This window comes from Pseudomonas sp. GW823-FHT03E05, from assembly GCF_058796855.1.
The window spans coordinates 1-114,872 of sequence record NZ_JBXAJB010000010.1 but is presented as its reverse complement, the minus strand read 5'-3'; the positions used below and the strand labels follow the sequence as shown (position 1 = coordinate 114,872).

92 protein-coding genes, 3 tRNA genes and 2 pseudogenes (1 of these 97 running past the window's edge) are annotated in these 114,872 nt (G+C 60.0%); 40 read left to right on the top strand and 57 right to left on the bottom strand.

The features are described 5' to 3' along the window. On the bottom strand, positions 1–537 hold the 5' end (the start) of the coding sequence (ccoN, locus tag AC1RCO_RS30075) for a cytochrome-c oxidase, cbb3-type subunit I (protein WP_011060245.1). It extends 888 nt beyond the left edge of the window; the window shows 537 of its 1,425 coding nt (coding positions 1–537); its start codon is at positions 535–537; its stop codon lies beyond the left edge, outside the window. Positions 538–636: 99 nt separating this feature from the next. Between ccoN and AC1RCO_RS30070 the strand changes: the two genes are divergently transcribed. Then, entirely contained in the window at positions 637–1,332 is a 696-nt protein-coding gene (locus AC1RCO_RS30070) for an alpha/beta family hydrolase (RefSeq protein WP_492618341.1), read from the top strand. Between the two features lie 168 nt (positions 1,333–1,500). Here the strand turns inward: AC1RCO_RS30070 and AC1RCO_RS30065 are convergent, their stop codons facing one another. Further along, on the bottom strand, positions 1,501–3,066 hold the full coding sequence (locus AC1RCO_RS30065) for a methyl-accepting chemotaxis protein (RefSeq protein WP_047284945.1): 1,566 nt from the start codon (positions 3,064–3,066) through the stop codon (positions 1,501–1,503). Between the two features lie 476 nt (positions 3,067–3,542). Between AC1RCO_RS30065 and AC1RCO_RS30060 the strand changes: the two genes are divergently transcribed. Next, positions 3,543–4,991 (top strand): mannose-1-phosphate guanylyltransferase/mannose-6-phosphate isomerase, encoded by a 1,449-nt coding sequence (locus AC1RCO_RS30060; protein ID WP_015634788.1) that lies wholly within the window; start codon positions 3,543–3,545, stop codon positions 4,989–4,991. A gap of 42 nt (positions 4,992–5,033) precedes the next feature. Here AC1RCO_RS30060 and AC1RCO_RS30055 read toward each other — a convergent pair whose 3' ends face one another. The 10 genes from AC1RCO_RS30055 to AC1RCO_RS30010 all read right to left on the bottom strand — a co-directional run bounded on the left by AC1RCO_RS30055 (position 5,034) and on the right by AC1RCO_RS30010 (position 18,713). Next, positions 5,034–6,146, bottom strand: a complete 1,113-nt coding sequence (locus AC1RCO_RS30055; protein ID WP_492618340.1) for a glycosyltransferase family 4 protein — start codon at positions 6,144–6,146, stop codon at positions 5,034–5,036. A gap of 12 nt (positions 6,147–6,158) precedes the next feature. After that, positions 6,159–6,902: a glycosyltransferase family 2 protein gene (locus tag AC1RCO_RS30050; protein WP_492618339.1), complete on the bottom strand. Its 744-nt coding sequence runs from the start codon at positions 6,900–6,902 to the stop codon at positions 6,159–6,161. Next, complete coding sequence (locus AC1RCO_RS30045; protein ID WP_492618338.1) at positions 6,903–7,838, bottom strand: GDP-L-fucose synthase family protein; 936 nt, start codon at positions 7,836–7,838, stop codon at positions 6,903–6,905. It lies immediately after the preceding gene. A 7-nt stretch (positions 7,839–7,845) separates the two neighbouring features. Further along, a complete protein-coding gene (gene gmd / locus AC1RCO_RS30040; RefSeq protein ID WP_015634792.1) occupies positions 7,846–8,931 on the bottom strand; it encodes a GDP-mannose 4,6-dehydratase in 1,086 nt (361 codons plus the stop codon). 846 nt (positions 8,932–9,777) lie between these two features. After that, on the bottom strand, positions 9,778–10,788 hold the full coding sequence (locus AC1RCO_RS30035; protein ID WP_015634793.1) for an FkbM family methyltransferase: 1,011 nt from the start codon (positions 10,786–10,788) through the stop codon (positions 9,778–9,780). Next, a complete protein-coding gene (locus tag AC1RCO_RS30030) occupies positions 10,781–12,124 on the bottom strand; it encodes an ABC transporter ATP-binding protein (RefSeq protein ID WP_492618337.1) in 1,344 nt (447 codons plus the stop codon). Before AC1RCO_RS30030 ends, AC1RCO_RS30035 begins: the two co-directional genes overlap by 8 nt. Next, the gene (locus AC1RCO_RS30025) at positions 12,114–12,944 is read right to left on the bottom strand and encodes an ABC transporter permease (protein ID WP_041752056.1); all 831 of its coding nucleotides are present in this window, start codon (positions 12,942–12,944) and stop codon (positions 12,114–12,116) included. Before AC1RCO_RS30025 ends, AC1RCO_RS30030 begins: the two co-directional genes overlap by 11 nt. Further along, a complete protein-coding gene (locus AC1RCO_RS30020) occupies positions 12,941–14,884 on the bottom strand; it encodes a glycosyltransferase family protein (protein ID WP_065363458.1) in 1,944 nt (647 codons plus the stop codon). Before AC1RCO_RS30020 ends, AC1RCO_RS30025 begins: the two co-directional genes overlap by 4 nt. A 57-nt stretch (positions 14,885–14,941) precedes the next feature. After that, complete coding sequence (locus AC1RCO_RS30015) at positions 14,942–15,943, bottom strand: GDP-L-fucose synthase family protein (RefSeq protein ID WP_041116927.1); 1,002 nt, start codon at positions 15,941–15,943, stop codon at positions 14,942–14,944. A gap of 889 nt (positions 15,944–16,832) precedes the next feature. Then, a complete protein-coding gene (locus tag AC1RCO_RS30010; protein WP_492618336.1) occupies positions 16,833–18,713 on the bottom strand; it encodes an acyltransferase family protein in 1,881 nt (626 codons plus the stop codon). A gap of 211 nt (positions 18,714–18,924) precedes the next feature. Here AC1RCO_RS30010 and AC1RCO_RS30005 point away from each other — a divergent pair. After that, a pseudogene (locus tag AC1RCO_RS30005) lies at positions 18,925–20,061 on the top strand (IS3 family transposase). 244 nt (positions 20,062–20,305) lie between these two features. On the opposite strand, the gene AC1RCO_RS30000 reads toward AC1RCO_RS30005, so the two are convergent. The 7 genes from AC1RCO_RS30000 to acnA all read right to left on the bottom strand — a co-directional run bounded on the left by AC1RCO_RS30000 (position 20,306) and on the right by acnA (position 29,715). Then, positions 20,306–22,735: a hypothetical protein gene (locus AC1RCO_RS30000; protein WP_492618335.1), complete on the bottom strand. Its 2,430-nt coding sequence runs from the start codon at positions 22,733–22,735 to the stop codon at positions 20,306–20,308. Between the two features lie 23 nt (positions 22,736–22,758). Further along, entirely contained in the window at positions 22,759–23,148 is a 390-nt protein-coding gene (locus tag AC1RCO_RS29995; protein WP_041752057.1) for a GtrA family protein, read from the bottom strand. Next, on the bottom strand, positions 23,145–23,873 hold the full coding sequence (locus AC1RCO_RS29990; RefSeq protein ID WP_015634799.1) for a class I SAM-dependent methyltransferase: 729 nt from the start codon (positions 23,871–23,873) through the stop codon (positions 23,145–23,147). The genes AC1RCO_RS29995 and AC1RCO_RS29990 overlap by 4 nt, the downstream gene beginning before the upstream one ends. Further along, positions 23,870–24,847, bottom strand: a complete 978-nt coding sequence (locus AC1RCO_RS29985) for a glycosyltransferase family 2 protein (RefSeq protein WP_015634800.1) — start codon at positions 24,845–24,847, stop codon at positions 23,870–23,872. The genes AC1RCO_RS29990 and AC1RCO_RS29985 overlap by 4 nt, the downstream gene beginning before the upstream one ends. A 39-nt stretch (positions 24,848–24,886) precedes the next feature. Next, complete coding sequence (gene galE / locus AC1RCO_RS29980; RefSeq protein ID WP_041752059.1) at positions 24,887–25,867, bottom strand: UDP-glucose 4-epimerase GalE; 981 nt, start codon at positions 25,865–25,867, stop codon at positions 24,887–24,889. Positions 25,868–26,008: 141 nt separating this feature from the next. Beyond that, positions 26,009–26,797 carry a CPBP family intramembrane glutamic endopeptidase gene (locus AC1RCO_RS29975; RefSeq protein ID WP_065363460.1) on the bottom strand — a complete coding sequence of 263 codons (789 nt, stop codon included), beginning with the start codon at positions 26,795–26,797 and terminating at the stop codon, positions 26,009–26,011. 176 nt (positions 26,798–26,973) lie between these two features. Continuing rightward, the gene (acnA, locus tag AC1RCO_RS29970) at positions 26,974–29,715 is read right to left on the bottom strand and encodes an aconitate hydratase AcnA (RefSeq protein ID WP_492618334.1); all 2,742 of its coding nucleotides are present in this window, start codon (positions 29,713–29,715) and stop codon (positions 26,974–26,976) included. Positions 29,716–29,923: 208 nt separating this feature from the next. Here acnA and rlmM point away from each other — a divergent pair, with 208 nt between their 5' ends. Together rlmM and tusA are read left to right on the top strand one after the other, a co-directional pair. Then, entirely contained in the window at positions 29,924–30,997 is a 1,074-nt protein-coding gene (gene rlmM, locus AC1RCO_RS29965) for a 23S rRNA (cytidine(2498)-2'-O)-methyltransferase RlmM (protein WP_077933658.1), read from the top strand. Between the two features lie 192 nt (positions 30,998–31,189). Next, positions 31,190–31,441 (top strand): sulfurtransferase TusA, encoded by a 252-nt coding sequence (gene tusA, locus AC1RCO_RS29960; protein WP_011060251.1) that lies wholly within the window; start codon positions 31,190–31,192, stop codon positions 31,439–31,441. Here the strand turns inward: tusA and AC1RCO_RS29955 are convergent. Then, positions 31,438–32,847 (bottom strand): MATE family efflux transporter, encoded by a 1,410-nt coding sequence (locus AC1RCO_RS29955; RefSeq protein ID WP_019093726.1) that lies wholly within the window; start codon positions 32,845–32,847, stop codon positions 31,438–31,440. The two genes, tusA and AC1RCO_RS29955, sit on opposite strands and share 4 nt — an antisense overlap. Positions 32,848–33,037: 190 nt before the next feature. Between AC1RCO_RS29955 and pdxB the strand changes: the two genes are divergently transcribed. Further along, positions 33,038–34,180, top strand: coding sequence for a 4-phosphoerythronate dehydrogenase PdxB (pdxB, locus tag AC1RCO_RS29950; RefSeq protein ID WP_053157146.1), 1,143 nt, complete (start codon positions 33,038–33,040; stop codon positions 34,178–34,180). Positions 34,181–34,237: 57 nt separating this feature from the next. Here pdxB and AC1RCO_RS29945 read toward each other — a convergent pair whose 3' ends face one another. Beyond that, complete coding sequence (locus tag AC1RCO_RS29945; protein ID WP_011060254.1) at positions 34,238–34,417, bottom strand: PA1571 family protein; 180 nt, start codon at positions 34,415–34,417, stop codon at positions 34,238–34,240. Between the two features lie 259 nt (positions 34,418–34,676). On the opposite strand from AC1RCO_RS29945, the gene AC1RCO_RS29940 reads away from it, so the two are divergent. Further along, positions 34,677–36,440, top strand: coding sequence for an ABC transporter transmembrane domain-containing protein (locus AC1RCO_RS29940; protein ID WP_161466694.1), 1,764 nt, complete (start codon positions 34,677–34,679; stop codon positions 36,438–36,440). A gap of 203 nt (positions 36,441–36,643) precedes the next feature. Here the strand turns inward: AC1RCO_RS29940 and AC1RCO_RS29935 are convergent, their stop codons facing one another. After that, the gene (locus AC1RCO_RS29935; protein WP_011060256.1) at positions 36,644–38,572 is read right to left on the bottom strand and encodes a transglycosylase SLT domain-containing protein; all 1,929 of its coding nucleotides are present in this window, start codon (positions 38,570–38,572) and stop codon (positions 36,644–36,646) included. Between the two features lie 213 nt (positions 38,573–38,785). Here AC1RCO_RS29935 and AC1RCO_RS29930 point away from each other — a divergent pair, with 213 nt between their 5' ends. Next, positions 38,786–40,705, top strand: coding sequence for an ATP-binding cassette domain-containing protein (locus tag AC1RCO_RS29930; RefSeq protein ID WP_015634808.1), 1,920 nt, complete (start codon positions 38,786–38,788; stop codon positions 40,703–40,705). A 95-nt stretch (positions 40,706–40,800) separates the two neighbouring features. Here the strand turns inward: AC1RCO_RS29930 and AC1RCO_RS29925 are convergent, their stop codons facing one another. Continuing rightward, the gene (locus AC1RCO_RS29925) at positions 40,801–41,238 is read right to left on the bottom strand and encodes a universal stress protein (RefSeq protein ID WP_011060258.1); all 438 of its coding nucleotides are present in this window, start codon (positions 41,236–41,238) and stop codon (positions 40,801–40,803) included. Between the two features lie 100 nt (positions 41,239–41,338). Between AC1RCO_RS29925 and AC1RCO_RS29920 the strand changes: the two genes are divergently transcribed. The 10 genes from AC1RCO_RS29920 (at position 41,339) to AC1RCO_RS29875 (ending at position 52,488) form a co-directional block, all read left to right on the top strand. Beyond that, on the top strand, positions 41,339–41,776 hold the full coding sequence (locus tag AC1RCO_RS29920) for a hypothetical protein (protein ID WP_015634809.1): 438 nt from the start codon (positions 41,339–41,341) through the stop codon (positions 41,774–41,776). A gap of 555 nt (positions 41,777–42,331) precedes the next feature. Further along, positions 42,332–44,479 carry a fatty acid oxidation complex subunit alpha FadB gene (gene fadB / locus AC1RCO_RS29915; protein ID WP_011060260.1) on the top strand — a complete coding sequence of 716 codons (2,148 nt, stop codon included), beginning with the start codon at positions 42,332–42,334 and terminating at the stop codon, positions 44,477–44,479. A gap of 28 nt (positions 44,480–44,507) precedes the next feature. Beyond that, positions 44,508–45,683, top strand: a complete 1,176-nt coding sequence (fadA, locus tag AC1RCO_RS29910) for an acetyl-CoA C-acyltransferase FadA (RefSeq protein ID WP_011060261.1) — start codon at positions 44,508–44,510, stop codon at positions 45,681–45,683. Positions 45,684–45,781: 98 nt separating this feature from the next. Beyond that, the gene (locus AC1RCO_RS29905; protein ID WP_019093731.1) at positions 45,782–46,018 is read left to right on the top strand and encodes a DUF1653 domain-containing protein; all 237 of its coding nucleotides are present in this window, start codon (positions 45,782–45,784) and stop codon (positions 46,016–46,018) included. A 114-nt stretch (positions 46,019–46,132) separates the two neighbouring features. Next, on the top strand, positions 46,133–48,745 hold the full coding sequence (topA, locus tag AC1RCO_RS29900) for a type I DNA topoisomerase (protein WP_011060262.1): 2,613 nt from the start codon (positions 46,133–46,135) through the stop codon (positions 48,743–48,745). Between the two features lie 164 nt (positions 48,746–48,909). Then, the gene (locus AC1RCO_RS29895; protein WP_123430285.1) at positions 48,910–49,434 is read left to right on the top strand and encodes a DUF6586 family protein; all 525 of its coding nucleotides are present in this window, start codon (positions 48,910–48,912) and stop codon (positions 49,432–49,434) included. A gap of 50 nt (positions 49,435–49,484) precedes the next feature. Beyond that, positions 49,485–50,519 (top strand): hypothetical protein, encoded by a 1,035-nt coding sequence (locus tag AC1RCO_RS29890; protein ID WP_492618333.1) that lies wholly within the window; start codon positions 49,485–49,487, stop codon positions 50,517–50,519. Further along, on the top strand, positions 50,519–51,535 hold the full coding sequence (locus tag AC1RCO_RS29885; protein WP_019095698.1) for a hypothetical protein: 1,017 nt from the start codon (positions 50,519–50,521) through the stop codon (positions 51,533–51,535). The genes AC1RCO_RS29890 and AC1RCO_RS29885 overlap by 1 nt, the downstream gene beginning before the upstream one ends. 3 nt (positions 51,536–51,538) lie before the next feature. After that, positions 51,539–52,096, top strand: a complete 558-nt coding sequence (locus AC1RCO_RS29880; RefSeq protein WP_492618332.1) for a LemA family protein — start codon at positions 51,539–51,541, stop codon at positions 52,094–52,096. A 158-nt stretch (positions 52,097–52,254) separates the two neighbouring features. After that, positions 52,255–52,488 (top strand): hypothetical protein, encoded by a 234-nt coding sequence (locus tag AC1RCO_RS29875; protein WP_011060267.1) that lies wholly within the window; start codon positions 52,255–52,257, stop codon positions 52,486–52,488. Positions 52,489–52,594: 106 nt separating this feature from the next. Here the strand turns inward: AC1RCO_RS29875 and sulA are convergent, their stop codons facing one another. Beyond that, complete coding sequence (sulA, locus tag AC1RCO_RS29870; RefSeq protein ID WP_011060268.1) at positions 52,595–53,068, bottom strand: SOS-induced cell division inhibitor SulA; 474 nt, start codon at positions 53,066–53,068, stop codon at positions 52,595–52,597. A 10-nt stretch (positions 53,069–53,078) separates the two neighbouring features. Further along, positions 53,079–53,684 (bottom strand): transcriptional repressor LexA, encoded by a 606-nt coding sequence (gene lexA / locus AC1RCO_RS29865; protein WP_011060269.1) that lies wholly within the window; start codon positions 53,682–53,684, stop codon positions 53,079–53,081. A 251-nt stretch (positions 53,685–53,935) separates the two neighbouring features. Here lexA and AC1RCO_RS29860 point away from each other — a divergent pair, with 251 nt between their 5' ends. Further along, the gene (locus AC1RCO_RS29860) at positions 53,936–54,643 is read left to right on the top strand and encodes a TetR/AcrR family transcriptional regulator (RefSeq protein WP_011060270.1); all 708 of its coding nucleotides are present in this window, start codon (positions 53,936–53,938) and stop codon (positions 54,641–54,643) included. A 181-nt stretch (positions 54,644–54,824) separates the two neighbouring features. Then, entirely contained in the window at positions 54,825–55,823 is a 999-nt protein-coding gene (gene nagZ, locus AC1RCO_RS29855; RefSeq protein ID WP_171053488.1) for a beta-N-acetylhexosaminidase, read from the top strand. A 54-nt stretch (positions 55,824–55,877) separates the two neighbouring features. Here the strand turns inward: nagZ and AC1RCO_RS29850 are convergent, their stop codons facing one another. From AC1RCO_RS29850 to mfd, 3 genes are read right to left on the bottom strand one after another with little or no spacing between them, the layout of a single operon-like run. After that, positions 55,878–58,568 (bottom strand): SNF2-related protein, encoded by a 2,691-nt coding sequence (locus AC1RCO_RS29850; protein ID WP_492618331.1) that lies wholly within the window; start codon positions 58,566–58,568, stop codon positions 55,878–55,880. 11 nt (positions 58,569–58,579) lie between these two features. Then, positions 58,580–59,146, bottom strand: a complete 567-nt coding sequence (locus AC1RCO_RS29845) for a CsiV family protein (RefSeq protein WP_011060273.1) — start codon at positions 59,144–59,146, stop codon at positions 58,580–58,582. Positions 59,147–59,156: 10 nt separating this feature from the next. Further along, a complete protein-coding gene (gene mfd, locus AC1RCO_RS29840; RefSeq protein ID WP_011060274.1) occupies positions 59,157–62,606 on the bottom strand; it encodes a transcription-repair coupling factor in 3,450 nt (1,149 codons plus the stop codon). A 353-nt stretch (positions 62,607–62,959) separates the two neighbouring features. On the opposite strand from mfd, the gene AC1RCO_RS29835 reads away from it, so the two are divergent. After that, positions 62,960–64,423, top strand: coding sequence for a glyceraldehyde-3-phosphate dehydrogenase (locus AC1RCO_RS29835; protein WP_011060275.1), 1,464 nt, complete (start codon positions 62,960–62,962; stop codon positions 64,421–64,423). A 115-nt stretch (positions 64,424–64,538) separates the two neighbouring features. Here AC1RCO_RS29835 and AC1RCO_RS29830 read toward each other — a convergent pair whose 3' ends face one another. Further along, entirely contained in the window at positions 64,539–65,837 is a 1,299-nt protein-coding gene (locus AC1RCO_RS29830) for an MFS transporter (RefSeq protein ID WP_011060276.1), read from the bottom strand. 328 nt (positions 65,838–66,165) lie between these two features. Between AC1RCO_RS29830 and AC1RCO_RS29825 the strand changes: the two genes are divergently transcribed. Then, positions 66,166–67,140, top strand: a complete 975-nt coding sequence (locus tag AC1RCO_RS29825; RefSeq protein ID WP_011060277.1) for an FAD:protein FMN transferase — start codon at positions 66,166–66,168, stop codon at positions 67,138–67,140. A 201-nt stretch (positions 67,141–67,341) separates the two neighbouring features. Next, positions 67,342–68,736, top strand: coding sequence for a Si-specific NAD(P)(+) transhydrogenase (sthA, locus tag AC1RCO_RS29820; protein WP_011060278.1), 1,395 nt, complete (start codon positions 67,342–67,344; stop codon positions 68,734–68,736). 42 nt (positions 68,737–68,778) lie between these two features. Here the strand turns inward: sthA and AC1RCO_RS29815 are convergent, their stop codons facing one another. Both AC1RCO_RS29815 and AC1RCO_RS29810 read right to left on the bottom strand, forming a co-directional pair. Continuing rightward, complete coding sequence (locus AC1RCO_RS29815; protein ID WP_015634820.1) at positions 68,779–69,501, bottom strand: glycerophosphodiester phosphodiesterase; 723 nt, start codon at positions 69,499–69,501, stop codon at positions 68,779–68,781. A gap of 50 nt (positions 69,502–69,551) precedes the next feature. After that, positions 69,552–70,139, bottom strand: a complete 588-nt coding sequence (locus AC1RCO_RS29810; RefSeq protein ID WP_011060280.1) for a PilZ domain-containing protein — start codon at positions 70,137–70,139, stop codon at positions 69,552–69,554. A gap of 94 nt (positions 70,140–70,233) precedes the next feature. Between AC1RCO_RS29810 and AC1RCO_RS29805 the strand changes: the two genes are divergently transcribed. The 3 genes from AC1RCO_RS29805 (at position 70,234) to AC1RCO_RS29795 (ending at position 73,491) form a co-directional block, all read left to right on the top strand. Further along, positions 70,234–71,484 (top strand): lipoprotein-releasing ABC transporter permease subunit, encoded by a 1,251-nt coding sequence (locus tag AC1RCO_RS29805; protein WP_011060281.1) that lies wholly within the window; start codon positions 70,234–70,236, stop codon positions 71,482–71,484. Positions 71,485–71,491: 7 nt separating this feature from the next. Further along, the gene (gene lolD, locus AC1RCO_RS29800) at positions 71,492–72,175 is read left to right on the top strand and encodes a lipoprotein-releasing ABC transporter ATP-binding protein LolD (RefSeq protein ID WP_015634822.1); all 684 of its coding nucleotides are present in this window, start codon (positions 71,492–71,494) and stop codon (positions 72,173–72,175) included. Between the two features lie 71 nt (positions 72,176–72,246). Then, positions 72,247–73,491 (top strand): lipoprotein-releasing ABC transporter permease subunit, encoded by a 1,245-nt coding sequence (locus AC1RCO_RS29795; RefSeq protein WP_011060283.1) that lies wholly within the window; start codon positions 72,247–72,249, stop codon positions 73,489–73,491. 69 nt (positions 73,492–73,560) lie between these two features. Here the strand turns inward: AC1RCO_RS29795 and AC1RCO_RS29790 are convergent, their stop codons facing one another. Further along, complete coding sequence (locus tag AC1RCO_RS29790) at positions 73,561–74,922, bottom strand: heavy metal sensor histidine kinase (protein ID WP_492618330.1); 1,362 nt, start codon at positions 74,920–74,922, stop codon at positions 73,561–73,563. Beyond that, the gene (locus AC1RCO_RS29785; RefSeq protein WP_041116967.1) at positions 74,922–75,602 is read right to left on the bottom strand and encodes a heavy metal response regulator transcription factor; all 681 of its coding nucleotides are present in this window, start codon (positions 75,600–75,602) and stop codon (positions 74,922–74,924) included. Before AC1RCO_RS29785 ends, AC1RCO_RS29790 begins: the two co-directional genes overlap by 1 nt. A gap of 157 nt (positions 75,603–75,759) precedes the next feature. Between AC1RCO_RS29785 and copI the strand changes: the two genes are divergently transcribed. Together copI and queF are read left to right on the top strand one after the other, a co-directional pair. Then, the gene (copI, locus tag AC1RCO_RS29780; protein WP_019093682.1) at positions 75,760–76,311 is read left to right on the top strand and encodes a copper-resistant cuproprotein CopI; all 552 of its coding nucleotides are present in this window, start codon (positions 75,760–75,762) and stop codon (positions 76,309–76,311) included. Between the two features lie 68 nt (positions 76,312–76,379). After that, positions 76,380–77,210 carry an NADPH-dependent 7-cyano-7-deazaguanine reductase QueF gene (gene queF / locus AC1RCO_RS29775; RefSeq protein ID WP_011060287.1) on the top strand — a complete coding sequence of 277 codons (831 nt, stop codon included), beginning with the start codon at positions 76,380–76,382 and terminating at the stop codon, positions 77,208–77,210. 60 nt (positions 77,211–77,270) lie between these two features. Here the strand turns inward: queF and AC1RCO_RS29770 are convergent, their stop codons facing one another. Together AC1RCO_RS29770 and pcrP are read right to left on the bottom strand one after the other, a co-directional pair. Continuing rightward, positions 77,271–77,534, bottom strand: coding sequence for a DUF4404 family protein (locus AC1RCO_RS29770; RefSeq protein WP_011060288.1), 264 nt, complete (start codon positions 77,532–77,534; stop codon positions 77,271–77,273). 122 nt (positions 77,535–77,656) lie between these two features. Further along, the gene (pcrP, locus tag AC1RCO_RS29765) at positions 77,657–78,277 is read right to left on the bottom strand and encodes an HAD superfamily inactivated hydrolase PcrP (RefSeq protein WP_019093683.1); all 621 of its coding nucleotides are present in this window, start codon (positions 78,275–78,277) and stop codon (positions 77,657–77,659) included. A gap of 204 nt (positions 78,278–78,481) precedes the next feature. On the opposite strand from pcrP, the gene AC1RCO_RS29760 reads away from it, so the two are divergent. Continuing rightward, entirely contained in the window at positions 78,482–79,168 is a 687-nt protein-coding gene (locus AC1RCO_RS29760) for an MlaA family lipoprotein (RefSeq protein WP_011060290.1), read from the top strand. 65 nt (positions 79,169–79,233) lie between these two features. On the opposite strand, the gene AC1RCO_RS29755 is transcribed toward AC1RCO_RS29760, so the two are convergent. Further along, complete coding sequence (locus AC1RCO_RS29755) at positions 79,234–79,533, bottom strand: PilZ domain-containing protein (RefSeq protein WP_011060291.1); 300 nt, start codon at positions 79,531–79,533, stop codon at positions 79,234–79,236. A 276-nt stretch (positions 79,534–79,809) separates the two neighbouring features. On the opposite strand from AC1RCO_RS29755, the gene rssB reads away from it, so the two are divergent. Beyond that, positions 79,810–80,994, top strand: coding sequence for a two-component system response regulator RssB (rssB, locus tag AC1RCO_RS29750; RefSeq protein ID WP_492618373.1), 1,185 nt, complete (start codon positions 79,810–79,812; stop codon positions 80,992–80,994). After that, the gene (gene rssC, locus AC1RCO_RS29745) at positions 80,991–81,473 is read left to right on the top strand and encodes an anti-sigma factor antagonist RssC (protein WP_003218919.1); all 483 of its coding nucleotides are present in this window, start codon (positions 80,991–80,993) and stop codon (positions 81,471–81,473) included. The genes rssB and rssC overlap by 4 nt, the downstream gene beginning before the upstream one ends. A gap of 73 nt (positions 81,474–81,546) precedes the next feature. On the opposite strand, the gene tal is transcribed toward rssC, so the two are convergent. From tal to AC1RCO_RS29685, 12 genes are all read right to left on the bottom strand, one after another. Then, positions 81,547–82,473: a transaldolase gene (gene tal / locus AC1RCO_RS29740; protein ID WP_011060293.1), complete on the bottom strand. Its 927-nt coding sequence runs from the start codon at positions 82,471–82,473 to the stop codon at positions 81,547–81,549. A gap of 177 nt (positions 82,474–82,650) precedes the next feature. After that, a complete protein-coding gene (gene dusA, locus AC1RCO_RS29735; RefSeq protein ID WP_492618329.1) occupies positions 82,651–83,652 on the bottom strand; it encodes a tRNA dihydrouridine(20/20a) synthase DusA in 1,002 nt (333 codons plus the stop codon). A 118-nt stretch (positions 83,653–83,770) separates the two neighbouring features. After that, complete coding sequence (locus tag AC1RCO_RS29730; RefSeq protein ID WP_011060343.1) at positions 83,771–84,670, bottom strand: glycosyltransferase family 2 protein; 900 nt, start codon at positions 84,668–84,670, stop codon at positions 83,771–83,773. After that, the gene (locus AC1RCO_RS29725; RefSeq protein ID WP_019095056.1) at positions 84,654–85,757 is read right to left on the bottom strand and encodes a glycosyltransferase family protein; all 1,104 of its coding nucleotides are present in this window, start codon (positions 85,755–85,757) and stop codon (positions 84,654–84,656) included. Before AC1RCO_RS29725 ends, AC1RCO_RS29730 begins: the two co-directional genes overlap by 17 nt. Beyond that, positions 85,754–87,826: a glycosyltransferase gene (locus tag AC1RCO_RS29720; RefSeq protein WP_492618328.1), complete on the bottom strand. Its 2,073-nt coding sequence runs from the start codon at positions 87,824–87,826 to the stop codon at positions 85,754–85,756. Before AC1RCO_RS29720 ends, AC1RCO_RS29725 begins: the two co-directional genes overlap by 4 nt. Before the next feature lie 25 nt (positions 87,827–87,851). Next, a complete protein-coding gene (locus AC1RCO_RS29715; RefSeq protein ID WP_401335947.1) occupies positions 87,852–88,874 on the bottom strand; it encodes a class I SAM-dependent methyltransferase in 1,023 nt (340 codons plus the stop codon). 29 nt (positions 88,875–88,903) lie between these two features. Then, positions 88,904–91,093, bottom strand: a complete 2,190-nt coding sequence (locus AC1RCO_RS29710; RefSeq protein WP_492618327.1) for a glycosyltransferase — start codon at positions 91,091–91,093, stop codon at positions 88,904–88,906. Beyond that, on the bottom strand, positions 91,086–91,778 hold the full coding sequence (locus AC1RCO_RS29705; protein ID WP_053150206.1) for a 2OG-Fe(II) oxygenase family protein: 693 nt from the start codon (positions 91,776–91,778) through the stop codon (positions 91,086–91,088). Before AC1RCO_RS29705 ends, AC1RCO_RS29710 begins: the two co-directional genes overlap by 8 nt. A 5-nt stretch (positions 91,779–91,783) precedes the next feature. Next, positions 91,784–93,160: a polysaccharide pyruvyl transferase family protein gene (locus AC1RCO_RS29700; protein ID WP_492618326.1), complete on the bottom strand. Its 1,377-nt coding sequence runs from the start codon at positions 93,158–93,160 to the stop codon at positions 91,784–91,786. Further along, entirely contained in the window at positions 93,157–94,431 is a 1,275-nt protein-coding gene (locus AC1RCO_RS29695) for an ABC transporter ATP-binding protein (RefSeq protein WP_492618325.1), read from the bottom strand. The genes AC1RCO_RS29700 and AC1RCO_RS29695 overlap by 4 nt, the downstream gene beginning before the upstream one ends. Beyond that, positions 94,421–95,236 (bottom strand): ABC transporter permease, encoded by an 816-nt coding sequence (locus tag AC1RCO_RS29690; protein WP_015634879.1) that lies wholly within the window; start codon positions 95,234–95,236, stop codon positions 94,421–94,423. Before AC1RCO_RS29690 ends, AC1RCO_RS29695 begins: the two co-directional genes overlap by 11 nt. Positions 95,237–95,518: 282 nt before the next feature. After that, the gene (locus tag AC1RCO_RS29685; RefSeq protein ID WP_053157329.1) at positions 95,519–96,169 is read right to left on the bottom strand and encodes an FMN-dependent NADH-azoreductase; all 651 of its coding nucleotides are present in this window, start codon (positions 96,167–96,169) and stop codon (positions 95,519–95,521) included. A gap of 97 nt (positions 96,170–96,266) precedes the next feature. Here AC1RCO_RS29685 and AC1RCO_RS29680 point away from each other — a divergent pair, with 97 nt between their 5' ends. Further along, the gene (locus AC1RCO_RS29680; protein WP_015634881.1) at positions 96,267–97,127 is read left to right on the top strand and encodes a LysR family transcriptional regulator; all 861 of its coding nucleotides are present in this window, start codon (positions 96,267–96,269) and stop codon (positions 97,125–97,127) included. A 185-nt stretch (positions 97,128–97,312) separates the two neighbouring features. Then, a complete protein-coding gene (locus AC1RCO_RS29675; RefSeq protein ID WP_011060354.1) occupies positions 97,313–98,884 on the top strand; it encodes a sensor domain-containing diguanylate cyclase in 1,572 nt (523 codons plus the stop codon). Between the two features lie 3 nt (positions 98,885–98,887). Here the strand turns inward: AC1RCO_RS29675 and AC1RCO_RS29670 are convergent, their stop codons facing one another. Next, positions 98,888–99,409 carry a GNAT family N-acetyltransferase gene (locus tag AC1RCO_RS29670; protein WP_011060355.1) on the bottom strand — a complete coding sequence of 174 codons (522 nt, stop codon included), beginning with the start codon at positions 99,407–99,409 and terminating at the stop codon, positions 98,888–98,890. A gap of 35 nt (positions 99,410–99,444) precedes the next feature. Continuing rightward, positions 99,445–100,020, bottom strand: a complete 576-nt coding sequence (locus AC1RCO_RS29665) for a GNAT family N-acetyltransferase (protein ID WP_019094062.1) — start codon at positions 100,018–100,020, stop codon at positions 99,445–99,447. Positions 100,021–100,222: 202 nt separating this feature from the next. Here AC1RCO_RS29665 and AC1RCO_RS29660 point away from each other — a divergent pair, with 202 nt between their 5' ends. Beyond that, a complete protein-coding gene (locus AC1RCO_RS29660) occupies positions 100,223–101,047 on the top strand; it encodes an arylamine N-acetyltransferase family protein (protein ID WP_011060357.1) in 825 nt (274 codons plus the stop codon). Between the two features lie 468 nt (positions 101,048–101,515). Further along, the gene (locus AC1RCO_RS29655; RefSeq protein ID WP_011060358.1) at positions 101,516–103,057 is read left to right on the top strand and encodes a nucleobase:cation symporter-2 family protein; all 1,542 of its coding nucleotides are present in this window, start codon (positions 101,516–101,518) and stop codon (positions 103,055–103,057) included. Between the two features lie 63 nt (positions 103,058–103,120). Here the strand turns inward: AC1RCO_RS29655 and AC1RCO_RS29650 are convergent, their stop codons facing one another. The 3 genes from AC1RCO_RS29650 to AC1RCO_RS29640 all read right to left on the bottom strand — a co-directional run bounded on the left by AC1RCO_RS29650 (position 103,121) and on the right by AC1RCO_RS29640 (position 105,559). After that, entirely contained in the window at positions 103,121–103,708 is a 588-nt protein-coding gene (locus AC1RCO_RS29650; protein ID WP_041752088.1) for an SH3 domain-containing protein, read from the bottom strand. A gap of 93 nt (positions 103,709–103,801) precedes the next feature. After that, positions 103,802–104,959: an MFS transporter gene (locus tag AC1RCO_RS29645; protein ID WP_065364696.1), complete on the bottom strand. Its 1,158-nt coding sequence runs from the start codon at positions 104,957–104,959 to the stop codon at positions 103,802–103,804. Between the two features lie 524 nt (positions 104,960–105,483). Further along, positions 105,484–105,559, bottom strand: a tRNA-Asn gene (locus tag AC1RCO_RS29640). A gap of 270 nt (positions 105,560–105,829) precedes the next feature. Between AC1RCO_RS29640 and AC1RCO_RS29635 the strand changes: the two genes are divergently transcribed. Beyond that, the gene (locus AC1RCO_RS29635) at positions 105,830–106,063 is read left to right on the top strand and encodes a hypothetical protein (RefSeq protein WP_011060361.1); all 234 of its coding nucleotides are present in this window, start codon (positions 105,830–105,832) and stop codon (positions 106,061–106,063) included. A 6-nt stretch (positions 106,064–106,069) separates the two neighbouring features. On the opposite strand, the gene AC1RCO_RS29630 is transcribed toward AC1RCO_RS29635, so the two are convergent. Further along, entirely contained in the window at positions 106,070–106,267 is a 198-nt protein-coding gene (locus tag AC1RCO_RS29630) for a hypothetical protein (protein WP_011060362.1), read from the bottom strand. A 131-nt stretch (positions 106,268–106,398) separates the two neighbouring features. Beyond that, entirely contained in the window at positions 106,399–107,595 is a 1,197-nt protein-coding gene (locus AC1RCO_RS29625; protein WP_015634888.1) for an amino acid aminotransferase, read from the bottom strand. 337 nt (positions 107,596–107,932) lie between these two features. On the opposite strand from AC1RCO_RS29625, the gene uvrB reads away from it, so the two are divergent. Further along, positions 107,933–109,948: an excinuclease ABC subunit UvrB gene (uvrB, locus tag AC1RCO_RS29620; protein WP_011060364.1), complete on the top strand. Its 2,016-nt coding sequence runs from the start codon at positions 107,933–107,935 to the stop codon at positions 109,946–109,948. A gap of 112 nt (positions 109,949–110,060) precedes the next feature. Here uvrB and AC1RCO_RS29615 read toward each other — a convergent pair whose 3' ends face one another. Both AC1RCO_RS29615 and AC1RCO_RS29610 read right to left on the bottom strand, forming a co-directional pair. Continuing rightward, positions 110,061–111,611, bottom strand: a complete 1,551-nt coding sequence (locus tag AC1RCO_RS29615; RefSeq protein ID WP_011060365.1) for an MDR family MFS transporter — start codon at positions 111,609–111,611, stop codon at positions 110,061–110,063. Continuing rightward, positions 111,601–112,647 (bottom strand): annotated as a pseudogene (locus AC1RCO_RS29610) (HlyD family secretion protein). The gene AC1RCO_RS29615 and the pseudogene AC1RCO_RS29610 overlap by 11 nt, the downstream one beginning before the upstream one ends. A gap of 232 nt (positions 112,648–112,879) precedes the next feature. On the opposite strand from AC1RCO_RS29610, the gene gltX reads away from it, so the two are divergent. The 3 genes from gltX to AC1RCO_RS29595 all read left to right on the top strand — a co-directional run bounded on the left by gltX (position 112,880) and on the right by AC1RCO_RS29595 (position 114,871). Then, on the top strand, positions 112,880–114,361 hold the full coding sequence (gene gltX / locus AC1RCO_RS29605) for a glutamate--tRNA ligase (RefSeq protein WP_011060367.1): 1,482 nt from the start codon (positions 112,880–112,882) through the stop codon (positions 114,359–114,361). Between the two features lie 279 nt (positions 114,362–114,640). Then, positions 114,641–114,716, top strand: a tRNA-Ala gene (locus AC1RCO_RS29600). Between the two features lie 79 nt (positions 114,717–114,795). Further along, positions 114,796–114,871, top strand: a tRNA-Glu gene (locus AC1RCO_RS29595). Position 114,872 lies beyond the last annotated feature (1 nt).

Below are 114,872 nucleotides of genomic sequence, written 5' to 3'. Positions count from 1 at the left end.
GTTGTTGACGATGTGCAGGATGGCCACGGTGATGATGAACGCGCCGAAGAACCAGTTACCCACATAGATGTGCTTGGTCTTGCGCTGCATCAGGGTGCCGAAGAACACGATGGCGTAGGCCACCCAGACAATGGTGATCAGAATATCGATCGGCCATTCCAGTTCGGCGTATTCCTTGGAGCTGGTGTAGCCCAGTGGCAGGCTGATGGCCGCCAGGAGGATCACCAGTTGCCAGCCCCAGAAGCAGAACGCGGCGATTTTCGGCGCGAACAGCGTGGTCTGGCAGGTGCGTTGCACCGAGTAGAACGAGCTGGCAAACAGCGCACAGCCGCCGAAGGCGAAGATCACCGCGTTGGTGTGCAATGGCCGCAGACGGCCGAAGCTGGTCCACGGTAAGTCGAAGTTGAGTTCGGGCCAGACCAACTGGGCAGCGAGAAAAACCCCGAGCCCCATGCCGACGATGCCCCACACCACCGTCATAATGGCGAATTGGCGGACCACCTTGTAGTTGTAGGCGGTACTGATAGAAGTGTTCATGGTTCCCCATCCACGGTTCAGTTGAAGTGAAAGCGACTGCGCACGGCAAGGCGCGCTCACTTCGTCTGGAGTTATAGGCAGACTAAAAGCGAGGCAAGCATGAGCAATGAGCACAAGGCCAGTATTGACGGGGGTCAATGGGCGCAGTGTGTGCGGGAGCGGGGCTGGTTGTGGGATGTCGCGCAGGGCGTCGAGGTGCAGTCGGCGCCGACCCTGATCCTCGCCCATGGCGCCGGCGCGCCCATGGACAGTGGGTTCATGAACGATATTGCTGTACGCCTTGCGGGGCATGGGGTGAACGTCTTGCGCTTCGAGTTTCCCTACATGGCCCAGCGGCGCCTGGACAGCGGCAAACGCCCGCCCAACCCGGCGCCCAGGCTGCTGGAATGCTGGCGCGAGGTGCATACCCTGGTGCGACCTTATGTCACTGGGGTGTTGGCGGTGGGCGGCAAGTCCATGGGCGGGCGCATGGCCAGTTTGCTGGCTGATGAACTGCAGGCCGATGCATTGGTGTGCCTGGGCTATCCGTTCTATGCCGCCGGCAAACCGGAAAAACCGCGGGTGGCGCATCTGGCCGATCTGTCAGTGCCGAGCCTGATCGTGCAGGGCGAGCGTGACGCCCTGGGCAATCGCCAGGCGGTCGAGGCCTATACATTGGCAGCCAGTATTGAGTTGTACTGGCTGGCGGCCGCTGATCACGATCTCAAGCCCCTGAAGGCCTCGGGTTTCAGCCATGGGCAGCATCTGGAATCTGCGGCGCTCAAGGTTGCTGCCTTCCTGAAAGCGCTGAGCTGATCCTGCAGGAGCGAGCTTGCTCGCGAAACGTTCACCCGGCCTTCGAATTTGGAGCGCGGTGAAGATTTATCGCGAGCAAGCTCGCTCCTACGGTTGTCGGGTGGATTTTCGGGCATAAAAAAACCGGAAGCCTTGGCTTCCGGTTTTTTGTTGCCGGCCCTAGGGGGCTTAGCGGTTGAAGCGCTCCACCAGCGAGTACTGGGTGTGTGCGGTGCGGGTCAGCGCTTCGCTGAGCTCGGCCGAATGCTGGGCCTGCTCCGAAGTCTGGTCCGCCAGTTGCGCGATGGTGCTGATGTTGCGGCTGATCTCTTCGGCCACCGAGCTTTGCTCTTCGGTGGCGGCAGCGATCTGGGTGGTCATGTCGGTGATGTTGGCCACCGCTTCGCTGATGCCCACCAGTGCCTGGTCGGCTTCCAGCACCCGGGCCACGCCTTCTTCGGCCTGACGATGACCGGCGTCCATGGTCTGCACGGCGGTGGCGGCTGTCTGCTGCAGCTTGGCGATCAGGGTATGGATCTGCCCGGTGGACTCACTGGTGCGCTGTGCCAACTGACGCACCTCGTCGGCCACCACGGCAAAGCCGCGGCCCATTTCACCGGCGCGGGCGGCTTCGATGGCTGCGTTCAGGGCCAGCAGGTTGGTCTGGTCGGCAATGCCCTTGATCACGTCGACAACGCCGCCGATTTCGTCACTGTCCTTGGCCAGTTGGGTTACTGTCAGCCCGGTTTCGCCCACTACCACCGACAGGCGCTGGATGGCTTCGCGGGTTTCCCCGGCGATATCGCGGCCACGGCCGGTCAGGCGATTGGCTTCCTGGGTTGCGTCGGCGGTGCGTTGCACGTGGCTGGCCACTTCCTGGGTGGTGGCGGCCATCTGGTTGACCGCGGTGGCCACCTGTTCGGTCTCGACCCGTTGGCGCTCCAGGCCGCTGGAGCTGTTGTGGGCCAGGGTGTCGGACTGGCGGGCCTGCTCGTTGAGGTGCTCGGCCGTGTCCTGCAGGCGGGTCAGGCAGGTCTTCAGGCGCGCTTCCTGGCTCAGGATCGACATCTCCAGGCGGGCTTGGGCGCCGCGGCTGTCGGTGTACATCTGAGCGATCAGCGGGTCGGAGGTGGTCTGCTCGGCCAGGCGCAACAGGCGCTTGAGGCCGCGCTGCTGCCAGCTCAGGCCCAGCAGGCCCAGGGGCACCGAGAGCGCGGCGGCCAGGGCGAAGCCCCAGTGGGAGTTGAGCCAGGCACCGATCATGAAGCTCAGCTGGCTGACCAGGATGAACGGCAGCCAGTCCTGCAGCACAGGCAGCCACTTGTCACGCTTGGGAATGGCCGACTTGCCAGTGTTGATGCGCTGGTAGAGGGCTTCGGCGCGGCGCACCTGTTCGGCGGTGGGCTTGACTCGGACCGACTCGTAACCCACCACCTGGCTGCCTTCGAAGATCGGTGTCACATAGGCGTTGACCCAGTAGTGGTCGCCGGTCTTGCAGCGGTTCTTGACGATGCCCATCCATGGCAAGCCTTGTTTCAAGGTGCCCCACATGTGCGCGAACACCGCCGCCGGCACATCAGGGTGACGTACCAGGTTGTGCGGTGCGCGAACCAGTTCTTCACGGGAGAACCCACTGATCTCGACAAAGGCGTCGTTGCAGTAGGTGATCACGCCTTTGGCGTCGGTGGTGGAGATCAATCGTTGCTGAGCGGGGAAGGTACGTTCGCGCTGGGTAACGGGTTGGTTATTACGCATGAGTTTTCAATCCGCAAGGCTTTCATCGGTTATCGGCAGGTTTCCGGAATAGTTGAAGGAAATTTCTCTAAATGTCCGGTGACGGTTTGCGAGCTTTTTGTACGTCGTAATATCCCGATGCGTGCGAAATCCGAGAGAAAAGTAATAAAGATCAATGACACGATTTGTAAGGCGGTGTGTCTTAATCTTCAATGAAGTGAGCCGTTGTGAATGGTAGGTCAGTTTTTATCCATCTGAATACGGGTAGCTGCGCGGGTATAGATCCGGCTTTTCCTAGACAAAAATTACCATCCAGTGAAGAATATGCCCCTATTTTTGTAAGAAAAGTGATTTGCTTTTCTTCATGTCCAGCATTTTCTCGGTTAGGTTTGTCTAGGGTCAGCTAGGCTCTAAGTCGCTTCCTTCGAGCCCGCAGTATTTATGTTGGTGAGTTTTTGGCCTGATAAATGATGTGATATTTAGTAAAGGAGTACAGCGTGACACTCGTTCCAGTCATTATTTGTGGCGGTTCAGGCAGCCGTCTATGGCCTGTTTCACGTACTGCTCATCCCAAGCCGTTTATCGAATTGCCCGATGGTGGCAATTTGATTCGAAAAACATACAGTCGCGCTTTGGCGTTAAATGACGTAACAGAAGTATTGACGATCACAAACCGTGATCTCTACTTCAAAACCCTTGATGAATATGTTGCCACTGCGCCGAACTACACCAACTTGGGTTTCGTACTCGAGCCTTTTGGCCGCAACACCGCTGCTGCGGTCGCATTAGCGGCGCAGGAAGTGGCCCGAACTCACGGCCCTGACGCGATTATGCTGGTGTTGCCGGCGGACCACCTGATCGACAATCAGGCGGCGTTCGCTGCAGCAGTCGAGTCTGCATCGCAGCAGGCCCGGGACGGCTGGCTGGTGACTTTTGGGGTGAAGCCCGAATATCCGGAAACTGGCTACGGGTACATTCAAAAAGATACCGACGCGTCATTAGTCAACGGCTTCAAGGTCAAGCGTTTCGTCGAAAAACCAGATTTGGATACTGCGAAAGACTACCTGGCGTCCGGTGAGTATTACTGGAACTCCGGGATGTTCTGTTTCCGTGCGGGCACACTTATTGAAGAAATGGCGCTCTGTGCGCCGGATGTCGCCAGCGCCGTAGATCTATGCCTTGCTGGCTCCGGTGTGATGCAAGGCAGCAGCCATCGCAGCCTGCATCTGGAGCCGGAAAGCTTTGCCAAAGTACCGGACATTTCCCTCGATTTCGCACTGATGGAACGCTCAAACAAAGTGGCGACCATACCTTGTGATATTGGCTGGAGTGACATTGGCTCTTGGAAGGCCATGAGTGAACTCTCGCCAGCGGACGAGCAAGGCAACCGTATCGAAGGCGAAGCCATCCTTCATGCCTCCACCAACAACTACGTGCGCAGCCAGCGTCGACTGGCCGCGTTAGTCGGGGTTGAAAACCTGATCATTGTCGATACGCCGGATGCTTTGTTGGTCGCGCACAAGGACCATGCCCAAGACATCAAGGTAATCACTGCGCAGTTGAAGAAAAACGGTCATTGCTCGCACTTGGACCACACTACGGTGCAGCGTCCCTGGGGGGCTTACACTACCTTGGAAGAGGGCACTCGCTTCAAGATCAAGCGCATTGTCGTAAAACCTCAAGGCTCGTTGTCGCTCCAAATGCATCACCATCGCAGTGAGCACTGGATTGTGGTCAGTGGTATGGCATTGGTCGTTAACGACCAACAACGGTTCTTGCTCAATACCAATGAGTCCACGTATATACGTGCTGGGCACACGCATCGTCTGCAAAACCCGGGGATGATTGACTTGGTATTAATTGAGGTGCAGTGCGGCGATTACCTAGGGGAAGATGATATTGTCAGGTTCGAGGATAGCTACGGTCGAGCTGAAGGCAGTAGGTAATCCGCTAATCATTAGCCCGAGTCAAATCGGGCTGGTGTTTCATTACGTGTTCAGCAGGTCCTGATAGACCTCGATGTGGGCTCGTGTCATTTGCTCCCCCGTGAATAGCAGGTTGTAACGACTCTGCGCCTTTTCGCCCATTACCAATGCTTCTTGCGGGTTGTCCCAAAGGTGTTGCATCGCTTGGCGAAGCGCTGTCGGGTGCTCTGGTGGAACTACCAGCCCGGTTTCGCCGGCAATGTTGATGTACGTAGTGCCCGTACCAATCTCGCACGAGATCATCGGCTTTCCATACATTGCCCCCTCCAGTAGTGACACTCCGAACGCTTCGGAACGAAGGTGCGAGGGGAATACGATGGCTGTTGAAAGTTGAATTAGCGCGACTTTGTCTGCTTCTGGAAGACGGCCCAAAAAGTGGACGTTTTGAAGCCCCATACTTTTTGCTTGCGCCATGAGTTCTTGTTTCTTTGGTCCATCTCCTACGATGACCATAGGGTATCCAGTGCCTTGGAGAGCTTCCATCAATGTGTGAAGCCCTTTGTAGTAGCGCAATACGCCAACAAACAGGAAGAACCGCTCGCTCATTTCTTCCGCCCAGCGTGTCGTTAGAGCAGTGGAGGGGATTGGGTAGCTTTCCTTGTTGAGACCTATAGGAATAATTGTGGTTTTGTCATGAAATGCAGAAAGCTCAGCACTTGATTCCAGGTAGTTGGGGGATGAGACAATGATCCGGTTGACGCTACGCAGAAATATATTTTGGAGTGGGCGGTAGAGCTTTAAGAGAAATTTCTGGTTGATGATGTCAGAGTGGTATGAAACAACGCTGGGTTTTCCGGTGCAACTGGCAAAGTGGATCAAGTCCATGAATGGCCATGGAAAATGGTAATGAATGATATCCGCATTCCGCGCAAGTTCTTTAAACTTCGAATAAACCTCTAACGAAAAGCCTGTTGAGGCAATATTAAGGTTTTCTTTAACGCGATGAACCCGATAACCGTTCATTTCTATTGTGGCTGGAATTGGGTTGGGAGACAGCGTAAGGACTTCGCAGGTCGCCCCCATACGATGAGACTGCTGACAAATTTGATCAATCACTTGCTCTATGCCGCCCATGGTGTCAGGAAGGGCGGTTTTAAAAAAATGCAGAATGCGCATGGTAACTTCCGGCTATGGAAAGATGGATTTGAGCCAGACGGCGTAGGGCTGAAAAAGCCACCACTTTAAGGGAACGCTACCGTGATACTTACGCACCACCGCCATAGCTTCCTGATAATGGCGGCGGCGCAAAGTTTTTGTTTTGGTCGCTTCATGTTCTCGATTGACCGCTACAAACGCGTCGATATATTTGAGAGGGCCCACTATTTTGAAGAGTCGCCACCAAAGATCGTAGTCCATAGCCATATGCAAGGAGGGGTTCACGCCGCCAATATTCAGCCATGCGGATCGTCGAATCAGCGTCGCTGGTTGGGAAATAATGCAGCGAAGCGCTAGCCTGCGCTCGCTGAACGGCTCAACCCAAACCGGTTTGCGTTTTCCGGTATTTTGAATAACGTTCCAGCATTTCCCATAAACGGCTGAGGCCTCAGGTGCTGTTTCAATGGCACTGATCAGTCGTTTTAGTCCGTCCGGCTCGAACCAGTCATCGCTATTCAGCCAGCAGACATACGGTGCTTTACCTTGAAGGATACCTTCGTTGATAGCAGCTGCTTGGCCTTTATCTGGATAGCTGCGCCAACCAGCTAGCTTGTGTTCCCATTTACGGATGATTTCCACCGAGTTATCGGTGGAACCACCATCCAGAACAAACACCTCCACAGGGACATTTTGTTCAAATATGGACCTTAAGGCGTCGTCGAGATAACGCCCTTGATTGAAGGAGGGGACTGTAATCGTAACCAAGGGTTGATGCATTCAGTGGCGATCCAGACGGCTGAGAAAATCTTGGTAGGTCAATGCTATACCTTCACGCAGTTGCGTTTTGGCAGCCCATCCCAAGTTCTTTAGGCGAGTGATGTCGAGTAGTTTACGGGGTGTACCGTCAGGCTGGCTCTGGTCGTATACGATCTGCCCGTTATACCCGACCACCTCCATAATTAACTCTGCTAGTTCGCGGATGGATAGATCACTGCCCATTCCAACATTGAATAGTCCGCTGTCAACGTTGGATTCCATCAAGTGTAGACAAGCATCGGCCATGTCTTCGACGAAAAGGAACTCGCGCTTTGGCTTTCCCGAACCCCAAACTATTAACTCTGATGCGCCGCTAATTTTTGCTTCATGGGCTTTGCTAATCAGTGCCGGCAGCACATGACAGTTTTCCAGGTTGTAGCTGTCATTGGGGCCATAAAGATTTGACGGCATAACGGCTATGAACTTTGCACCGTATTCGCGGTGGTAGTTCTCGCACATCTTTACACCCATGATCTTGGCGAGGGCGTAAGGTTCATTGGTTTGTTCCAGCGGTCCGGTTAACAGGTGGTCTTCGTGGATCGGCTGGGGGCAGTCCCGTGGGTATATGCAACTGGAGCCCAAAAAAAGAAGTCGTTCGACGCCATGTTTCCAAGCGCTGTGAATTACGTTCGCCTCTATCATCAGGTTTTGATATATAAATTCAGCTCTAAAGTTGTTGTTGGCTTTGATTCCGCCTACCTTGCCGGCTGCTAAGTACACAATCTCAGGTTTTTCTGTTGCGAAAAAAGCATCGACAGCAGCCTGTTGAGTCAAATCAAGTTCAGCATGCGAACGGGTGACGAAATTGCTGAATCCAGCGGCGGATAGCCGCCGCTGGATCGCAGAGCCAGCCATACCGGCATGGCCTGCGATGTATATTTTGGCGCGTTTATCCACCTAACTATTACTCGTGGTAATCGTAAACGGAGTAGCCGTGCTTTTTTACCAACTCATCACGGGTCGCTGACTTGAGGTCCTCGGTCATCATTTCATTGACCAGATCCTCAAAGGTGATTTTAGGCGTCCATCCCAGTTTCTGCTTCGCTTTGGTTGGGTCGCCCAGCAATGTTTCCACCTCGGTTGGACGGAAGTACCGCGGATCCACGGAAACTATGCATTTACCGGTTGCGTCGTAGCCTTTCTCATCGACGCCCTGACCTTTCCAGGTAATGTCGATTTCGGCGTGTTTCGCTGCCGCGTTGACGAAGTCGCGAACGCTGTATTGCTTGCCGGTTGCAATAACGAAGTCTTCCGGAGTTTCTTGCTGCAGCATCAGCCATTGCATCTCGACGTAGTCTTTCGCATGGCCCCAGTCGCGCAGTGCATCAAGGTTGCCCAGATACAGACAGTCTTGCAGGCCCAGCTTGATGCGTGCGAGTGCACGGGTAATCTTGCGAGTGACGAAGGTCTCGCCGCGCACCGGGCTTTCGTGGTTGAAGAGAATGCCGTTACAGGCATAGATACCGTACGCTTCCCGGTAGTTGACGGTAATCCAGTATGCGTACAGCTTTGCTACTGCATAAGGGGAGCGTGGGTAGAAAGGTGTGGTCTCCTTCTGTGGAGTTTCCTGCACCAAGCCGTACAGTTCGGAGGTTGAAGCCTGATAGAAGCGGGTCTTCTTCTCGAGCCCCAGGATCCTGATCGCCTCAAGGATACGCAAGGCACCCAGCGCGTCCGAGTTGGCAGTGTACTCTGGCTCTTCGAACGAGACCGCAACGTGGGACTGGGCAGCCAGGTTATAGATTTCGTCGGGTTGTATTTGTTTGATGATGCGGATCAGGCCGGTCGAATCGGTCATGTCGCCATAGTGCAGGACCAAGCGACGATCTGACTCATGGGGGTCTTGGTAAAGGTGATCGATACGGTCGGTATTGAAGGATGATGCCCGGCGCTTTATACCGTGCACTTCGTAACCTTTTTCGAGAAGCAACTCGGCCAGGTAGGATCCGTCTTGACCTGTTACTCCAGTAATAAGCGCAACTTTTTTCATATGCTTCTCTTAACGTATTTGATTCAAAAAATCTTCTTTAGGTACGTAAGCGGGTAGATAGTTCCGCATGATCAATTTGCTCGATCCGGGCCCAAATCACGATCGTCTATACTGCCTCAATGGGGCTGAATTCTCAATGTATCCTGGTAGCTTGTGACTTCTACGGTGTATGGGCAGGCGGCTTTAATTGCTTGTGGCTGAAAATCACGGCGAAGTTGGACATTTATCGCCAGAAAATCAGACATCTCCCTCATACCGCCACTGGAAATGCATTGGTTTTTTGAGAGCTCGTTATTGCCGAAGTGCAAATTTTTTTGATCCAGAACGAATCACTTAATCCTCTCGATCGAGTTTGCCTGGCTTGATAGTCCTAATCGAAGGATGGCACTTTGCCTCTTTTGCCTAGGGAGCATGTCTTGAAGCTGGCAGTGAGAGGGATGTGACGTTGAGTGACGCTATCGCAGCGATGCTTGGCAAGCACCAGCGTAGTATCACTCTGCAATATTCCTCGATATCGATTAGGCACGAGGTTTCTCTTCGAAAGAAGAGTATAGGCAAACTGATCTGGCGAGTATCACAGACAGATTTGTGATGGTTACGAAAAAAAGCAAAAGTTTTGCTAGATTGTTCACACGGTTGAAATATTAAAGTGCATTGATTCAAGTCATCAGAAGCGTTGCCTTGAACTGTCCTTGCTATCCTTTATATATAGCGACAACAAATATAGGCGTATATACGCAAGTATGCCAAGATTTCTGTATTTAGTCTCTGCAGGCCCTGATCGAGAAGCTACACCTCCGATGCTGCCCCGCCACTGAGGCCCATTCCTTTGCCGCAGGTGCAAATTTAAAATGGTTGCCAGCTTTCGTCAGGCATAAGCCAGAAAGCATCATCAATCGCTGAAAATACTGGATGGGAGTCAAATGCTTCTTTTGGATTCAGAGCAGTCAAATTGCCTTTGGCGATGTCTTCGCGTACGAAGAAAGCATTGAAGCAGCAGGTTCCCACTGCGCAGAGTTCGTAGCCCTTTGGCTTCAGAAGGGTCGTCCAGGCGGTCAGGCTTGCTGCCCCTGATTGCTGCCATCTACGGTTGAATTGCTCTCGGTCACGCTGGACGACGCTGTGCCGTTCGCGAAAGCGCTTTTCAAACTCTACGACAATTACGCGAGGTCTGATGTCACGCAGGTTTTCCATGACTGCGAAGTCACCGCCATCGATGTCGATGATGAAGAGGTCGGGTTCCGGTTCCGGGTTGTTTGCCATGAGCAGGCCGTTGATATTTTCCGGGCTAATGGCTTGCTGAACGATCTTCGGCGAGTAGTATTCGGTTTCGCCCTCTCGAGTCCAATGGTAATGCCGCGTCGAAGCTGTGCGCGCGAAAAAGTAACGCATTCTGCTGCACTCAGTTGCATCGAGTTCAAAAATTGTTCCATGCCAGCCATGATTGACCAGCAAATTTGTCGACAGGTTTTCCGGAATCCCAACATCAGAATCGCTGCAGTTGCTGCCAATTTCGATGACATAGCGATTGGTGCAGCCAATATGTGTGAATAGGCGCAACAAGATTCCGTCTTCATCATTTTGCGAAAACGCACGAAACCCGCTTTCCACCAAATCTGAAGGCTCAAGCACTCGTGGGGAGTTATGTTTCCACGTATGCATCAAGTGCTTTTGTTGGGCTGCGTCAGCATTGCTGACGAAATTGCGACGTAGTAGGGGGTTAAAACTTCCTACGTCCTCAGTCGAAAGGCCTTTGTTCAGAAGAATCGTTTCAAAGTGAATCTGACGCTCGCTCAAAGCCTTCAATTCTTGCAGGGCTTCTGCGAGCTGTTGGGACAGTGTATTGAGATCAGACATTTTGTTTTTCTTCCAATAAATCCACTGAGACAACCGGGTGCATATTGAAAATCCCGCCATAGAACGCTGCCAGCGGCGATTCGGTAACCTGCAGCTGTTCAACGTCATGCATCAGCAAGCTGTACTCTTCAAATTCGCTTCTAGAGAAACCTTTATTTGCAACACCCACCGAAAATGAATATTGACCCGCCTTTAGATTCAGATTGAGGTTGAATCTTACGAGGACCTGGGCGCCTTCTTCGCATGGCGCTTCGGGCATTTGCAAGGCAAAAGTGCTGGTCTCAAATATCGAGCGTCCCAAACGGTCCCTGACTATAAGGCCATAGGCAGGGCGCTCGAAGTCCTTGTTCAGTTTGACCACGTATCGAACGGTTAACTGAGTTTCGCTTTCAATGTGGGTGACAGGCTGGTTTTCGGCGTTCAGGAGGGCGAAGTCGATAAGTTCGGCGTCGCCGTTGGTCGTGATGGTTGTAGCTTTTGTCCACGCCTTGGGGCGCTCAATCGCTTCGAGGCTCTCAGTTGCAGGAGCAATGCTCTGATCGATAGATACCTCGCCGCTACTCATGTCGGTTTTTTTGGCAACCAACCCTTGATACAAATCGATCACGTCTCGAGGTGCACCAAAACTGAGTGTTCGGCCATGGCTCAGTAGCAAAGCCTTGTTGCAAATGTGTTTGACCGTGTTGGCATCATGGGACACGAACAGTAACGTCCCCCCGCGTGCGCGAAAGCTTTCCAGGCGTTGGAAACACTTTTGCTGAAAGTAGGCATCGCCTACCGCCAACGCCTCATCAATAATCAAAATGTCGGGCTCGAACGCCGTCGAAACGGCGAAGGCGACACGCATTTGCATGCCACTGGAATACGATGAAACGGCTTGTTCGAAGTGCTCACCAATATCAGCAAACGCCTCTATGTCGGGTATTTTTGCTTCGATTTCACGACGGCTGAAGCCCAGTAGTGCTCCGTTCATATAAACATTTTCGCGGCCGCTGAACTCAGGATTGAAGCCTGACCCCAGTTCAAGTAAAGCAGCTACACGACCGTTGATGCTCACCTTACCTGTAGTGGGGGTGAGGGTGCCGGTGATGATTTGCAAGAGAGTGCTTTTACCGCTGCCGTTCAGTCCGACGATTGCACAGGACTCGCCTTTGCGAACTTCAAGGAAAATTTCGCGAAGAGCCCAGAATTCCTTGAAGTAGTTACGACTTGGCCTGCGGAGCAGGCGACGCAGCCTCGGGTAAATGAATTGCTTGAGTTGATCACGAGGGTGTTCAAATATTTCGAATCGCTTGGAAACGGCTTCCACACGAATTGCGAATTCATTAGAGGACATTCGCGAATCCTTTTCTGGTCTTCTGGAACCAGCCATATCCCGCCCAAGCAAAGCTCAAGGCCACAACAGCATAAACTGCGAGGCCAGCGAAGTTAGGCATTGAACCACTGATTAGTATCGCTCGGGCTTGCTCGATAATGAAGGTGAGGGGATTGAGCATCAGCCAAGGTTGGATTTCGACGGGTAGAGCGGAAATGGGGTAAAAAACCGGAGAGGCGAACAGCAGCAAGGTCATAAGCAGGCCAATGGGGTGGGCGACATCGCGTAAATACACCCCAAGCGATGCAAGTATCCAGGCCAGGCCTAAAGACAGCACGATCAGCGGTGCTATCACCAGTGGCAGAAAAACGACTGTCCAGGGGATGGTGCCGTGAACCAGAAGTTGTGCGACCAACAATACGCCAATACTGACCAACGCGTGGAAGAAGGAGGTGCCCATGGCAATGATAGGGAGAATCTCCAGAGGGAAGACCACCTTCTTTACGTAACTTACGTTGCTCAAAATTAGCGTGGGGGCCCGAGTCAATGTCTCGGCAAACAAGCTATGAACGATCATTCCGGTGAATAGCAGAATCGCAAACTCACCTTTGCTGCCAGGCTCGCCGGTTCCCCAGCGAGCCTTGAACACGACTGAAAAGACCAGCGTGTAAATCACCAGCAACAGTATCGGGTTCGCGAATGACCACAGAATACCCATCATCGAACCTTTGTATCGTCCGATGACATCCCGTTTGGTCATTTGCTGGATCAGGTGCCAGTTTGACCAAACGCTTTTGATCAGTGACAACAGCGAGACGGGGGCGGGTGAGTGCGGGTTCATCTCAGCTTCCGCTTCAGTATTTCAAAGCGAGCCCTGAAGCCTTGGGTCTTGATCGCCTGGATCTGAGCCTTGACCCATGCCTTGTTAAGGAACAGCCGGGCGATGTGCTGCCGCGGCGACTCTACGACGACAGGGGTGGGTACTTCAGGCATGTAGAACCCTGCCGAAACCTTAAGTACTCCAGGATTGAAATCCTTGATTAGTTCGGTTTCTGCGGCCTCATCCCAAGTTCTTTCGGGGAACGACTGACGGATATCCAATGTGACGGTAGCAGGCAGCAGGTGCTTGATTTTACCGCTGATCATTGCCGCCAGTGGCCGCCCGTCAAGATAATGGAGTGCGATACCCAGGTCGGCAGGGAGCGACGCAGTCCTGAAAATGAAGCGGCCATATCCGGGTGGGCCGGCAGCGTCCACATGACCAAAGTCGATCAACTCGTGAACGGTATGCACAGGCGAGTGACCATCGTCCATGATCACCGCGGTTGCCGCGCAGTTCACTTGATCGTCGCTTTGCAAGGCGCCAGCTAGAACGGTCAGGTGGTTGAAGAACAGCTTTTCATTCGGTGCGACAAATATGATCGCGTCGGATTCCGCTGCGTCGTTTACCAGTTCCTGAAGAATTTCTCCTAGCGGACGTTTGCTCTTGATTCCAGGATGAATGCCGTACCTGTAGGCTTCAACTTCCTTTATCTGAATCGGAATAGGCGAGGCGCTGAGGATTCTTGAAATTTCCGGTTTCAGGCTGCCAGCGATTACCTTATCGATGACCAGCGTGGCGGTGAAGTTTCTGTAATCCTGATGGCGGACACTTTCGACGTGTGCTTTCAGAGCCGCAGTAGAGTACTCGGGCATCAAGAGGTTTAGGCTGATATGTGTTTTTTCGCCTTCGGTCCCAAGATGTCGTGTGACTAATTGTTGCTTGCGCTCCTTCAGGCCACTGTACAGTTCCTTCAAGCTGCCGATCAGCGAGTAATGGCCGTTGAAGATAGCCTGTGCCTTTTTGATCTTGGCCATGGCCTCTTCGGGATTGCTTTTTATCCAGCTGAGGTGGGCTGTGATATCGCCGTAGATCTGCTCCATCGGAGACCGGCTGTCGATATAAAGAAGTGAATCGCCAAAGAATTTTTGCGCGAAAGGATTCTCATCGCAGATGACAAGGGTGCCAGCAGCAATGGTTTCGAACAGACGGTTCGACATCATTTCCGAGTCGCGGTGGGCCTGGGAGGACAGTACCAGTGCCGCCCCCGCTTTGGCGATCTCGTTGATCATGGAGTTTCCGTCGAACGGAATCTCTCGAACGTAGCTCTGATAACCTTCCCAGACACGTACGCCCTGAAAAATAGTTGGGCCGTAGATTTTCAGCAGACCGGTAGGGTCGAGTCGCTTGAGCACTTCCTGCTGGCGCGATTGACGACTGCTGACGATCGCTTCCCAGTTAATACCGGCGTAGAACAGTTTGCCGTCACCCAGCGAAGGTTCATGTACGATCTGGGGGGTGGAGTGGTACAGCTTGAAGTGCGCGGGTAAGTGCGTCGTAGCGCCACGTACCATTCGGGCCACATGGTCATCGGCGGCAATGGAGCTGCAACTGAGGAAGTCATCGTGCGTGGTCAGGTTGCGCGAGCAACGTTGATAGCCCCACTCATGGTAGAACTTCAGCGGGTTCCAGAGTGCGACAAAGGAAAACGCGTCGTAGCGCTTTGGGGTGTCGTAGTGGAGGTGAATCACAAAATCGACATTCGCCTTGGACGCTTTTATATCCGGAGCGGAGACGAAGCCGCCATCGGCGAGGATTTCAACGCATTCAACCCCAATGGCTTTGGCTGCCAGTTTTAGACGTGCGATGCACTCATCTTCTGCGGTTTTAATACCTGGCCAAAGTTTTACAACTCCGAAGCGACCAAATAAACCCTCGGGCAGAGGGAAATCATTGTTCATTACATTGGATCCAAATGTAGGAAATTAAAAGATGACGGTTCGCCTGCGGTGCTTGCATCAGATGTCGATACGTGCGTCCGGGGTCGGCGACTCAAGCAAGTTCAAGAAGTCCTCGTAGGCGCTTTTGAGCCCTGTTTTTTCATCAATTTTAGGTTTCCATCCAAGCGCTCTAATCTTGCTGCTATCCAGTAGCTTGCGGATAGTGCCATTTGGTTTGTTCGTGTCGTAAACGATTTTTCCCTCATAGCCGACGACCTCCGCAATCATCGCAGCAAGGTCGGCGATGGCGATATCGTGATTACAGCCGATGTTGTAGAGGTCGTCAGTGGTTGGCGCGAGCATTACGCACTTCATTGCGTCGGCAAGGTCGTCAACATGCAGGAGCTCGCGTCGTGGAGTGCCATCGCCCCAAACGACGAACTCTTTCTGCTGCAGGACTTTGGCCGCATGCGTACGACGGAGAATTCCCGCAACGACATGGCTGTGTTGAGAGTGGTAGTTGTCACCGGGGCCATAAAGATTTGGCGGGATAACGGAGACGAAGTCACAGCCATATTGTTTGCGGTAGGCCCGGCACATTTCAATGCCAGCAATTTTGCTGACAGCGTACGCGCGGATACTATCTTCCAAAGGGCCCGTGAGTAGCGTCTCTTCGGTAATAGGTTGTGCTGCATTTTTGGGATAGGTGCAGTTGGTGGCGACAAAGAGTAATTTTTTGGTCCCGAACTTGTGAGCGCCAGAGATGACGTTCGTTTGAATCATCAAGTTGTCGTAAATGAACGATGCAGGCAGCGTTGCGTTGGCATGAATGCCGCCGACCTTGGCGCCGACATGAAAGATATAGTCCGGGCGGTGCTCTGCCATCCAATCGTATACAGCAGCCTGGTTGGTAAGATCCAAATCGGCCCTAGACGTCAGCAGTAGTTGGGCATCCTCGTCTTTAAAATTCCGGACTACAGCAGAGCCAAGCATTCCTTTGTGCCCTGTAATCCAAACTTTTTTTCCGGCGAAGTGTGGTACGGAACCCTGTACTGATGCCTTGACGCTTGTTGCAGACATTTGATCATCCTAATTATTTGGAAAGCTTCGCAAATTCACCTTCACCCTGCATCCGTTCGTCCTGCGCCGCCATCAAGGTAAGTTATCGGTACCCTGCGCAGCGTGCGGTCAAGCAAGCCTTTTTGCCCCACGTACAACACACTCATCTCAGAAGGGGAGCTCAGGTCGAAAGTCGCCTTTATTAATCCCAGCACGGTAATTGCGAGCTCCGTTTTCTGTTGTCCACTCTGGTCGGAGGACTGTGGGTTTGTATCCTGTCAAAGTGCCATTCGGTAAACTTGGGTTGATGGCTATTTGCCCACTTTGTATCGTTCACCAGCGACCTACTTTAATCAAAATCAAGACATTAGCTCATCTCGCGCTGCCTAGAGGGTCTGTATGGGGGAAGGGTAACAGTGAGGTCGGTTTTGGCAACCGCCTCTTCCTGTAGCCCTTCTGCAGAGGTGCTGCGTTACATCGGCGATGTTACCACGTCGTATTTTTTTTTCCTCCCCGACAAGGGCATTGGCACATTTTGCCCACTGACGCGGCACTGGCCGCTGATCGGGTTGGGGTGAGTCCAGTGGACGCTGCATCGTAAACGTTAACCTTCTGACATTGCTCTGCAAAAGGCCATGTTTGTTCAGGTAAAGACACAGCCTGGGCCAGACAAGTTCAGATTGTCAGCGTCAAATATCAGGTCGTATTGCCGCGCGATGGATTTTCTTTGATCATGGGCGCGCCAGGTGTTCGTTGGGAGATACCCCCACAGATCTGCCCGAAACTGATGAGGCTCTCGATAGTCCGGGCTGGGCCTGCGGTAACGTGGTCAGATATCTCACACGAACATCCTGTTCGCCACTGGATACTTTTGCGATGACTAAAGTCGTATTGATAACGTATTGAGGCATTAATTTACGATCAACGGTGTTATTTCCTTGGCGTATAGACCTGATCCTTCTGGTGTCAGGTGCACGATGTCATAGATCAGGGGTTTTTCATCGGGAGATGCCATTGGGCAGGACCCGTTAGGGCATACCGCTTTTGTCAGTGATACATAAGCAATACGGTTGTGATGAGAGACCACCTCACTGACGGCAGCCTCGGACCGTTGCATGACCTCCCAATCAACATCATTTGACGAGTTGAAGTTGAACATCTTGCCTTTTATCCTATCAATCATGATCAAGGGAACGCTGCGTTTGAAAAGTGGCGCTTCACCTATTACAACCACTTTAGTCAAGTTCAAGGTGTCTACTTTATCCAGCGTTCGATCTAAGGACGCCATGTATTCGGGCGATATTGGCCAGCCGGCAGTAATGATTAGAATATCGGGTCGAGCGGCCTCGATTTTTTTTAAGAATATTTCGTTTGCATTCTTGCAGTAAGGGCGTGCCGGCATATCCATGCCTAGAATCGGAGCGCATGCTGAGGCCGTTAACTGCCCAAGTGAGATGTTATGTTCGCCAAGTGTTTTACGTAGCCCCATATAGAGGTGTGCGGCATGACTGTCTCCCCAAAGAAGCGCCATTTTCTTTTTTCCAGAGGGTACACAACGTAGGAGGTCCGTTTTAGCGGGATCTTGATCCGGGTCTAGAAAACATTCCCCCGCTTGATAATCCTTAGTTGGATTGTAGGACATCGTCGTAAGCACTTGATCGATTCGACTTTGGGAAGATGAGGGGAAGCCGTGTTTGTGTGAGATGAACCATCCTATGGCTACCACTAGGCAAAGAGACATAGATGCGACTGACAAGATGTGTGCAGGCGTCCATTGCTTTTTTGCGTAACGGAAAGTTTGCTCAATCAGTTTGTAATTTAACCAAGCTAAAAGAATGGCCATTGCAAAAATCACCAGTGCGGCGATCTCTTTGTCTGCATTAGGGAATGCGCGTTTGGCGAATACAATCAAAGGCCAGTGAACGAGATACAGGGAGTACGATATTTTTCCCACGAATACCATCGGTCGGGAGCCCAAGAGCATCGACATCCTGTCGCCTTGCTCGCCAGCCATGATAATGAGCGCTGCGCCTAAGCACGGTAGGGCTGCGGCGATTCCAGGGAACGGGGTTTGACTATTGTAGAAGAATATTGGGTAAGCCAATCCGGCCATGCCCAGCGCAAACAGGCATAGCGAGATTATCGGAGGTTTTTTTAGGTGTAGCGCAGGAAGTGCAATCAAACTCCCGATAAGAAGCTCGAATGCACGAAACGGCAGAAGATAAAACGACGCGGTTGGGTTTGTAGAGAGTAATTGCTGCGAGAAAAACAACGATACAGCCAGCATGATAACGATGGTTGCGGGTATCAACCGTTTTGAAACTTTCGAAAGTCCCAGGATGATTAACGGGAAGAAGATATAGAATTGCTCCTCGATACCAAGTGACCAAAGGTGCAGAAGCGGAATCTCATCCGCGGAGGGCGAAAAATAATTGAGGGTGGCATAGAAGTAGATGTTTGCGGAGAAAAGCGCTGAGGCGATAGCGGATTTTGCGTAGTTTGCAAGTTCACTTGGATACTGTAGGCAATAGGCGGCAATCGATGTTGTGACTATCACCGACAGAAAGGCAGGCAGGATCCGGCGTGCTCGTCTTACGTAGAAATTCGCGATGGAGAATGAGTCGTTGCTAGTCTCTGCGTAGATGATCTTCGAAATAAGGTAGCCAGAAATCACGAAAAATATGTCGACCCCGACAAATCCGCCAGGAAGTAATCCGACATTCAAATGGAAAATCACCACACTCAGGACGGCTATCGCCCGGAGTCCATCAATATCTGAACGGTACTTCATGTCTTGGAAAAATCCTTGTGGTTACTCAGTTTATGGGGGGGATTCTAACCGTGAAAATGACTTTTTTGATCTGTTTTTCGTTCCGGATTCGGAATTAGGATGGATTAACCAAATTCTGCACGGGGTAGTTTTCGCCACAAAAAATGATGTGAATCGCCCCGAGTTTCGTAGGCACCTCTTTGCCTTAGAATGAGGCCAATCAGGAGGTGCCATGAGCAACCCACGTTATCCCGAAGAATCCAAAATCCAAGCAGTCAATCAAGTGACCGAAAACAAGCTACCCGTTGCTGAGGTAGCTGCCCGTCTCGGCGTGTCGACGCATAGCCTCTATGCCTGAATAAAGCGCTACAGCAAACCTCAAGTAGAACGGCAGCAGGATGATGATCAGCACGCTGAATTGCGTCGCCTGCGAGCGGAATTCAAGCGCGTCACTGAAGAGCAGGCATATTAAAAAAGTCCGCCGCATACTTTGCCAAGGAGTGCGGCTGAAGTACGCCTTTATCAAGCTGCGCGCGGGCGACTATTCGATTCGACGGCTTTGCCTGGCGCTGAAAGTCCATCCCAGCGGTTATTACGCCTGGCTGGCTGAGCCGCAATCTGTACGTGCCAAAGACGACCAGCGACTGGTGGGTTTGATCAAGCATTTCTGGCTGGAGAGCGGCGGCGTTTATGGCTGTCGCAAAATCCATGACGATCTGCGCGAGGTCGGTGAAGACTGTGGTCGGCACCGTGTGGCGAGGCTAATGCGTCTTGCGGGACTGCGCTCTCAGACAGGTTATCGACGTCGCCCGGTAAAGTACGGCGGTAAGCCAGCGGTCGCCTCGCCCAATTTGCTGAAGCGCCAGTTCGATGCCGTAGAACCCAACAAAGTTTGGGGCATCGACATCACCTACATTCGCACGTATGAAGGCTGGTTGTATTTGGTGGTGGTGCTGGATCTGTTTTCTCGTCAGGTCGTTGGCTGGTCAATGAAGTCGCAGATGACCAGTGATCTAGCTATTGATGCGTTGTTGATGGCGGTTTGGAGGCGTAAACCGAAGCAAGAGGTGATGGTTCATTTCGGCCTGGTAGCCAGTACAGCAGCTCCGATTGGCGCAGCTTTAATTTGATTGCCAGCATGAGTCGCCGAGGCAACTGTCATGACAATGCTGTGGCCGGGAGCTATTTCCAGCTTCTGAAACGGGAACGGATCAGGCGGAAAACCTACACCACGCGGGAAGATGCTCGTAGTGATGTGTTCGATTACATCGAGATGTTCTACAACGTTAAACGTCGGCATGGCTTCAACAAACAACTGTCGCCGGTAGAGTTTGAAAAGCGTTACGCAATGAGTTTGCAAGGTGTCTAGAGAGTCCGGGGCGATTTAATTTTATTCTCGGGAGGCCGTGAGCAATAGGAGCAACCGTTAGGAGGTGGTTCTCCCCAGAGTGCGAAACTTTATCACATGAGTAATCGTGAGCACTGCTGCTTACTCTACCCGGCTCTGATCCCGTGGGGGGGGCAGGGCCGGGCTTTAATCGGATCTAAAGATCTGTGGGGGACGAGCACTGCCTTCAGCTGGATCTCTGGCCGTTAGGGGGCAACGCTCGCCATCAAAGCGGAATAGTGCAACTGATGTTAGAGAACCAGGCATTGCCATCCTGTACCAGAGCGAATCGTAACTGTGATGATTCGGTCTTGCTAGCGCTCGGTAACTGGAGGGCACTGAGAGGGACTGTTAGCGTCTCGCTTTCGCCCGGCGGTAGAACGCGATTACTCGATGCACGATATCCATTGTCCCATTGAGTGACTGCTCCATCTGTTCTTTCAATGTGATATCCGATTTTTATCGGGAATTGTCCTGCCCCTATGCTCCAGTTGAAGTTACTTTCATTGGTTAAAGTCAATGTCAGGTTTTTATATGAAGATGTACCTTCTTCTCGGGTGCAGGAGAGACTGCCTTTCATGGCTTCAAGTGGAGTAATCGCAGAATCACCCGTGCCCTTTGTTAATACTGTTCCGTCCAGAAATAATTCTGGGTGCGTCTTGTTGTCGACAGTAACTGGGATGTTTCCAGGGTAACTATGGATAAAGGCGACAAGCATGTCCCGGTTTAACAATATAGGGTAAAGATTTTTGTTTGCCGCTTCTTTTGAATTGATTTCAATAGTGCTGATATTTTTGTAGTCAGGTTCGTAGTGTATACGGTATCCAGGATCATCCAGGAGTGCGTAGGCAAGATTGCTCGCGTCGTCCTCGACTACCTTGTAGTTACGCGCCTGTAAGGTTTGGTGAATTGCCGAATACTCCTCGCCTTTGACGACAGTTCGGTCGATTACAATAGATTTGAAACCCAATGCTTCGATTTCGGTCAGTTGTTGCGTGAAAGTGAGTTTAGATATCCTGTAATTCCAGTCATCTGCTGGGCTATTTTTCGCGCCACCATTGCTCCAGTGAATTGTGTGTGAGTTTAGGTAAAGGCGGACTTGGGAAAAAGCGCCCCACCCGTAGTAAGGGCTTTCGCGTAAATATTGAGCGTAAGGGTATTGATAGACCATTGAGTTTTTTGGAATGGTCTGTTCTAACTGGCTAACGAAATTGCGCTCTGCTTTATACTGATCTGCAAAGGGTTGATTTCTGCGGTTCGAAGTCGCAGGGATCTGATCGAACAGTCCTACGATAGTAATAGTTAGAATCAGTACTGAAGCGATCATTCGTCCTTTTTGTTCTTTGCGATCTCGCCATCCATCAGCTATTCGGGCGCCGAATAATAGTAGGAAGAAAATAAGGAGTACGGCGAAACGATCATAGGCACGGATGGTAGGGAATATCAAAGCTACCAGAGTGCCAATGCCTCCAAATATGCAGCACAGCAATGAAAATAGGATTAAGGGGAGTAGGGTGTCGATCAAGCTCAATTGATTATTGGTTGTGGCGGAGGTGTCAGCTTTTCTGAGTATGGGAAGTGCTAGAGCGGTGAGTGCTGCCGCAAGTAATAGTGATCCCAAAAGGCCGAGAGAGACTGCGGCAACGGATGAGTATTTTCTTGCGGCGGTATTAGAGCTTAGGATTTTCTCTCCTGCTTTTGCGATTGACGGTATTCTATGATTGGTGGCGGGAGCGATAAGTTGCTTCAGGCTTGTGCTATAAACTTCAGCCTCAAAAGGGTGCTTTATCAACACGGGATCCGCTGTATTTCCCGTGGGGTAAAACTCACTGTGATGATTTTTTTTGTAAGTGTAGAGTGGTAGCTGTATCAGTAATGACGCTGCGACAAGCAGCAAAATATAGATGGTAGAGGGGGTAAGCAGGATAGGTTTTTTCCAGCCCACCAATACAGCTCGGGCACCAGCTGAAAATCCGAGTGTGAGTAGTATGAAAAACGCGTAGTACCCATCGGATATCGCTATGAGTAAAATGAAAAGTGCGCCGAGCAGAAAAAAACGATCAGTTATAAGTTTTTTGGGGGCTGCCAAAAGTATGTGATCAAATTTTCCCTGTAGAGTCCATATTACAGAAACGAGGGCAAGAGGAACTATGAAATAATTGGGTATAAAAGAGTAAATAAGAAAATTTATTCTGAAGGTAGTAAAGGCAAATAGGAAGGCGACACAAACCCCGCAGAGCCTAGAGATATTAAGCAGTCTGCAAGCAGTGAAAGATGTGAGTGCGATCAATGAAAAGTTCAGCAGGTAGTAGAATTGCTGAAGGTAAATTGGGTCTTTGATAAAAAAGTTTAGACCCAGCATGATGACTGAGTGCAGTGCGCTGGTTTGTGCGGCGGCATTGTGATGCCAGCTTGCAACTTCTGGTGCTCCTAGGAATGGATTGCTAAGCACCCATCCCGTATCGGTTAATACTTTCGTCAGGGTCAATTGCCATATGTCATCCCCATTTCCATATATCATAGGGATCGACATGTCCCAATGGTTAAGCCCTAGAACATAGTAGCCTAGCACCATCGGTAGAATTATCAGAAGGCCAATGTAAATTCCCAGTTTTTTTAGTAATGGCTTTTTGTTTTGGCGCAATGCTTCTTGCATCCTGGAATGTACCTTGTGTTTTTTTAACTTGCGTTATTTTTGAAGATGAATAATTTGCAGGCGATGAACATCACGGTGCTGTAAATTACTATTCCACAGAGTTGCGCAATGTAAGGATTGATTTTCAGGGCGTTTAACGCGAGTAACACTGCAGCTGCGTTCAATAAATAGGCGATAATGGCGCACAGTATATATTTAGGGAACGAGTGCCTCGCAGGGTTCGTGCTTTTAAATGTCCAGATGCTATTCAGGATAAAGCTAATGGCCAAGCCTACGGCATAACCCACAGCATTAGCCGTCAGCGGGCCGAGGGATGTAAAGTACATGATTGCATAGATAGCGGCCAAACCTGTCAGCGTGTTTAACACGCCGACAAGTAAGAATTTCATCGTCTGAATGGCCAGTGCAATCATTCTGGCGCTCGCGCAGACATACGGTACTGAGCACCTAGTGCGAGCCAATTCAACTTCCGCTCCAGCGGGCGCAGATAGCTCAAGAAGGCCGGAAAGAAAAGTTTGTAGTCAACGCTGGGTTTTGCCCAGCCACCGGCAGTTGCGCGCTTCGCCATAGTCCGCCCCAGAATCAGTTTTGCGTTTACATCAAGGGGGCAGGTGTTCACCGCTTTTACGGTCAGTGGATTCAGCGGGTTATGCTCATATATCGTTAGAATTCCTCCTGGTTTGGTGATACGTAGCAACTCCTTTAACCAGTGATCATGGTCTTCGTGCGGTATATGGTGAAAGACGCAAGCTGTGAATACGATATCCTGGCTGTGTGTAGGCAAAGGGATAGTGTTTTCAATCTGTACGTATCTTTCGTCACCGGGGAATCTGATTTTTGCGATTTCAATACTGCGAGATGAGACATCCCCGCAAGTAATCGCACTGCCAGGGAAATATTTTCTGAAGAAGGGTAATGAGTTTCCGATACCGCTGCCGAAGTCAAAAACAGAGGCCGAGGGCAGTTTTTGATCTGCTACTAGCGCTGCCAAGTCTGCAATTTTGTATTCAGAAAAAAACTCCGGGTTTTCGCCGGTAATTGCGACGTTCTCTTTATGCTGATCATGGTACTCGTCAGCAAGTAGATCGAATTCGGCACGTACGCGTTGATCTTTATCCGGGTTGATATTATCGCTCAATTCGATGTCTCCTTGTTGGGCTCCGTTTTGATCTCCTTGTCCAGAGATGAGACTATCTCTTGAATAATAAACAAAGGTCGGCCTTTGGTTTCTATATAGAGTCTTCCCAAATACTCTCCCATGACACCAGCAACAAATAACTGCATGCTGCCCAGCGCCAGCATGATCACTGCCAGGGATGTCCATCCTTCTACACTGTTGCCTGTGAAGTAGTGAAGCAACACATAACCCAATAGCAGTACTGTGGCCGCCCCGAAGCCAATGCCTAAATACGATGCCATGCGCAAAGGGCGTACAGAGAATCCGGTGATTGCATCTATTGCAAACTTAATCATCTTCGACAACGGGTACTTTGTTTCCCCGGCGAATCGTGCTGCGCGCTCATAGGGAAGGGCTTCTTGCTTAAGACCGATCCAACTGACCATTCCGCGAATAAAGCGATGATGCTCAGGCATTCCGTTCAGCAAGTCGACGGCTCGACGACTCATCAGGCGGAAGTCCCCGGTATCTGCAGGGATGTCGATGTCTACCATCCGGTTAAGCATGCGATAGAAGAAGTGAGCCGAAGCCTTTTTGAACATCGTCTCGCCGTCGCGTTTAATCCGCTGGCCGTAGACAACGTCGCATCCGTGGTCCATTCGTTCCATCATTTTTGATAGCAGTTCTGGAGGATCCTGAAGGTCGGCGTCGAGGATGAAAACCCGATTGCCCCGACAGAGTTGCAAGCCGGCTGACAATGCAAGTTGATGACCATGGTTGCGTGAGAGATTGATGGCAACCACGCGGCGATCAATTTGCGACAGATCCTGCATGATTTTCCACGTTGAATCCCTGGATCCATCATTGATCAGGACGAGTTCGTAGTCATCGTTAAGTTGCTCTGTACAGACGGCGGTAACTCGTCGGTGCAACTCGAGAATCCCGTCTTCCTCGTTATAACAAGGAATGACTACAGATAATGTTGGCCCTGCCATTGATTCATCCTTAATTCTGAAAAGATTGCGTCATTTGCGTTACATGGACGAATGCCATGCATAGGCATGGGCAATGATATCGTCTAAAGCAGGGTAACGTGGGGTCCAGTTCAAAGCCTTCCTTGCCTGTGCGGAGTCCGCGACGAGCACTGATGGGTCGCCCATGCGCCTGGCTACAAACTCATGAGGAACTGCCTGGCGAGTGATTCGTTGCACGCTATTCAGAACATCTTTAACGCTATAGCCGGCGCCGTTCCCCAGGTTCAGCTTCAGGGAGTCGCCCTGATTTCGCAAATGATTCAATGCCGACAGGTGGGCGGCGGCTATGTCGCAGACGTGAATGTAGTCGCGCACGCATGTGCCATCGGCAGTTGAGTAGTCATCGCCAAAAATTTTCAGCGAAGGGCCGTTGCCCAGGGCGGCATTGATTGCCAAAGGTATCAAGTGCGTTTCCGGCTCATGGCGCTCGCCTAGCGAACCGTCTGGTTGAGCGCCTGCAGCGTTAAAGTACCGCAGGCACACGTGACGTATACCGTAGGCCTGTTCGTAATCAGGTAGAACCTGCTCGACTGCGAGCTTGGATCGGCCATAAGGATTTATCGGAACGGTTTGGTGAGCCTCGCAAATAGCGCCATTGGTAGGGCTCCCAAAAATGGCCGCAGTAGATGAAAATATGAAGTTCTTGATCTGATGGTGCGCCATGCTCGCCAGCAAGGCGAGGGTCTTGCTCAGATTGTTCTCGTAATACTTCGCAGGCTGCAGGACCGATTCCCCCACTTGAATGTAGGAAGCAAAATGCATTACTGCGTCGATCTCATGTTCCTGAAAAATTTGCTCGAGGAGTTCGCGATTACCAGCGTCCCCGACAATAAGAGGCACGCTCTGAGGCACGGTGTCGGCAAACCCGGAACTCAGGTCGTCGAGCACGACGGCTCCCAAGCCCTCTTCAGTCAGCATTCTCACCATGTGAGAACCTATATAACCGGCGCCCCCAATAACCAGTACATTTTTCGCCGTCACACCGCCTCTCCTTCGATGGCTTAGAGTCCGTTTTGCACATTCAATAAAATGGCGCTTGTTAATCCTTCTGACACTATATCAATCTTGGTGCGTGCCTGGGCCTTGCAGCATGCGCTTTGAACGTTTTTTGACGCTGCAGGTTCAAGCCAACATCGGATAAGTAAACAACCCAAAATGCAGCAAATTCAGCCCGAAATGCGTAACAACCGCGGCCCCCAACCCCCCGAACCGATACGCTAGTCCATACCCGACGCCAGCAATAGTCGCCAGCAACGTCCATTGCCATCCCGCACCTAAGTGCACCAACCCGAACAGCAACGCCGCCAAAAACAGCGCCAGATTCTCCCCATACGGCAACTGCTTGAACCGACGGCTTAACCCGCCCTGGATGTACCCGCGAAACAGCGCTTCCTCCACCAGCGTCACCAGAAGCAGGTTATTCAAAACCCATAGCCAAGCCTGTTCCGGCCACTTCGGCGCCCAACTGATGACGCCCAACAACGCAGCGCCGCCCAATGCGGCAATCGCCGTCAAGGCCAACGCCAGCGCCATGGCACAGATCGACAGGCGCAAGGAGCGGCGTGCAACAATCCACGGGCATACCAGCAGCAGCCAGAAGCCGATCAGCGGCTTGTCCTGGTTCAGGTACAGGGAGAAGGGCACGGCATCGTCGGTGAAGCGTTGCGGGTCGATGGCCCGGCCATTGTAGAACCCAGGCAGCCAGTGCATGGCCAGGGCCAGGGCGAGCACCACGAACAGGCCGTGGCCCAGGTACTGGCCGACGCGGCTGCGTTGCTGGCGCACGGCAAAGCCGGCAGCCAACAGCAGCAAGATCGACAGGGCGGCCAGCAGGCCCAGTTGCCCGTAGCTCAGGGCCAGTGCGTAGCCAATGGAAAGAAGTGCCAGGTACATCCATGGCAGAGCGGTCATGGGGAATCCTTGTTGCGTAAGAATGGGTATTGCAGAGACGTAGTACTGCGCCGGATCTGTAGTCGCCATTGCGACCAGTGAGTCAGATTTGGCGGGCGCGCAGTATAACCACCTCGTCCTGGCACGGCAGCCCAATGCAAAACACCGCCCGAAGGCGGTGTTTTTTTCAGGCAGCGTCAGGAGGCAATCAGTTGCCGCAGAACGTAGTGCAGGATCCCGCCGGACTTGAAGTATTCCACTTCATTCAAGGTGTCGATGCGGCACAGCACCTCGATCTTCTCCTGGTTGCCATCCTCACGGGTGATCACCAGGGTCAGGTTCATCCGCGGCGTCAGTTCTGTACCGCTGAGGCCGAGAATGTCCAGGGTTTCCTTGCCGGTCAGCTTCAGGCTCTTGCGGTTCTGGTCCAGCTTGAACTGCAAGGGCAGGACGCCCATGCCCACCAGGTTGGAGCGGTGGATACGTTCGAAGCTTTCGGCGATCACTGCCTTGACTCCCAGCAGGTTGGTGCCTTTGGCCGCCCAGTCGCGGCTCGAACCGGTGCCGTATTCCTGGCCGGCGATCACTACCAGCGGCGTGCCGTCGGCCTGGTAGCGCATGGCTGCGTCATAGATCGCCAACTTCTCGCCGGTGGGAATGTACAAGGTGTTGCCACCTTCCTCGCCGCCGAGCATTTCGTTGCGAATGCGGATGTTGGCGAAGGTACCGCGCATCATCACTTCGTGGTTGCCGCGCCGTGAGCCGTAGGAGTTGAAGTCCCGCGGTTCCACGCCCTTGTCCCGCAGGTAGCGGCCAGCCGGGCTGTCGGCCTTGATGTTGCCGGCCGGGGAGATGTGGTCGGTGGTCACCGAGTCCCCCAGCAGGGCCAGTACCCGGGCGCCGCTGACATCGGTGATCTGCGGCAGCGGGCCGGCGATGTCATCGAAGAACGGCGGGTGCTGGATATAGGTGGAGTCGTCCTGCCACACATAGGTGGCGGCCTGCGGCACTTCGATGGCTTGCCACTGTGCATCCCCGGCGAACACTTCGGCGTACTCCTTGTGGAACATCCGAGTGTTGACCTGGGCCACGGCGTCGGCGATCTCCTTGCTGCTGGGCCAGATGTCCCGCAGGTACACCGGCTGGCCGTCCTTGCCCTGGCCCAGAGGCTCGCTGCTGATGTCGATGCGCACCGTGCCCGCCAGGGCATAGGCCACGACCAGGGGCGGCGAGGCCAGCCAGTTGGTTTTCACCAGTGGATGCACCCGGCCCTCGAAGTTGCGGTTGCCCGACAGTACCGAGGCCACGCTGAGGTCGGCCTGCTGGATGGCTTTCTCGATCGGCTCCTGCAGCGGGCCGGAGTTGCCGATGCAGGTGGTGCAGCCGTAGCCCACCAGATCGAAGCCCAGTTGGTCCAGGTAGGGCGTCAGGCCGGCAGCCTTGTAGTAGTCGGTCACCACCTTGGAGCCTGGGGCTAGCGAGCTCTTGACCCAGGGTTTGCGTTGCAGGCCTTTTTCCACGGCCTTCTTCGCCACCAGGCCGGCGGCCATCATGACGCTGGGGTTGGAGGTGTTGGTGCAGGAGGTGATGGCCGCGATCACCACGGCACCGTTTTTCAGGCGATAGGTCTGGCCGTCGTACTGGTAGTCGGCTTCGCCCACCAGGTCCGCGTTGCCCACCGCCACACCACCGCCACCTTCGCTTTCCAGGCGGCCTTCTTCCTTGCTGGTGGGTTTGAACTGCAGGTCGAGGAAGTCAGTGAAAGCCTGGGCAACGTTGGGCAGTGCAACCCGGTCCTGCGGCCGTTTGGGGCCGGCGAGGCTGGCCTCCACGGTGCCCATGTCCAGCGCCAGGCTGTCGGTGAATACCGGCTCCTTGCCCGGCAGGCGCCACAGGCCCTGGGCCTTGCTGTAGGCCTCCACCAGTTTCACCAGTTCGTCGGGGCGCCCGGACAGGCGCAGGTAGTCCAGGGTGATGTCATCCACCGGGAAGAAACCGCAGGTGGCGCCGTATTCCGGCGCCATGTTGGCGATGGTGGCACGGTCCGCCAGGGGCAGGTCGGCCAGGCCGTCACCGTAGAACTCGACGAATTTGCCGACCACGCCTTTCTTGCGCAGCATCTGGGTCACCGTCAGCACCAGGTCGGTGGCGGTGATACCTTCCTTGAGCTTGCCGGTGAGCTTGAAGCCGATGACTTCGGGAATCAGCATCGACACCGGCTGGCCGAGCATCGCCGCCTCGGCTTCGATCCCGCCCACGCCCCAGCCCAGTACGCCAAGGCCATTGATCATGGTGGTGTGGGAGTCGGTGCCCACCAGGGTGTCGGGGAAGGCGTAGGTGCGGCCGTCCTCGTCCTTGGTCCAGACCGTGCGCCCCAGGTATTCCAGGTTGACCTGGTGGCAGATGCCGGTGCCCGGCGGTACCACGCTGAAGTTGTCGAAGGCGCTCTGGCCCCAGCGCAGGAAGGCATAGCGCTCGCCGTTGCGTTGCATCTCGATATCGACGTTCTGCTCGAAGGCGCTGCTGCTGGCGAATTTGTCCACCATCACCGAGTGGTCGATCACCAGGTCCACCGGTGACAGCGGGTTGATCCGCTGTGGATCGCCACCGGCCTTGGCCATGGCGGCGCGCATCGCGGCCAGGTCGACCACCGCCGGCACCCCGGTGAAGTCCTGCATCAGCACCCGTGCGGGGCGGTACTGGATCTCGCGGTCGGAGCGGCGCTCCTTGAGCCAGGCCGCGATGGCTTTGAGGTCGGCGCCGGTGACGGTCTTGTCGTCCTCCCAGCGCAACAGGTTTTCCAGCAGGACTTTCAGCGACATGGGCAGGGTGTCGATATCACCCAGGCTCCTGGCGGCGTCCGGCAGGCTGAAATAGTGATAAGTCTTGTCGTCGACTTTTAGGGTCTTAAGGGTTTTCAGGCTATCGAGGGATGGCATTGAATGACTCCTTGTGGCCCGCACGGCTACGGGCCTGTGATACGGACAGAGAGTTAACCTAGCTCTGTTTGGGGCTTATAGCTAATCACTGGACTGCTGGGCTCAGTCCAAGGTTCCGAACTCGGTTATCATGCGCCGGTTTTCGTGACAGGCTTTGCTACAGGGCAGGTTTGCGCATCGATTCATCGCCATTTGCCCAGGAGATTCAATGAACACCCTGTTTATCCATTGCCGGCCCGGCTTCGAGGGCGAAGTCTGCTCCGAGATCGCCGACCATGCGGCCCGGCTGAATGTCGCCGGTTATGCCAAGGCCAAGCCCAGCACCGCCTGCGCCGAGTTCATCTGCACCGAGGACGACGGGGCCCAGCGTCTGATGCAGGGTCTGCGCTTCCCGGAGCTGATCTTTCCCCGGCAGTGGGCCCGGGGCGGTTTCATCGACCTGCCGGAAACCGACCGCATCAGCGTGATCCTTGCCTACCTGGCCAACTTCCCGCAGTGCGGCAGCCTGTGGCTGGAAGTGGTGGACACCAACGATGGCAAGGAGCTGTCCAACTTCTGCAAGAAGTTCGAAGCCCCCCTGCGCAAGGCCCTGGCCGCTGCCGGCAAGCTGGTGGACGACGCGACCAAGCCGCGCTTGTTGCTGACCTTCAAGAGCGGTCGGGAAGTCTTCGTCGGCCTGGCTGATGCCGGCAACTCGGCCATGTGGCCCATGGGCATTCCACGGCTGAAATTCCCCCGGGAAGCGCCGAGCCGCTCGACCCTGAAGCTGGAAGAGGCCTGGCACCATTTCATTCCTCGGGACCAGTGGGACGAGCGTCTGCATGGCGACATGACCGGCGTCGACCTGGGGGCTGCCCCGGGCGGCTGGACCTGGCAACTGGTCAACCGCGGCATGCTGGTGACCGCCGTGGACAACGGCCCCATGGCTGAAAGCCTGATGGACACCGGCCTGGTGCAGCACCTGATGGCGGACGGCTTTACCTACAAGCCCAGGCAGCCGGTGGACTGGATGGTCTGCGACATCGTCGAGAAACCGGCGCGCAACGCCGCGCTGCTGGAGACCTGGATCGGCGAGGGGCACTGCCGCGAGGCGGTGGTCAACCTCAAGCTGCCGATGAAGCAGCGCTATGCCGAAGTGAAGCGCTTGCTGGAGCGCATCGAAGAAGGCTTCAAGGCCCGGGGCATTCGCGTGGCCATTGGCTGCAAGCAGCTGTACCACGACCGCGAGGAAGTCACCTGCCACCTGCGGCGCCTGGATCTGAAAAAGCCCAAATCGGCGTAGTACCTGCAACACCACCCGCTTCCTGGTAGAGGCCGGCTTACCGGCGAAAAAGGCCCCACACTGGTGCAAGGCGTGAGGATGCCTTCGCTGGCAGGCCAGCTCCTACGGCAGGATCGGGGCCGTGGAACGACAGCAACAGATGAACCGATGGCGGTATTGCGCGACAATGCCGGCCAGTTTCAGGAGTGATTCATGAGTCAGATTATCGATACGCCGGTTGACGGCACCCTCGACGCCACCGGCCTCAACTGCCCGGAGCCGGTGATGATGCTGCACCAGCACATCCGCGACCTGCCGCCGGGCGGGCTGTTGAAGGTGATTGCCACCGACCCCTCCACCCGCCGCGACATTCCCAAGTTCTGCGTGTTTCTCGACCATGAACTGGTAGCGCAGCAGGAAGAGGCAGGTACCTACCTCTACTGGATCCGCAAGAAGCTCGATTAACCCGCCGAGCGGCTGATGCGGATCTGCTTGCGCGCGCTGCGGGTCAGGCGGATCGACAGCATCAGCGCCGCGCAGCTCAAGCCCACGATCAGGCCTTCCCACAGGCCGCTCGGGCCCCGCGCCGGGCCGAACCAGTCGGTCAGGCCCAGGGCGTAGCCCACCGGCAAGCCAATCCCCCAGTAGGCGAACAGGGTCAGGATCATGGTCACCCGAGTGTCCTGGTAGCCGCGCAATGCGCCGGCCGCCGTGACCTGGATGCCATCGGAAAACTGGAACAGCGCCGCATACACAATCAGCATCGAAGCGACCTGAATCACCATCGGGTCGGTGGTGTAGATGGTGGCGATGGGCTCACGCAGGAAAAACATCAGGCTCGCCGAAAGGCAGGCGTAGGCCAGTGACGTGGCCATGCCGACGCCGGCGCTGAAGCGCGCATTGCGGGGTTGCTGGCGGCCCAGGGCCTGGCCGACCCGCACGGTCACCGCCATGGCCAGGGAGTAGGGAATCATGAACATCAGGGCGCTGACGTTGAGGGCGATCTGGTGCCCGGCCACCACCGTGGCCCCCAGGCTGCCGATCAGCAGGGCGATCACCGCGAAAATGCTCGATTCGGCGAACACTGCAATGCCGATGGGCAGGCCGATGCTCAGCAAGCGCCCGATCATCGCCCCTTGCGGCCAGTCGAAGCGGCTGAACAACTGGATCTTGCGGTAGGCCGGTGCCCAGAAAATCCAGCCGGCCATGCCCAGCATCATGGCCCACATCACGATGGCCGTGGCCCAGCCGCAACCGACGCCGCCCATGGCCGGTACACCGAAATGGCCATAGATGAAGATGTAGTTGATGGGGATGTTCAGGGCCAGGCCTCCCAGGCCGATGACCATGCTCGGCACCGTGCGGCCCAGGCCATCGCTGAGGCAGCGCAGCACGTAGTACAGCGCTACCGCCGGCAAGCCACTGGCGATGCCGTGCAGGTAGCCCATGCAGGGCTTGATCAGTTCCGGATCGACATTCATCAGGTGCAGCACCGGCTCGGCACTGATCAGTATCAGCAGGGCCGAGATCCCGGCCACCACGGCGAGCCACAGTGCCTGGCGCACCAGCGGGCCAATCTCGTGCAGGTTGCCGGCGCCGAAGCGCTGCGCCACCTTGGGCGTGGTGGCCAGCAGGGTGCCGGTCATCAGCAGGAACACCGGAATCCAGATCGAGTTGCCCAGGGCGACGGCTGCCAGATCCCGCGGGCCGACCCGGCCGGCCATCACGGCATCGACAAAGCCCATGGCGGTGGTGGCCACCTGGGCAATCATGATGGGCAGGGCCAGTACCAGCAGGTCATGCAGTTCACGGCCGACCCGGGCAGGGCGGCTGGTGGCGGTGGCGGCAGGGGAGTCAGTCACGGAATTCACGGGGCGTAGCGTCCATAGGTGGTGTTGCGCAGGACGCGACAGTCTACGCGTTGACATCTCAGTCAGGAAAACATCCCGTGTTGTGGATTTGTAAGCGCCGGGGGTGGTGAAAATGCCGGTTCGCGCGCATGCCGCGCTAGCCCGGCCTGGCATCTGCGCCTACACTGCGGCTCCGCCAGAGGAGCCTGCCATGTTGATTGTTGCCGACGAAAATATCCCCCTGATCGAAGAGTTCTTTGCCGGTTTCGGCGAGATCCGGCGTTTCCCCGGGCGCGCCATCGACCGGGCGACCGTGGAGCAGGCAGATGTGTTGCTGGTGCGCTCGGTGACCCAGGTCGACCGCCAGTTGCTGGAAGGCAGCCCGGTGCGGTTTGTCGGCACCTGCACCATCGGCACCGATCACCTGGACCTGGAGTATTTCCAGCAGGCCGGGATCACCTGGTCCAGCGCCCCGGGCTGCAACGCCCGGGGCGTGGTGGACTATGTGCTGGGCAGCCTGCTGACCCTGGCCGAGATCGAAGGCGTGGACTTGGCGCAGCGTTGCTATGGCGTGGTCGGTGCCGGTGAAGTGGGCGGGCGCCTGATCGAGGTGCTGCGCGGCCTGGGCTGGAATGTGCTGGTCTGCGATCCGCAGCGGCAGGCGGCGGAAGGCGGCGACTATGTCAGCCTGGAGCAGTTGCTCGAGCGTTGCGATGTCATCAGCCTGCACACACCCCTGACCAAGAGCGGTCAAGACTCCACCTGGCACCTGCTGGATCGCCAGCGGCTGAACCGGCTCAGGCACGGCACCTGGCTGATCAACGCGGCCCGTGGCCCGGTGGTGGATAACCGGGCCCTGGCTGAGGTGCTGCGCCAGCGCGAGGACTTGCAGGCGGTGCTGGATGTCTGGGAGGAGGAGCCGACGGTGGATGCTTCCCTGGCGGACCTCTGCGTGCTGGCGACGCCGCATATCGCCGGTTACAGCCTGGACGGCAAGCAACGGGGCACGGCGCAGATCTACCAGGCCTACTGCCGTTTCCTCGGGCAGGCCGAGCAGGTCAGCCTGTCGGCCTTGCTGCCGGCGCCCTGGGTGCCTCAGGTCAGCCTGAATGCCAATGCGGACCCGGCCTGGGCCCTGGCGATGATCTGCCGTGCCGTGTATGACCCGCGTCGTGACGATGCGGATTTTCGCCGTAGCCTGTCGGACGATGTAGCTCAGCAGCGCAGCGCCTTCGATGGTCTGCGCAAGCATTATCCGGAGCGCCGCGAGATCGACGGCCTGGAAGTGCGCATCCAGGGCGAGTCCGCGGCCTTGAGCCGGATCGTCCGTGCCTTGGGTGCCAGGGAAGCCTGAAACCGCGCATAAAAAACCCGGCCGCAAGGCCGGGTCAAGAGGACGTGAGGCTGTGTGTCAATCTTGCCGAGCAGGCTTGACCAGTCGCTTTTCCAGTTCGCGGCAGGCGTTCTGGATCATGTCTTCAGTAATAGGTACTTCGCGACCCTGGGCGTCGATGATGGCACACCCCAGAGACTGGTTCGGCTGGGTACGGATCACTTGAATCTTGTCATTGCTGCTGTGTTGCAAGGACATGGCCTGTCTCCTCATCAGGTTGTGTGCTTACTCTAGAATGGCCGGGTGACCAAGCTATTACAGACCGCCGCGAGGGCTGGCCCGGCGACTTCACTCCAACAGAAATGCCCGGGGAGTGCCAGCCACGGATTAGACCGATAATCTCTAGGCTCTAGTGTCAGCGGTCATAATCAACCTGACTCATTGTGATTTACCAAAGTTCCTGCGAATTCATCTCGTTGCCGTTGCTGCAACGAACGGCTCGCCGGTGCGTCAATGGATGAACAGCATGCTTTCTTCTCGTCACCGCCGGGCGCTGCATCTGGCCAGCCGCTTTGTCGCTCCCTACCGTTGGCAGGCGCTGGGCGCCTTGCTGGCACTGATAGTTACCGCCGGCATTACCCTGTCCATGGGGCAGGGCATTCGCCTGTTGGTGGACCAGGGCTTCATGACTCAATCGCCCCATCTGTTGAACCAGTCCATCGGCCTGTTCCTGCTGCTGGTGCTGGCGCTGGCGGTGGGTACCTTCGTGCGCTTTTACCTGGTGTCGTGGATTGGCGAGCGTTGCGTGGCGGATATCCGGCGCCAGGTGTTCAATCACCTGATCTACCTGCATCCCGGGTTCTACGAAAACAACCGCAGCTCGGAAATCCAGTCGCGCTTGACCGCGGACACCACCTTGCTGCAATCGGTGATCGGGTCTTCGCTGTCGCTGTTTTTGCGCAATGCGCTGATGGTGCTGGGGGGGATCGTGCTGTTGTTTGTCACCAACCCCAAGCTCACCAGCATTGTGGTCATCGCCTTGCCGCTGGTGCTGGCGCCAATCCTGATCTTCGGTCGGCGGGTGCGCAGCCTGTCGCGCCTGAGCCAGGACCGGATTGCCGATGTCGGCAGCTATGTCTCGGAAACCCTCGGCCAGATCAAGACGGTCCAGGCCTACAACCACCAACCCCAGGATGAACGGCGGTTTGCCGTGACCGTGGAGCAGGCGTTCGACACGGCGCGCAAGCGGATTGTCCAGCGTGCCTGGCTGATCACCCTGGTGATCGTCCTGGTGCTGGGGGCGGTGGGGGTGATGCTCTGGGTCGGTGGCATGGACGTGATTGCCGGGCGCATCTCCGGCGGCGAGCTGGCGGCATTCGTCTTCTACAGCCTGATTGTCGGCAGTGCCTTCGGCACCCTGAGCGAAGTGATCGGCGAGTTGCAGCGCGCGGCCGGCGCGGCGGAGCGGATTGCCGAATTGTTGCGGGCGGACAATATCATCCAGCCGCCCGCCGACGGGCTGGTAAGCCTGCCGGCGCGGGTGCGGGGTGATCTGGAGCTGGACGGGCTGCGGTTTTCCTATCCGTCGCGGCCCGACCGCTTCGCGATCGATGGTTTGAGCCTGAGCATCCGGTCCGGAGAGACTCTGGCGTTGGTGGGGCCTTCCGGGGCTGGTAAATCCACCCTTTATGATCTGTTGCTGCGCTTCTACGACCCGCAGCAGGGAAGGATCCTGCTGGATGGCGTGGCCCTGACCCAGCTCGACCCGCTGGACTTGCGTCGCTGCTTCGCCCTGGTTTCGCAAAGCCCGGCGCTGTTCTACGGCAGCATCGAGGAGAACATTCGCTACGGCAATCCCGAGGCGACCCTGGCCCAGGTCCAGGAAGCGGCGAAGATCGCCTATGCCCATGAGTTCATCGAACAGATGCCCGAGGGTTACCAGACCCACCTGGGGGATGCCGGGCTTGGCCTTTCGGGCGGCCAGCGTCAGCGTCTGGCGATAGCTCGGGCCTTGCTGGTGGACGCGCCGATACTGCTACTGGACGAAGCCACCAGCGCCCTGGACGCGCAAAGCGAGCACCTGATCCAGCAAGCCTTGCCCAGCCTGATGAAGAACCGCACCACCCTGGTGATCGCCCATCGTCTGGCCACGGTGAAGAATGCCGACCGGATCGCGGTCATGGACCAGGGCAGGCTGGTCGCGGTGGGTACCCACCAGCAACTGATTGCCAGCAACCCCTTGTATGCGCGCCTGGCGGCCCTGCAATTCAGCGATGGCTGAGCCCACGCATCCCTGAGCCCTGTAGTCGCTGCCGAGCCTGCGAGGCTGCGCACGAGCACGTAGTCCTCGCCAACGTAGCGAGCGCTTTACGGCCACTTCGCGCCCGGTCGCAGGCTCGGCAGCGGCTACTGGTATTGGGGGGTGTTGGGGGAGATACAAAAATGCCCGCATTGCTGCGGGCATTTTTTGTTGTGGGTCGGTGCTTACTGATCGTCGAAATAGCGTTCGTGCCAGTCCACCAGGGGCTGCGGCGAATTGAGCTTCTGGCCGTAGATCACCGAGTAGGACAGTACGTTCTGCACGTACTGGCGGGTTTCGTCGAAAGGAATGCTTTCCACCCAGACATCGAAACTCAGGTGGTCGGCCCCCTTGAGCCACTGGCGCACCCGCCCGGGGCCGGCGTTGTAGGCGGCGGAAGCCAGTACCCGGTTGCCGTTGAACTGGCTGTGGACCTGGCTCAGGTAGGCGGCGCCCAACTGGATGTTCTTGTCCGGGTCCAGCACTTGCTGGGGCGAGGCCAGGGGAATGCTGAACTTGCGCGCGGTTTCCTTGGCGGTGCCGGGCATCAGTTGCATCAGGCCGCTGGCGCCGACGCCGGAACGGGCGTCGTCCATGAAGGCGCTTTCCTGGCGGGTAATGGCGAACACCCAGCTGGAATGCAGGCCGCGAACCTTGGCTTCGCGCACCAGGGTGTCGCGGTGGGCCATGGGGAAGCGGATGTCCAGGTCATCCCAGTACTGGGCCTGGCTGATGGTGCGAATGGCCGGGAAGTACCATTTCAGGTCGTAGGCCAGCTTGGCCTGGGCAACCATTTCGTCGCGGTTGAAATGCCGGCTGACGTGGTACCACTCGCGGCGGCCGTCGACGATCTGCCCGCGGGCATGCAGCTCCAGGGCGCGGCGTACACCCGGGGTGTTGCGTACCTTGTTGATCACGGCCTGGCTGAGCATCAGCGGCTGGTTGTTGAGCTGGTAGGGCGCCTTGGCGTGATCGGCGGCAAGGAAACCGTAGAAATCCCGCTCCCGGGCCAGGCCCTTGAACAATACCTGGGCCTGAGGGTTCTTCGGTTCGGCCAGTTCCAGGCTACGGGCCTGCCAGTAGCGCCAGCGGTTGGTGGTGGCCAGATCCTGGGGCAGCTTGCGGGTCAGCTGGTAGGCGTCTTCCCAGCGCGCCAGGCGCAGCAGCAGGCGCAGGCGCCATTCGGAGACGGTGTTGTCCCGCAGCTCGGGATCGTACTTGGTCATCACGTCCAGGGCGCGGCTGTCGAAGCGCCGTGCCAGGGTCAGGCCGATCTCGCGGGCGATGGCCACTTTTTCGTCACGGGAAAAGTGCATGCTGCTGGCATAGCCATCCAGCAGGGCCATGGCCTTGTCCGGATCCTGGCGCGCCAGGCGGCGCAGGCCGAGGCCAACCACGTCGGACATGGCTTCATCGGCAGGCTGGAAGCGCGAGGGCTGGCTCAGCAGTTCGGGTTTTTGCGCCACGTCCACCAGCAGGCGGCCCTGGGGCGCCAGGGTGGTCATGCTCTTTACCAGGCTGTTGGCCAGGGGGTAGTTGCGGGCCTCGGCGGCCAGTTTGGCTCGCTGCCAGCGCTTCTGTTCGGTCAACTGGCCTTCGGCGGCCCACTGGGCGAACAACGCGTCGCAGGCAGCAGGTTGGGATTTGCCGGTCAGCCAGAGCTTCTCGGTGGCGGCGTAGCCTTCGGCCTTGAGGTTGTGCCCCAGCTGGTACTGGCCATTGAGGCAGTCCAGTTCGGTGAAGTTGAGTTTCGGATCGTAGTACTTGGTGAAGGTCGCCCAGTCGCCGCGTTCGGCCAGCCAGCGCAACCAGCGCAGTTTCATCCAGTTGGCCTGGGGCAGGTCGCCATGTTCGGCGAGGAACTTCTCGATCTCGGGATTGCTGGCGGATTTCAGCCGGGCGGTGAGCTCGTCGTAGGCCAGGTACGGCTCCAGCGGATAGTCGCGCAGCGCATCGGCATAACGGAAATAGGGGCCGGAATCGCCTTTGGCCAGGGCGCGCTTGGCTTCATCGTAATACTGGCGCTGTAGAGTCAGGTCTGCCGCCTGGGCGCAGTGGACGGCTGTGGTGGAAAGAAGCAGGCAAGATAAAACACTGAAAAGGCGACTGCGCATGAGACATCCGGGCAGAGAAATCATGACAAGTGCCGACAGGGCCAACACTGATTGCTCACTAGCTTAGCCTTTTGCCAGCAACCGGTGAAAGCTTTGCCGGCCTGCTGGCATCAGTTGGCAACAAATGTGCCGCGAGCGCCCTCGTGGGCGAAATACCCGGCCTTCTGCTGGCTCAACTCAGGTAGAATGCGCGCCCGGTTTTTGGAGAAGAACATGACCCTGCTCAAATTCAGCGATGTGTCCCTTGCTTTCGGCGCCATGCCGTTGTTGGACAAGGTGTCCTGGCAGATCGCCCGTGGTGAGCGGGTGTGCATCATCGGCCGTAACGGTACTGGCAAATCCAGCATGATGAAGCTGGTCAAGGGCGATCAGAAGCCCGACGACGGCTCCGTATGGCGCGCACCCGGTCTGAAGATCGGCGAATTGCCCCAGGAATTGCCGGTGGCCGACGAGCGGACCGTGTTCGACGTGGTCGCCCAGGGCCTGGACGGTGTCGGCGAGTTGCTGGCCCAGTACCACCACCTGAGCCAGAACATCGTCACCGACGCCGATCTGGAAAAACTGATGCACGTCCAGCACGACCTCGAAGCCCGTGACGGCTGGCGCCTGCAACAATTGGTGGACAGCACCCTGAGCCGCCTGCAGCTGCCGGCCGACAAGACCCTCGCCGAGTTGTCCGGCGGCTGGCGTCGTCGCGTGCTGCTGGCCCAGGCCCTGGTGTCCGAGCCGGACCTGCTGCTGCTCGACGAGCCCACCAACCACCTGGACATTGGTGCCATCGCCTGGCTGGAAGAGGCGCTGAAGGATTTCCAGGGGGCGGTCCTCTTTATTACCCACGACCGTTCCTTCCTGCAGAACCTGGCCACCCGCATCCTCGAACTGGACCGCGGCGGCCTGATCGACTGGAACGGCGACTACGCCAGCTTCCTGGTGCACAAGGAAGCCATGCTGGCGGCGGAAGAAACCGCCAACGCGCTGTTCGACAAGCGCCTGGCCCAGGAGGAAGTCTGGATTCGCCAGGGCATCAAGGCCCGGCGCACCCGCAACGAAGGCCGCGTGCGCGCCCTCAAGGCGCTGCGTGTCGAGCGCAGCGAACGTCGCGAGCGTACCGGCAAGGCCAATATCCAGCTGGAAACCGCAGACAAGTCCGGCAAGCAGGTGATGGTGCTGGAGAACGTCAGCTTCGCTCACCCGGACGGTCCGTTCCTGGTCAAGGACTTCTCCATGGTCCTGCAGCGCGGCGACCGCATCGGCCTCTTGGGCGCCAACGGTACCGGCAAGACCACGCTGCTCAAGCTGATGCTCGGTGGCCTGGTGCCCAGCAGCGGTAAGGTGGAAGAGGGTACGCGTATCGACGTGGCCTACTTCGACCAGTTGCGCCATCAGCTGGATCTGGAAAAGACCGTGATCGACAACGTCGCCGAAGGTCGCGACTTCATCGAGATCGATGGCCAGAGCCGCCACGTGCTGAGCTACCTCGGCGACTTCCTGTTCAGCCCGCAGCGTGCTCGCACGCCGGTCAAGGCGTTGTCTGGCGGCGAACGTGCGCGGTTGCTGCTGGCCAAGCTGTTCAGTAAACCGGCCAACCTGCTGGTGCTCGATGAACCGACCAACGACCTGGATGTAGAAACCCTCGAACTGCTGGAAGAGGTGCTGCTGACCTTCCAGGGCACTGTGCTGATGGTCAGCCACGACCGGGCATTCCTCGACAACGTGGTGACCAGCACCCTGGTCTTCGAAGGCGAAGGCAAGGTGCGCGAGTACGTCGGCGGCTACCAGGACTGGTTGCGCCAGGGCGGTTCGCCGCGGTTGCTGGGGGTGACCGAGAACAAGTCCGGCAAGGCCGAGCTGAATTCTGCAGTGGTGGCACCGGTACAGGCGGCTCCGGCTCCTGTCCAGGAGGCGCCGGCGGCGAAAAAGAAGCTCAGCTACAAATTGCAGCGCGAGCTTGAGGCTTTGCCGGGGCAGATCGATGCCATGGAGCAGCAGATCGCCGGGGTCGAGGCGGAAATGGCCGACGCTGGTTTCTATCAGCGCCCGGCGGCGGAAACTGCAGCGGTAATTGCCCGCCTTGAGCAGTTGAATGCCGAACTGGAGCAGATGGTCGAGCGCTGGGCCGAACTGGATGCCTGAGTGACCGGTTGCTGATAAAAAAGCCCGACTGCAAAGTCGGGCTTTTTTTCAGTGCGCTTGCCAGCTTTTGGGAGCCGGCAACCCTCGGGGCGGGTTCAGCGTTTGACCAGGTGCACGGCCAGCACGTCGCAAGGCGCGCCGTGCAGGACGTCATTGGCGGTGGAGCCCAGCAGCAGGGCCAGGCCATGTCGGCCGTGGCTGCCGACCACGATCAGGTCGCATTCCTGTTCCTTGGCCAGGTGATGGATTTCCTGGCGCGGCTGGCCGTAGGTCAGGTGGCTGTATTCCTTGGTCAGCTCCGGGTACTTGTTGATCAGCCGATCAAGACGCTCCCGGGCCTGGTCGAACTGTTGCTGCTGCAACTGCGAAAGATCCATGGGGACGTCGCCCCCGAAGGCCATGGCCATGGGTTCGACAATGTGCACCAGGGACAGCTTGGCTCCATTGCTCACCGACAGCTCGCGAGCACGGTGGATAACAGGATCGCACTCTTCGGTTAGATCTACGGCGACCAGAATATGGTGGTAGGGCATGAGGTGCTCCTCCTGAGGGTTGCAATAGCTTCAAGTATGGCTGGTTTCAAGCGGGTTGGTTTGACCCAGGTCCCGCTCATCAAAAATCGAGAGTACAGATATGACGGTCTGGATAGTGGTGTCAATCCTTGCGGTAGTTCTCAGTCCGCTGGCGTGGTTGCGACCTTCTCGTCGCCAGAGCGGGTTGATCGCCTTGCGCATGGAGGCGCGACGCATGGGCCTGGCCATGCAACTGGCCCCTCAGGAGTGGCCGCACTGGCTGGGCCAGGAGCCGCCCAACCCTTGCCCGCAGTATCACCGGCCACGGCGCAGCGGGCAGCCTGTGTGTTGGAGTTATTGGCAGATCGCGCCGGGCAACTGGGTCAACCAGTGGCGCGAGCCCTGTGTCGATGAGCCACTGCTCAAGCACTTCCAGGCCTTGCCGGCAGGGGTGTTCAAGGTCGAGGCGGACAAGCAGATGATCGCCCTGTACTGGAACGAGCGTGGCGAGGTCAGTGTTTTGCAGGATATTGCCTCGGTGCTCAAGGCGTTGGCCTGAGTCATCCAGGGGAGGGTGCGCGCGGCAATCGCGGGCAGCCGGCAATAAAAAGCCCGATATCAGCATCGGGCGGGGATGGCCAGGCAGGCCGGTAATCTCGTGGCTGCCACCCGGGGTGGCCTCTTGCAGAATGGGGCGGTACCCCTGTCGCACAAACTGTGCGGCTTCTTCAGATATTTTCCCAGCGTAGTCGCTCTTTCTCCCATTCAGTGGGAGATTTAGGGCGCATTTTCTAAATATAGATCCTATGAATGGTTATGAATGCAGGGGCGTGTTGATCGTTCAGGGAGCAATGGAGTGACCGCAAAGTCGCGTTTCAAACAGCATTTTGGACGATTGACAATTGCTGGATTTTCCCTGAATGTGGCGTACCCAAATCAAACGGGCGTATGAAATGAGCGTTTGCATCGCAGGCGGCTCTATACAGAATCCCGACTATCGCGTTGGCGGGTGTGCCTGGCGGATTGGCGTTAGCATCGACGGTGACGTTAGTGCCATGCCAGAAGTCAGCGTCCGACGTGTACTGTTCAGCTTCCATATCGTGGAGATCAGTTGATGATTTACGAAGGTAAAGCCATCACGGTTAAGGCTCTTGAAAGTGGCATCGTCGAATTGAATTTCGACCTCAAGGGTGAGTCCGTCAACAAGTTCAACCGTCTAACCCTGAACGAATTGCGTCAGGCTGTTGACACCATCAAGGCAGATGCTTCGATCAAGGGCGTGATCGTCAGCAGCGGCAAGGACGTGTTCATCGTCGGCGCCGACATCACCGAGTTTGTCGACAACTTCAAGCTGCCGGATGCGGAGCTGGTGGCAGGCAACCTCGAAGCCAACAAGATCTTCAGCGATTTCGAAGACCTCAACGTGCCAACCGTTGCCGCGATCAACGGCATCGCCCTGGGCGGCGGCCTGGAAATGTGCCTGGCGGCGGACTACCGCGTCATGGCTGCCAGTGCCAAGATCGGCCTGCCGGAAGTCAAGCTGGGCATCTACCCGGGCTTCGGCGGTACCGTGCGCCTGCCGCGCCTGATCGGTGCCGACAACGCCATCGAGTGGATTGCCGCCGGCAAGGAAAACCGTGCTGAAGACGCGCTGAAAGTCGGTGCCGTCGACGCCGTGGTTGCTCCCGACAAACTCAAGGACGCCGCTCTGGCGCTGGTCAAGCGCGCCATTTCCGGCGAGTTCGACTACAAGGCCAAGCGCCAGCCTAAGCTGGAAAAGCTCAAGCTCAACGCCATTGAGCAGATGATGGCTTTCGAAACCGCCAAAGGTTTCGTGGCCGGCCAGGCTGGCCCGAACTACCCGGCACCGGTCGAAGCGATCAAGACCATTCAGAAAGCCGCCAACTTTGGCCGCGACAAAGCCTTGGAAGTAGAGGCCGCCGGCTTCGTCAAACTGGCCAAGACCTCTGCTGCGCAAAGCCTGATCGGCCTGTTCCTGAACGATCAGGAACTGAAGAAAAAGGCCAAGGCCTACGACGAAATCGCCAAGGACGTGAAGCAGGCCGCCGTACTCGGCGCCGGTATCATGGGTGGCGGCATCGCCTACCAGTCGGCCTCCAAAGGCACGCCGATCCTGATGAAGGACATCAACGAACACGGCATCGAGCAGGGTCTGGCGGAAGCCGCGAAACTGCTGGTGGGCCGCGTTGACAAAGGCCGCATGACCGCCGCGAAGATGGCTGAAGTGCTCAACGGCATTCGTCCGACCCTGTCCTACGGTGACTTCGGCAACGTCGACCTGGTGGTTGAAGCCGTGGTCGAGAACCCCAAGGTCAAGCAGATCGTGCTGGCTGAAGTGGAAGGCCAGGTCAAGGAGGACACCATCCTGGCGTCCAACACCTCGACCATTTCCATCAGCCTGCTGGCCAAGGCCCTCAAGCGTCCGGAAAACTTCGTCGGCATGCACTTCTTCAACCCGGTGCACATGATGCCGCTGGTGGAAGTGATCCGTGGCGAGAAGTCCAGCGAGCTGGCCGTTGCCACCACCGTTGCCTACGCCAAGAAAATGGGCAAGAACCCGATCGTGGTCAATGACTGCCCGGGCTTTTTGGTCAACCGCGTGCTGTTCCCGTACTTCGGCGGTTTCGCCAAGCTGGTCAGCGCCGGTGTGGACTTCGTGCGCATCGACAAGATCATGGAGAAATTCGGCTGGCCAATGGGCCCGGCGTACCTGATGGACGTGGTCGGCATCGACACCGGCCACCACGGTCGCGATGTCATGGCCGAAGGCTTCCCGGATCGCATGAAGGACGATCGCCGCTCGGCCGTGGACGTGCTCTACGAAGCCAAGCGCCTGGGCCAGAAGAATGGCAAGGGCTTCTACGCCTACGAAACCGACAAGAAGGGCAAGCAAAAGAAGGTGGCCGATCCGTCGGTGCTGGAAGTGCTCAAGCCGATTGTCTACGAGCAGCGTGAAGTCACCGACGAAGACATCATCAACTGGATGATGATCCCGTTGTGCCTGGAAACCGTTCGTTGCCTGGAAGACGGCATCGTTGAAACCGCTGCCGAAGCTGACATGGGCCTGGTCTACGGCATTGGTTTCCCTCCATTCCGTGGCGGTGCGCTGCGCTACATCGATTCCATCGGTGTTGCCGAGTTCGTTGCCCTGGCCGACCAGTACGCCGATCTGGGCGCGCTGTACCACCCGACCGCGAAGCTGCGTGAAATGGCCAAGAACGGCCAGAGCTTCTTCGGTTAAGCGCCCACACTAGAGCGAGAGTGAACATATGAGCTTGAATCCTAGAGACGTCGTGATTGTCGACTTCGGTCGTACTCCGATGGGCCGCTCCAAGGGCGGCATGCACCGCAACACCCGCGCCGAAGACATGTCGGCGCACCTGATCAGCAAACTGCTGGAGCGCAACGCCAAGGTCGACCCGGCGGAAGTCGAGGACGTGATCTGGGGCTGCGTCAACCAGACCCTGGAGCAGGGCTGGAACATCGCACGCATGGCGTCGCTGATGACCCAGATCCCGCACACCTCGGCCGGCCAGACCGTCAGCCGCCTGTGTGGCTCGTCCATGAGTGCTTTGCACACTGCCGCGCAAGCGATCATGACCGGCAACGGTGACGTGTTCGTGGTCGGCGGCGTCGAGCACATGGGCCACGTGAGCATGATGCACGGTGTCGATCCGAACCCGCACATGTCCCTGTACGCAGCCAAAGCCTCCGGCATGATGGGCCTGACCGCCGAGATGCTGGGCAAGATGCACGGCATCACCCGTGAGCAGCAGGACGCCTTTGGCGTGCGCTCCCACCAGCTCGCCCACAAGGCGACTGTGGAAGGCAAGTTCAAGGATGAAATCATCCCGATGCAGGGTTACGACGAGAACGGTTTCCTGAAACTGTTCGACTACGACGAAACCATCCGTCCCGAGACCACCCTGGAGAGCCTGGCGGCCCTGAAGCCGGCGTTCAACCCTAAAGGTGGTACCGTGACTGCCGGTACTTCGTCGCAGATCACCGACGGTGCCTCGTGCATGATCGTGATGTCGGCCCAGCGTGCCCAGGACCTGGGTATCCAGCCGATGGCGGTGATTCGTTCGATGGCCGTTGCAGGTGTGGATCCGGCCATCATGGGCTATGGTCCAGTACCGGCCACGCAGAAAGCCCTGAAGCGCGCGGGCCTGGGCATCAACGATATCGACTTCTTCGAGCTCAACGAAGCTTTCGCTGCACAGGCCCTGCCAGTGCTGAAAGATCTGAAAGTGCTCGACAAGATGAACGAGAAGGTTAACCTGCACGGCGGCGCGATCGCCCTGGGTCACCCGTTTGGTTGCTCCGGCGCACGTATCTCCGGGACCCTGCTCAACGTCATGAAGCAGAATGGCGGCACCTTCGGGGTGTCCACCATGTGCATCGGCCTTGGCCAGGGTATCTCGACCGTCTTCGAACGCGTTTAAGCGTTGGGTTGATGGAAGCCGGGGCCCAGTGCCCCGGTTTTTGTTTTTCTGAAGATTTGTTTGTCTTTATTTTGAAAAAATTGCACGAGGGCCAGAGCATGCAGTTACAACCCGGGCTCTATCAGCATTACAAGGGGCCGCAGTACCGCGTTTTCAGCGTGGCGCGGCACTCGGAAACGGAAGAAGAAGTGGTGTTCTACCAAGCCCTGTATGGGGATTACGGCTTTTGGGTGCGGCCCTTGAGCATGTTCCTGGAGTCGGTCGAAGTTGACGGCGAGCAGGTCCCGCGCTTTGCTTTGGTGCAGGCCGAACCCAGTCTTTTTTCACCGGCATGAGTACAGGTCGCGCAGTACCCTGCGCTTGACCTCACCCTGTTGCCACTATATATAGCGGTGCCGCGTCAGGCGCCAACCGCCTTTCACTTCTCGAATTCAGGAATTTTCTGATCCATGGGCAAATCGCTGGTCATTGTGGAATCCCCGGCTAAGGCCAAGACCATCAACAAGTACTTGGGTAACCAATACGTGGTGAAGTCGAGTATCGGCCATATCCGAGACCTGCCCACCAGCGGTTCGGCAAGTGCCGCCAAGGAGCCAGCCGCCAAGCGTGGCAAGGCCGCTGCGGGCGAAGCCCCGGCTCTGTCGCCGAAGGAAAAGGCTCGCAAGCAGCTGGTGTCGCGCATGGGCGTCGATCCCGAGCACGGCTGGAAAGCCAAGTACGAAATCCTCCCTGGCAAGGAAAAGGTCATCGAAGAGCTGCGCCGCCTTGCCAAGGATGCCGACACCATCTATCTCGCAACGGACTTGGACCGCGAAGGGGAAGCCATTGCCTGGCACCTGCGGGAAGCCATCGGCGGTGATGACAGCCGCTACAAGCGCGTGGTGTTCAACGAAATCACCAAGAAGGCGATCCAGGAAGCCTTCTCCCAGCCGGGCGAGCTGGACATTGATCGAGTCAATGCCCAGCAGGCGCGACGCTTCCTCGACCGCGTGGTGGGCTACATGGTTTCGCCGCTGCTGTGGGCGAAGATCGCCCGTGGCCTGTCTGCCGGTCGCGTGCAGTCGGTAGCCGTGAAGCTGGTGGTGGAGCGCGAGCGTGAGATTCGTGCCTTCATCCCGGAAGAATACTGGGAAGTACACGCTGACCTGGGCACTGCCAAGGGCTCGAATGTGCGTTTTGAAGTGGCCCGTGAAAACGGTGAAGCCTTCAAGCCGCTCAACGAAGCACAGGCCATGGCCGCCCTGGAGAAGCTCAAGGCCTCGGCCTACAGCGTCGCCAAGCGTGAAGACAAGCCCACCAGCAGCAAGCCATCGGCGCCGTTCATCACCTCCACGCTGCAGCAGGCTGCGAGCAATCGCCTGGGCTTCGGGGTGAAGAAGACCATGATGATGGCCCAGCGTCTGTATGAAGCCGGCTACATCACCTATATGCGTACCGACTCCACCAACCTCTCGGCCGATGCCGTGGCGATGGCGCGTACCTATATCGAAGACGAGTTCGGCAACAAGTACCTGCCGGCTTCGCCCAATGTCTACAGCAGCAAGGAAGGGGCCCAGGAGGCGCACGAAGCGATTCGTCCGTCCGATGTGAATACCCACCCAAGCAAGCTGTCGGGCATGGAACGTGACGCTGAGCGCCTCTACGAGCTGATCTGGCGCCAGTTCGTCGCCTGCCAGATGCTGCCGGCGCAATACCTGTCCACCACCGTCAGCGTCGCCGCTGGCGACTTCGAGCTGCGTGCCAAGGGCCGCATCCTCAAGTTCGACGGTTACACCCGGGTCATGCCGCAGATGGCCAAGCCGGGCGATGACGATGTGCTGCCGGAAATGGCCCAGGGCGAAGTGCTGAAGCTGATCAAGCTCGATCCGAGCCAGCACTTCACCAAGCCCCCGGCGCGTTACTCCGAAGCCAGCCTGGTGAAGGAAATGGAAAAGCGCGGCATTGGTCGTCCTTCGACCTATGCGGCAATCATTTCGACCATCCAGGATCGCGGCTATGTGACCCTGCACAACCGTCGTTTCTATTCGGAAAAGATGGGCGACATCGTCACTGAGCGCCTTTCCGAGAGCTTCTCCAATCTCATGGACTACGGCTTCACCGCCGGCATGGAAGAGAATCTCGATGACGTGGCCCAGGGCGAGCGCGACTGGAAGAACGTCCTCGACGAATTCTACGGTGACTTCAAGAAGAAGCTCGAAGTAGCCGAGGGCGCCGAAAGCGGCATGCGCGCCAACCAGCCGGTAATGACCGATATCCCATGCCAGACCTGCGGCCGGCCGATGCAGATCCGTACCGCCTCCACCGGCGTGTTCCTCGGCTGCTCGGGCTACAGCCTGCCGCCCAAGGAGCGTTGCAAGGCCACCGTCAACCTGGTGCCGGGCGACGAGATCGCCGCGGATGACGAGGGCGAGTCCGAATCCCTGGTGCTGCGCGGCAAGCATCGTTGCCCGATCTGCAGTACGGCGATGGATGCCTACCTGCTGGACGAAAAGCGCAAGCTGCACATCTGCGGTAACAACCCGGATTGCGCCGGCTACGAGATCGAAGAGGGCAGCTACCGGATCAAGGGGTATGAAGGCCCGAGCCTGGAGTGTGATAAGTGCGGCAGCGAGATGCAGCTCAAGACCGGCCGTTTCGGCAAGTTCTTCGGTTGCACCAACCCGACCTGCAAGAACACTCGCAAGCTGCTGAAAAGCGGTGACGCGGCGCCGCCGAAGATGGACCCGGTGAAGATGCCCGAGCTCAAGTGCGAGAAGGTCAACGACACCTACATCCTGCGCGATGGCGCTTCGGGCCTGTTCCTGGCGGCCAGTCAGTTCCCGAAAAACCGCGAGACCCGTGCGCCGTTGGTGCTGGAACTGATCCCGCACAAGGATGAGATCGATCCCAAGTACCACTTCCTCTGCGAAGCTCCGCAGAAGGACCCGGACGGCCGCCCTGCGGTGGTGCGTTACAGCCGCAAGACCAAGGAGCAGTACGTGCAGACCGAAGTCGACGGCAAGCCGACCGGCTGGCGTGCCTTCTACGACGGCGGTAAATGGAAGGTCGAAGACAAGCGCTAAGTGCTTGGCCTGCCGAGGGCTAGCTTCTCGGTGTAGCGACCAACAGGGCCGCATGACTCCTTCAAGGGGGCATGCGGCCTTTCTTTTGCTTGCGGCAAGCTGGAGTGATCCCTGAAACTGTGCCGTCTGCATCTGGTTCTCTTTTCGCAGTGGAGGCTGCCCATATGGCCCATGAGCTCTATACCCGTACCAATCAGAAAATCTACTTTGCCGGTCTGTCGCTCGAAGCCCTGGCACGCGCTGAGGAAGGGCGGGCCATGAATGCCCAGGCGCAGGTCCAGGCGGGGCGCGAGTCGGTGCTGTTCCACCTGTACGGGGCCTTGCTGGGGCTGTGCCATGAAATTGCCGGGTTCTATCGGCTGCCGCAGGCCAATGCGGCCCGGGTCGAGCAGATCCTCAATCGTGAAGTGCTGCAAAGCATTGCCATTCCCGAGCTGGCAGAGCTGGTGGAATTGGCGCACAGCCCGCAAACCTGGCTGGCGCAACTGCTGTCTGCTTACAGCGAGCTGTTTCAGCCGCCACAGGCGCCGCACAAGCCCAAGGGCGATGTAACCCAGCCACTGATTATTGCGGTCAATCTGGATGAAGAGGAGCCCGAGCAGGCACTGAGTCGGGAAGAGCTGGAAAGCTGGCGGCAGAACCTCAAGGCCCTGGCCATTCGTTTCAGGGATGGCCTTAACGAGTGTTGATCCTGAGCGCTGCTTGATTGGCGGCGTGACTATTTGATCAAGGAAGATTCATGCTGTTCTTCTTGCGTGACCAGGCGCTGCTTCGCCTGCTGAACGATTGCCGGGTGCGAGTGGTTCGTGCCCAGTCCAATACTGACTTGCTGGAAGTGCTCGACAGGCTGGAGATATTCCCCGGCGGTCTGGAATTCGACCATGTGCAGGCAATAACGCTTCTGGTCCTGGCGTTTGCCTCCCTGGCTGTCGCGCTGCTGATGGACGGCATGGGCGGGATGTTCTGGGTGTTTCTGGCTCTGTGTTTCTTTAGCTATTACGTCAGCAAAGGGGCCTCTGGCTCCTTGACTGATCTGGCGGCAAGCATCGTGCGCAAGTGTGTAATGTTTCATCATGGCTTGAGCGAGTCCGACAGCAGTGCCGACTGGCGCCTGAAAAGGCTGAACAACGAGTTCAGCGATTACCAGCGGGGTAATGAGCGACGCCATATCCAGGACTCGCTCCTGGGTGTCTACCAGGGGCCTCGCCAGTCTTTGACGTTCGAGTATCACCATCTGCAGTACGTCAATTCCAGGCAAGAGCCTGGTGCCGGCGGCAGCTATCGCACTGTCTACGACACGTACAACCGCTACAGCCTGGTGCTGGATTTCCCGTGGGTGACAGAGATTACGGTTCGCTCCAGTCCCCTGGAAGTGTCATTGGCGGGGCAGCCGTTCAAGACCGGTCGCGAGGATTTCGACCAGGTCTTTGTACTGCGCGGTAATGATCAGGCCTGTTGCGAACACTTCGCCAGGCCAGCAACCCTGGACCTCCTGATGGAGCTTTCACGCCACCTTTACCGGGTCAATCTGGAATTTTCCAGTCAAGGGCGGCTCTGTCTGAGCTTTGATAATGCGGACATCATTGCCCATGCCGATCCGGGCTCGCTGAGTGATCTGGCGGTCTTTCGCGAGCGGATCAAGGCGGGTATCGAGTTGCCGAAGCTGTATTCACTGCTGGAGCTGGTGCATCGGTTGGCGCAGTCGCATGACAGCCATGCTCTTGCTGCTGTTCCAGATGTTCCTGAGGCTGGCAACTTGATCAAGGAAATGTAATGCAGTTTCTCAAGCACGATGCCGAGTTGGTGAAGTTGTTGGCCACTAGCAATGCAGAGGTGGCTCGAGCCAAGAGCAACGAGGATCTATTGAGGGTCATCGCCAGGCTCCAGTCCTTCAGGGGAGGGTTGGAGTTCGATCATGCCCAGTCCTGGCTGCTGTTGATGCTGGCTATTGTGTCGGCGATCCCGGCCATGGCGGGTGTGGAGCTGATGTGGTTTGCGACGGCCTGCCTGGGTTTTGCCACCTTGTATACCTGGATGGGTCGTAAAGCCGTGTTAGACGAGTTACCGCAGAAAATAGCCCGTAAGTGTTCATTCCTCAGTAACGGCCTTTGGGACCCGGGCGGAACCGCCGATGAGCGTTTCGCGCAACTGAGCAGTGAGTTCGACGACTATGATCGCGGCAATGACAGCCGCCGTATCGAGGCTTCAGCCAGGGGGACCTACCAGGGCCCGCGGCATCAGTTGTCCTTTGTCTTCCACCATCTGCGTTACGTGAACTCCCACTACAAACGCAAATCCGATGGCGAGAGCGAGCGGGTCTATGAGAGTTTCGATCGCTTCAGCCTGGTGGTGGACTTTCCTTGGGTCAGAGGGGTGATGGTGCGCAGTGATCTGCCAAATACCAAGAGCAAGAAGCGCAAAGTCTTTGAGACCACTTCCGATGACTTCAACAGAAGCTTCAATTTCACCGGTGATAGTGAGCTGGCTTGCGCGAAGTTCGCAACGCCCACCACCCTGGCTTTCTTGCTGGAACTTCGTCGGCGGCTGAAAAAGGTGAATCTGGAATTCTCCAGCGAGGGCCATTTATGTCTGAGCTTCGATGATGCCGAGGTCATGGCCTACAAGGATCCGGGCACGTTTGACGATCTGCCGAGCTTCTACGCCAATATCGAGCAGGGCCTGCCGTTGCCTAACCTGTTTCCGGTGCTGGCCCTGGTGCATGAGTTGGCGGAGCTGCACGACAACAATTTCGATCTTCCGCTGAAGGTCACTGATGAAATGGAGCAGTAGAGTATGGAGTTGTTGCTGGTCATCGCGATTGCCTTGGGCGTTCTTGCCTATGTGCACTACAACAAGATTGTCGGTGCGCATAACCGTGCCCAGCGGGCTTGGTCGGATGTGCTGACCTACCAGCGCCAGAGGATCAAGGTGCTGGACATGCTGGAGCCGCAAGTGGCTGGCTTCCAGGCCTACGAAAGCCAGTTGCTGGAAAAGATCGTTGGGCTGCGTAGTGCCATTGGTAGCTTGCCATCCGCAGCCGACGGTGATGCGCTCAAGTCGGTAGACCAGGGCGCCAAGGCTTTGCTGGGCGGTTTGAATCTTGCGTTTGAGGCCTACCCCGACCTCAAGTCCGTCGAGTTGTTGAGCAACCTGATGCGCGAGGTTGCCGAGCAGGAAGGCAATATCGGTGGGGCGATTACCCTGTTCAACCTGAATGTGGAGCACTTCAACAACTCCATTCAGATGTTTCCCGGCTCCCTGGTCAATCGGTTGGCCCTGAAGAAGTCGCTGATCACGCCGTTTTCCGACAGCCAGGCCTCGGCAGGTTTTGAATACAAGCCGAATTTCTGAAGGGGGCTGGCGCGGGCTTGGGGTCGGTGTGGCTAGGTGTTGATTGCAAGGATCGGGAAGTAATTCCTGGTGAGGGGGCACGATCCCCCTGCAAGATCCTGAGCGGGGCGGGGGTGATGACTGATATAATCCCGCCCTTTCGTGGAGACCAGACCTTTATGCCAACGTCCTTTCTAGAAATTGTCGAGTTGCCAGACGGCCGTATCGAGCTGCGCAGAGCTGAGGACGAGGGTTCTCTGGTTACTTTGGATTTCTCCGAGGATGCCAAAGCCTTTCTGCAAGGTCAGCACGTGGAAGTGGCCAAGGCCATGTTGAGCGTCGGCGTACAGATGGCCGGTCGACTGGTTGAAGGTGAAATTGACAAGGAAGATGGCCCGCGGGTTCTGCACTGAGCCCGTCTATCGGGTTTCTCCGGTCATCCGTCGCATTTGTTCCGGCTTCTCAATCCTGGAGAAGCCTTGTGTCATTCAAGCGTAAATCCCACGCTTTCCCGGTGTTTCATCCCAGGCGAATATTCAGGCTCTGCGCATCGCCAGTCCGTGCGGCGCTGATCAGCTGTTGCCGGGCGCTGGCGCTCAACGGGTTCAACCAGCTGACTACGGTATGACTGCGACCCAGGCGCAGGGCCTCGCAGGCGAGCTGTTGCGGGCTTTGATTACCCCGGGGGTGCAGCAGCAGGATCCCCTCGCGATTCAGGCCGGCGTCCCGTAGCCAGCTTTGGGTCAGGCTGGAGGGCGGGGCGATCAGTGTCAGCCAGCGCGCGTCCTGGTCCTGGCTGAGTTCCCGAAGGATCGGTGCCAATAGGTTCAGGCAGTTCCCGGCGGCGCCGCGTAACGACAGCTCGCTGAAGGCTTCTGGATCTTTGTTCCAGGGCGATTCGACCACTTCCTTGAGGGCGGGCGCCAATGGCTGGGCCAGGAACGCCTCGAACAGTGGCAGTTGTGCTTGCTGTGGTGTGTGGGGGAACTGCATGGAGCCTCCTTTAGCGGCGAATGACGCCGACACTCAAGCCTTCGATCACCAGATCCTGATCTTTCAGGTTGACTTCGATGGGGGCGAATTCAGGGTTCTCGGCAATCAGCCAGACCTTGCTGCCTTCGCGCTTGAAGCGCTTGACCGTGACCTCATCACCGATGCGCGCCACCACGACCTGGCCATTGCGGGCCTCGCGAGTGGTGTGTACCGCCAACAGGTCGCCGTCGAAGATGCCGATGTCCTTCATGCTCATGCCATGGACGCGAAGCAGGTAGTCGGCGCGAGGGTGGAAGAAGGTCGGGTTGATATTGCAGGACTCTTCGATGTGCTGCTGGGCCAGGATCGGTGCACCGGCGGCGACACGGCCAATGATCGGCAGGGTATCGTCGGCCTTGGCTTCGAAGCCGGGAATGCGGATTCCGCGGGAGGCACCCGGGGTCATCTCGATGGCGCCTTTGCGGGCCAGGGCCTTGAGGTGTTCCTCAGCGGCGTTGGGCGATTTGAATCCCAGTTCCTGGGCAATTTCCGCACGGGTGGGCGGGTAGCCGTTGTCTTCGAGGCAGCGTTTGATAAAAGCCAGAATCTCAGCTTGGCGTGGCGTCAGTTTTAGCATGTCGATCGCTCTGTCTTTTTATACAGTGACTGGGATTATATACAGTGGACGTCGCTTGGCAATCCTCCTTTTGCCTGTGGCGGCCGAGCGGTTGTCATCCAGGGGCCGCAATCCTGCGCCGAAGGCTGGCTACAGTGGCCGGCAGGTGTGATTAAATAGCGCGCCGGACGGCTTGCGCAGAGGCCGGCAGGCTTGACATTGCAAAGCCTGAAACGTATGTTTCAAACAAGTGTTTGTCAGGCGGAGTAGCCATGGCCCAGTCGGAAACCGTTGAACGCATTCTCGATGCTGCCGAGCAGTTGTTCGCGGAAAAAGGTTTTGCCGAAACCTCATTGCGGCTGATCACCAGCAAGGCCGGGGTCAACCTGGCAGCGGTCAACTATCATTTCGGGTCCAAGAAGGCCTTGATCCAGGCGGTATTCTCGCGTTTCCTCGGCCCGTTCTGCATCAGTCTCGATCGTGAGCTTGAGCGCCGTCAGTCCAGGCCGGAGAACAAGCCGAGCCTGGAAGAGCTGCTGGAAATCCTCGTCGAGCAGGCCCTGGTAGTGCAGCCGCGCAGCGGTAACGACCTGTCGATCTTCATGCGTCTGCTGGGGCTGGCGTTCAGCCAGAGCCAGGGGCACTTGCGGCGTTATCTGGAGGACATGTACGGCAAGGTGTTCCGCCGCTACATGCTGCTGGTCAACGAAGCGGCGCCGCGTATTCCGCCCATCGAGCTGTTCTGGCGCGTGCACTTCATGCTCGGCGCTGCCGCGTTCAGCATGTCCGGGATCAAGGCGCTGCGGGCTATCGCCGAAACCGATTTCGGGGTCAATACCTCCATCGAGCAGGTGATGCGCCTGATGGTGCCGTTCCTCGCCGCCGGCATGCGTGCCGAAACCGGCGTCACCGACGAAGCCATGGCCAGCGCCCAGCTCAAGCCGCGCAGCAAATCGGCCCCGGCAGCCGCCAAGGCCTGACCCACGGGTGGGCGCGACAGCTTACATCCGCTAAGCTAGCCGCCCATGCCGATTCTCGTTCTATATCCCGTGCCTTCCCTGCGCCGATGCTGCTCGGCCCGGCTGCATCCATGCGGATGCGGCTCGATCAGCGTTGCCTGGAAGCCATCGTAGTGCTTAAGGAATTTCTATGACTGCTGGCCTGCAAGGCTCTTTGATGGTGGACGTCGCCGGTACCTGGCTGACGGCCGAAGATCGCCAACTCCTGCGCCAGCCGCAGGTCGGTGGGTTGATCATCTTTGCCCGCAATATCGAACATCCGCGCCAGGTACGGGAGCTGTGCGCGGCGATTCGGGCGATTCGCCCGGACCTGTTGTTGGCCGTGGACCAGGAGGGCGGCCGGGTGCAGCGTCTGCGCCAGGGCTTTGTGCGCCTGCCGGCCATGCGTGCCCTGGCCGACAATCCGAATGCCGAGTACCTGGCCGAGCAGTGTGGCTGGGTCATGGCCACCGAGGTCCTGGCGGTGGGGCTGGACCTGAGCTTCGCCCCGGTACTGGACCTCGATCACCAGCGCAGCGCGGTGGTGGGCAGCCGGGCTTTCGAGGGCGACCCCGAGCAGGCGGCGTTGCTCGCCGGTGCGTTTATCCGCGGTATGAACAGCGCCGGCATGGCCGCTACCGGCAAGCACTTTCCCGGGCACGGCTGGGCCGAGGCCGACTCTCATGTGGCGATCCCCAATGACGAGCGCAGTCTGGATGAAATCCGTGCCAAGGACCTACTGCCCTTTGCTCGTCTGAGCAAGCGGTTGGCGGCAGTGATGCCTGCGCACGTCATCTATCCGCAAGTCGACCCTCAACCGGCCGGCTTCTCGCGCTACTGGTTGCAGGACATCCTGCGTGGCGAGCTGCAATTTGACGGGGTGATCTTCAGCGATGACCTGTCCATGGCCGGCGCCCATGTCGTCGGGGACGCGGCAAGCCGGATCGAAGCGGCGCTGACCGCCGGTTGCGACATGGGGCTGGTATGCAATGACCGTGCTGCCGCCGAGCTGGCCCTGAGTGCCGTGCAGCGCCTCAAGGTGCAGCCTTCGCCACGCATCGCGCGGATGCGTGGCCAGGCCTTCGCCAATATCGAGTACAAGCAGGATCCGCGTTGGTTGGCGGCGCTGGGTGCCCTCAAGGATGCCCAGTTGATCGACTGACGACTTCGCAAGGGGGCTCCGGGCAATTCTGGATGCCCCCGCACGTGGCCGGTCTCAGCGGCCGCCCTTGTTGTCCGGCAGTGGGGCGAACAAGGCTTCGATGTCGTCGCTCTGCAGCTTCCAGTCACCGGCCTTGCGCCCATCAAGCACGCCTGCCGCCAGGTCCGATTTTTCCTGCTGCAGGTGCTGGATCTTTTCTTCCACCGTACCTCGGGCAATCAGCTTGTAGACGAACACGGGCTTTTCCTGGCCGATGCGATAGGCGCGGTCGGTAGCCTGGCTCTCGGTGGCCGGGTTCCACCACGGGTCGTAGTGAATCACCGTATCGGCTTCGGTCAGGTTGAGGCCGACACCGCCGGCCTTGAGGCTGATCAGGAAAATCTGCAGCTTGCCGCTCTGGAAGTCCCGTACCGGAGTGCGCCGGTCCCGGGTCTGGCCGGTGAGCAAGGCGTAGGCGATGTTGCGCCGTTTCAGCTCGGCCTCGATCAGGCTCAGCATCGAAGTGAACTGCGAGAACAGCAGAATCCGCCGGCCCTCTTCGAACAGTTCTTCAAGCATTTCCATCAGGCTGTCGAGCTTGCCTGAGGAGCTGCCCCGTGTGGGTGGCGAGTCGTTGACCAGGCGCAGGTCGCAACACACCTGGCGCAGTTTGAGCAGGGCTTCAAGAATGATGATCTGGCTGCGCGCCACACCTTTGCGGGTGATTTCGTCGCGCACTTTCTTGTCCATGGCCAGGCGCATGGTTTCGTAGACATCACGCTGCGCCTCGTTGAGCTCGACCCAGTGGATGATCTCGGTCTTGGGCGGCAGTTCGGTGGCCACTTGCTCCTTGGTACGGCGCAGCAGGAAGGGCTTGATCCGGCCGTTGAGGTGCTGCAGGCGCACTTCGCTGGCGTGCTTTTCAATCGGTACCCGGTAGTCACGGTTGAAGCTCTTGGCATCGCCGAGCCAGCCCGGCAAGAGGAAGTGGAACAGCGACCAGAGCTCCCCCAGATGGTTTTCCAGCGGCGTGCCGGACAGGCACAGGCGCTGCCGGGCATTGAGTTCCCGAGCGGCCTGGGCGGCCTTGCTCGACGGATTCTTGATGTACTGCGCCTCATCGAGGATCAGCACATGCAGGGGCTGGGCCGCCAGCAGTTCGATGTCCTTGGGCAGCAGCGCATAGGTGGTCAGCAGCAAGTCATGGTCGCCCAGCTGGGCGAAGTGTTTCTTGCGCCCGGCGCCATACAGCGCCAGTACCTTGAGCTGCGGGGTGAAGTGCGCGGCCTCGTCCAGCCAGTTGGGAATCAGGCTGGTGGGCATTACCACCATGCAGGGGCGGTCCAGGCGCCCGGCGTTCTTCTCGCTGAGTATGTGCGCCAGGGTTTGCAGGGTCTTGCCCAGGCCCATGTCGTCGGCCAGGATGCCGCCCACTTCCAGCTGGCGCAGTGACTGCATCCAGCTCAGGCCTTCGAGCTGATAGGGGCGCAGGGTGGCATTCAGGCCCTGGGGCGCCGGTGCCGAGTAGTCGCGGATGTCCCGCAGGCGCTGGGCGAAGGTGCGAATGTGTTCGCCGCCTTCCCATAGCAGTGGCAGGTCCTGCAACGGGTTGAGGCGGGTGGCGTCGGCGCTGCTCAAGCGCAGGGTGGTATCGCCGGGTTCTTGCAGATAGAACTCGCCCAGGGTTGCCAGTACCGGCTTCAGGCGGCCATAGGGCAGTGCCACTTGCAGCGGGCCATGCAGGGAGTTGGGCCGATTGGGAATGTTCACCAGGATCAGCTCGTCGTCGCGGCGCTTGGCCAGGCGCTCCGGATTGAGGATCTCGGTGTGCGAGCGCATCAGGTTGAGCAAAATCGGCAGCAGGCTCAAGCGCTCGCCGTTGACGATGATCCCCAGTTCCAGGTCGAACCAGTCGCGGCCCGGGGCCTCGTCGACACTGGCGTACCAGTCGTCCACCGCCGTCAGGTCGAAGCCGAAGCCCTCGTCGATCTGCAGCTCCCAGCCCTGGCTGCGCAGCTTGGGCAGTTCGTTGAGGGTGAAGGTCAGCCAGGCGCTGTCGTTGACCATCTCGAACAGCTCGCCGGCGCTTTCCGGCAGTGCCTTGCTCTGCCGGGTGGCGATCTTGAAGCCCAGGCCTCGCAATTGCTCGCGCCAGCCCTGTTCCAGCTCGGGCTGGCGCTTGATGCGCAGGCTCTGGTGTTCCTGGCGGATGATCACATCGGTGTTCTTCTGCCCGCTGGCGTATTCGCCCCTGTAGTTGAACGACAGTGCGGCGCGGTGCTGGATGTAGCGCTGCATCTTGCCGTTGCGCGGTTCGAAGGCGCTGAACTCGATGCTTGCCAGCCACAGCCGCGGCACCGGGTGCACGTCCTCCAGCAGTACCTGGGGCAGGGCGGCGGGGCGACGGCTGTCGAGGACTGCGGAGAGCTTTTCCAGCAGTTCGGCGTCCTGGACTGCCGCCGGGTAGGCCAGGGTTTCCTCCACTTGTAGCAGCACCGCAGCGATGTGCTTGCAGTTGCTGCGTACTGGGCAGGTGCAGTGGGCGTCGATCAGCAGCAGGTTGCCCTTGCTCGATTCGCGCAGGGTGATGGTCTGCCGGTACATAGTGCCACCGGAGCCTTCGCAACTGGCGGTGATAGCGCTGTCTCCGGCCGTGGCGATGCGCACGCGTTTTTCCAGGGCGTAGCGCCGGCCACGCTCCAAGGCTTGTTCCTTGAAGCGGTTGACCCAGGAGGGGGCCAGGGGTTTGGTCAGGGGCGGGGTCATAGGGACTTCGATCAGTCCGGAATTTCAGTTGGAGCGGGGCGCGGTGCCGGTGCGGTCAGCGAGGTGATCTTGATCAGCAGCGCCAGGTGGCCGTTGTCCAGGTAGTTGAGCTGGCCATTCTTGGTATGGCTCTGCTGTTTCAGGCGCTCGCTGCTGGTGACCAGGCCGTTGCTGTCGATCTGGTTGACCCAGAAGTCCGCGTCCACATCGGTGAAGCGCCCGAGCTTCAGGCTCAGGGTGCCTTCGATGGGGAACTGGCCGAACTGTTCCGGGCCATCGCTGAGGGCAACCTTTACCGGGGTTTCCCCCAGGGTCTGTTGCCAGGCCTTGTGCAACAGCACGCTGTAGCTGCCGCTGGCGCCGAGCTTTTCCACGATGCTGCCCAGGGCTGGGGTGCGCAGGCTGTCCGGGCTCAGCCGTTGAGCGCCGGCGGCCCAGTCTTCGGGGGCTGCACGGCTGACGATCAGCGGCTCGGCGTTCTGCCGTACGAGGATCATTTCCACCTGGTACAGGTCATCGGCAAAGGCCGTTGGCGCGACCAGGGCCACGAGCAGGGTCAGGGAGCGGAACAGGCGCATGGGGCGTCCTTCAAGCAGATTTCGGGGTGAGGCGCTCAAACAGTGCCTCCAATGTATTAAAGCGCTCTTCCGGGCGCTCCATCGGCACCATGAACTTGAACAGGGTTGCGCCTTCGAATTTGTAGCGTTTGGGCTGGCCCTGGATCAGTTTGATCAAGGCCAGTGGGTCTACCGGTGTATCTGCGGCGAACTCGATGCGGCCGCCTTGTGGGCCGCCGTCGACCTTCTTGATCCCCAGTTGCTCGGCCTGGAGTTTGAGCAGGGTCAGGCGGATCAGGTTCTTGGTCGGCTCCGGCAGCAGGCCGAAGCGGTCGATCATCTCCACTTGCAGGTCCTTGAGGCCGTCTTCGTCCGTGGCCGAGGCGATGCGCTTGTAGAGGATCAGGCGCGCGTGCACGTCCGGCAGGTAGTCCTCGGGAATCAGTGCCGGCAGGCGCAGGTTGATTTCCGGGCCGCCACCCAGTGGCTGGTCGAGGTTCGGTTGTTCGCCCTTGCGGATGGCCTTCACCGCGCGTTCGAGCATTTCCATGTAGAGGGTGAAGCCCACGGCCTGGATCTGCCCGCTCTGGCCGTCGCCCAGCAGTTCGCCAGCGCCACGGATCTCCAGGTCGTTGGTGGCCAGGACGAAGCCGGCTCCCAGGTCCTGGGTGTTGGCGATGGCCTCCAGGCGTTTTTCCGCGTCCGGCGTGATCTGCTGGCGCGGTGGCGTCAAGAGGTATGCGTAGGCCTGGTGGTGACTGCGCCCGACCCGACCGCGCAACTGGTGCAACTGGGCCAGGCCGAACTTGTCGGCGCGCTCGATGATGATGGTGTTGGCGCTGGGCACGTCGATGCCGGTCTCGATGATGGTCGAGGCGATCAGCACGTTGAAGCGCTTGTGATAGAAGTCGCTCATCACCTGTTCGAGTTCGCGTTCGCGCATCTGCCCGTGGCCGATGCCGATCCGCGCCTCGGGTACCAGTTCGGCCAGGTCGGCGGCGCATTTCTCGATGGTCTTCACGTCGTTGTGCAGGTAGTACACCTGGCCGCCACGCAGCAGTTCGCGCAGCAGGGCCTCTTTGACCGTGCTCTTGTTCTGTTCCATGACGAAGGTGCGCACCGACAGGCGCCGGGCCGGCGGGGTGGCGATGATCGACAGATCGCGCATGCCCGAGACGGCCATGTTCAGGGTCCGCGGGATCGGCGTGGCGGTCAGGGTCAGGATGTCGACTTCGCTGCGCAGCGCCTTGAGCTGCTCTTTCTGGCGGACACCGAAACGGTGTTCTTCGTCGATGATCACCAGCCCCAGGTTCTTGATCTTCACATCGTCCTGCAACAGCTTGTGGGTGCCGATGACGATGTCGATCTTGCCTTCGGCCAGGTCCGCCACCGCAGCATTCACTTCCTTGGTGGACTTGAAGCGGCTCATCACTTCCACGGTCACCGGCCAGTCGGCGAAGCGGTCGCGGAAGCTGTTGTAGTGCTGCTGGGCGAGCAGGGTGGTGGGCACCAGGATCGCCACTTGCTTGCCGCCGTGGACTGCGATGAAGGCAGCGCGCATGGCCACCTCGGTCTTGCCGAAGCCCACGTCGCCGCATACCAGGCGGTCCATGGGCTTGCCCGACAGCATGTCCTCGCGCACCGCTTCGATGGTGCTCTGCTGGTCCGGGGTTTCCTCGAAGGGGAAGCCGGCACTGAAGGTGGCGTAGTCGGCCTTCGGGTCAGCAAAGGCATAGCCTTCGCGGGCGGCGCGGCGGGCATAGATGTCCAGCAGTTCGGCAGCCACATCGCGCACCTGTTCGGCGGCCTTGCGCTTGGCCTTCTGCCAGGCTTCCGAGCCTAGGCGATGCAGGGGCGCGAGGGCGTCGTCGCTGCCGGTGTAGCGGGCGATCAGGTGCAGGTTGGCCACGGGCACATAAAGCTTGGCGCCCTCGGCGTATTCCAGGGTCAGGAACTCGGCGGCCTGGTTGTCGATTTCCAGGGTGGCCAGGCCCAGGTAGCGACCGACGCCATGGTCGATGTGCACCACCGGCGCACCTTCACGCAGCTCGGTGAGGTTCTTGATCACCGCATCGTTGTTGGCATCGGCGCGCTTTTCCCGGCGCCGACGCTGCATTACTCGCTGGCCGAACAACGGGCTTTCGGCCACCAGGGCCAGGGCCGGATCGTCCAGCACCAGGCCTTCGTCCAGCGGGGCGATGGTGATTGCCAGGCGTTCCTTGCTGGCGACGAAGTCCGGCCAGCTGTCGACGGTCTTGGGCCGCAGCTTGAGGCGCTCCAGCAGCTCCAGCAGCACTTCCCGGCGGCCGGCGGATTCGGCGGTGAACAGCACTCGCCCGGGGAACTCGTCGAGAAAGCCCGAAAGTGCTGCCAGCGGCTGGTTGGCCTTGGCTTCGATGGCCAGGTTCGGCAGCTCGTGGGCCGGGAAGCGTTCGCGGCCGACACCGGTCTCGATGTCCTGCTGGCTGGCCACCACTCGCGGCCAGTTCTTCAGCCGGGCGAAGCAGTCTTCCACTGGCAGGAACAGTTCGGCCGGGGGCAGGAGCGGGCGCGAAGGGTCGACGCGGCGCTCTTCATAGCGGTTGCGTACATCGTTCCAGAAGTTTTCCGCGGCCTGTTCGATGCCCGGCAGGGAAAACACCTGGGTGTCCTGAGGCAGGTAGTCGAACAGGGTCGAGGTCTCTTCGAAGAACAGCGGCAGGTAGTACTCGATACCGGCCGGGGTAATCCCGCTGCTCAGGTCCTGGAAGATCGGGCAGCGGCGGAAGTCCACATCGAAGCGTTCGCGAAAGCGCGCCTTGAAGCGGGTCACCGCTTCTTTCTGCAGCGGGAACTCCTTGGCCGGCAGCAGGCGCACCGAGTCGACCTTGTCGATGGAGCGCTGGTTCTCCGGATCGAAGGTGCGCAGGGTCTCGATTTCGTCGTCGAACAGGTCGATGCGATAGGGCAGCTTGCTGCCCATGGGAAACAGATCGATCAGTGCGCCGCGCACGGTGAATTCGCCGTGTTCGTAGACGGTGTCCACGTAGCGGTAACCACTGGCTTCCAGGCGGGTGCGCATCTGTTCCACATCGAGCTTCTGGCCGACGTCCAGCACCAGGCTGCTGCCCAGCAGGAACTGGGTGGGCGCCAGGCGGTGCAGGGCAGTGGTGATCGGCACCACCAGCACGCCATGTTCCAGCTCCGGCAGCCGATAGAGGCTGGCGATGCGCTGGGAAATGATGTCCTGGTGCGGCGAGAACAGGTCGTAGGGCAGGGTTTCCCAGTCAGGAAAATGCAGCACCGGCAGATCCGGGGCGAAGAAGCTCAGCTCCTGTTCCAGCCGGTCAGCGCTTTGGCTGTCGGCAGTCAGCAGGAGGGTGAAGCGCTTGGCAGCGCTGGCGGCTTCGGCGATGGCCAGGCTCAGGGCGGCACCGGGCAAGTTGCCCCAATGCTGTTTGCCGGCGGCGGCAGGGAGTAGCGGTAGACGCAGGACGGGCACGGACGGTCAAGCTCCAAGCGTTGCGACAAAGTCGGTAATTGTAACGGCCCCGGGCAGCCACTGTCAGTGGCTGATGCGTCTAATACGCTGGTTGGGGCAAATGTAGTGGCTATGACAACAAAATGCGCTTCTTGACCTGAAATGTAGTGCCGATTGTGGCTGGTGTTACGGAGGGTTACAGACAGGCTGGTGTGATGTCCAAAAAATTGACGCTGCTGGAAGCCGCGGTTTTACTGGTCTCCAGCACAGTGGTGTTTTTTTGCAAGGGCTTTTTGTTACGTTCCGCACGACAGGCGCGCATTGCTACGACAGGAACTGGGCGGCATAATGTAGCCCCTTTTTTCTGCCCCTACATGTGGAAGGTTCCCGTGACTCAGAAGCCCGACCAGTGTCTTGGTGAATGGATCGACCGTGAAGCACTCGCAGAAGCGATGATTCCGCTTATCGGTCAGCTCTACCGCAATAACAACGTGGTGAGCTCGATCTATGGCCGCAGCCTGATCAACCAGTCTGTCATCGCGATTCTCAAAGCTCACCGCTTTGCTCGCCACCGTTCCTCCGACGATAGCGAACTCTCCGTCCACGAAACATTCCCTCTGCTTAAAGCCATGAGCGAGCTCAAGCTCGGCGCGGCATCGGTAGACCTGGGCAAGTTGGCGTTCAAATTCCGTAACGAAGGCAATGGCCGCAGCGCCGAGCAGTTCGTTCGCGAAGAAATGGCTGATGTGGTTGGCCAGCAAAATGCTTCGGCCCGCAAAGGCACTGACGTAGTCCTGTACGGCTTCGGTCGTATCGGCCGTCTGCTGGCGCGCATCCTGATCGAGAAAACCGGTGGTGGCGACGGCCTGCGTCTGCGCGCCATCGTGGTGCGCAAGGGCGCCGAAAACGACCTGACCAAGCGCGCCAGCCTGCTGCGTCGCGACTCGGTGCACGGTTCGTTCAACGGCACCATCACCATCGACGAAGAAAACAACACCATCACCGCCAACGGTAACCTGATCCAGGTCATCTACGCGAAGAACCCGACCGAGGTGGACTACACCCAGTACGGCATCAAGGACGCTCTGCTGGTGGACAACACCGGTGTATGGCGTGACGCCGACGGTCTGGGCCAGCACCTGGCCTGCCCGGGTATCGATCGCGTTGTTCTGACCGCGCCAGGCAAAGGCAAGCTGAAGAACATCGTTCACGGTATCAACCACAACGAAATCACCGCTGACGACAAGATCGTGTCCGCCGCTTCCTGCACCACCAACGCCATCGTGCCGGTGCTGAAGGCTGTGAATGACAAGTTCGGCATCATCAACGGTCACGTCGAAACCGTTCACTCGTACACCAACGACCAGAACCTGATCGACAACTTCCACAAGGGCGATCGCCGTGGCCGTAGCGCCGCGCTGAACATGGTGATCACCGAGACCGGTGCTGCTACTGCTGCTGCCAAGGCCCTGCCTGAGCTGGCCGGCAAGCTGACCGGTAACGCGATCCGCGTTCCGACGCCAAACGTGTCGATGGCCATTCTCAACCTGAACCTCGAGAAAGCCGCCACCCGTGAAGAGATGAACGAGTACCTGCGCTACATGGCGCTGCACTCCGACCTGCACAAGCAGATCGACTTCGTCAACTCGCAGGAAGTGGTGTCCACCGACTTCGTGGGCTCGCGTCACGCCGGTGTGGTCGACGCTGAAGCGACCATCGTTCAGGACAACCGCGTTGTTCTGTACGTCTGGTACGACAACGAGTTCGGTTACAGCTGCCAGGTAGTGCGCGTGATGGAAGACATGGCCGGGGTCAACCCGCCAGCGTTCCCACGCTAAGCGACTGCTGAAATGAAAACGCCCCGACTTGTCGGGGCGTTTTTGTTTGTGGCTTTGCGCCGGCAAGCCAGGTCGGCGCAACCGTAGGAGCTGGCTTGCCAGCGAAGCGTTTGTCTCAGGCGCCGCGCGCTGTTGCCGCTTGCGCGGTACGCAGTTCGTGGCGATTACCGCGGAACAGCACCAGGGTGGCGATCAGCCCCAGCACCGCCGCGCCACTGAGCCAGATGCCCGGAGCCGCCTGATTGCCCAGGACGTGGATCAGGTAGGTGCAGGCTGCCGGGGTAAAGCCGCCGAAGGTCGCGGTGGCCAGGCTGTAGGCCAGGGAGAAACCCGTGGTGCGCACTTCCACCGGCATGATTTCAGTCAGGGCCACCACCATCGCGCCGTTATACGAGCCATAGAGGAAAGACAGCCACAGCTCGACGATCAGCAGGTGGCTGAAGCTGGGGTTGGCCACCAGCCAGGACAGTGCCGGATAAGCCGTGAAGATGGCCAGGATGGTCGCCCCCAGCAGCAGCGGCTTGCGGCCGATTTTGTCCGACAGTGACCCCATGACCGGCAGCCAGAAGAAGTTCGACAGACCGATGCACACGGTTACCAGCAGGGCGTCGAAGTCCGACAGGTGCAATTCGGCCTTGCCGAAGGTCGGGGTGTAGGCGGTGATCAGGTAGAAGGACACGGTGGTCATCACCACCAGAGCCATGCCGGCGATGACGATGCCGAAGTTCTGGCCGATGGAACGGACGATTTCCTGCAGCGAAGGGCGATGCTTGCGGGCCTGGAACTCCGGGGTCTCTTCCAGGGAGCGACGGATCATGAAGATCGCCGGAACAATCATGCAGCCCACCAGGAACGGCACGCGCCAGCCCCAGTCACCCATTTGCTCGGGGCTCAGCCAGTGGTTCAGGCCTACGCCCAGCAGGCCGGCGAAGACCACTGCGGCCTGTTGGCTGGCCGACTGCCAACTGACGAAGAAGCCCTTGCGGCCCGGCGTGGAGATTTCGGCGAGGTACACCGACACCCCGCCCAGCTCGACGCCGGCGGAAAAGCCCTGCAGCAGGCGACCCAGCAGCACCAGCAAGGGCGCGGCGACGCCAAGGGTGGCGTAGCCCGGCACGCAGGCAATCAGCACGGTGCCCGCGGCCATCAGTGCCAGGGTAATGATCAGGCCTTGGCGACGGCCGTGACGGTCAATGTAGGCACCGAGGAAAATCGCTCCCAGGGGGCGCATCAGGAAGCCCGCGCCAAAGGTCGCCAGGGACAGCATCAACGAGGCGAAGGCGCTGTCCGCAGGAAAGAAGGTCTTGGCAATCGCCGTGGCGTAGAAGCCGTAGACCATGAAGTCGAACATCTCGAGAAAGTTGCCGCTGACAACGCGAAAGATCGCCTTGCCTTTGCCCGTGGTCGTGGACATTTTTTTCACTCACTTTGGCTGTCTTGTTAGCAATCCCTGGTCGTTATGCGTCCCTTACTGCAAAGTCGGGGCTCGAGGCTGCACGCTGAACAGTTTTGTAACGATATGTGTATGAAAGCCATCCGGCAACAAAAACTCTTGGGGTGGCAGGGCGGCTCTAGATCAAGGTTCTGCCCGTAGCCAAGGCGGTGGGACGCCGGGCAGGCGGCCTCCGTCTGTCGCATAATGGCCATTTGTACTGCCAGCTGGCCCAGCAGGGCGGTTGATCGGGAGGAACACCTTGTCGGGTAAGCAACGATCGCGATGGAGCGCTTTGTACGCCGCGCTGGTGCTGCTGGCCGGTTGTGGCGGCGAGCGCCTGGAAAGCCTCTCCGGGCCGACCATGGGCAGCACCTGGTCGGTGCAGTATGTGCGTCACGCCCAGGGGCCGGCGCCGTCCCTGGTACAGGCTGAGGTCGAGGGAATTCTGGCGGAGGTCGACGGGCAGATGTCCACCTATCGCAGCGATTCGGACATCGAGCGTTTCAACGCCTTGCCCGCCGATAGCTGCCAGCCGATGCCGGAGCCGGTGTTGCAGTTGGTGCGAGTGGGTGAGCAGTTGTCCCGGGACAGCGATGGCGCCTTCGACCTGACGGTGGAACCGCTGCTGGATCTCTGGGGTTTTGGCCCTCAGGGGCGCGAGGAAAAGGTTCCCGGCGCGTCAGCCCTGGCTGAGGTGCGGCAGCGGGTAGGGCACGCTCACCTGCGTATCGAAGGGCAGGAGCTGTGCAAGGATGCGCCGGTGGAGGTGGATTTCAACAGCATCGCCGCCGGCTATGCGGTGGACCGCATCGCTGCCCGGCTCACGCAACTGGGGATCGACAGCTTCCTTGCCGAAGCCACCGGTGAGCTCAAGGCCGTGGGTCGCAAGCCCGACGGCTCACCATGGCGGATAGCCCTGGAGGAGCCGCGTGATGACCAGCAGGTAGCCCAGCGGGTGATCGCCCTGGATGGTTTTGGCGTTTCCACTTCCGGCGACTACCGTAATTACTTCGAGCAGGACGGCCAGCGTTACTCCCATACCTTCGATGCCCGGCTCGGCCAACCCATCGCCCACCCGTTGGCCTCGGTAACGGTGATTCATCCTTCGGCGTTGATGGCCGATGGCCTGTCGACGCTGTTGCTGATACTCGGCCCGGAGGCGGGCTGGGACTACGCGGAAAAACACGGCATCGCCGGATTTTTTGTGATGCGCAGCGCTACAGGTTTCGTCACACGCAGCAACCCGGCTTTCGATGCGCTGCTGGCCGGGCAAAAACAATAACCTGGTGCGCTGTTGCGCAGCCTGTAGTGCAGGCAAAAGTAGCCTACGACGCGACCAAGGGTTAATGTGCGCGGCGTTGACGCTTCTATAGACTGTGCCCGGGTTCGTAACCGAGCCAAATTGATCCTTCATGCCGCTGGCCGCGGCATGATTTAGCCGGAGACGCCAGAAGGGTGTCTCGGCCTGTTCTGAGGAGTACGCATGGCTGTCTACAACTACGACGTAGTGGTGCTGGGCTCAGGCCCCGCTGGAGAAGGTGCGGCGATGAACGCCGCGAAAGCAGGACGCAAAGTGGCGATGGTCGATAGCCGTCGCCAGGTCGGCGGCAACTGCACCCACCTGGGTACCATCCCGTCCAAGGCCCTGCGTCACTCGGTCCGGCAGATCATGCAGTTCAACACCAACCCGATGTTCCGGGCCATTGGCGAGCCGCGCTGGTTCTCCTTCCCGGACGTGCTCAAGAGCGCCGAGAAGGTCATCTCCAAGCAAGTGGCCTCGCGTACCGGCTACTACGCCCGCAACCGGGTCGATGTGTTCTTCGGCACTGGCAGCTTCGCCGACGAGCAGACCGTGGAAGTGGTCTGCGCCAACGGCGTGGTGGAAAAGCTGGTAGCCAAGCACATCATCATTGCCACCGGCTCGCGCCCCTATCGCCCCGCGGATATCGATTTCAGCCACCCGCGTATCTACGATAGCGACACCATCCTCAGCCTCGGCCACACCCCGCGCAAACTCATCGTCTACGGCGCCGGGGTCATCGGTTGCGAATACGCCTCGATCTTCAGTGGCCTGGGGGTTCTGGTGGAGCTGGTGGACAACCGCGGCCAGTTGCTGAGCTTCCTGGATTCTGAAATCTCCCAGGCCCTGAGCTACCACTTCAGCAACAACAACATCACCGTGCGCCACAACGAGGAATACGACCGCGTTGAAGGTGTGGACAACGGCGTGATCCTGCACCTCAAGTCCGGCAAGAAGATCAAGGCCGACGCCTTGCTCTGGTGCAACGGCCGTACCGGCAATACCGACAAGCTGGGCATGGAGAACATCGGGGTCAAGGTCAACAGCCGCGGCCAGATCGAAGTCGACGAGAACTACCGCACCTGCGTGCCGAACATCTACGGGGCCGGTGACGTGATCGGCTGGCCGAGCCTGGCCAGTGCCGCCCACGACCAGGGTCGTTCCGCGGCCGGCAGTATTGTCGACAACGGCAGTTGGCGCTTCGTCAACGACGTGCCGACCGGGATCTACACCATTCCCGAGATCAGCTCCATCGGCAAGAACGAGCAGGAACTGACCCAGGCCAAGGTGCCTTACGAGGTGGGCAAGGCGTTCTTCAAGGGCATGGCCCGTGCGCAGATCGCCGGCGAGCCTCAAGGCATGCTGAAGATCCTGTTCCACCGGGAAACCCTGGAAGTCCTCGGCGTCCATTGCTTCGGCTACCAGGCTTCGGAGATCGTGCACATCGGCCAGGCGATCATGAGCCAGCCGGGCGAGCTCAACACCCTGAAGTACTTCGTCAACACCACCTTCAACTACCCGACCATGGCCGAAGCCTATCGGGTAGCGGCATACGATGGCCTCAACCGGCTTTTTTGAGCGGCTCCGGCCGGTGGCCTGAGCCGGCCGGGGAGACCGATTTCAGCGATTCTCGAGGGTGGCGCTGGCCAAACCGGGAAAGTCTGTAATCAGGCTATCTACGCCGAAGTCGGCGAGCCTGCGCATCAGCGCAGGCTCGTTGACCGTCCATACCGACACATGCAAGCCCTGGCGCTGCGCCCGTTGCAGACGCTCTGGGGTGCACAGCGTCCAGTTCAACGCCAGAATCTCGCAGCCATAGCTCTGGGCGACCTTCAATGGGTCGAGCCAGGCGTATTCGGCTACCAGTCCGCGGGACAGGTCCGGGGTCAGCTCCACGGCGGCCTTCAATACTTCCCGAGAACTTGAGGTCACGGTGACCTTGTCCAGCAGGCCGAAACGCTGGGCCATTTCGCGAATCGCCAGCACCGTGGTGGCGGCGCGAGTGCGCGAGGCGCTCTTGACCTCCAGCTGCCAGTGCTCGAAGTCGCATTTCTCGAACAGCTCTTCCAGGCGCGGAATGGGGCAGGGGTTGACCCAGCCCGGGCCGCCCTTGCGCGCGTCGTAGGTCACCAGCTCGGCGGCGGAATGCTCCACCACTTTGCCGCGCCGGTCTGTGGTGCGCTTGAGGGTCGGGTCGTGGATCACCATCAACTCGCCGTCCATGGACAGGTGCAAGTCGAGCTCGCAACGGCGCACGCCGTGCTTGAGGCACTCCTGAAAGCTGGTCAGGGTATTTTCCGGTGCTTCGCCTTTAGCGCCGCGATGGCCATAGATCAGGGTCACAATTGCTCCTTCACGGATGTTGTTCCTTAAGAGAGGGTCGGGCGTACTGCTCAGCCGGCGGCGGGGTCGCTCTGCTCCCGGGCCTGGCGGCGTTGCTGGGCCTGTTTCTGCAGGATATAGCGCGCCAGCAGCTGGCGTTGGGCATCGGTCAATGCTTCGAACTCGGTGCCGATCTCGAAGGTGCCAAAGCTCTGGGGCTCGCAGTGGGTGACCTTGGCCCGCAGCAGCAGGCCCAGGGCCTGCGGCATCAGCAACAGCTTAACCGCCAGATGGCTGCCGGTTGGGTAGCACTGGTGATGGCTGAATTCGATGCCGCCCTCGGACAGAATGACCCGCTGCGGCTCGCCGAACTTGCCGAACACCGTTTGCGCCACCACCTGGCTGAGCAGGTCGATGCGTTTGTTCATGGCCTTGAGGTAGCTGGCCAGGGTGCGATCGCGCTCGCTGACCTGGCGCAGCAGATGCTGGGATTCGAATTCACTCAGGTGCAGTTCACTGAGCAGATTGAACAGTGGGGACTCATCCTGCAACACTTCCTTGCTCGCCGCGTCGAGGGCGGACAAGGGGCTAATTTCCAGTGCGATCGTGTCCTCGATACGGTAGTATTCGCGGCGATCTTCTTCATCTAATGTCGACATGGCGAACCCATGGTAGAGGCAGTGGTCTGAGTGTAAAGCTGCTTACCAGGCCCCGCCACAAGGACGTCTTCTTTTCCTCTGCACAAGCCCCGACATGTTCAGACCTCTGTTTGCTTTTATCGGCACGCGTTACACCCGTGCAAAGCGTCGCAATCATTTTGTGTCATTCATTTCCCTGACTTCGATGATCGGACTCGCCCTTGGCGTGATCGTGATGATCGTGGTGCTGTCGGTGATGAACGGCTTCGATCATGAGATGCGCACCCGCGTGCTGGGCATGGTGCCCCACGCCACCATCGAATCCGGCGAACCCATCAGCGACTGGCAAAGCCTGGCCGACAAGGTCAAGCAGAACCCCAAAGTGCTGGCGGTGGCACCGTTCACCCAGATGCAGGGCCTGTTGACCAACAACGGCCAGGTGCAGAAGGTGCTGCTCAATGCCATCGACCCCGAGCAGGAGCGACAGGTGTCGATCATCGACCACTTCATGCAGCAGGGGCAGTTGGACGCGCTGGCGCCCGGTAGCTTCGGCATTGTCATTGGTGACAAGGCGGCAACCAAGCTGGGTGTCGGCCTGGGAGACAAGCTGACCTTCGTCGCCCCGGAAGTCACGGTGACCCCGGCCGGGATGTTCCCACGGATGAAGCGTTTTACCGTGGTGGGCATCTTCCATGTCGGCGCCGGCGAGATCGACGGCTACCTGGGCCTGACCAACCTCCAGGACCTGGGTCGCCTGCACCGCTGGAAGGCGGATCAGGTACAAGGCCTGCGGCTGAAGTTCGACGACCTGTTCCAGGCCCCGCGCACCGCCTGGGAAATCGCCCAGCAGCTGGGTGAGAACCACTATTACGCCCGCGACTGGACCCGTACCCACGGCAACCTGTACCAGGCCATCCGCATGGAAAAAGCCATGATCGGCCTGTTGCTGCTGCTGATCGTCGCGGTGGCCGCGTTCAACATCATCTCGACCCTGGTGATGGTGGTGAACGACAAGAAGGGCGATATCGCCATCCTCCGCACCCTGGGGGCGACGCCGGGAACCATCATGGCGATCTTCATGGTCCAGGGCACGGTGATCGGCGTGGTCGGCACCCTGATCGGTGCTGTGCTGGGGATGCTGGCGGCGCTGAACGTGAGTGCCGCGATTTCTGCCCTTGAAGGCCTGATCGGCCACAAATTCCTGAATGCCGACGTGTATTTCATCGACTACCTGCCGTCGCAACTGATGGCCGAGGATGTGTTGATGGTCTGCGGCGCGGCATTGGTCCTGAGTTTCCTCGCCACCCTGTATCCAGCCTGGCGTGCGGCGCGCACCCAGCCTGCGGAGGCGCTACGTTATGAGTGAGTTGGGCATGAGTGAAAAAGCAATCCTGAGCTGCCGCGACCTGGGCAAGTCCTATGAGGAAGGCCCGGAATCGGTGGTGGTCCTGTCTGGCCTGCAACTGGAGCTGCACCCGGGTGAGCGAGTGGCCATCGTCGGCACTTCCGGCTCGGGCAAGAGTACCTTGCTCAACCTGCTGGGCGGCCTGGATACGCCATCCAAGGGCAGCGTCTGGCTGGCGGGCGAGGAGCTTTCGGCGCTGGGCGAGAAGGCCCGCGGCCAGTTGCGCAACCGCGCCCTGGGCTTCGTCTACCAGTTCCACCATCTGCTGCCGGAGTTCACCGCGCTGGAGAACGTCTGCATGCCGCTGCTGATTGGCCGCACGCCGATCCCGGAAGCCCGTCAGCGTGCCACCGCGCTGCTGGAGCGGGTCGGGCTCGGCCATCGGCTGGAGCACAAACCGGCCGAGCTGTCCGGTGGCGAGCGCCAGCGGGTGGCCATTGCCCGGGCGCTGGTGAACAAGCCGGGGCTGGTGATGCTCGATGAGCCCACCGGCAACCTCGACTCGCACACGGCCCAGGGAATTCAGGACCTGATGCTGGAGCTCAGTACCTCGATGCGCACCGCCTTCCTGGTGGTGACCCACGACATGAACCTGGCCAGGCAGATGGACCGCGTATTGCACCTGCAAGAAGGTCACCTGGTCGCCATCTGATGCGCCCGCACACGGCGTCGGCGGCTGGGCTGTCGATGCCGGGTCATTAATCTTTCCAGGGTGCCTTGCCCATGTTCAGACCTTTATCGATCTTTATCGGCACGCGCTACACCCGCGCCAAGCGGCGCAATCGTTTTGTCTCGTTCATTTCCATGACCTCGATGATCGGCCTCGCCCTGGGCGTGTTGGCGATGATCGTGGTGCTGTCGGTGATGAACGGCTTCCAGCGGGAAATGAGCTCGCGCATCCTCGGCATGGTGCCCCACGCCACTATCGTTGGGGTCAAGCCCATCGATGACTGGCAGCCGGTGGCCGCGGCGGCCCTGAAGAATCCGGAAGTCACCGCCGCGGTGCCCTTTACTGAGATGGAGGGCATGCTCTCCTACAAGGGGGCGATGCAGCCGATCCAGATCAGCGGCATCGATCCGGCCCAGGAAGGCAAGGTGTCCATCGTTGCCCAGCATATTGTCCAGGGCAGCCTGCAAGACCTGAAACCTGGCGAGTTCGGCGTGGTGATCGGCGAGATCACGGCCCGGCGCTTTCGCCTGAACGTCGGCGACAAGCTGACCCTGATCGTGCCTGAAGTGAGCACTGCACCGGGGGGGATCACCCCGCGCATGCAACGCCTCAACGTGGTTGGGGTATTCAAGGTGGGGGCCGAGCTGGATGGCTCCATGGGCCTGATTCATGTGGCCGATGCTGCAGAAATGCAGCACTGGCAGCCGAACCAGGTGCAGAGCGTGCGCCTGGCGGTCAAGGACCTGTATGCCGCGCCAAAGGTCTCGGCGGATATCGCCAAGGGCCTGGGGGCGGACTTCCGCGCCGATGACTGGACCCACACCCAGGGCAGCCTGTTCAGCGCGATGAAGATGGAAAAGACCATGATCGGCCTGTTACTGCTGATGATCGTGGCGGTGGCGGCATTCAACATCATCGCCACCTTGATCATGGTGGTGAATGACAAGGGGGCGGACATCGCGATCCTGCGCACCATCGGCGCCACACCACGGCAGATCATGGCGATCTTCATGGTCCAGGGGACGGTGATCGGTATCGTCGGCACCCTGATCGGTGGGGTGCTGGGGGTAATCGCGGCGCTGAACGTGAGTGAGCTGGTGGGCTGGCTGGAAAGAATCAGCGGCCAGCAGATCTTCAGCTCCGATGTGTATTTCGTCAGTAACCTGCCTTCTGAACTGCAGGGCGGCGACGTGGTGCTGATCTGTGGTGCCGGCTTCGTTCTGAGCTTCCTGGCGACCGTGTATCCGGCCTGGCGCGCGTCCAAGGTCGAGCCGGCCCACGCTTTGCGCTACTCCTGAGACCCGCCTTCGCCGGCCGCCGGCTCCTGTCCGATTGGTGCAGGAGCCGGCTGGCCGGCGAACAGTCCCTCAATCCTGCCTTGGCAACTCGATCACGAAACGGGTCCAGCCCGCCGCCGATTCGCATCGGATCTGCCCGCCGTGGGCACGAATGATCGACTGAGTGATCGCCAGCCCCAACCCCGCATGTTCACTGCTGCCTTCGCGCCGTGCCGGGTCGGCCCGGTAGAAACGGTCGAACAGGCGCGGCAGTACATCCTTGGCGATCCCTTCGCCGGTATTCTCGATGCTCAGGCTCAGGTGCCCGGCACTTTCGTTGATGCGCACCTTGACCGCGCCCCCGGCCGGAGTGAAGCGCAGGGCATTGTCCAGCAGGTTGGACAACGCCCGGCGCAGCATGCTGCGGTCCCCGGCAAAGCCGGCCTGGCCTTCACGGGTCAGTTCGATCTGTGCGTCTTCGGCCAGGGGGCCATAGAACTCCAGCAGCATGTCGGTTTCCTGGGCCAGCTCCAGCGCTTCGCGCCTGGGTGTAAGCAAGCCGTGGTCGGCCTTGGCCAGGTACAGCATGTCGTTGACCAGTTGCGCCATCCATTGCAGCTCCTCCAGGTTGCTGTGCAGGGCTTCGCGATAGTCCTCCAGCGGCCGGGGGCGGGTCAGGGTGACCTGGGTGTGGGTCAGCAGGTTCGACAAAGGGGTGCGCAGTTCGTGGGCGATGTCGGCGGAAAATGCCGAGAGGCGCTGAAACGACTCTTCAAGACGGCCCAGCATGGCGTTGAAGCTGCTGGCCAGTTCCGCCAGCTCGGCGGGCATCTGTTCCTGGGGCAGGCGCTGGGTCAGGGAACTGGCGGAGACCCCGGCGGCCACCGCGCCCATGCGCCGCAACGGGCGCAGGCCACTGCGGGCGGCCCAGGCGCCGAGCAGGGCAGTGGCCAGGGCCGAGAGGCCCACGGTGAGCCAGATCAGGTGTTGCATGCGCTGCAGAAAGTGCTGGTGATGGGTGATGTCGAGGATCAGGGTCAATTGCGGCGAGGCCGCCTGGCCGGGATTCAGCGCTGCTGTGTAGAGACGGTAGGCGGTGCCGGCCTGCTCCAGGCTGCGCAAGCCGGCACCGCCAGGCAGAGAGGCGGGCAGGCCGGGGGCGCTGTCGAACCAGAGCTGGCCATTGACGTCGCCGACTCGTAGCTGCAGGTCCGGCTGGTGGCTCAGTTCGTCCTGCAGCCTGGCCTGGCTCGGGGAGAAGTCACCGGCCTCGTTGACATCCTGCAAGGCGCTGCGCAGGGCCAGCAGCTTGCCGTCCAGCAGTTGCTGATCCAGTTCGATGAAATGGGCTTCGCTGGCGCGGCTGAACAACACCCCCGCCAACAATGAGACCACTGCGGTGCAGGCGGCGAACAGCAGCGCCAGGCGCCCGCTCAGGGACAGGCGGCGCATCAGGCCTGGCGCTCTTCGAGCACGTAGCCCATGCCGCGTACGGTATGGATCAGTTTGTTCGGGAAATCGTCGTCGATCTTCAGGCGCAGGCGGCGGATGGCTACTTCGATGACGTTGGTATCGCTGTCGAAATTCATGTCCCAGACCTGGGAGGCAATCAGCGACTTGGGCAGGACTTCGCCCTGGCGCCGCAGGAGCATTTCCAGCAGGGCGAATTCCTTGGCGGTCAGGTCGATGCGCTGGCTGCCGCGTTCTACCCGGCGGCGGATCAGGTCCAGGCGCAGGTCTGCCAGTTGCAGGCTGGTTTCCTGGGCCACGGCGCTGCCCCGGCGCAGCAGGCTGCGGACCCGGGCCAGCAGTTCGGAGAAGGCAAAAGGCTTGACCAGGTAGTCGTCGGCCCCCAGTTCCAGGCCGTGCACCCGGTCTTGCACGGCATCCCGGGCGGTGAGGAACAGTACCGGCATCTCCAGCCCGGCGCTGCGCACCGCCTGGAGGATCTGCCAGCCGTCGCGACCCGGCAGCATCACGTCGAGAATCAGCAGAGCGTAGTCGCCGGTCAGGGCCAGGTGCTGGCCGGTGCTGCCGTCGGCCACCAGTTCGGCGTTGAAGCCGGCCTCGCTCAGGCCCTGGCGCAGGTAGTGGCCGGTTTTGGGTTGGTCTTCGACGATCAGCAGTTTCATGGTGGGACTCGTGGCGGTTGGAACCCGGGCTTTATACCGTGCAGCAGGCCAGGGCAGTGCAAGCTGACAAAGTTGTAATCTGCATGTCAGCTGGCTGGCAGCGGCAGGGCTCTAGAGTGTGCCACAGGCTGAATCCCGATCTTGTTGGAGTCTGATGATGAGTATGCAAAACCTGTTGTGGCGAAGCCGGTCGATCCTGGGGGGCTGCCTGATGCTGTTGAGTGCACCGCTCTGGGCCTCGCCGGCCGGCTCCTACGATTTTGGCCAGCCGGCGCCTGCGGCCAAGGCCACTCGCAGTGTCGAGGTGGTGATGGGGGACATGTCGTTCAATCCCAAGGCCCTGGAGATCAAGGCCGGCGAGACGGTGCGATTCGTGCTGATCAACAAGGGGCAGTTGCTGCATGAGTTCAATCTGGGCAACGCGGCCATGCATGCCGAGCACCAGCAGGAAATGCTCAAGATGCAGCAGAGCGGCATGCTCACCCCGACCGGCATGAAGGCGATGGATCATGGAGCCATGGGCCACGGCTCGATGGCAGGCATGGACCATGGCATGCAGCATGACGATCCCAACAGCGTGCTGGTGGAGCCGGGCAAGCAGGCGGAACTGACCTGGACCTTCAGCAAGAGCGGCAACCTGGAGTTCGCCTGCAACATTCCAGGGCACTACCAGGCCGGGATGGTGGGCAAGCTGACGGTCACCCCATAGGCATCCGGGGCTCAAAGGCGGGAGCAAAGGCTGATAGAATCCGCTGATTCTTCAGTCAGGTTTCCGCCATGCATCCCGCAGCCGAACATTCGCCGCTGGGCAAGTCCAGTGAATACGTCTCCACTTACACCCCGTCCTTGCTGTTCCCGATTCCCCGGGCGGCAAAATGGGCCGAGCTGGGCTTGAGTGCCGATACCCTTCCTTATAAGGGCGTGGACTACTGGAACTGCTTCGAGTTGTCCTGGCTGCTGCCGTCGGGCAAGCCGGTAGTGGCTATCGGTGAGTTCAGCATTCCCGCCGATTCGCCGAACATCATCGAATCCAAGTCGTTCAAGCTGTACCTCAATTCGCTGAACCAGACGCCGTTCGATGATCGGGCGACCCTTGAGGCCACCTTGCGCACTGATCTGTCGGCTGCTGCCGGCAAGCCGGTAGGCGTGCGGATCCGCAGCCTGCAGGAGGTCGAGGCCGAAGGCGTGGTGGCGCTGCCTGGGGTGTGTATCGATGATCTGGATATCAGTGTCGATAGCTATGAGCACCCGCGCCCCGAACTGCTGCGCTGCGATGCTTCGCGCGTGGTGGAGGAGAGCGTGCACAGTCATCTGCTCAAGTCCAACTGCCCGGTAACCAGCCAGCCGGACTGGGGCAGCGTGGTGGTGCAATACCGGGGCGCGGCTCTGGATCACGCCAGCCTGCTGGCCTATCTGGTGAGCTTCCGCCAGCACTCGGACTTTCACGAACAGTGCGTGGAGCGGATCTTTCTCGACCTGCAACGCTTGCTCAAGCCGGAGAGACTCACCGTGTATGCGCGTTATGTGCGCCGCGGTGGGCTGGATATCAACCCTTACCGCAGTACCGAAACCGCGGATTTCGCCAATCACCGGTTGGTACGCCAGTAAAAGCAAAGCCCCGCTCCGAGAGCGGGGCTTTTGCTTTGTGGGGTTGGCTACCGGGGGGGCTCAGATGCCGATGTTGCCCAGGGTCTGGACGATATTGCGCAGGGTTCCGGCAATCGCCGGGTGCTCCAGTTCGAAGCGTTCCACGGCCAGGTTGACGCCGTCGGCGAGGCTGGCGTCCTGGGTGCCGGTCTCCAGTTTGAGTTGCAGTTCGATCTGCTGCATCAGCTCTTGCAGATTGTTGCGCTCGGCTTCGGAAAGCGGTGGGTTCTGTTCCAATTGCTCGCGCAGGGTGTCGAGTTGTTCTTGCAGTTCGCGGGCAGGCATGGCGTTCTCCCTTTATTGATAGGCACAGGGATGGACCGCGCTGTCGAGTCAAAGGTCCATGCCCACGGCTTAGAGTAATCCACTCCCAGGCGCTGTGCATGATCCTGATCAACAGGCTTATGTCAGGGTTTTTCACCCTTGAGCCGGCGCAGTTCGATGTCCGCCAGGCAGGTGTTCAACTCCCCCAGATGGTCGATGACCGAATGCACCCCCAGGCCGAAGAGCTGCACCGTGGCCTTGCCACGCTTGAATTCCCGTTCCTGCTGGCTCAGGGCCTGCCATTCGCTGGGGGTCATGCCGCACAGGGAGCCGCAAGAGGCCAGGCCGATGGTCCAGAGGCCGGCATTGAGGCCCGACTGCAGCAGTTGGGGTTCGCCGCTGACCAAGACACAGCCGTCGATGCCTTTGACGTTGAGCGCCATCAGCGCCTGCCAGCAGGCATCGGGTGCAGGCCAGGGGGCGGGGGAGTGAGGTGCCGGCGTGATCCAGTCCGGCAGGACGGCAGCCAATTGGCGGCTACTGGCGGGGAGCAGTTGCTCCAGCCAGGCGCAGGGGATGCCTTGCTGATGCAGGCGCCGCAGCGTTTCCAGTGCGCCAGGTGTGGCTTGGGCTTGCTCCGGATCAGGTTTGTCCGTGGCTTGCTGGCGCATCCGCGCGCCGAAATCCACCAGGCAGCCACTGAGGCCGAAGAGTACGGCAGTCAATGGGCGGGCGGGTTGCACTGAGGCGTCGGCGTGGGGCATGTCAGCGTCCTTGAAATACCCTTGGAGGCTAGCGGCAGAACATGACATGCAGGTGACAGTACGGTGAATGGCAGCAAGGTTGGCTGAACCCCGGCTGAAGACGGTTTGCGGTGATGCTGCCTAAACCGGCATATCCGCTTTATACTCCTGAACTTATCCTCAGGGCATAGCCCCACGAGAGAACAATCGAAGGAGTTTCCTGCTATGCGCTGGAGCCGTTATCTAGTTCCACTATGTATGAGTGCCGGTGTGACGCTGGCTCCCCTGGTTGCCCAGGCGGCCGAAGATGATCCATGGGAAAGCATCAACCGTCCCATCTTCACCTTCAACGATACGCTGGATACTTATGCCCTGAAGCCTCTGGCACAGGGCTATCAGGCCGTCACTCCGCAGTTTCTGGAAGATGGCATCCACAACATGTTTCGCAACATCGGTGATGTCGGCAACCTCGCCAATGACATCCTCCAGGCCAAACCTGGTGCTGCCGGTGTCGACACTGCGCGACTGTTGATGAACACCACCCTGGGCCTGGCGGGCTTCTTTGATGTCGGTACCAAGATGGGCCTGCAGCGCAATGACGAAGACTTCGGCCAGACCCTCGGTCATTGGGGCGTGGGCAGCGGTCCCTACGTGATGCTGCCGTTGCTGGGGCCAAGCACCCTGCGTGATGCGCCGGCCAAGTATGTCGACAGCTACACCGAACCCTACCGCTACATGAATGACATCCCCGCGCGCAACATCACCATGGGTGTGGATGTCGTCGATACCCGTGCCAGCCTGCTCTCGGCGGACAAGCTGATTCGCGGTGACAAATACACCTTCATTCGCAATGCCTACCTGCAGAATCGCGAATTCAAGATCAAGGACGGCAAGGTCGAAGACGACTTCTAAGCTCGACTGTCCTGCACAAACTGAAAAGGCGGCCTGATGGCCGCCTTTTTCATGGGTTGGAATCTTTACTTCATTTTAAGGATTGTAAGTCCAAGTTTCTGGCCGCCACCTTCTTGTGGGTTGACCCATACCACTTCTGTCTCTGCTTCCAGCCCCCTGAGGGCTGCGTGCTCTGAGTCGATACGTACACTCAACTGATCGCCGACCTGGAACGAACGTGGTGCCTGAACCTGCATGCCGCTGCTGGAAAGATCGATGCAGACCGCTTCGATCACCTGCCCCTGATGGATCAGCGTGACCTCTGCATCCACCCGCATGCGGATGTAATCGCGCTTTTCGCTGTAGTCACGCTGGTTTTGGTTCATGGGTTCCATCCTGCGATTGAGTTGCGGTTTTAGCGGTTTTTATAACTCCCGGTGATTTGCGGTGTAAAGACGTCAGGCGACCATCGGCATGAGCTTGAAACGCCCCGCGGATGGGAGTACCGTCTGCGCCTTAGAAGGGCACCTCTGATGGTCGGGCGTGCAGGGCTCAAGGTCCTGGCCTGGCTTGCAGAGTGGCTAGAAAGCGAATCCAGTAGCGTGCCTCAGGCCCCAGGCCAGAGCACCTACGCCAACCTAATTCTGGCGCCGTTTGCCCACATGCAAAAAACCAGTGCCACGCTGCTGATAATCGATGACGACGAAGTAGTGCGCGCGAGCCTCGCGGCCTATTTGGAAGACAGTGGCTTCAGCGTACTGCAGGCCGCTAACGGCCAGCAGGGTCTTCAGGTATTCGAGCGCGACAACCCCGATCTGGTGATCTGCGATCTGCGCATGCCGCAGATGGGCGGTCTCGAGCTTATCCGTCAAGTGACCGAACTGTCCCCGCAAACCCCGGTGATCGTGGTTTCGGGTGCGGGCGTCATGAACGATGCGGTTGAAGCCCTGCGCCTGGGCGCGGCGGACTACCTGATCAAGCCGCTGGAAGATCTGGCCGTGCTCGAGCACTCGGTGCGCCGCGCCCTGGATCGTGCTCGCCTGTTGCTGGAAAACCAGCGTTACAGAGAGAAGCTTGAAGCCGCCAACCGCGAGCTCGAAGCCAGCCTCAATCTGCTCCAGGAAGACCAGAACGCCGGTCGACAGGTGCAGATGAACATGCTGCCGACCAGCCCCTGGTCGATTGACGAATTCAACTTTGCCCACCAGATCATCCCGTCGTTGTACCTGTCGGGTGATTTTGTCGACTATTTCCGTGTCGACGAGCGCCGGGTGGCCTTCTACCTGGCGGATGTTTCCGGTCATGGTGCGTCGTCGGCCTTTGTCACCGTGCTGTTGAAGTTCATGACCACCCGTTTGCTGTTCGAGTCCAAGCGCAATGGCACCTTGCCGGAGTTCAAGCCTTCGGAAGTGCTAGGCCATATCAACCGTGGCCTGATCAGTTGTAAGCTGGGCAAACACGTCACGATGGTCGGTGGAGTCATCGACGAGGAGACTGGCTTGTTGACCTATAGCATTGGCGGGCACTTGCCGTTGCCGGTGTTGTACACCCCCGACAGTGTGCGTTATCTGGAAGGGCGTGGTTTGCCGGTGGGCCTGTTCAACGAGGCCGCCTACGAAGACCACATTCTGGAGCTGCCGCCGGTGTTCAGCCTGACGCTGATGTCCGATGGCATCCTGGACCTTTTGCCCGAGCCTACACTCAAAGAGAAAGAAGCAGCCTTGCCCGAACGGGTGAGGGCAGCGGGCGGCAGCCTGGATGGCTTGCGGCAAGTTTTTGGATTGGCCACGCTAGGGGAGATGCCGGATGATATCGCCCTGTTAGTGTTGAGCAGGAACCTTCAATGAGTACCGGTAGAATCCAGTTCGCCGAGCAGGATGGCACCTTCGTCCTGAAGTTCGTCGGTGAAGTGCGCCTGACCCTGTGTTCGGCGCTGGATGCGACTATTGAGCGGATTTTCACCGCGCTGAATTTTTCGGCGATCGTGATCGATCTGACAGAAACCCGCAGCATCGACAGCACCACCCTGGGCCTGCTGGCCAAGCTCTCGATCCTGTCGCGGCAGAAAGTCGGTCTGTTGCCCACCGTCGTCACCACCCACGAAGACATTACCAGGCTGTTGCAGTCCATGGGCTTCGATCAAGTGTTCAACATCGTCGATCGCCCGATTCCCTGTCCGGAATGCCTGACCGACCTGCCGTCCCAGGACCAGTCGGAAGAAGTGGTACGGGTCAAGGTCCTGGAGGCGCACAAGATCCTCATGGGCCTTAATGACTCCAACCGTGAAGCCTTTCACGATCTGGTGAATGCCCTGGAGCGTCACTGATCGACTGAAACGCTAGTGCACAAAAAAGGGCGAGCCTGTGAGGGTTCGCCCTTTTTGCGTTGACGCGAAGCGATCAGAGCTTTGCAGCCAGCAGGGCTTCGAGCTTTTCCTGGTCGCGGGCGAACTGGCGGATGCCTTCAGCCAGCTTTTCGGTGGCCATGGCGTCTTCGTTGGAGGCCCAGCGGAACTGTGCTTCGTTCAGGCTCTGGCGAGCTTCACCGGTCTTGCCCGGGCTCAGCTTGCGTTCCAGCTTGCCGGTGTCGGCGGCAAGCTTCTCAATCAGATCCGGGCTGATGGTCAGGCGATCGCAGCCGGCCAGTTGCTCGATCTGGTTGAGGTTGCGGAAGCTTGCCCCCATGACCACGGTCTTGTAGTCATTGGCCTTGTAGTAGTTGTAGATGCGGGTAACCGACTGCACGCCCGGATCGTCAGCGCCCTGATAGTCGTTGCCGGTAGCCTTCTTGTACCAGTCGTAGATCCGCCCTACGAATGGCGAAATCAGAAACACCCCGGCTTCGGCGCAGGCCACGGCCTGGGCGAAGGAAAACAGCAGGGTGAGGTTGGTCTGGATGCCTTCGCGCTCCAGCTTTTCGGCGGCGCGGATGCCTTCCCAGGTAGAGGCGATCTTGATCAGCACCCGATCACGGCCGATGCCGGCCTTGTCATACAGCTCGATCAGCCGATGGGCGCGCTTGAGCATGGCTTCGGTATCGAACGACAGGCGGGCGTCCACCTCAGTGGAAATACGGCCCGGAATGACCTTGAGAATCTCCTGGCCGACAGCCACGCCGAAACGGTCGCTGGCCAGGCCGACATCGCCTTTGCAGTCGTTGACGCAGGCATTCAGCAGATCGGCATAACCCGGGATGGCCGCAGCCTTGAGCAGCAGCGAAGGGTTGGTGGTGGCATCCACCGGCTTGACCCGGGCGATGGCGTCGAAGTCACCGGTATCGGCCACTACGGTGGTGATTTTCTTCAGTTGTTCCAGCTTGGAAGTCATGAGCGTGCTCTGTCCTATGGGTCTGACGACATTACCCGAGCGCTGTCAGGCGCTCAAGGGCGCGGAATGCTAACTGCGGCCCCAAAGTCCGTGACCTGAAAACAGTCGTTTGAATGCTGGGGCACTGTCCAGTAGATACGATGCCAAAAGCCCGGCCAGGTTCAACCCGGCCGACGCTTAACGTCCTTCCAGCAACTGCCCGGCCTGATCCAGCAGGGCCAGCGGATCATGGGTCTTGTGGATATCCACCGACAACAGCTGGCGGAACTTGCGAGCACCGGGGAAGCCCGTGCCCAGCCCTAGGACATGGCGCGTGATGTGGTGCATGGCGCCCCCGGCAGCCAGGTGCTCGGCAATATAGGGGCGCAACCGGGCCAGCGCCTCGGCCCGGGAAATCACCGGCTCAGTGCTGCCAAACAGCTGCTGGTCTACCTCGGCCAGCAGATAGGGGTTGTGATAGGCCTCACGGCCCAGCATCACCCCATCGAAAGTCTGCAGATGTTCATGACAGGCCTCGAGGGTCTTGATCCCACCGTTGAGGATGATTTCCAACTGTGGGAAATCCGCCTTCAATTGCGCCGCCACGTCGTAGCGCAGCGGGGGAATGTCCCGGTTCTCCTTGGGCGAGAGGCCTTCGAGAATGGCGATTCGTGCGTGCACGGTAAAGCTGCTGCATCCGGCTTCCATGACCTGGCCGACGAAATCGCATAGCTCGGCATAACTATCGCGACCGTTGATACCGATCCGATGCTTGACCGTCACGGGAATCGACACCGCATCGCGCATGGCTTTCACGCAATCGGCCACCAGCGCCGGATGGCCCATCAGGCAGGCACCGATCATGTTGTTCTGCACCCGGTCGCTGGGGCAACCGACGTTGAGGTTGACCTCATCGTAGCCATGCTCCTGGGCCATGCGCGCGCACGCCGCGAGATCCGCCGGCGTGCTGCCCCCCAGTTGCAACGCCAGAGGGTGCTCGGACGGGTGGTAGCGCAGGAAGCGCTCGTGATCACCATTGAGCAGCGCACCCGTGGTGACCATTTCGGTGTAGAGCAAGGTGTGCTTGGACAGTAGGCGCAGGAAGAATCGGCAGTGACGATCCGTCCAATCCATCATCGGCGCCACACTGAAGCGCCGGGAAGGTTCTGAACGGGAAGGGCTTGAAGCGGTAAAGGGCATGGGATGTTTGTCGCTTTGCGGGGCAACCGCCTGTGGTCATGGCGGTTGTCGGGGTGACGAATTGGCGCAGTTTATCAGGAAGTGCCACGCCGACGTTGTGCTCTGAGCCATTGCCGGACTAGCGAGGTTGTCCGAGTATCCGTCCCAGCTGCGCCAGCCAGTGGTAGCCCACCACGAAACTGAAACGTAGCCAGACACCTGCACAGATGCTCCAGGAGAGGACCCGGGGATAGTCCTCACGAAAAAACTTGCCATAGAAGCGGATCATGCCCCGGTGCTTGTGCCATTCGACGAACACCGGGCGGGTGCGGCTGCAGGCGCCCCAGGCGTGAAAGATCCTGGCCTGGGGTACGAAGCAGACTTTCCAGCCTTCCTGGCGAAAGCGCATGCACAGGTCCAGGTCCTCGCAGTGCAGGAAGTAGCCTTCGTCCCAGCCGCCGACGCTGTCCAGGGCTTTGCGCTTGACCAGCATGCAGGCGCCGGAAATGGCTTCTACCTGCGTCGGACGGCTGGGCAGGGGCTCGCGGTGCAGAAGAAAGTCGGAGAACAGTCGCGGCGAGAGCCAGGCCAGGCCCGACAGGTTAAGGGCGCGTACTACTGCTCGCCGTGGGGTGGGGAAGACCCGACGTCCACCGGGCTGTTCGCTGCCGTCGAAGTTGCACAGCAGGCCACCTGCCATGCCCAGATCGTGGGTGTGGCGCAGGGCGTCGATCATTCCTTGCAAGGCGCCCGGTTGCAATACGGTGTCGGGGTTGAGGAACAGGATGTGTGGCTGCTCGCAGTGACTGGCGCCTAGGTTGCAGGCCGCGGCGAAGCCGGTGTTGCTTGGGTTGCGCAGGATGAGCAGGCGTTCATCGGCAGCGAACCGGGTGGCAACCTGCTCCAGGCTGCCGTCATGGGAGGCATTGTCTACCAGCACCAGCCGGTTGATGTCCTGGGCCAGCACCGAGATCACGCAGTCCTCCAGCAGAAGGCCGGCGTTGTAGTTGACCACCACCACATCACAGGAACGCGGCATGGGCCCCCTCGAAGCGTTTTGCCCAGGAGTTGGCTTCGCGGAACTTCAGGGTCTCGGCCAGGGGCTCGGTAAACGTCAGCGCCTGGTGGATCACTCGGGAGATGTCGTCGAGGCTGTCGCTGAGAAACACTCCCGGAAGATGGCGCCTGGTGCCCATTTCGCCGAATGCGGTGCTGACCACTGGCAAGCCCAGGGCCCGGTACTCGTAATATTTGATCGGGTCGACGTAGCGGGTGATGTCGTTGCACTTGAACGGGATCAGGCCGACATCGAACTCGGCCATGGCTTGCAGCGCGGCCTCGTGGGACAGCGCCGGCAAGCACCGGATATTGTCCGGCAGTGCCCTGGGCGAAGGTCCGTGCTGGGGGCCGATCAGGCGTACCTCGGCCCCGGGAAAGGCCACGGCCAGGGCAAGCACGAATTCCCAGTCGAACCACTTGGCGAGGGTGCCGATGTAGCCGAACACCGGCCGTGTTCCATGTGCTGCGCGCCGGGACAGGGGCAGGGCGGGCAGGCGTTCGCTGGCGCAACCATTGAGCAGCAGCCGGGTATCGACCTGTTGCCGTTGCCAGTAGCGCTGCAAAGTCGTGCAAGAGGCCAGGGCGGTGACCACAGCCCGGGCGGTCTGGTGCTGGCGCCGGTGCATGGCACGGCGCGACCAGCCGCGATAGAACGCCGGTACGTTGTCCATGACGTCATAGAAACTGCCGGCGAAGATCGGTTCCTGCAGCAGTTGCAGGGCCAGCCTCGAGGGTTTGCCGATGCCGAGCTGGGTCGGTGCCTGGGCAAAATGGCGGATCTGTTGCTTGAGCTCCTGCCAGAACAGGCGATTGACCCAGCCCGAGCCGGGCAGGGGCTCTATGGGCAGGGCCCGGGGCCTGGCCAGGGTCAGCCAGTCCGGCACGGCGACGGTCGGGCCCTGGTATGGCGGGCGGGTAAGCAAGTCGGCCAGTACCGGCAAGCGCGTGGGATAGGGTTCGACCCACAGCACGGGGGCCTGGGTGGCCGCATGGAACTGGCGCACCAGTTCATGGGGGCGCTGCGCGAAGCTGTGCCAGCTGACCGGTGACAGATAGACCAGCCTCATGATGGCTCCCTGGCGGTGTGGGGAGTCCAGGGTCGGCCCCATTTCGCCTCGTACAGGGCCTTGTTGCGCTCAAACAGTTGTTGGCGCTGGCTGCCGGGCATCTGGCTGAACGAGGCAGAAAGATGGTGATGAATGAACACGTCTTCGGCAAAGGCGCAGGACAGCCCTGCTTGCTCGACCCGGCGGCAATAGTCGTCGTCTTCGAAAAAGCCCAGACCGAAGGCTTCATCCAGGGGCCCGACGCGCTCATAGGTCGACCTGGGCATCATGACCGCGAAGAAACCGAGGGTGGCGCAGGGCACCAGCTGGCCGGCATGGCGCCAGGTGTATTGGCGGGCGCGGCCAGGCATCTCCTCGAGGCTGCGGTAGCTGATCTCGATCTTCGCTTCGTTGCCGATGTTGTTGGTTACCGGCCCGATCAGGCCGAGCCCCGGGTTGCGTTGCAGGTGGCGGCGCAGGGTCTGCGCCCAGCCAGTGGTGACCTCGGTGTCGTTGTTGAGCAAGACCAGGAACTCGCCCCGAGCCCGGGCCAGGCCCTGATTGTTGGCCGCGGAGAAACCCAGGTTGCCGGGGTTGAGGATGAGCGAGTGAGCGCTGTCGCTGACCCACTGCCGAAGGAATTCGACGCTGCCGTCGGTGGAGGCATTGTCGACGACAATGATTTCCAGATTGCGGCCCAGAGCATCGGCGGCCAGGCTGGCCAGGCAGGCACGGGTCAATGCCAGGTTGTTGTAGGTCACTATTATCACGCTGATCAGGGGCCCGGTTTGCTCGCCTTCAACCAGGGCCTTCAACTGTTCTACCCGGTGCTCCCAAGTCTGTTGTGCGGCGAATTCCTGGCGCTGGCGGGAAGTGCTGTCGCAGGCAGGTTCCTGCAACGCCTGGGCGATGGCTTCGATAAAGGAGGGGGTATCCCTGGCAATGGATACCTGCTGGCCGAACTCCTGCAGCTCGGGCAGATCCACCGCCACCACCGGCTTGCCGGCACTCAGGTATTCGTAGACCTTGACCGGGTTGGTGGCCAGGGTCAGTGCCTCGATGCGAAACGGCAGGATGCAGACATCGAAGGCCTGCAGGTAGGCGGACAGCTGTGCGTAGGGGATTTCACCGGTCAGCCTGACGTTGGCATGGCGCTGCAGGCGCGCACCAACCCGCCCGGTATCTGCGCCTATCAGCAGGATCGTGCAGTGCCTGAAGGCTTCGGCGATGGCGGCCAGCAGATCCACATCAAACCACTGGGCGAGCGCGCCGTAGTAGCCGATCACGGGACGGCCTTGCGGGTCTTGATAACACTGGGCCGGGGGCTTGGAAAAATAGGTGAAGTCGGCGGCATTGCGCAATACGGAGCGTTGCCCGGTGCTTGCAGGCGGGCAGTGCCGACTCCAGTGGCGTTCCAGCCACGCCGAGGCAAACAGCGTGATATCGGCCTCGCGCAGCAGCTCATGCTCCAGTTGCAGGAGGTCAGGGGCGTTGTTGCCGAAGCCCTGATGGTCGTCCATGCAGTCATAGACCAGGCGGCTGGCCGGCAGCGCCCCGGCCACGGGGGCCCAGAACGGGTGCTGGACCAGGGAGATCACCTGGCTCGAATGGGCCCAGCTCAATAACTCGCCGATGCTGCGACGCAACTGCTGGACCACGGCCTCTTGCGGGGCAGCGTGGTAGAGGAGCGGGGCTGTGCGTGCAAACAGCCGCACTTCGAACAGCCGCCCTCGGTCATCCAGCGGGCGCAAGGTAAAACCGTCGCGAGCGTCGTCCTCCAGGCTGGCCGAGACATAGAAAACCCGGCGTTCGCTGGTGCTCAAGCCGCGGGCCAGGTGCTGGGGACGCTGCTGGCGGAAATCCCAGTCGATGGCACCCCAGACCACGTAATCCGGCCATTGCGGGTCGGCCGCCGGTAGCACGCTACAAGCGGGTACGAAACTCTTGGCGGCCCGCTGATGCCGACGCAGGGCCCGCCAGCCAGGTCCCAGCACGCCGTGATACAGGCGCTGGATCAAGGCTTTCAGCAGGTAAGGCAGCGGCAGGCGGTGATAGACGCGGCGCCAGCGCTGGAACAGGGCGGTGCTCATTGCCGCGCCCCGGATACAGAGCGAGTCAAGGCACGGACTCCGACTGTTTCGGGGTCGCGGCAACGATCACGAAATCGCTGTTCAGGGTGCCCGACTCGATCAGCCCGTCTTCGATGTCGAACAGCATCCGCAGCACCCGCATCGCCTGGGGATCATCGGCCTTGAAATTGCCGGCGATGCCATGCAGCAGAAATTGCAGCAGGGTGCCGCCGCAGGTGTTGAGGGCCTGGATCTGGAAGTGCTGTTCCACCACCTTGAGGATGTCCTGGGAGCGCACCGCCTCGGACGGATCAACCTTCACCACCTCTTGTGGATCAGGGAGCGGTACGTTGTTCTGCACCTGACCGTAGGAACCCTGGACGAAAGAGCGGCGCATGGCCGGGGGAATCAGGGCGAAGGCATGGCTGATGGCTGCGCACTGGGCCTGGTCAAAGGCAAAGTGATTGGCGCCGACATACTCGTTGAAGAACAGCCAGCCGTCCGCCTTCAAGGCCTGGCGGACATTGGCGCAGACCTTTTCCAATTGGCGAATGTGATGCAGTGAACCGTTGAACCAGACGGCGTCGTAATGAGCGCTGGGCAGTTGCACCCGCTCGACGTCGGTAAGGCTGTAGTGCAGGGTCCGGGCCCCCAGCGCCGCCGCTTCTGCCCGGGCGGTGTCCAGCGCCGCCGGGGCGATATCCACGGCGTCGCAGTCCTGGAAGGCCTGGAGTTTGTAGAGCTCGCGTTCCAGGGTACCGGTGCCGCAGCCGATGCTCAGCATACGCGGCACCGGTAACCGGCCCGCCAGAAAGGTGTTCAGGCAATAGGGTACCCAGTGAGCATGACCGCTGCTGGCCGTGGCCTTTTGCTGATGGCGTTGTTGCACCGCAGGCACTGCCAGCCAGTAGACATCCGCAGAAAACGCATCCGAGCCGGCCTGGTTCTGTGACCAGTGCTCGGCGGTCTGCGCCTTGCGCTGCTCCTCGCTCATGTCGTCCGGGGGAACATGGGCTGCGACTGCCCGACCACTGAGCTGTTGAATTATTTTTTTCAGCACGTTCGGCATCTTCCTTGTGGGTGTATCGGGCTGCAGATTCAGTCGGTGAGCTTCATTCCCGTGGCGTCGGCGTTCGCTCTGCGGCGTGCTTGACGATGGGGTTGCCAGGGCCCCCACTTGCTTTCGAAGTAGGCCTGGTTCTTGTCCCATAACCGCTGGTATTCGCCGCTGGCGATAAGGGCCTTGAACGAGGCCTGGCCGTAGTGGTGGATGTAGCTGTCCTCGGCGCATACGGTGCGCAAGCCGGCGGCCTGGACTCGCCGGCTGTAGTCGTCGTCTTCGAACATGCCGATGCCAAAGGCTTCATCCAGCCAGCCCACCTGATCCAGCACTTCGCGGCGCATCGCTACGCAAAACATGGCCAGCATCGGGATGTCGAAGCAGCGCCCGCGGTACTGGCTGGCGCGCCGGTCGGCGAAGTCCTCCATGTCGTCGAGGTCCTGGTAGTCGATGCTGACCCGGGCCTCGTTGCCCACCGCATTGGTGGTCGGCCCCACCAACCCCACCTCCGGGTCGTCGAGGTGGCGCAGCAGGGGCGCGAGCCAGCCCTTGGGCACCACGGTGTCGTTGTTGAGCAGGACCAGGTAGTGGCCCTGCGCAAGGCGCAGGCCCTGGTTGTTGGCGGCGGCGAAACCCAGGTTCTGTTCGTTGAGCACGATGCTCACATTGGGTTCGCTGCGGGCCAGGTAGCGCAGGTAGTTGCGGGTGGAGTCCTGCGAGGCGTTGTCGACGATGATCAGTTGCAGGTTCGGGTAGGCGCAATTGCGCAGCAGGCTGTCGATGCAGCCGCGGGTCAGCTGCACATTGTTGTAGGTGACGATGATTACCGAGACCTTCGGAAACAGTTCGACCAGCGCATCGCGCGTGTCTTCGAAGCGTTGCCGCCAATCGTTTTCCCTGGCCAGTGCCAGCCGTTGGTTCCAGCGCTGCAGATCGGTTTCCCCAAGGGCTCTTTCGATCTGCGTGACAAAGGCAGACGGCCCGTCGGCGAAATACAGGTAAGGCTCGTAGATCTGCATCTCCAGCAGCGGCACTGCGACCACGGGTTTGCCGGCGCTGATGAACTCGTAGAACTTCACCGGATCCACCGCGTGGGTCACGTTGTAGAGGCGAAAAGGAATGATGCAGACATCGAAGTGGTACAGGTATTGCGGCATCTGCGAGTAAGGCTTGCGGCCCAGCAGGTGCACATTGGGCAAGCGGTCGAGGCCGGCCAGGTCACGGACGAACACATCGCCAATGAGCACCAGATTCCACTCTGGTCGTTGTCGGGCGATGGCCGCCACCAGCTCAAAATCGACCCATTCGGCCAGGGCACCATAGAAGCCGATGATCGGGCCTTGAAGCTCCTCCAGCAGAGTATTGGGTGTACAGCATCGGGCAAAGAAGTCGAAGTCCACCCCGTTTCTAACCAACTGGCAGCGACGGCTGGTACTGGCCCATTTGTCGTACAGCACGGAGGCGGTGACGGTTACCAGATCAGCCTGTTCCACCAGTACCTGTTCCTGGGCCAGCAAGGGCTGACCGATGTTCGGAAAGTCCTGCCATTCGTCCATGCAGTCGTATTGCACGGGCCAGCCGTATGCCTTGCGCAGGTGCAGGGCCAGGCGCGTCCAATAGGGCAGGTGAACCACCGACACCGCCGTCTTGATCCGGTAGTCGCTCACCAGGGCCTGCAACGCCTCTGCATTGGCGCGCAGGTTGCCTTCGGTGATGCAGGTGGCGTAATAGTCCTGCCGTGCATGCCCGCGCAGGGTGACTTCGAAGACCCCGGGAGCGACTGGGTGCGCCGTATAGGGCCGCTCTGCCGCGGGTAGCGGCGAAAGGATAATGTAGAACACCCGATAACCCTGGATAGCGAACTGCGTCATCAGTTGCTGTGGTCGCTGGAACCTGGCGGACCAGTCGATATTGGCAAAGCACAGCAGGTCAAAATGCTGAGCAGCAGAGCCGGGTGCTGAGTCCTCCACGATATCGGGCTCCAAGGGGATGGAAGCTGGCAGAGGCTGGACGAGAGAGGGCAGGTGAGTCGGGTACTCGCTTTCGTCGTTGATCACCCCGTGCCGCAGCAGCTGCATCAGCATGCGCAGGGGGCGGGTCAGGCGCCAGGAACGCGAGCGCCGCATATGTTCGATATGCGCCAGGGCGGCATCGCGCTGAAGGATGGCCTGTGCGTGCTCGAGCCGCAGCAGGGTCGACTCCTGGTCCTGCGAGTGGGACTTAGTCATGAGCGGGCTCATAGTTGTGCAGTGGGCTCTGGTCGCCACTTGGCCACATTGAGCTGAGGGAGCCGGGCCGATAGAAGGTCACGGTCATGCTGCGCCGTGAAGTCCGGCAATTGGCTACCACCTGCGTCACCGCATGCCAGGAGTTCTCGGCGCGTACCAGTACTGCCGATGTGCCCACCAGGGGCGGGATCACCGCGACCACATCCGTGGGGTCGGCAGAGCCCAGGATATTCAGGCAGCCACCGTCCTCGATGTTCCAGGAATCGTTGAAGTACAGGATATGGGTCACCAGCTTGTCGCCCAGGTCCGGGTGCGGACCGAGGCAGGCCTGCGGCCCGTAGTGGAAGACATTGACCTCCATGGGAGCGTTTCTGAGGTCCATGTCGGTGAGCGTCGACAGCGCCAGGCGATAGTCCGGTGCGGTCAACTCGCTGGCCAGCCTGCGCCAGGCCGGGCTCAGGTGCTGCTCGTGGATAATGCGCCCGGTGCCCATTTCCACCAGTTGCCGTGCCTGGTACTCGTAGTCCTTTTCTCCGCCATAGCCGGACACCGTCTTGAAGGAGTCACGGGGATAGGTCGCTACCAGGGCCGCGGCGTCCGCGGGCGAATACAGTTCGGTGATCCGCCCCCAGCGAAAGGGCTGAGTGTGCAAGGGGGCTCTGGTCAGCATTGGCAGATTCAGCATCGTATTCATCTTCCCAATAAATGTTGCAGGCGGCGCCGCAGGGAGCGTAACGGCGCGGTGAGGCGATAGGAGTTGGAACGATGGATTCGACCCAGCTCGGCATCGACCCGACTGGTGAGTTCCGTTTGGTGGCGGCGTAGTAGCGTCAACTGCTGTACCTGGATTTTCAGCGCATCCAGTTCGGCCTGTTTGCTCAGGATTGCCTCGCGACAGTCCGGGTGGGGGGCCTCCAGCAGGCCGGGCAGGGCCTGCCAGAAGCGGTTCAGCGCCTGGCTGGTGGAGCGCGGGCCCTGGGCGATCAGTTCGGCTACCCGGTCCCAATGGCGCTGCACTTGTTCTTGCGCGGCGATCACCTCGGGGCAGGGCCCCGTTTCGCTCAGGTGTTGCAGGAACCACTGGGGATCGATGGGCTGTTCGGCGGGCAGGGGGCGGATCCCGCGGTATGCGCGCAAGGCGGTGTACTTGCCCTGGTTCAGGTTGGCCGAACAGAAGGCCGGTACGCCGAAGGCCAGGGCGGTGATCGCCAGGTGATAGCTGTGGCCGATGACGCCCTGGGCCTGGGCCAGGATCTCCGCCAGTAGCAGTGGCTCTGGCCAGGCCGGCAGGCGCACGGCCCGTGGCAGGTCGGCCCCGAGAATCGACTCATGGTCCCCGAGCACCGGGCCGATGGGCAACAGCAGCAGCTGCCACTGGCTGAACAGCGCGTTGTGGGTTTTCCATAGCTGGAGAAAGCTCTCCAGGCCGGCAATCGCATGCACCACCAGATAGGGCCCGGTCAGGCCGGCCTGGGCACAGAGTTGGCGATAGGCCGCCGAGGGTTGCTGCCGGTCGATCAGGCTGGGCAGGCCAAAGGCGGTATCCGGCAGTACCTCGACCTGGGTCTGCTCGCTCAGCGCGGACAGGGTGTTTGCAGACAGGGTGTCACGCACCCGGACGTGGGGGCTTTGCTCCAGGGTCAGCCTGACCAGGGGGGCCGCCCAGGATGGAATCGGGTTGCAGTGCATGCCGGGGGCGTTCCAGATCAGCGGCACATTGTGTTGCAGGGCCATCAGCGCAGGCGACAGCCAGTACCCGGTGGGGTGATGGATCTGCGGGTCGGGCGGGTAGTAGTCGGCAGCGATGACCTTGTCGAAGCGAATGATGAAGCCGCCGCCGATCAGCACTGCGTCCAGGCTATCGATGAGCTGGGGCAGTTCACTGACCGAGGTGACGGGGTAGGGCCATTGCGGCGTGCTGCGCGAGTGATAGGAGAACGCGTGCAGGCGCACCTTGCCCAGGCGCGCCTGCAATGCTGCTTCGGCAATGAGGGGGAACAGCAGGTCGCCGTAGTTGGCTACATCGAAGGTACCGAAGATCGCGACTTGCCATTGCTTGTCGCTCATGAACGCTCCTCGACTGCCAGGGGCTGCTGCGATGGGCGGGTGACAGGTTCGATGTGCAAGTCGACGATTCCCAGGAAGTGCTTGTTGCCCGGCAAGGTGTCGAACGCCAGGAGGGCCACCTGCTTTTCAATCAGGTGGGAGGTTTCTTCCGTTTCGCCATTCATCAGCTTGAGCGTGATGTGGTAGCGCCCGGCCGCCAGGTTGGCGGCGAATCGCAGGTACACCGAGGCGCTGCGCCAGCCTTGCCGGGACTCGCCGCATTGCAGGGCGACGTTCACCCCGCTGACCACCAGCAGCCGGGCTTCCTGGATGGTCAGGCTGATGTTGGGGCGGGCAATGGCGTCGCTGACCTGGGCATCGATGGCGATTTCGATCATGTCGCCGTGGGCAAAGCTTGAGTACAGCGCCCCGGTATTGCTGAACACGGCTGAGGTGATCCGCCCTTCAGGGGTGCCGAAGGCCATGCCGTGCTCCGGGTTGAGTGGTGTCTTGGCGCTGACCTGAACAGCGCCCGCGCTGGCCCAGCGGCGCTGTTCGTCACGCATGTCCAGCAGGTACAGCTCGGCCATCGCCTCCGGTGCACCGCTGGCGCGGATTTCGCCGTCGCGCAGGTAGAGGGCGCGGTTGCAGAAGCGCTTGACCATGCTCATGTCATGGGACACGAACAGCAGGGTCATGCCTTGTCGGGTCAGGCGTTCCAGGCGTTCCAGGCACTTGAACTGGAAGGAGGCATCGCCGACGGCCAGGGCTTCGTCGACGATCAGGATATCCGGCTCCACGCACACCGAAACGGCAAAGGCCAGGCGCACCAGCATGCCGCTGGAATAGGTCCTGGTGGGCTGGTCGATGAATTCGCCGATGTTGGCGAAGGCGGTGATTTCGTCGAAACGCGCCTCGATCTCCGCGCGTTTGAGGCCCAATACCGCACCGTTGAGGTAGACGTTCTCGCGGCCGCTGAACTCTGGATTGAACCCCGAGCCCAGCTCCAGCAGGGCGGCGATCCGCCCATGGCTGGTCACGCTGCCCGTGGAGGCGGTGCTGGTGCGGCAGATCAGTTGCAGCAGGGTCGACTTGCCGCTGCCGTTGCGGCCGATGATGCCCAGGGTTTCGCCCTTGCGCACTTCCAGCGCAACGTCCTTCAAGGCCCAGAACTCGCGATAGCGCGGCTTGCCGCGGGGCAGCAGCAGTTGCAGCAGGCGGTCGCGGGGCTGGTCGTAGATCGGGTAGCACTTGCCCAGGCCCTGGGCCTTGATCGCCAGTTCAGAGCACATCGGCGAACCCCGGGCGGGTTTTTTCGAACCACGCCCATCCCAGGAAGGCCACGCCGAGCGCGACGCTCAGCTCTATCAGCCACAGGCCGAGATCGGGCACCACGCCCCAGATCAGTACGTCGCGGGAGGACTCGATCACCAGGGTCAAGGGGTTCAGGTAGAGCCAGTGCCGGTAGGCCTCGGGCAGGGCGCTCAGCGGATAGAACACCGCCGACATCAGCAGCAGGGCCGACATTAGTACACCGATGACCTGGCCAACATCCCGCAGGTAGACCCCCAGGGAGGCGAGGACCCAGGACAGCCCGAGGGTGAACAGCACCAGGGGCAGCAGCACCAGGGGAAACAGCAGAGCGGTGGGCGGCGGCAGGCCGAAGGCCAGGAGGTGGAACAGCAGCCAGACGGCAAAGCTCACCAGCGTGTGGAACAGCACCGCCCCGAGCATCACGCAGGGCAGCATGTCCAGGGGGAACACCACCTTCTTCACATAGTTGACGTGGCTCAGGATCAGCCCGGGGGCTCGGGTGAGGCATTCGGAGAACAGGTTGAAGACCATCATCCCGGTGAACACCAGCAGGGCGAACTGGGTGTTCGAGTCGTTGTCGGTTCCCCAACGCACCTTGAACACCACGCTGAACACGAAGGTGTACACCAGCAACATGAGCAAGGGGTTGAGAAAGGACCAGAGCAGGCCGGCGATCGAGCCGCGGTAGCGGCCTATCACTTCGCGTTCGATCAGTGCCCGCAGCAGCTCGCGATGACGCCAGGGCCTGAAGGTGAAACGGTGCAGCGTGGTACTTCCGGTCAACTCCCGCTCCTTGGGGCCAGCTTCCAGCACCACCCCATGCTCGACAAGGGCATGGGTGAACGGGTGGTGATTCGAAGCGAAGGATTTTGTGAATTGTTTATAGACCCGAAATGCAGGAAGTGAAGGTGTCGTTACAGCTTTTTTTGATGAGCGGCGGGCGCAGTCGGATAAGTGGCAAGACACCCGCGAGGGTAATGCTCACTGCGGATGCCTGGGCTCGGCGGTAAAGAGCAGGGTGGGCCAGGCGGGCAGGCTCCTGCGCGGCGCCGGCCCGGGTATGGTTCAGTACTGGCGGGCCGCCAGTTGCTGCGCCAGGGCCTGTGCCTGCTCGGCGGCCGCCTGTCGCGAGGCCTGGTCGATGTCCGGGCCGAGGATGGTCTTTTCCACGATCAGCGAGTGCTGGTTGGCAATCCCGATGAAATTCAGCCAGGCCTCTATATAGGGCTTCTGGAAATCGAATGCCGGCGCTGGTGTGCTGGAGCGGGAAGAAAAGTCCAGGCCCCGGGCGTAGGCCGCCACCGCCGTCTTGTTGCGCAGCAGGCCTTGCAGGCCGTTCTCGGGGTCGAAGCTGAAGAGGATGCCCTGGTGGGAAACCAGGTCGATGAAGTGCTTGAGCTTGTAGGGAATGCTGAAGTTCCACAGGGGTATGGAAAGCACCAACAGGTCGGCCTGGTGCAGCGGCTCTGCCAGCGCCTGGAGCCGGGCCCAGGCCCGCTGTTCGGCATTGCCCAGGGGCTGGCCGGCCAGTTGCGCATATTTGGCGTCCATGGCCGTCTGATCGAGTTCCGGCAAATCGAGGCTCCACAGGTCCAGGGTGGTGACCTCGGTGTCCGGCCGTTGCTGTCGGTAGCTCTGGATGAAGCCGTGGGCGATTTCCAGGGAGGCGGAGCGGCGCAGGCGGGGCGAGCATTGAATGTGCAGGAGCCGGGTCATGGACGAATCTCTTGGGGTTGGGATGACCGTCATTGCAACATAGCTTGTTTTTAAATATAAATTGTCGATTCAAGCCTTATTGATTTCATTCTGAAATATGTTCGATGCCCTGCTATTGCGCACCTTTGTTGCTGTTGTCGATGAACAAGGGTTCAGCCGTGCGGCCCTCAAGCTGCACCTGACCCAGTCCGCGGTCAGCGGCCACCTGCGGCGCCTGGAACAGCAGGTCGGCAAGCCGCTGCTCCAGCGCACCACCCGCTCGCAGCAGCTGACTGCCGATGGCGAGCGGTTGATGGCCTATGCCCGGGCGATCCTGGCGTTGAATCGCGACGCCTGGACCGAACTGACCCGGGTGCCGTTCCACGGGCGCGTGGGGGTGGGCCTGTCCGAGGATTTTGCCGACCCCCGGCTGCTGCGTGCGCTGCAGGATTTTGCCGGGCGCTACCCAGGTATCCGGCTCGATGTGCAGGTTGGCATTCCCGGTACGCTGCTGGATCTGCTGGCCCAGGGCAATTTGCAATTGGTGGTGGGCTCGCTGTGCGAAACTGCCGAGCCTGGCCGCCTGCTCTGGTCCGAACCGCTGGTCTGGGCCGGGCTGGTGCAACCTGCCGGGCTCTTGCCCGACCCCTTGCCCTTGGCGCTGTTTCCCGAGCCTTGCCCCTACCGGGCCGCGGCCCTGGGCCGGCTGGCCCAGGCCGGCATTGCCCAGCGCACGGTTATGCTTTGCAGCAGCAATTGGGCCCTGCGCGCCGCCGTGCTGTCCGGGTTCGCCATAGCACCCATGGCGGCCAGCCAGTTGGGGGCAGGGCTGTGTGCCCTGGGAGAGGAATACGGTTTGCCACCGTTGCCGGATGCGCAGTACCGTCTGTTCACCGCGCCCGAAGCGGACCAGACTGTGCTGGCGGCGCTTTCCGAGGTGTTTGTCGAATATTGCTCGAGCCGTCGATCGGCACTTTAAGCATTGCTCGCGGTGGCCGATAACCCCAGGGTGGAGCCGGGCCGTTCAAGGTTGCTGCCTGAGCTCCCGGCCCGGGTCAGCGGCCAGAAAACCTATACTGTGCAGGGCGCTGGCCGTTCAGCCAGTCTCGAAAACAACCAGGGACCCGCCCTGTAGCCCAGGCCACTCCCGTCAGGACGACCCTTTTGCCTGTTCCCATCTACGATCCTCATCATCCCCCTGGTGGAACCCTGAAGCGCTTGCCGCTGCTCAAGGCTGCGGTGGCCTTCATCGCAACCGTGTTTCTGTGCCTGTGCGGGCTGTTGTACCTGCAACTGGAACAGTCCTGGCGTCACGACCTGATGCAGGCGGAAGTCAATTCCACCAACCTGACCCGGGCCATCGCCCAGCAGGCCGAAGACACTTTCATGGAAGCCGACCTGGTGCTGATGAGCCTGTCCGAGTGGATCCAGGCCCTGGGCGATGGCCCTGAACAGCAGCCCCGCTTGCAGGGCATATTCGCCCGGCGGGTGCAGGCCCTGACCCAGCTCAGCGGGGTATTTCTCTATGACCGGGACGGTCAGTGGGTGGTCAGTTCCTTTGGTGATTCGCCCCATGGCAACGATGTGGCAGACCGCGACTACTTTCGTTTCCATCAGCAGAATGCTTCGTTGCTGGCTCACATCAGCCCGGCCATCCGCAGCCGGGCCAATGGCGAATGGATCATTCCCATCTCGCGGCGGCTCAACGATAGCCAGGGGAATTTCCAGGGGGTGCTGATGGCAGGCATCAAGCTGGCGTATTTCGATCAGTTCTTCACCAGTTTCAATATCGACGAGCAGGGCGCCATGTTCCTTGCCCTGTCCGACGGTACGCTGATTGCGCGGCGGCCGTTCGAAGAGCGGCAGATCGGTGCTTCCCTGGCCCGCGGCGAGATCTTCAGCAAGTACTTGCCCGAGGCCACCACCGGCAACGCCATGATCACCTCGATTGTTGATGGGGTGACGCGCCTGTACGGCTATCGGCAGTTGCAGGCCTATCCCCTGGTGGTGGCCGCGGCCAACTCCAAGGACTCGGTGCTCAAGGGCTGGTATGCCTCGGCCTACCAGTCCACGGCCATCGTCGCCCTGGTGCTGCTGGGGGTCGGCCTGTTCGGCTGGGTCTTCGTGCAGCAGGTGCGCAACAACGAGCGGATCGAGGCAGATCTGCGCGAGGCCCAGGAGGCCCTGGAGGTGATCGCCACCCATGACAGCCTCACCGGCCTGGCCAACCGCCGCTTGTTCGAGCGCGCCCTGACCGTGGAGTTTGGCCGTGGTGCGCGGCAACGCAGCCCGTTGAGCCTGGTCATGGTCGATATCGACTATTTCAAGCGCTACAACGATACCTACGGGCATGTGGCGGGCGATCACTGCCTGACCGAGGTAGCCCAGGCGCTCAAGGGCTGCTGCCAGCGCAAGGCTGACCTGGCCGTGCGCTATGGTGGCGAAGAGTTTGCGGTGTTGCTGCCCGACACCGACATTCATGGCGCGCTGGCCATGGCCGAGCAGATTCGCCGCAGTGTCATGCAGCGCAACATCGCCCATTCCGGCTCACCGGTGGGCTGCGTGACGGTTAGCCTGGGTTGCTACGCCTTCGTGCCGACGGGCCGCGACAGCATCGAGATGTTTATCGAAAGGGCCGATGCGGCCCTGTATCAAGCCAAGGCCACGGGCCGCAATCGGGCCATGGCGCTGGCGGCGGACCATGTGGGGGAGCCGTTGCAGCGCTCCGATCGCTGACGGCTACCAGCGCTTGCAGAACACCTGGTTGGCGTAGGCGTTGCCGCCAAACTCGTAGGCGGTGCTACCGGCGCAGACGTAGCCCTGGGCCTGATAGAAGGCCTGCGCCCTGTGGTTCTGTGCCCAGACGGCGAGCCACAGGCAGGGCCTGTCGCTGGCTTGCAGCCGTTCTTCCACCTGTTGCAGCAGCGCCTGGCCAACGCCTTGCCGATGGGCATGGCGCTGCACGTACAGGCGCACCAACTCCATCCCATCGGCCAGGCCGGCAAGCGGCGGCCGGGTGTTGCCGGCGATTTCCGCGAAGCCCAGCAGGTGCCCGTTACGCTCGGCCAGCAACAGGCTTCTGTGGGGATCCTCAAGGCGCTGGCGGAACTGTTCCGGGGCGTAGACGCTCAGGGCTTCCTCGGCCAGGTCGCTGCGCATGCCGTCGGTGGCATAGGTGTCGAGAAAGACCTGGGTGGCCAGGCCACTGATGCACAGCGCGTCCTCGCGCTGGGCTGGGCGTAGGGTGAAATCGACGGGCATGGCTACATCCTTGTGGGGCTTGTAAGGGTGAGGCCTCAGGCTTGGCTGAGGCGTTGTTGCAGACGCTGGCGCACGGCGGGCCACTCGTCGTCGATGATGCTGAAGCGCACGGAATTGCGCTTGCGTCCGTCGGGCATGATGCGCTCGTGCCGCACTATGCCTTCCTGTCGGGCGCCGAGGCGCAGGATCGCCGCGCGGGACGTGTGATTGATCTCGTCGGTCGTGAACTGCACCCGCACGCAGTTCATGTCGTCAAAGGCATGGCACAGCATGAGGTACTTGGCCTCGGTGTTGACGAAGCTGCGCTGCCAGCGGCTGGCGATCCAGGTGCTGCCGATCTCCAGCTTGCGGTTGTGCCGGTCGATCTTCCAGAAACGCGTGCAGCCGATGACTTCGCCCGTGCTCCTGAGCACGGTAGCGAACGGCAGTACGCTACCGGCATCACGGCCCTCGAGCGCCACGTCGAGGTAGCGTTCGACGGTGTCGGGGGAGGGCACTACGGTGAAAGGCAGGTTCCACAGCTCACCGTCCCGGGCGGCGTTGACCAGGGCGTCGGCATCACTGCGTTGCAACGGGCGCAGGATGATTCGCGGGCCTTCCAGTGAGTGCATGGCGCAGAGTTCTCCAGCGGGAGCGACGGGGCGCTTATTACAGAGTCGCCCTCGACGCTTGGCAAGAGCCAATCCGGGGCCAATGCGATAAAAAATATCAGCCGAATTGATTGTCCGGGCTTGCCGCTTCTGGCTTATACATAACGCCGACCTGCCGGGGCCTGTCGCGACCCTGGGCGACCCTCATTTCAAGGATTTGTGCATGAGCCAGCCGCACCTGATGAACTTCGACCTGTACCTGCAGCAACTGGGCTACCCACAGGCGCCAGCGCCGACCCTGGAAACCCTGCGGGAGCTGCAATGGCGCCATGTCTGTCGTTTTGCCTTCGAAAGCCTTTCGACCCTGTTGCGGGTTCCGGTACCCATCGACCTGGCCTCGGTGGAGCGCAAGATTCTCCACGAGGGGCGCGGCGGCTACTGCTATGAACTCAACCAGGCCTTCCTGGTGCTGTTGCAGCACCTGGGTTTCGATGCCCGGGGCATCACCGGGCGGGTGGTGATGGGGGCGCCGGAAGATGCGCTGACCGCTCGCAGCCACCGTCTGGCGCTGGTGCACCTGGAGGGCCAGCGCTACATCGTCGATGTCGGCTTTGGCGGCATGGTGCCCACCGCGCCCTTGCTGCTGGATACCGAGCAAGAACAGGCAACGCCCCACGAGCCGTATCGCATCACCCTGCGCGAAGGCAGCTACACCTTGCGCGCCAAGGTCATGGATGAATGGCGGGCGATGTACGTTTTTGACCTGCAACTGCAGGGCGATGTGGATTACGAGATGGGTAACTGGTACGTCTCGACCCACCCGGACTCTCCTTTCCTCGGCCAATTGAAGGTGGCGCTGATGGGGCCGGGAATACGCCGCACCTTGAACAATGGCAGCTACGCCCTGCATCGGATGGGGCAGCCCAGCGAGCGGCGGCAGATCACCGATGCAGGGGAACTGATGAGCCTGTTGCAGGACGAATTTGCCCTGCGCCTGCCGGCCCACCCCGAACTGCCGCGGGTTCTCGAGCAGTTGCTAGAGGCCTGATTTCACGGCTTCCCCAACAGCGAGGCGGTGTCCGCGGTTCCGGTCGGTTGTCGACACGGCCGTCCAGTTGCAGTTGCCGCGTTTGCCGTCGCCGGCCCGGCCAACGGTAGGGCCGTGTTGCACCCAATGTGTACAAGATCCGGGTTCCGGCCAACGGATCGCACCCTACGAGCAGCAGATAAGCCGATCCGGCAACGGGATCGGCTTTTTTATCCTGTTTTTTCAACCAGTAGAGCAGCCCTCAAACCTTCGGTTGAAGAGCGGCGGATCGGCCCTGGGTTGGTTTCAACGAGGGCTCTGGGCCGCCTTTAAAGGCCGGCACGGAGTCAATATCCGAGGGCCTTGCGCGCAATAGCCGGGGTTGATGGGTGGGGAAATTCAGAATGGAAAACTGTATACAATCCTATGGACAGTTGTCTTGGATGTTGCATACAGTGTGCCCATAACAAAAACAGGGAACCCCACACCATGAATACCCCCCAGGTTTCACAACAGCGGCCCGAAGACGAAAATTTGGGTGTTGGCGCAAACATGGCTTATGGCCTGCAACACGTGCTGACCATGTATGGCGGCATCGTTGCCGTGCCACTGATCGTCGGCCAGGCGGCTGGCCTGTCGCCTTCGGAGATCGGCTTGCTGATCGCCGCTTCGCTGTTCGCAGGAGGGCTGGCAACCTTGTTGCAGACCCTTGGCGTGCCGTTTTTCGGCTGCAAGCTGCCGTTGGTGCAAGGGGTGTCCTTCGCGGGCGTGTCGACCATGGTGGCGATTGTTACCAGCGGCGGCGAGGGCGGCTTCCAGTCGATTCTCGGTGCGGTGATCGTCGCCTCGCTGATCGGCCTGCTGATCACACCGGTATTCTCGCGGATCACCAAATTCTTTCCACCGCTGGTCACTGGCATCGTCATCACCACCATCGGCCTGACGCTGATGCCGGTGGCGGCGCGCTGGGCCATGGGTGGCAACAGTCGGGCCCCGGACTTCGGCAGCATGTCGAACATCGGCCTGGCGGCGGTGACCCTGGTGCTGGTGCTGCTGTTGAGCAAGATCGGCAGCGCGGCGATTTCCCGTCTGTCGATTCTCCTGGCCATGATCATCGGTACGGTGATCGCGCTGTTCCTGGGCATGGCGGACTTCTCCGGGGTCACCCAAGGGCCGATGTTCGGCCTGCCCACGCCATTCCACTTCGGCATGCCGACCTTTCATGTCGCGGCGATCCTGTCGATGTGCATCGTGGTCATGGTGACGCTGGTGGAAACCTCGGCGGACATCCTCGCCGTGGGTGAAATCATCCACACCAAGGTCGACTCCAAGCGCCTGGGCAACGGCCTGCGCGCCGACATGCTGTCGAGCATGATTGCGCCGATCTTCGGTTCCTTCACCCAGAGTGCCTTCGCCCAGAACGTCGGGCTGGTGGCGGTCACCGGCATCAAGAGCCGCTTCGTGGTGGCCACCGGCGGGCTGTTCCTGGTGATCCTCGGCCTGCTGCCGTTCATGGGGCGGGTGATTGCCGCGGTGCCGACTTCGGTGCTGGGCGGCGCCGGTATCGTGCTGTTCGGCACCGTGGCGGCCAGTGGCATCCGGACCCTGTCCCGGGTCGACTACCGCAACAACATGAACCTGATCATCGTTGCCACCTCCATCGGCTTCGGCATGATCCCGATTGCCGCGCCGAGCTTCTATGATCATTTCCCCAGCTGGTTCGCAACCATCTTCCACTCGGGCATCAGCTCCTCGGCGATCATGGCGATCCTCTTGAACCTGGCGTTCAACCACTTCACCGCGGGCAACTCCGACCAGCAGTCGGTGTTCGTCGCCGGCACCGAGCGCAGCCTGCGCTTCCAGGACGTTGCCGTACTGCGTGAGGGTGACTACTTCAGCGGCGGCAAGCTGCACGATGCCGAGGGCAATGAAGTGCCTCTGGTAGGAGAGGAGCCGGGCCACTCACCGAACCAGGCCGGCGATGGTTCGCAGCCGAGCCATGCGCGCGGCAGTGTCGAGGCCACTCACTGAAGTCGAGTACCGCGGCCATGAAAAAAACCGGCGCCCTCAGGGCGCCGTTTTTTTTGCAGTCGGTTATTCCAGGTTGTCCAGCGGCTTCAGGGCCTGCAGGGCGTCGGGGTTGTCCTGGTACTGCTGGCGCAAGCTGGCGAGCTGCTGATCATGGCCTGTGCAGACCTCATTCACGGCTTTCTCCAGGAAGACCCGGCGTTCCTCGTCGTAGGCCTCCTCGCCGGCAAAGTGCTCGCAGGCTTCGTGGCGCTGGATGAATGCAGCCACCTCATCGGGAAGCTCGGCGCCGCTTGCGCCATAGTGCTTGCCCAGCAACAGGCGTTTTTCCTCGACCCAGCCGGTGTAGTCCTCGCCGTCCTTGGCGATGTACATGACCTGGGCCCAGCCGTCTCCACTGGAGGCGTACACCGTCAGGCCATCACCGGGAATCACGTAGAGCTTCTTGTTCAGGCAGGTGGCATTCGGCCCGCTGTGAAAGTGCAGCCGCCCCTGGCCTATCACCTTGGCTTCGAGGGGCGGGCGATATTCGCCGGCTTCCAGGGAGACGTTGTCGCTGAGGGTGGCGCAGTCCACCGGGGCTTCGGCCAGGGCTGGCAGGGGCAACAGGGAAAGCAGGCCGTACAGGGGCAGGAGGCGCAGGAGTCGGTCCATCGCGAAGGGATCCATGAGGTGGGAGTGCGGATCGCGCGATGGTAATGACAAAGATGCGGCCTGTGAATGATCACGGGCCGCATCCGCGGTATTTCAGTTGGCAGCCTTGCTGAGTTGCCCCTGGCGTACCAGGGACAGGGCGAAGACCACCACCACTGCGGCGGCCGCCGCCAGGGTCAGGGGCAGCCCATAGCTGCCGCCGCTCATGGCCGCGCCGCTGAGCAAGGGGCCCAGCAGGCTGCCGATGCCCCAGAGCAGCCCGGCGCTGGCGTTGGCAGTCACCAGGTCGGCGCCGCTGAAGGACTGGCCGATCAGCACGATAGCCAGGGTATAGATGCCGCCGGCCACGGCGCCGAGGATGACCAGGCTCGGCCAGAGCAGGGTGGTCGTTTGCATCAGCAGTGGCAGGGCAAGGCCGATTAGCAGGGCAATGATGCCGCAGCTCAGGTAGATCCCGGGGCGCCCGAGCTTGTCCGAAAGCCAGCCGAGGGGGAACTGGAACGCGGTGTCGCCCAACAGAATGATGGTCACCATCAAGGCCGCGAGCTTGATGCTGTAGCCATGGGTGGCGGCGTACACCGGAAACAGCGACAGCACCACGCTGTCGAAAAACGCGAAGAACAGGATGCCCACGCACAGCGCCGGCGCGATGCGGATAAAGCCCAGTACCGAAAAGGTGCGACTTTCGGCATGCAGCGGCTGCTGGTCTTCCAGGGGCAGGATCAGCCAGACCACGGCGATCGCCACCGCATAACCGACGCTGACGATGCCCAGCACGGCGGGCCCCTCGGTGCCCAATAGCGAAACCAGGCCCGGGCCCAGGAGCTGGAAGAAGGTGAAGCAGGTGGTGTAGACCGCTACCAGGCGTCCGCGGGTGGCGTCTTCGGCCATTTCATTGACCCAGGTTTCCCCGAGAATGATGATCAGCCCCGCCCCCAGGCCCATGGCGACCCGCGCCAGGCCCAGGCTGTAGAGGCTGGCCCCGGGCAGTTCCAGGGCGGCCACGCTCAAGGCGCACAGGCTGAAACACAGCAGGTAGATCTGGCGCCGGGTCAGGCGTTGGCTCAGGGCATTGACCAGGAAGGCCGAGAGCATCATGCCTGCGGCGGGCAGCGCCGACATGATGCCGATCTGGTTGTTCGAGGCGCCGGCCTGATACAGGCGCAGGGCAAGGATCGGCACCGTGGAGCCGATGCTCAGGCCGACAATGGAGATGCCCAGGATCAGGGCGGCTAACAAGGCTTTGTTCATGATCAAGACCTGCGCCTGAAGCATCAGGCGCCAAAAAAGACAGTTATTGCGGGCGCTGCAGGACATCGCAGGCCGACGTGCGGGCGATTGCCGGGCAGATGCCCTGGTGGAAGCAGAGGGGCTAGCGGGGTGGCGCCGGGTTCAATCGCGATCAGCGTGGGCCCGGGTGCGGGGAGAAGGTGAAGGCAAACAATACGCTACGGCGTCGACGGTTGATCGCACAGTCAAGTTGGGCAACAGCCAGGGTTGCCGAAGGGCTCATCGAGGGGGAAGGGCACGGTGACTGTGCGGGCAGGAACATCGCGGGGTCTGACTGCTTGGATAAAGAGGCGCACAGCCTACGTCAGGCCTTTGCGGCAATGCAACCGGGTTGGCGAAGGAGGATTCCAGGCGTGCATGAAGCGTCTATCCGCATGTCGGGATGACAGGCGGATCAATCATTTGCAAGGGGGATACTGCTTGAGCTGATTTGCCGCAGGAGCAGGGCGCTCTCATGAGGATCAAGGCAAATCAGTGTAGGAAGATGGCTCCACGACCTGGACTCGAACCAGGGACCCAGTGATTAACAGTCACTTGCTCTACCAACTGAGCTATCGCGGAATGCGCCGTATCTTACTGATTCAGAAAGGGAAGTCAACAAGTCGAGAAATATTTTTTCAGCGCGACGAGGATCTGAATGAAAGGCTGGCAGGACTTTGCGGGATTTATCGGTCTGCACGTCTCTGGCGCATCCGATAGGGGCTACCATGGCGCCCCGGAAGTGGTTTCACGCGCTGCCGGCCTTCAGCCGCATAGGTACGCCTTTATGATCCGCTTCGATTTATCCCAGCATCCTTCTGTCTGTTTCGCGCTGCGCTGCGAGGTGCTGTCATGAGCATCGAGCAGATCAGCCTGCCCAAAGGGGTCGGCCCCCAGGCCGGCAAGTTGCTGGACGCCATTACCCAGGCCGGATCGGCGATGGATTTGAACCGTGCCGGCGGCAAGGCCGAAGGTTTTGTCCTGGGGCTGGAGAGTGCCAAGGCCATCAAGAGCCAGGTGGCCGAGGCGCTGTACGTGGCGTTCGACGATGCCGCCAGCCAGCGCCTGGCTCAATTGCAGGGGTAGGGCGGTTCAGCCGCCGAAGGTCAGGGTGCCGAGCATCAGCTTGGCCATCAGCGAGGTTGCGGCCAGTTGCACCAGCCACAGGGCCAGTCCGCCAAGGAATACGCCCAGGGCAATTTGCAGCACCAGGCTCTTTTCGCGTTTCTGCGAGCGGGGCAGGTAATGCTCCAGTTCGTCGCGGTCGGCCCGCAGGTCATCGTTTTTCATCGGGATCTCGCTCAGCAAGGGGGGCATAGGCTCACAGTCTAGAGGCTGTGGGGGCGGGCAGGGCAATGACGTATCGCCAACGAAAAAGGGGAAGCCTGCCGGCTTCCCCTTTTCGTTGGCGCTGTCGTGAATCAGATCACTTGCAGGATGGCCTGGGTCACGACATGGATGTTGTTCTGGTTCAGCGCGGCGACGCAGATGCGGCCGGTGTCCAGGGCGTAGATGCCGAATTCGTTGCGCAGGCGGGTCACTTGCTCAACGGTCAGGCCAGAGTAGGAGAACATGCCGCGCTGGCGACCGACGAAGCTGAAGTCGTGCTCAGGGGCGCCTTTGGCCAGCAAGTCGACCATCTGGGTGCGCATGCCGCGAATCCGCAGGCGCATTTGCGCCAGTTCCTGCTCCCACTGGGCGCGCAGTTCCGGGCTGTTCAGCACGGCGGCGACGATGGTTGCACCGTGGGTCGGCGGGTTGGAGTAGTTGGTGCGGATCACGCGCTTGACCTGGGACAGCACGCGGGCGCTTTCTTCCTTGGAGCCGCTGACGATGGACAGGGCGCCAACGCGCTCGCCGTACAGCGAGAACGACTTGGAGAACGAGCTGGAAACGAAGAAGGTCAGGCCCGACTCGGCGAACAGGCGCACCGCCGCGGCGTCTTCGTCGATGCCGTCGCCAAAGCCCTGGTAGGCCATGTCGAGGAAGGGCACGAGGTTTTTCGCCTTGACCACCTCCAGGACGTCTTTCCAGTCCTGTGGGCTCAGGTCGACACCGGTCGGGTTGTGGCAGCAGGCGTGCAGCACCACGATCGACTGGGCCGGCAGGGCGTTCAGGTCTTCCAGCAGGCCAGCACGGTTCACGTCGTGGGTGGCAGCGTCGTAGTAGCGGTAGTTCTGCACCGGGAAGCCGGCGGTCTCAAACAGGGCGCGGTGGTTTTCCCAGCTCGGGTCGCTGATGGCGACCACGGCGTTGGGCAGCAACTGCTTGAGGAAGTCGGCACCGATCTTCAGGGCGCCAGTGCCGCCAACGGCCTGGGTGGTGACCACGCGGCCAGCGGCCAGCAGTGGCGAGTCGTTGCCGAACAGCAGCTTCTGTACCGCCTGGTCGTAGGCGGCAATGCCGTCGATCGGCAGGTAGCCACGGGAAGCATGTTGGGCGGCGCGAATCGTCTCGGCTTCGACAACGGCGCGCAGGAGCGGAATGCGTCCCTCCTCGTTGCAGTACACGCCCACCCCAAGGTTGACCTTATCGGTGCGGGTATCGGTGTTGAATGCTTCGTTGAGGCCCAGGATAGGATCGCGTGGTGCCATTTCGACAGCGGAGAACAGGCTCATTTTTACGGCGGCTCTGAATGGAGTGTGGAGGGACGTGTCGCGCTCCAGCCGAATGCACTAGAGCGGTGCACAAACGGGGAGCTAGTATAGAGGCCATCATCGCGTGGGGCGACAGGCTATTGACCTTTTGCGCCAAGTTTTTCGCTTTATTTTTCGACCGTTAGTCTTATTGCAATAACCAGGGTGTCAGCGGGTGTAGGACCTTTGCCTTGAAAGCTGTGGTAATCGGCTCCACATCAAGGATATTCCGGTTTTTTTCCTCGGCGACATGGGTCGTACGCGGTCTTTCCTGTTCCTGTACGGTATTGCCGCGCACGAATGATCCCAGAGGTACGTTATGTCTGAATTCCAGCTAGTCACCCGCTTCCAGCCCGCCGGCGACCAGCCGGAAGCCATCCGCCTGATGGTCGAAGGCATCGAGGCCGGGCTGGCCCACCAGACCCTGCTCGGTGTGACCGGTTCGGGCAAGACCTTCAGCATCGCCAACGTGATCGCCCAGGTGCAGCGCCCGACCCTGGTGCTGGCGCCGAACAAGACCCTGGCGGCGCAGCTGTATGGTGAGTTCAAGGCCTTCTTCCCGAACAACGCGGTGGAGTACTTCGTTTCCTACTACGACTACTACCAGCCCGAAGCCTATGTGCCGTCCTCCGACACCTTTATCGAGAAGGACGCCTCGATCAACGACCATATCGAGCAGATGCGCCTGTCCGCGACCAAGGCGCTGCTGGAGCGCAAGGACGCCATCATCGTCACCACGGTGTCGTGCATCTATGGCCTGGGCAGCCCGGAAACCTACCTGAAGATGGTCCTGCACGTGGACCGCGGGGACAAACTCGATCAGCGCGCCCTGCTGCGCCGCCTGGCGGACTTGCAGTACACCCGCAACGACATGGATTTCGCCCGCGCCACCTTCCGCGTGCGTGGCGATGTGATCGACATCTATCCGGCGGAGTCGGACCTGGAAGCGATCCGCATCGAGCTGTTCGATGACGAAGTGGAAAGCATCAGCGCCTTCGATCCCTTGACCGGTGAAGTGATCCGCAAACTGCCGCGCTTCACCTTCTACCCCAAGAGCCACTACGTGACCCCGCGGGAAACCCTGCTGGACGCCATCGAAGGGATCAAGGTGGAGTTGCAGGAGCGCCTGGAATACCTGCGCTCCAACAACAAGCTGGTGGAAGCCCAGCGCCTGGAGCAGCGCACCCGTTTCGACCTGGAGATGATCCTCGAACTGGGCTACTGCAACGGCATCGAGAACTACTCGCGCTACCTCTCGGGGCGTCCCGCTGGTGCGGCGCCACCTACCTTGTACGACTACCTGCCGGCGGATGCCTTGCTGGTGATCGACGAATCCCACGTCAGCGTGCCCCAGGTCGGCGCCATGTATAAGGGCGACCGCTCGCGCAAGGAAACCCTGGTTGAGTACGGCTTCCGCCTGCCATCGGCTCTGGATAACCGGCCAATGCGTTTTGACGAGTGGGAAGGGGTGAGCCCGCAGACCATCTTCGTTTCGGCCACTCCGGGCAACTATGAGGCCGAGCACGCCGGCCGCGTGGTGGAGCAGGTGGTGCGCCCCACCGGGCTGGTGGACCCGCAAGTGGAAGTGCGCCCGGCCCTGACCCAGGTGGACGACCTGCTGTCGGAAATCACCAAGCGTGTGGCCGTGGAAGAGCGGGTACTGGTGACCACCCTGACCAAGCGCATGGCCGAGGACCTTACCGATTACTTGGCCGACCATGGCGTGCGTGTGCGCTATCTGCACTCGGACATCGACACCGTGGAGCGGGTGGAGATCATCCGCGACCTGCGCCTGGGCACTTTCGATGTGCTGGTGGGGATCAACCTGCTGCGTGAGGGCCTGGACATGCCGGAAGTGTCCCTGGTGGCGATTCTCGATGCCGACAAGGAAGGCTTCCTGCGTTCCGAGCGTTCGCTGATCCAGACCATCGGCCGGGCCGCGCGTAACCTCAATGGCCGGGCGATTCTCTATGCCGACCGCATCACCGGCTCCATGGAGCGGGCGATTGGCGAGACCGAGCGCCGTCGCGACAAGCAGATCGCCTTCAACCTGGCCAATGGCATCACCCCCAAGGGTGTGGTCAAGGACGTTGCCGACATCATGGAAGGCGCCACCGTGCCCGGTTCGCGCAGCAAGAAACGTAAGGGCATGGCCAAGGCCGCGGAGGAAAACGCCCGCTACGAAAACGAACTGCGCTCGCCCAGCGAGATCACCAAGCGCATTCGCCAGCTCGAAGAGAAGATGTACCAACTGGCCCGCGACCTGGAGTTCGAAGCCGCGGCGCAGATGCGCGACGAAATCACCAAGCTGCGCGAGCGCTTGCTCACCGTCTAACGACGCTCGATCCCTCGTAGGAGCCGGCTTGCCGGCGAAGAGACCCTCAAATCCTGTGCAAGGGTTGGGAGTCTATTCGCTGGCAAGCCAGCTCCTACAGGCAATTCGTGGGTCAGTGGGCTTCGCCGGCCTTGAGGCCCTTGGGCAGGGCCTTGGTCAGCAGGATCGCCAGCATGCTGATGCCCAGGGCAATGCCGACGAAATGGAAGGCGTCGTTGTAGGCCATGATCTGTGCCTGCTGGTGGGTGATTTCGCTGAGCTTGCCCAGGGCTGCGGTCTCGCTGCCGAACTTCTCGGTGAGGGTTGCCAGGCGTTCCGCCACCTGCGGATTGCTGGGCACAACGGCTTCGCGCAGGTAGTCGAAATAGGTCTTGGTCCGGGCATCCAGCAAGGTCGCCAGCAGGGCAATGCCGATGGCGCCACCGAGGTTGCGCAGGATGTTGAACAGGCTGGAGGCCGATCCCGCGTCCTGGGGCTGTATATAAGCCGTGGCGATCAGCGAGATGGTGACCATGATCAGCGGCTGGCCCAGGGCGCGAATGATCTGGATCTGGTTGAACTGCGGCCCGGCAAAGTCCGGGTTGAGCACCCCCGACGAAAAACTCGCCAGGCCGAACAGGCCAAAGCCCAGGGTGCACAGCCATTTCGGTGAAATGAACTGCATCAGCTTGGGCACCAGGGGAATCAGGAACAACTGCGGCACCCCCATCCACATGATCACTTCGCCGATCTGCAGCGCGTTGTAGTTCTGGATCTGCGCCAGGTACAGCGGCAGCAGGTAGATCGAACCGTACAGGCCAACGCCCATGCCCAGGCTGGAGATACTCGACAGGCCGAAGTTGCGATTGCGCAGGATGCCCAGGTTGATCAGCGGGTTGGGCCTGGAGACCTGGACGATGACGAAGGTGACCAGGCTGATCAGGGCGATGCTGCCCAGGGTGACGATCAGGCTCGACTCCAGCCAGTCCTTGCGGTGGCCTTCCTCAAGAAATACCTGCAGGCAACCCAGGCCCAGGCCGAGGGTGAGAATGCCGGCGTAGTCGGTGCTTTTCAGCAGTTCCCAGTGAGCTTCCTTCTTTTCCAGGCCATACAGCAGGCCCGCGATCATCAGCAGGCCCGGCGGCACGTTGATATAGAAGATGTACTCCCAACCCCAGTTTTCCGTGAGCCAGCCGCCCAGGGTCGGGCCGATGGAGGGGGCGAAAGTGGCGGTCATGGCGAACATGGCCATGCCCTTGGCCCGGTGATGCTCGGGGAGCTTGATCAGGGTCAGGGTGAACGCCAGGGGGATCAGGGCGCCACCGGTAAAGCCCTGCAAGGCGCGGAACACGATCATGCTTTCCAGGCTCCAGGCCATGGAGCAGAGCAGGGAGGCAATAAGAAAGCCCACCGAGACCCAGACCGCCAGGCGCCGGGCCGAGAGCAGCTGCACCAGCCAGGCGGTGAGGGGGATCATGATGATCTCCGCCACCAGGTAGGAAGTGGAGATCCACGAGCCTTCCTCCAGGGTAGCGGACAGCGCGCCCTGGATGTCCTTGAGCGAGGAGTTGGTGATCTGGATGTCGAGCACCGCCATGAAGGCGCCGAGCATGGCACTCATCACCGCGATCCAGTCGCGCCGGGTGGGTTCGCCCACCGGACGCAGCAGTTGATCACCGGCCATCGACGGGGTCTTTGACGTTGACCTTCACGGTTACCGACATGCCGGGGCGGATCTTGCCCCGCAGGGGATTGTCGGCTGCGAAGGTCAGTTTGACCGGAATGCGCTGTACCACCTTGGTGAAGTTGCCGGTGGCATTGTCCGGCGGCAGCAGGCTGAATTGCGCGCCGGAGGCGGCGAACAGGCTGTCGACCCGGGCCTGGATCGGTGTATCGCCGTAGGCGTCGAAGGTCAGCTCGGCCTTTTGCCCTGGCTGCATGTGGCCAATCTGGGTTTCCTTGAAGTTGGCCTGGATCCAGATGTCCTGGTCCGGAACGATCGACAGCAGATAGGCGCCGGCCTGCACCACCTGGCCATTGCGTGCGGCGCGCTGGCCGATGAGGCCGCTGATGGGGGCGTGGATCTCGCTACGGGTCAGGTTCAGTCGTGCTTGCGCCAGGTCGGCCCGGGCGTTGGCGATCTGTGCATCGAGGCGCTTGATCTCGGCGTTCAGGGCATTGACTTGCTGGCGCTGGCCCTGCAGGTCGGCTTCGGCCTTGGCTACCTGGGAGCGGGCGATATGGTTGTCGGCGGAAAGGGTAGTGACCCGCTCCTCGGAGACGTAACCGGGCTTGCGCAGGGTCTGGGCCCGAGACAGGTCGATCTGCGAGCGACCCAGGCTGGCCTGGCTCGACGCCACCTGGGCCTGGCCCGCGGCAATCAGGCTGGCTTACTGGGTCAGCTTGCTCTGGGCCTGCAGGCGTTCGGCCTCGCGGGTATCCAGGGCGGCCTGGGCGCGGTCCACCGCCAGTTGGAAGTCCTGCCCTTCCAGGCGTACCAGCAACTGGCCCTGTTCCACATGCTGGTTGTCCTGCACCAGCACTTCTTCGATTCGCGCGCTCAGTTGGCTGGAGACCCGGGTGATCTCGCCCTGCACGTAGGCGTTGTCCGTGGTCTCGTAAAAGCGCCCGTGGAACCACCAGTGGGCAAGAAAACCCAGGGCAATCAACAGGACCAGGGACAGAAAGACAAACAGGCGACGCTTGAGTTGGGCTGGCATGGGCTGGCTGTATTCAATAAAAGTGTAAGGAGATCTATCAGCGGGCGAATCTGGCATATAGCCACTGGGCGGTAAATGCCATGGGCTGATTATTGGCCCTTCAACAGGCTGGCAGCGGCCTGGAGTCGCAACCTTGGCTTAAATGCCCTCCTCACTGGAGCGGGGCTGCCGTCGCCTGTTACCATTCGCCCCCTGTTTTATTCCTCGTTTTTCTTTCCTTTCGAGACATGCCATGACCACCGTCCGCACGCGCATCGCGCCATCGCCTACCGGGGATCCCCACGTAGGTACCGCCTACATCGCTTTGTTCAACTATTGCTTTGCCAAGCAGCATGGCGGTGAGTTCATCCTGCGTATCGAAGACACCGATCAGTTGCGTTCGACCCGGGAGTCCGAGCAGCAGATTTTCGACGCCTTGCGCTGGTTGGGCATCAACTGGAGCGAAGGCCCGGACGTTGGCGGCCCTCACGGCCCGTATCGCCAGAGCGAGCGTGGCGACATCTACCAGAAGTACGCTCAGCAACTGGTGGACCTGGGCCACGCCTTCCCGTGCTTCTGCACCGCCGAAGAGCTGGACCAGATGCGTGCCGAACAGATGGCCCGTGGCGAAACCCCGCGCTATGACGGCCGGGCCCTGCTGCTGTCCAAGGAAGAAGTGGCCCGGCGCCTGGCGGCCGGCGAGCCTCACGTGATCCGCATGAAAGTGCCTACCGAAGGCGTCTGCGTGGTGCCGGACATGCTGCGCGGCGATGTCGAGATCCCGTGGGATCGCATGGACATGCAAGTGCTGATGAAGACCGATGGCCTGCCGACCTACTTCCTGGCCAACGTGGTCGACGACCACCTGATGGGCATCACCCACGTGCTGCGCGGCGAAGAATGGCTGCCGTCGGCGCCCAAGCTGATCCTGCTCTACGAGTACTTCGGCTGGGAGCAGCCGCAGCTGTGCTACATGCCGCTGCTGCGCAACCCGGACAAGAGCAAGCTGTCCAAACGCAAGAACCCGACCTCGGTAACCTTCTACGAGCGCATGGGCTTCATGCCGGAAGCCATGCTCAACTACCTGGGCCGCATGGGCTGGTCGATGCCGGACGAGCGCGAGAAGTTCTCGCTGCAGGAAATGGTCGACAATTTCGACCTGTCGCGGGTGTCCCTGGGGGGGCCGATCTTCGATATCGAGAAGCTGTCCTGGCTCAACGGCCAGTGGCTGCGTGACCTGCCGGTGCAGGAGTTCGCCAGCCGGGTGCAGACCTGGGCGCTGAACCCCGATTACATGATGAAGATCGCACCGCACGTACAGGGCCGGGTCGAGACCTTCAGCCAGATCGCACCGCTGGCCGGCTTCTTCTTCGCCGGTGGCGTGAACCCGGATGCCAAGCTTTTCGAGTCCAAGAAGCTGTCCGGCGATCAGGTGCGTCAGCTGATGCAATTGATCCTGTGGAAGCTCGAAAGCCTGCGTCAGTGGGAGAAAGACAGCATCACCGCGACCATCCAGGCGGTGGTTGAGTCTCTGGAACTGAAACTGCGCGATGCCATGCCGCTGATGTTTGCCGCCATTACTGGCCAGGCCAGTTCGGTGTCGGTGCTCGATGCCATGGAGATCCTCGGTCCGGACCTGACCCGTTTCCGTCTGCGCCAGGCCATCGATCTGCTGGGTGGTGTGTCGAAGAAAGAAAACAAGGAATGGGAAAAACTCCTCGGCGCCATCGCCTGAGGCGTTTTTGCCCAAGGGCAGCCGACAGGGGCGGGGAGCTTTTCGACTACGCTTGAAACTCAAGCGCCAGGCGGGTTGATGGCGGCTTCTGGTGGTTCTTTGAGGCTTGCGGCGAGTGTTTTGTGCGACTCGCCGCAGGCGCAGAGGGCCGCAAAACCCCGGGTTTTCCGGGCGGGGCGGTAAGTGATTGTTATCCCGGCAAATTTTTTTTCAAAAAACGGAAAAAAAATTGACAGCCTTCCGATCGCCCCTTAAGATTCGCCCCGTCCTCAGCGATGAGGGGCTATAGCTCAGCTGGGAGAGCGCTTGCATGGCATGCAAGAGGTCGACGGTTCGATCCCGTCTAGCTCCACCAAATTTGCAGTTCAAGGCCTGGCCACACCGGCCTTGAATCGATCGGTACTCAGCGCCGGTCAGTTGTCAGAAGGGTTTGCGTCCCCTTCGTCTAGTGGCCTAGGACACCGCCCTTTCACGGCGGTAACAGGGGTTCGAGTCCCCTAGGGGACGCCAG

What these genes read in the sequence shown, in the direction of transcription:
- AC1RCO_RS29665 (WP_019094062.1), bottom strand. Translation starts at nt 100,020, where the DNA reads ATGCACTCACTGGAAGGCCCGCGAATCATCCTGCGCCCGTTGCAACGC.
- AC1RCO_RS29645 (WP_065364696.1), bottom strand. Translation starts at nt 104,959, where the DNA reads ATGAACAAAGCCTTGTTAGCCGCCCTGATCCTGGGCATCTCCATTGTC.
- lexA (WP_011060269.1), bottom strand. Translation starts at nt 53,684, where the DNA reads ATGCTAAAACTGACGCCACGCCAAGCTGAGATTCTGGCTTTTATCAAA.
- AC1RCO_RS29925 (WP_011060258.1), bottom strand. Translation starts at nt 41,238, where the DNA reads ATGCCCTACCACCATATTCTGGTCGCCGTAGATCTAACCGAAGAGTGC.
- AC1RCO_RS29655 (WP_011060358.1), top strand. Translation starts at nt 101,516, where the DNA reads ATGAATACCCCCCAGGTTTCACAACAGCGGCCCGAAGACGAAAATTTG.
- AC1RCO_RS29830 (WP_011060276.1), bottom strand. Translation starts at nt 65,837, where the DNA reads ATGTCCACGACCACGGGCAAAGGCAAGGCGATCTTTCGCGTTGTCAGC.
- AC1RCO_RS29805 (WP_011060281.1), top strand. Translation starts at nt 70,234, where the DNA reads ATGTTCAGACCTCTGTTTGCTTTTATCGGCACGCGTTACACCCGTGCA.
- rlmM (WP_077933658.1), top strand. Translation starts at nt 29,924, where the DNA reads ATGAACACCCTGTTTATCCATTGCCGGCCCGGCTTCGAGGGCGAAGTC.
- AC1RCO_RS29715 (WP_401335947.1), bottom strand. Translation starts at nt 88,874, where the DNA reads ATGCCGAACGTGCTGAAAAAAATAATTCAACAGCTCAGTGGTCGGGCA.
- AC1RCO_RS29895 (WP_123430285.1), top strand. Translation starts at nt 48,910, where the DNA reads ATGGCCCATGAGCTCTATACCCGTACCAATCAGAAAATCTACTTTGCC.
- AC1RCO_RS29680 (WP_015634881.1), top strand. Translation starts at nt 96,267, where the DNA reads ATGTTCGATGCCCTGCTATTGCGCACCTTTGTTGCTGTTGTCGATGAA.
- AC1RCO_RS30070 (WP_492618341.1), top strand. Translation starts at nt 637, where the DNA reads ATGAGCAATGAGCACAAGGCCAGTATTGACGGGGGTCAATGGGCGCAG.
- AC1RCO_RS30010 (WP_492618336.1), bottom strand. Translation starts at nt 18,713, where the DNA reads ATGAAGTACCGTTCAGATATTGATGGACTCCGGGCGATAGCCGTCCTG.
- AC1RCO_RS29880 (WP_492618332.1), top strand. Translation starts at nt 51,539, where the DNA reads ATGGAGTTGTTGCTGGTCATCGCGATTGCCTTGGGCGTTCTTGCCTAT.
- AC1RCO_RS29850 (WP_492618331.1), bottom strand. Translation starts at nt 58,568, where the DNA reads ATGACCCCGCCCCTGACCAAACCCCTGGCCCCCTCCTGGGTCAACCGC.
- lolD (WP_015634822.1), top strand. Translation starts at nt 71,492, where the DNA reads ATGAGTGAAAAAGCAATCCTGAGCTGCCGCGACCTGGGCAAGTCCTAT.
- AC1RCO_RS29755 (WP_011060291.1), bottom strand. Translation starts at nt 79,533, where the DNA reads ATGAACCAAAACCAGCGTGACTACAGCGAAAAGCGCGATTACATCCGC.
- acnA (WP_492618334.1), bottom strand. Translation starts at nt 29,715, where the DNA reads ATGCCATCCCTCGATAGCCTGAAAACCCTTAAGACCCTAAAAGTCGAC.
- AC1RCO_RS29920 (WP_015634809.1), top strand. Translation starts at nt 41,339, where the DNA reads ATGACGGTCTGGATAGTGGTGTCAATCCTTGCGGTAGTTCTCAGTCCG.
- AC1RCO_RS29940 (WP_161466694.1), top strand. Translation starts at nt 34,677, where the DNA reads ATGAACAGCATGCTTTCTTCTCGTCACCGCCGGGCGCTGCATCTGGCC.
- AC1RCO_RS29905 (WP_019093731.1), top strand. Translation starts at nt 45,782, where the DNA reads ATGCAGTTACAACCCGGGCTCTATCAGCATTACAAGGGGCCGCAGTAC.
- AC1RCO_RS29885 (WP_019095698.1), top strand. Translation starts at nt 50,519, where the DNA reads ATGCAGTTTCTCAAGCACGATGCCGAGTTGGTGAAGTTGTTGGCCACT.
- AC1RCO_RS29705 (WP_053150206.1), bottom strand. Translation starts at nt 91,778, where the DNA reads ATGCTGAATCTGCCAATGCTGACCAGAGCCCCCTTGCACACTCAGCCC.
- pcrP (WP_019093683.1), bottom strand. Translation starts at nt 78,277, where the DNA reads ATGCCCCACGCCGACGCCTCAGTGCAACCCGCCCGCCCATTGACTGCC.
- AC1RCO_RS29725 (WP_019095056.1), bottom strand. Translation starts at nt 85,757, where the DNA reads ATGAGGCTGGTCTATCTGTCACCGGTCAGCTGGCACAGCTTCGCGCAG.
- AC1RCO_RS29795 (WP_011060283.1), top strand. Translation starts at nt 72,247, where the DNA reads ATGTTCAGACCTTTATCGATCTTTATCGGCACGCGCTACACCCGCGCC.
- AC1RCO_RS30025 (WP_041752056.1), bottom strand. Translation starts at nt 12,944, where the DNA reads ATGAACCCGCACTCACCCGCCCCCGTCTCGCTGTTGTCACTGATCAAA.
- AC1RCO_RS30015 (WP_041116927.1), bottom strand. Translation starts at nt 15,943, where the DNA reads ATGTCTGCAACAAGCGTCAAGGCATCAGTACAGGGTTCCGTACCACAC.
- AC1RCO_RS30055 (WP_492618340.1), bottom strand. Translation starts at nt 6,146, where the DNA reads ATGCGCATTCTGCATTTTTTTAAAACCGCCCTTCCTGACACCATGGGC.
- AC1RCO_RS29625 (WP_015634888.1), bottom strand. Translation starts at nt 107,595, where the DNA reads ATGAGCCTGTTCTCCGCTGTCGAAATGGCACCACGCGATCCTATCCTG.
- AC1RCO_RS29930 (WP_015634808.1), top strand. Translation starts at nt 38,786, where the DNA reads ATGACCCTGCTCAAATTCAGCGATGTGTCCCTTGCTTTCGGCGCCATG.
- AC1RCO_RS29720 (WP_492618328.1), bottom strand. Translation starts at nt 87,826, where the DNA reads ATGAGCACCGCCCTGTTCCAGCGCTGGCGCCGCGTCTATCACCGCCTG.
- AC1RCO_RS29630 (WP_011060362.1), bottom strand. Translation starts at nt 106,267, where the DNA reads ATGAAAAACGATGACCTGCGGGCCGACCGCGACGAACTGGAGCATTAC.
- AC1RCO_RS29810 (WP_011060280.1), bottom strand. Translation starts at nt 70,139, where the DNA reads ATGTCGACATTAGATGAAGAAGATCGCCGCGAATACTACCGTATCGAG.
- AC1RCO_RS29945 (WP_011060254.1), bottom strand. Translation starts at nt 34,417, where the DNA reads ATGTCCTTGCAACACAGCAGCAATGACAAGATTCAAGTGATCCGTACC.
- AC1RCO_RS30035 (WP_015634793.1), bottom strand. Translation starts at nt 10,788, where the DNA reads ATGTCTGATCTCAATACACTGTCCCAACAGCTCGCAGAAGCCCTGCAA.
- rssB (WP_492618373.1), top strand. Translation starts at nt 79,810, where the DNA reads ATGCAAAAAACCAGTGCCACGCTGCTGATAATCGATGACGACGAAGTA.
- sthA (WP_011060278.1), top strand. Translation starts at nt 67,342, where the DNA reads ATGGCTGTCTACAACTACGACGTAGTGGTGCTGGGCTCAGGCCCCGCT.
- gltX (WP_011060367.1), top strand. Translation starts at nt 112,880, where the DNA reads ATGACCACCGTCCGCACGCGCATCGCGCCATCGCCTACCGGGGATCCC.
- AC1RCO_RS29845 (WP_011060273.1), bottom strand. Translation starts at nt 59,146, where the DNA reads ATGCGCCTGTTCCGCTCCCTGACCCTGCTCGTGGCCCTGGTCGCGCCA.
- AC1RCO_RS29835 (WP_011060275.1), top strand. Translation starts at nt 62,960, where the DNA reads ATGTGGAAGGTTCCCGTGACTCAGAAGCCCGACCAGTGTCTTGGTGAA.
- AC1RCO_RS29935 (WP_011060256.1), bottom strand. Translation starts at nt 38,572, where the DNA reads ATGCGCAGTCGCCTTTTCAGTGTTTTATCTTGCCTGCTTCTTTCCACC.
- AC1RCO_RS29770 (WP_011060288.1), bottom strand. Translation starts at nt 77,534, where the DNA reads ATGCCTGCCCGCGAACTGCAAGAACAACTCGACACCCTGCGCGAGCAA.
- queF (WP_011060287.1), top strand. Translation starts at nt 76,380, where the DNA reads ATGCATCCCGCAGCCGAACATTCGCCGCTGGGCAAGTCCAGTGAATAC.
- AC1RCO_RS30030 (WP_492618337.1), bottom strand. Translation starts at nt 12,124, where the DNA reads ATGTCCTCTAATGAATTCGCAATTCGTGTGGAAGCCGTTTCCAAGCGA.
- AC1RCO_RS29760 (WP_011060290.1), top strand. Translation starts at nt 78,482, where the DNA reads ATGCGCTGGAGCCGTTATCTAGTTCCACTATGTATGAGTGCCGGTGTG.
- dusA (WP_492618329.1), bottom strand. Translation starts at nt 83,652, where the DNA reads ATGCCCTTTACCGCTTCAAGCCCTTCCCGTTCAGAACCTTCCCGGCGC.
- fadB (WP_011060260.1), top strand. Translation starts at nt 42,332, where the DNA reads ATGATTTACGAAGGTAAAGCCATCACGGTTAAGGCTCTTGAAAGTGGC.
- AC1RCO_RS29890 (WP_492618333.1), top strand. Translation starts at nt 49,485, where the DNA reads ATGCTGTTCTTCTTGCGTGACCAGGCGCTGCTTCGCCTGCTGAACGAT.
- AC1RCO_RS29650 (WP_041752088.1), bottom strand. Translation starts at nt 103,708, where the DNA reads ATGGACCGACTCCTGCGCCTCCTGCCCCTGTACGGCCTGCTTTCCCTG.
- AC1RCO_RS29710 (WP_492618327.1), bottom strand. Translation starts at nt 91,093, where the DNA reads ATGACTAAGTCCCACTCGCAGGACCAGGAGTCGACCCTGCTGCGGCTC.
- sulA (WP_011060268.1), bottom strand. Translation starts at nt 53,068, where the DNA reads ATGCAGTTCCCCCACACACCACAGCAAGCACAACTGCCACTGTTCGAG.
- AC1RCO_RS29730 (WP_011060343.1), bottom strand. Translation starts at nt 84,670, where the DNA reads ATGCCGCGTTCCTGTGATGTGGTGGTGGTCAACTACAACGCCGGCCTT.
- AC1RCO_RS29975 (WP_065363460.1), bottom strand. Translation starts at nt 26,797, where the DNA reads ATGACCGCTCTGCCATGGATGTACCTGGCACTTCTTTCCATTGGCTAC.
- AC1RCO_RS29785 (WP_041116967.1), bottom strand. Translation starts at nt 75,602, where the DNA reads ATGAAACTGCTGATCGTCGAAGACCAACCCAAAACCGGCCACTACCTG.
- rssC (WP_003218919.1), top strand. Translation starts at nt 80,991, where the DNA reads ATGAGTACCGGTAGAATCCAGTTCGCCGAGCAGGATGGCACCTTCGTC.
- AC1RCO_RS29790 (WP_492618330.1), bottom strand. Translation starts at nt 74,922, where the DNA reads ATGCGCCGCCTGTCCCTGAGCGGGCGCCTGGCGCTGCTGTTCGCCGCC.
- AC1RCO_RS29860 (WP_011060270.1), top strand. Translation starts at nt 53,936, where the DNA reads ATGGCCCAGTCGGAAACCGTTGAACGCATTCTCGATGCTGCCGAGCAG.
- uvrB (WP_011060364.1), top strand. Translation starts at nt 107,933, where the DNA reads ATGTCTGAATTCCAGCTAGTCACCCGCTTCCAGCCCGCCGGCGACCAG.
- topA (WP_011060262.1), top strand. Translation starts at nt 46,133, where the DNA reads ATGGGCAAATCGCTGGTCATTGTGGAATCCCCGGCTAAGGCCAAGACC.
- AC1RCO_RS29670 (WP_011060355.1), bottom strand. Translation starts at nt 99,409, where the DNA reads ATGCCCGTCGATTTCACCCTACGCCCAGCCCAGCGCGAGGACGCGCTG.
- copI (WP_019093682.1), top strand. Translation starts at nt 75,760, where the DNA reads ATGAGTATGCAAAACCTGTTGTGGCGAAGCCGGTCGATCCTGGGGGGC.
- AC1RCO_RS29685 (WP_053157329.1), bottom strand. Translation starts at nt 96,169, where the DNA reads ATGACCCGGCTCCTGCACATTCAATGCTCGCCCCGCCTGCGCCGCTCC.
- AC1RCO_RS29635 (WP_011060361.1), top strand. Translation starts at nt 105,830, where the DNA reads ATGAGCATCGAGCAGATCAGCCTGCCCAAAGGGGTCGGCCCCCAGGCC.
- AC1RCO_RS29695 (WP_492618325.1), bottom strand. Translation starts at nt 94,431, where the DNA reads ATGTGCTCTGAACTGGCGATCAAGGCCCAGGGCCTGGGCAAGTGCTAC.
- AC1RCO_RS29615 (WP_011060365.1), bottom strand. Translation starts at nt 111,611, where the DNA reads ATGGCCGGTGATCAACTGCTGCGTCCGGTGGGCGAACCCACCCGGCGC.
- AC1RCO_RS30050 (WP_492618339.1), bottom strand. Translation starts at nt 6,902, where the DNA reads ATGCATCAACCCTTGGTTACGATTACAGTCCCCTCCTTCAATCAAGGG.
- AC1RCO_RS29875 (WP_011060267.1), top strand. Translation starts at nt 52,255, where the DNA reads ATGCCAACGTCCTTTCTAGAAATTGTCGAGTTGCCAGACGGCCGTATC.
- AC1RCO_RS29700 (WP_492618326.1), bottom strand. Translation starts at nt 93,160, where the DNA reads ATGAGCGACAAGCAATGGCAAGTCGCGATCTTCGGTACCTTCGATGTA.
- AC1RCO_RS29995 (WP_041752057.1), bottom strand. Translation starts at nt 23,148, where the DNA reads ATGATTGCACTGGCCATTCAGACGATGAAATTCTTACTTGTCGGCGTG.
- gmd (WP_015634792.1), bottom strand. Translation starts at nt 8,931, where the DNA reads ATGAAAAAAGTTGCGCTTATTACTGGAGTAACAGGTCAAGACGGATCC.
- AC1RCO_RS30020 (WP_065363458.1), bottom strand. Translation starts at nt 14,884, where the DNA reads ATGAACAATGATTTCCCTCTGCCCGAGGGTTTATTTGGTCGCTTCGGA.
- tal (WP_011060293.1), bottom strand. Translation starts at nt 82,473, where the DNA reads ATGACTTCCAAGCTGGAACAACTGAAGAAAATCACCACCGTAGTGGCC.
- pdxB (WP_053157146.1), top strand. Translation starts at nt 33,038, where the DNA reads ATGTTGATTGTTGCCGACGAAAATATCCCCCTGATCGAAGAGTTCTTT.
- tusA (WP_011060251.1), top strand. Translation starts at nt 31,190, where the DNA reads ATGAGTCAGATTATCGATACGCCGGTTGACGGCACCCTCGACGCCACC.
- AC1RCO_RS30000 (WP_492618335.1), bottom strand. Translation starts at nt 22,735, where the DNA reads ATGCAAGAAGCATTGCGCCAAAACAAAAAGCCATTACTAAAAAAACTG.
- AC1RCO_RS30065 (WP_047284945.1), bottom strand. Translation starts at nt 3,066, where the DNA reads ATGCGTAATAACCAACCCGTTACCCAGCGCGAACGTACCTTCCCCGCT.
- AC1RCO_RS29985 (WP_015634800.1), bottom strand. Translation starts at nt 24,847, where the DNA reads ATGGCAGGGCCAACATTATCTGTAGTCATTCCTTGTTATAACGAGGAA.
- AC1RCO_RS29660 (WP_011060357.1), top strand. Translation starts at nt 100,223, where the DNA reads ATGAGCCAGCCGCACCTGATGAACTTCGACCTGTACCTGCAGCAACTG.
- fadA (WP_011060261.1), top strand. Translation starts at nt 44,508, where the DNA reads ATGAGCTTGAATCCTAGAGACGTCGTGATTGTCGACTTCGGTCGTACT.